General features: G+C 65.7%; 109 protein-coding genes (2 of these 109 only partly in view). 69 read left to right on the top strand and 40 right to left on the bottom strand.

Annotation, left to right across the window (positions count from 1 at the left end; all coding sequences use genetic code 11):
- The 5 genes from OSH10_RS07730 to OSH10_RS07710 form a co-directional block, all read right to left on the bottom strand.
- Positions 1–313, bottom strand: partial view of a glycoside hydrolase family 32 protein gene (locus OSH10_RS07730; RefSeq protein ID WP_266331075.1) — the start only. The gene continues 1367 nt to the left of window position 1, outside the view; 313 of the gene's 1680 nt are visible here — the first part of the coding sequence; its start codon is at positions 311–313; its stop codon lies beyond the left edge, outside the window.
- 40 nt (positions 314–353) lie between these two features.
- Entirely contained in the window at positions 354–1247 is an 894-nt protein-coding gene (locus tag OSH10_RS07725; RefSeq protein ID WP_266331074.1) for a carbohydrate ABC transporter permease, read from the bottom strand.
- Positions 1244–2140, bottom strand: a complete 897-nt coding sequence (locus tag OSH10_RS07720; protein ID WP_266331148.1) for a carbohydrate ABC transporter permease — start codon at positions 2138–2140, stop codon at positions 1244–1246. Before OSH10_RS07720 ends, OSH10_RS07725 begins: the two co-directional genes overlap by 4 nt.
- A gap of 170 nt (positions 2141–2310) precedes the next feature.
- The gene (locus OSH10_RS07715; RefSeq protein WP_266331072.1) at positions 2311–3624 is read right to left on the bottom strand and encodes an extracellular solute-binding protein; all 1314 of its coding nucleotides are present in this window, start codon (positions 3622–3624) and stop codon (positions 2311–2313) included.
- Positions 3625–3676: 52 nt separating this feature from the next.
- On the bottom strand, positions 3677–4687 hold the full coding sequence (locus OSH10_RS07710; RefSeq protein ID WP_266331071.1) for a LacI family DNA-binding transcriptional regulator: 1011 nt from the start codon (positions 4685–4687) through the stop codon (positions 3677–3679).
- A 214-nt stretch (positions 4688–4901) separates the two neighbouring features.
- Between OSH10_RS07710 and OSH10_RS07705 the strand changes: the two genes are divergently transcribed.
- Positions 4902–6044, top strand: coding sequence for an alpha-D-ribose 1-methylphosphonate 5-triphosphate diphosphatase (locus OSH10_RS07705; RefSeq protein WP_266331070.1), 1143 nt, complete (start codon positions 4902–4904; stop codon positions 6042–6044).
- Positions 6041–6706 carry a DapH/DapD/GlmU-related protein gene (locus OSH10_RS07700; protein WP_266331069.1) on the top strand — a complete coding sequence of 222 codons (666 nt, stop codon included), beginning with the start codon at positions 6041–6043 and terminating at the stop codon, positions 6704–6706. The genes OSH10_RS07705 and OSH10_RS07700 overlap by 4 nt, the downstream gene beginning before the upstream one ends.
- An 83-nt stretch (positions 6707–6789) precedes the next feature.
- Here the strand turns inward: OSH10_RS07700 and OSH10_RS07695 are convergent, their stop codons facing one another.
- From OSH10_RS07695 to OSH10_RS07670, 6 genes are all read right to left on the bottom strand, one after another.
- The gene (locus tag OSH10_RS07695; protein WP_266331068.1) at positions 6790–7776 is read right to left on the bottom strand and encodes an aldo/keto reductase; all 987 of its coding nucleotides are present in this window, start codon (positions 7774–7776) and stop codon (positions 6790–6792) included.
- 281 nt (positions 7777–8057) lie between these two features.
- Entirely contained in the window at positions 8058–8912 is an 855-nt protein-coding gene (locus OSH10_RS07690) for a substrate-binding periplasmic protein (protein WP_266331067.1), read from the bottom strand.
- 39 nt (positions 8913–8951) lie between these two features.
- Positions 8952–9740 (bottom strand): ectoine/hydroxyectoine ABC transporter ATP-binding protein EhuA, encoded by a 789-nt coding sequence (gene ehuA / locus OSH10_RS07685; protein WP_266331066.1) that lies wholly within the window; start codon positions 9738–9740, stop codon positions 8952–8954.
- The gene (locus OSH10_RS07680) at positions 9737–10465 is read right to left on the bottom strand and encodes an amino acid ABC transporter permease (RefSeq protein WP_266331065.1); all 729 of its coding nucleotides are present in this window, start codon (positions 10463–10465) and stop codon (positions 9737–9739) included. The genes ehuA and OSH10_RS07680 overlap by 4 nt, the downstream gene beginning before the upstream one ends.
- A gap of 298 nt (positions 10466–10763) precedes the next feature.
- The gene (locus OSH10_RS07675) at positions 10764–11651 is read right to left on the bottom strand and encodes an aldose 1-epimerase (RefSeq protein ID WP_266331064.1); all 888 of its coding nucleotides are present in this window, start codon (positions 11649–11651) and stop codon (positions 10764–10766) included.
- Entirely contained in the window at positions 11648–12472 is an 825-nt protein-coding gene (locus OSH10_RS07670) for an IclR family transcriptional regulator (RefSeq protein ID WP_266331063.1), read from the bottom strand. The genes OSH10_RS07675 and OSH10_RS07670 overlap by 4 nt, the downstream gene beginning before the upstream one ends.
- A gap of 328 nt (positions 12473–12800) precedes the next feature.
- Between OSH10_RS07670 and OSH10_RS07665 the strand changes: the two genes are divergently transcribed.
- From OSH10_RS07665 to OSH10_RS07610, 12 genes are all read left to right on the top strand, one after another.
- On the top strand, positions 12801–14531 hold the full coding sequence (locus OSH10_RS07665) for an IlvD/Edd family dehydratase (RefSeq protein ID WP_266331062.1): 1731 nt from the start codon (positions 12801–12803) through the stop codon (positions 14529–14531).
- A gap of 7 nt (positions 14532–14538) precedes the next feature.
- Entirely contained in the window at positions 14539–15315 is a 777-nt protein-coding gene (locus tag OSH10_RS07660) for an SDR family NAD(P)-dependent oxidoreductase (protein WP_266331061.1), read from the top strand.
- A complete protein-coding gene (gene araD1 / locus OSH10_RS07655) occupies positions 15315–16337 on the top strand; it encodes an AraD1 family protein (RefSeq protein ID WP_266331060.1) in 1023 nt (340 codons plus the stop codon). Before OSH10_RS07660 ends, araD1 begins: the two co-directional genes overlap by 1 nt.
- A gap of 104 nt (positions 16338–16441) precedes the next feature.
- A complete protein-coding gene (locus OSH10_RS07650; protein WP_266331059.1) occupies positions 16442–17461 on the top strand; it encodes an ABC transporter substrate-binding protein in 1020 nt (339 codons plus the stop codon).
- 103 nt (positions 17462–17564) lie between these two features.
- On the top strand, positions 17565–18665 hold the full coding sequence (locus tag OSH10_RS07645; protein ID WP_266331058.1) for an ABC transporter ATP-binding protein: 1101 nt from the start codon (positions 17565–17567) through the stop codon (positions 18663–18665).
- Positions 18662–19534, top strand: coding sequence for an ABC transporter permease (locus tag OSH10_RS07640; protein ID WP_266331057.1), 873 nt, complete (start codon positions 18662–18664; stop codon positions 19532–19534). Before OSH10_RS07645 ends, OSH10_RS07640 begins: the two co-directional genes overlap by 4 nt.
- Entirely contained in the window at positions 19534–20343 is an 810-nt protein-coding gene (locus OSH10_RS07635; RefSeq protein WP_266331147.1) for an ABC transporter permease, read from the top strand. Before OSH10_RS07640 ends, OSH10_RS07635 begins: the two co-directional genes overlap by 1 nt.
- 736 nt (positions 20344–21079) lie before the next feature.
- Positions 21080–22621 (top strand): ABC transporter substrate-binding protein, encoded by a 1542-nt coding sequence (locus tag OSH10_RS07630; RefSeq protein ID WP_266331056.1) that lies wholly within the window; start codon positions 21080–21082, stop codon positions 22619–22621.
- A gap of 86 nt (positions 22622–22707) precedes the next feature.
- Positions 22708–23655 carry an ABC transporter permease gene (locus OSH10_RS07625; protein WP_266331055.1) on the top strand — a complete coding sequence of 316 codons (948 nt, stop codon included), beginning with the start codon at positions 22708–22710 and terminating at the stop codon, positions 23653–23655.
- Positions 23656–23666: 11 nt separating this feature from the next.
- On the top strand, positions 23667–24575 hold the full coding sequence (locus OSH10_RS07620) for an ABC transporter permease (RefSeq protein ID WP_266331054.1): 909 nt from the start codon (positions 23667–23669) through the stop codon (positions 24573–24575).
- Positions 24572–25558: an ABC transporter ATP-binding protein gene (locus OSH10_RS07615; protein ID WP_266331052.1), complete on the top strand. Its 987-nt coding sequence runs from the start codon at positions 24572–24574 to the stop codon at positions 25556–25558. Before OSH10_RS07620 ends, OSH10_RS07615 begins: the two co-directional genes overlap by 4 nt.
- Positions 25555–26394, top strand: a complete 840-nt coding sequence (locus tag OSH10_RS07610) for an ABC transporter ATP-binding protein (protein WP_266331051.1) — start codon at positions 25555–25557, stop codon at positions 26392–26394. The genes OSH10_RS07615 and OSH10_RS07610 overlap by 4 nt, the downstream gene beginning before the upstream one ends.
- A 212-nt stretch (positions 26395–26606) precedes the next feature.
- On the opposite strand, the gene OSH10_RS07605 is transcribed toward OSH10_RS07610, so the two are convergent.
- Both OSH10_RS07605 and OSH10_RS07600 read right to left on the bottom strand, forming a co-directional pair.
- Positions 26607–27611, bottom strand: coding sequence for a GntR family transcriptional regulator (locus OSH10_RS07605; protein ID WP_266331049.1), 1005 nt, complete (start codon positions 27609–27611; stop codon positions 26607–26609).
- The gene (locus OSH10_RS07600; protein WP_266331048.1) at positions 27593–28354 is read right to left on the bottom strand and encodes an SDR family NAD(P)-dependent oxidoreductase; all 762 of its coding nucleotides are present in this window, start codon (positions 28352–28354) and stop codon (positions 27593–27595) included. The genes OSH10_RS07605 and OSH10_RS07600 overlap by 19 nt, the downstream gene beginning before the upstream one ends.
- 65 nt (positions 28355–28419) lie before the next feature.
- On the opposite strand from OSH10_RS07600, the gene OSH10_RS07595 reads away from it, so the two are divergent.
- Genes OSH10_RS07595 through OSH10_RS07585 form a run of 3 tightly spaced genes read left to right on the top strand, consistent with a single transcriptional unit; the run spans position 28420 to position 30541 of the window.
- Complete coding sequence (locus OSH10_RS07595; protein ID WP_266331046.1) at positions 28420–29595, top strand: N-acetylglucosamine-6-phosphate deacetylase; 1176 nt, start codon at positions 28420–28422, stop codon at positions 29593–29595.
- Positions 29596–29597: 2 nt separating this feature from the next.
- Positions 29598–30056 carry a hypothetical protein gene (locus OSH10_RS07590; protein WP_266331045.1) on the top strand — a complete coding sequence of 153 codons (459 nt, stop codon included), beginning with the start codon at positions 29598–29600 and terminating at the stop codon, positions 30054–30056.
- Entirely contained in the window at positions 30053–30541 is a 489-nt protein-coding gene (locus OSH10_RS07585; RefSeq protein WP_266331044.1) for a hypothetical protein, read from the top strand. The genes OSH10_RS07590 and OSH10_RS07585 overlap by 4 nt, the downstream gene beginning before the upstream one ends.
- A gap of 175 nt (positions 30542–30716) precedes the next feature.
- On the opposite strand, the gene OSH10_RS07580 is transcribed toward OSH10_RS07585, so the two are convergent.
- From OSH10_RS07580 to OSH10_RS07550, 7 genes are all read right to left on the bottom strand, one after another.
- Entirely contained in the window at positions 30717–31664 is a 948-nt protein-coding gene (locus OSH10_RS07580; protein WP_266331042.1) for an ABC transporter permease, read from the bottom strand.
- Positions 31661–32542: an ABC transporter permease gene (locus tag OSH10_RS07575; protein WP_266331041.1), complete on the bottom strand. Its 882-nt coding sequence runs from the start codon at positions 32540–32542 to the stop codon at positions 31661–31663. Before OSH10_RS07575 ends, OSH10_RS07580 begins: the two co-directional genes overlap by 4 nt.
- Positions 32539–34596, bottom strand: coding sequence for an ABC transporter ATP-binding protein (locus tag OSH10_RS07570; protein WP_266331040.1), 2058 nt, complete (start codon positions 34594–34596; stop codon positions 32539–32541). The genes OSH10_RS07575 and OSH10_RS07570 overlap by 4 nt, the downstream gene beginning before the upstream one ends.
- A gap of 39 nt (positions 34597–34635) precedes the next feature.
- On the bottom strand, positions 34636–36201 hold the full coding sequence (locus OSH10_RS07565; RefSeq protein WP_266331038.1) for an ABC transporter substrate-binding protein: 1566 nt from the start codon (positions 36199–36201) through the stop codon (positions 34636–34638).
- A gap of 56 nt (positions 36202–36257) precedes the next feature.
- A complete protein-coding gene (locus OSH10_RS07560; protein WP_266331037.1) occupies positions 36258–37772 on the bottom strand; it encodes a M81 family metallopeptidase in 1515 nt (504 codons plus the stop codon).
- A 257-nt stretch (positions 37773–38029) separates the two neighbouring features.
- On the bottom strand, positions 38030–39334 hold the full coding sequence (locus OSH10_RS07555) for a type III PLP-dependent enzyme domain-containing protein (RefSeq protein WP_266331036.1): 1305 nt from the start codon (positions 39332–39334) through the stop codon (positions 38030–38032).
- Positions 39325–40788, bottom strand: a complete 1464-nt coding sequence (locus tag OSH10_RS07550; RefSeq protein ID WP_266331034.1) for a M81 family metallopeptidase — start codon at positions 40786–40788, stop codon at positions 39325–39327. Before OSH10_RS07550 ends, OSH10_RS07555 begins: the two co-directional genes overlap by 10 nt.
- Positions 40789–41051: 263 nt before the next feature.
- Here OSH10_RS07550 and OSH10_RS07545 point away from each other — a divergent pair, with 263 nt between their 5' ends.
- Genes OSH10_RS07545 through OSH10_RS07535 form a run of 3 tightly spaced genes read left to right on the top strand, consistent with a single transcriptional unit; the run spans position 41052 to position 43739 of the window.
- The gene (locus OSH10_RS07545; RefSeq protein WP_266331033.1) at positions 41052–41846 is read left to right on the top strand and encodes an IclR family transcriptional regulator; all 795 of its coding nucleotides are present in this window, start codon (positions 41052–41054) and stop codon (positions 41844–41846) included.
- A gap of 7 nt (positions 41847–41853) precedes the next feature.
- Positions 41854–43341 carry a M81 family metallopeptidase gene (locus tag OSH10_RS07540; RefSeq protein WP_266331032.1) on the top strand — a complete coding sequence of 496 codons (1488 nt, stop codon included), beginning with the start codon at positions 41854–41856 and terminating at the stop codon, positions 43339–43341.
- A 14-nt stretch (positions 43342–43355) separates the two neighbouring features.
- Positions 43356–43739, top strand: a complete 384-nt coding sequence (locus OSH10_RS07535; RefSeq protein ID WP_266331031.1) for a RidA family protein — start codon at positions 43356–43358, stop codon at positions 43737–43739.
- A 287-nt stretch (positions 43740–44026) separates the two neighbouring features.
- On the opposite strand, the gene OSH10_RS07530 is transcribed toward OSH10_RS07535, so the two are convergent.
- From OSH10_RS07530 to OSH10_RS07490, 9 genes are all read right to left on the bottom strand, one after another.
- Positions 44027–45040, bottom strand: a complete 1014-nt coding sequence (locus OSH10_RS07530) for an aldose epimerase family protein (RefSeq protein WP_266331029.1) — start codon at positions 45038–45040, stop codon at positions 44027–44029.
- Between the two features lie 157 nt (positions 45041–45197).
- The gene (locus tag OSH10_RS07525; RefSeq protein WP_266331028.1) at positions 45198–45980 is read right to left on the bottom strand and encodes an SDR family NAD(P)-dependent oxidoreductase; all 783 of its coding nucleotides are present in this window, start codon (positions 45978–45980) and stop codon (positions 45198–45200) included.
- Positions 45981–46061: 81 nt separating this feature from the next.
- Positions 46062–46892 carry a carbohydrate ABC transporter permease gene (locus OSH10_RS07520; RefSeq protein WP_266331027.1) on the bottom strand — a complete coding sequence of 277 codons (831 nt, stop codon included), beginning with the start codon at positions 46890–46892 and terminating at the stop codon, positions 46062–46064.
- A complete protein-coding gene (locus OSH10_RS07515) occupies positions 46892–47767 on the bottom strand; it encodes a carbohydrate ABC transporter permease (RefSeq protein WP_266331145.1) in 876 nt (291 codons plus the stop codon). Before OSH10_RS07515 ends, OSH10_RS07520 begins: the two co-directional genes overlap by 1 nt.
- Positions 47768–47837: 70 nt before the next feature.
- Positions 47838–49076 carry an ABC transporter substrate-binding protein gene (locus tag OSH10_RS07510; RefSeq protein WP_266331026.1) on the bottom strand — a complete coding sequence of 413 codons (1239 nt, stop codon included), beginning with the start codon at positions 49074–49076 and terminating at the stop codon, positions 47838–47840.
- A 526-nt stretch (positions 49077–49602) separates the two neighbouring features.
- Positions 49603–50739: an amidohydrolase/deacetylase family metallohydrolase gene (locus OSH10_RS07505; RefSeq protein WP_266331025.1), complete on the bottom strand. Its 1137-nt coding sequence runs from the start codon at positions 50737–50739 to the stop codon at positions 49603–49605.
- Positions 50740–50991: 252 nt separating this feature from the next.
- Entirely contained in the window at positions 50992–51975 is a 984-nt protein-coding gene (locus tag OSH10_RS07500) for a MurR/RpiR family transcriptional regulator (protein ID WP_266331024.1), read from the bottom strand.
- A 104-nt stretch (positions 51976–52079) separates the two neighbouring features.
- Positions 52080–53108, bottom strand: a complete 1029-nt coding sequence (locus OSH10_RS07495; protein ID WP_266331023.1) for a GntR family transcriptional regulator — start codon at positions 53106–53108, stop codon at positions 52080–52082.
- Positions 53084–54622 carry a UxaA family hydrolase gene (locus tag OSH10_RS07490; RefSeq protein WP_407660686.1) on the bottom strand — a complete coding sequence of 513 codons (1539 nt, stop codon included), beginning with the start codon at positions 54620–54622 and terminating at the stop codon, positions 53084–53086. Before OSH10_RS07490 ends, OSH10_RS07495 begins: the two co-directional genes overlap by 25 nt.
- Before the next feature lie 238 nt (positions 54623–54860).
- Between OSH10_RS07490 and OSH10_RS07485 the strand changes: the two genes are divergently transcribed.
- The 5 genes from OSH10_RS07485 to OSH10_RS07465 all read left to right on the top strand — a co-directional run bounded on the left by OSH10_RS07485 (position 54861) and on the right by OSH10_RS07465 (position 58989).
- Positions 54861–55544, top strand: coding sequence for an amino acid ABC transporter permease (locus OSH10_RS07485; protein ID WP_266331022.1), 684 nt, complete (start codon positions 54861–54863; stop codon positions 55542–55544).
- Positions 55545–55597: 53 nt separating this feature from the next.
- Positions 55598–56242 (top strand): amino acid ABC transporter permease, encoded by a 645-nt coding sequence (locus tag OSH10_RS07480; RefSeq protein ID WP_266331020.1) that lies wholly within the window; start codon positions 55598–55600, stop codon positions 56240–56242.
- A 55-nt stretch (positions 56243–56297) separates the two neighbouring features.
- Positions 56298–57038 (top strand): amino acid ABC transporter ATP-binding protein, encoded by a 741-nt coding sequence (locus OSH10_RS07475; protein ID WP_266331142.1) that lies wholly within the window; start codon positions 56298–56300, stop codon positions 57036–57038.
- A 46-nt stretch (positions 57039–57084) separates the two neighbouring features.
- Positions 57085–57885, top strand: a complete 801-nt coding sequence (locus tag OSH10_RS07470; RefSeq protein WP_266331019.1) for a transporter substrate-binding domain-containing protein — start codon at positions 57085–57087, stop codon at positions 57883–57885.
- 303 nt (positions 57886–58188) lie between these two features.
- The gene (locus OSH10_RS07465) at positions 58189–58989 is read left to right on the top strand and encodes a shikimate dehydrogenase family protein (protein ID WP_266331018.1); all 801 of its coding nucleotides are present in this window, start codon (positions 58189–58191) and stop codon (positions 58987–58989) included.
- 140 nt (positions 58990–59129) lie between these two features.
- Here OSH10_RS07465 and OSH10_RS07460 read toward each other — a convergent pair whose 3' ends face one another.
- Positions 59130–59876 (bottom strand): GntR family transcriptional regulator, encoded by a 747-nt coding sequence (locus OSH10_RS07460; protein ID WP_266331017.1) that lies wholly within the window; start codon positions 59874–59876, stop codon positions 59130–59132.
- Between the two features lie 633 nt (positions 59877–60509).
- Here OSH10_RS07460 and OSH10_RS07455 point away from each other — a divergent pair.
- The 4 genes from OSH10_RS07455 to OSH10_RS07440 are packed head-to-tail and all read left to right on the top strand — an operon-like array spanning position 60510 to position 63441.
- Positions 60510–61187: an amino acid ABC transporter permease gene (locus OSH10_RS07455; RefSeq protein ID WP_266331141.1), complete on the top strand. Its 678-nt coding sequence runs from the start codon at positions 60510–60512 to the stop codon at positions 61185–61187.
- A 14-nt stretch (positions 61188–61201) separates the two neighbouring features.
- Positions 61202–61849: an amino acid ABC transporter permease gene (locus OSH10_RS07450; protein ID WP_266331015.1), complete on the top strand. Its 648-nt coding sequence runs from the start codon at positions 61202–61204 to the stop codon at positions 61847–61849.
- Positions 61836–62624, top strand: a complete 789-nt coding sequence (locus OSH10_RS07445; protein ID WP_323181563.1) for an amino acid ABC transporter ATP-binding protein — start codon at positions 61836–61838, stop codon at positions 62622–62624. The genes OSH10_RS07450 and OSH10_RS07445 overlap by 14 nt, the downstream gene beginning before the upstream one ends.
- 22 nt (positions 62625–62646) lie before the next feature.
- Entirely contained in the window at positions 62647–63441 is a 795-nt protein-coding gene (locus tag OSH10_RS07440) for a transporter substrate-binding domain-containing protein (protein WP_266331014.1), read from the top strand.
- 102 nt (positions 63442–63543) lie between these two features.
- Here the strand turns inward: OSH10_RS07440 and OSH10_RS07435 are convergent, their stop codons facing one another.
- Positions 63544–63807 (bottom strand): helix-turn-helix transcriptional regulator, encoded by a 264-nt coding sequence (locus OSH10_RS07435; protein ID WP_266331013.1) that lies wholly within the window; start codon positions 63805–63807, stop codon positions 63544–63546.
- A 90-nt stretch (positions 63808–63897) separates the two neighbouring features.
- Here OSH10_RS07435 and OSH10_RS07430 point away from each other — a divergent pair, with 90 nt between their 5' ends.
- From OSH10_RS07430 to OSH10_RS07400, 7 genes are all read left to right on the top strand, one after another.
- A complete protein-coding gene (locus OSH10_RS07430; protein WP_266331012.1) occupies positions 63898–66816 on the top strand; it encodes a monovalent cation/H+ antiporter subunit A in 2919 nt (972 codons plus the stop codon).
- Positions 66816–67157, top strand: coding sequence for a Na+/H+ antiporter subunit C (locus OSH10_RS07425; protein WP_266331010.1), 342 nt, complete (start codon positions 66816–66818; stop codon positions 67155–67157). Before OSH10_RS07430 ends, OSH10_RS07425 begins: the two co-directional genes overlap by 1 nt.
- On the top strand, positions 67157–68797 hold the full coding sequence (locus tag OSH10_RS07420) for a monovalent cation/H+ antiporter subunit D (RefSeq protein WP_266331009.1): 1641 nt from the start codon (positions 67157–67159) through the stop codon (positions 68795–68797). Before OSH10_RS07425 ends, OSH10_RS07420 begins: the two co-directional genes overlap by 1 nt.
- On the top strand, positions 68794–69279 hold the full coding sequence (locus OSH10_RS07415; RefSeq protein ID WP_266331008.1) for a Na+/H+ antiporter subunit E: 486 nt from the start codon (positions 68794–68796) through the stop codon (positions 69277–69279). Before OSH10_RS07420 ends, OSH10_RS07415 begins: the two co-directional genes overlap by 4 nt.
- Positions 69276–69557, top strand: coding sequence for a K+/H+ antiporter subunit F (locus OSH10_RS07410; protein WP_266331007.1), 282 nt, complete (start codon positions 69276–69278; stop codon positions 69555–69557). Before OSH10_RS07415 ends, OSH10_RS07410 begins: the two co-directional genes overlap by 4 nt.
- A complete protein-coding gene (mnhG, locus tag OSH10_RS07405) occupies positions 69554–69955 on the top strand; it encodes a monovalent cation/H(+) antiporter subunit G (protein ID WP_266331006.1) in 402 nt (133 codons plus the stop codon). The genes OSH10_RS07410 and mnhG overlap by 4 nt, the downstream gene beginning before the upstream one ends.
- 121 nt (positions 69956–70076) lie before the next feature.
- A complete protein-coding gene (locus OSH10_RS07400; protein WP_266331004.1) occupies positions 70077–71150 on the top strand; it encodes an NAD(P)-dependent alcohol dehydrogenase in 1074 nt (357 codons plus the stop codon).
- 50 nt (positions 71151–71200) lie between these two features.
- Here the strand turns inward: OSH10_RS07400 and OSH10_RS07395 are convergent, their stop codons facing one another.
- The 3 genes from OSH10_RS07395 to OSH10_RS07385 form a co-directional block, all read right to left on the bottom strand.
- The gene (locus OSH10_RS07395) at positions 71201–72631 is read right to left on the bottom strand and encodes an arabinose isomerase (protein ID WP_266331003.1); all 1431 of its coding nucleotides are present in this window, start codon (positions 72629–72631) and stop codon (positions 71201–71203) included.
- 12 nt (positions 72632–72643) lie between these two features.
- Positions 72644–73288, bottom strand: a complete 645-nt coding sequence (locus OSH10_RS07390) for an SGNH/GDSL hydrolase family protein (protein ID WP_266331002.1) — start codon at positions 73286–73288, stop codon at positions 72644–72646.
- Between the two features lie 475 nt (positions 73289–73763).
- Positions 73764–74885: a mandelate racemase/muconate lactonizing enzyme family protein gene (locus tag OSH10_RS07385; RefSeq protein ID WP_266331001.1), complete on the bottom strand. Its 1122-nt coding sequence runs from the start codon at positions 74883–74885 to the stop codon at positions 73764–73766.
- Between the two features lie 200 nt (positions 74886–75085).
- Between OSH10_RS07385 and OSH10_RS07380 the strand changes: the two genes are divergently transcribed.
- From OSH10_RS07380 to OSH10_RS07320, 13 genes are all read left to right on the top strand, one after another.
- Entirely contained in the window at positions 75086–76285 is a 1200-nt protein-coding gene (locus OSH10_RS07380; RefSeq protein ID WP_266331000.1) for a sugar ABC transporter substrate-binding protein, read from the top strand.
- Positions 76286–76346: 61 nt separating this feature from the next.
- A complete protein-coding gene (locus OSH10_RS07375; RefSeq protein ID WP_266330999.1) occupies positions 76347–77873 on the top strand; it encodes a sugar ABC transporter ATP-binding protein in 1527 nt (508 codons plus the stop codon).
- A gap of 11 nt (positions 77874–77884) precedes the next feature.
- Positions 77885–78880, top strand: a complete 996-nt coding sequence (locus OSH10_RS07370) for an ABC transporter permease (RefSeq protein ID WP_266330998.1) — start codon at positions 77885–77887, stop codon at positions 78878–78880.
- A 1-nt stretch (position 78881) separates the two neighbouring features.
- Complete coding sequence (locus OSH10_RS07365) at positions 78882–79604, top strand: FadR/GntR family transcriptional regulator (protein ID WP_266330997.1); 723 nt, start codon at positions 78882–78884, stop codon at positions 79602–79604.
- Between the two features lie 13 nt (positions 79605–79617).
- Positions 79618–80661 (top strand): Gfo/Idh/MocA family protein, encoded by a 1044-nt coding sequence (locus OSH10_RS07360; protein ID WP_266330996.1) that lies wholly within the window; start codon positions 79618–79620, stop codon positions 80659–80661.
- 5 nt (positions 80662–80666) lie between these two features.
- Positions 80667–81479, top strand: a complete 813-nt coding sequence (locus OSH10_RS07355) for a sugar phosphate isomerase/epimerase family protein (protein ID WP_266330995.1) — start codon at positions 80667–80669, stop codon at positions 81477–81479.
- A complete protein-coding gene (locus OSH10_RS07350; protein WP_266330994.1) occupies positions 81476–82279 on the top strand; it encodes an SDR family NAD(P)-dependent oxidoreductase in 804 nt (267 codons plus the stop codon). Before OSH10_RS07355 ends, OSH10_RS07350 begins: the two co-directional genes overlap by 4 nt.
- On the top strand, positions 82279–83058 hold the full coding sequence (locus tag OSH10_RS07345) for an acetoacetate decarboxylase family protein (RefSeq protein WP_266330993.1): 780 nt from the start codon (positions 82279–82281) through the stop codon (positions 83056–83058). Before OSH10_RS07350 ends, OSH10_RS07345 begins: the two co-directional genes overlap by 1 nt.
- Positions 83059–83069: 11 nt before the next feature.
- Complete coding sequence (locus OSH10_RS07340; RefSeq protein ID WP_266330992.1) at positions 83070–83384, top strand: L-rhamnose mutarotase; 315 nt, start codon at positions 83070–83072, stop codon at positions 83382–83384.
- Between the two features lie 5 nt (positions 83385–83389).
- Positions 83390–84154, top strand: coding sequence for an SDR family NAD(P)-dependent oxidoreductase (locus OSH10_RS07335; RefSeq protein ID WP_266330991.1), 765 nt, complete (start codon positions 83390–83392; stop codon positions 84152–84154).
- 122 nt (positions 84155–84276) lie between these two features.
- Positions 84277–84549, top strand: coding sequence for a helix-turn-helix domain-containing protein (locus OSH10_RS07330; protein ID WP_266330990.1), 273 nt, complete (start codon positions 84277–84279; stop codon positions 84547–84549).
- Positions 84550–84645: 96 nt separating this feature from the next.
- Positions 84646–84849, top strand: a complete 204-nt coding sequence (locus tag OSH10_RS07325) for a hypothetical protein (protein WP_266330989.1) — start codon at positions 84646–84648, stop codon at positions 84847–84849.
- A 496-nt stretch (positions 84850–85345) separates the two neighbouring features.
- A complete protein-coding gene (locus OSH10_RS07320) occupies positions 85346–85729 on the top strand; it encodes a DUF983 domain-containing protein (RefSeq protein ID WP_266330988.1) in 384 nt (127 codons plus the stop codon).
- Positions 85730–85812: 83 nt separating this feature from the next.
- On the opposite strand, the gene OSH10_RS07315 is transcribed toward OSH10_RS07320, so the two are convergent.
- Positions 85813–87204, bottom strand: a complete 1392-nt coding sequence (locus tag OSH10_RS07315) for an aspartate aminotransferase family protein (RefSeq protein ID WP_266330986.1) — start codon at positions 87202–87204, stop codon at positions 85813–85815.
- A 195-nt stretch (positions 87205–87399) separates the two neighbouring features.
- On the opposite strand from OSH10_RS07315, the gene OSH10_RS07310 reads away from it, so the two are divergent.
- From OSH10_RS07310 to OSH10_RS07260, 11 genes are all read left to right on the top strand, one after another.
- Positions 87400–88281, top strand: a complete 882-nt coding sequence (locus OSH10_RS07310; RefSeq protein ID WP_266330985.1) for a MurR/RpiR family transcriptional regulator — start codon at positions 87400–87402, stop codon at positions 88279–88281.
- Between the two features lie 149 nt (positions 88282–88430).
- A complete protein-coding gene (locus OSH10_RS07305; protein ID WP_266330984.1) occupies positions 88431–89750 on the top strand; it encodes a glutamine synthetase family protein in 1320 nt (439 codons plus the stop codon).
- Between the two features lie 13 nt (positions 89751–89763).
- Positions 89764–90552, top strand: a complete 789-nt coding sequence (locus OSH10_RS07300) for an N-formylglutamate amidohydrolase (RefSeq protein WP_266330983.1) — start codon at positions 89764–89766, stop codon at positions 90550–90552.
- Complete coding sequence (locus OSH10_RS07295) at positions 90549–91172, top strand: cysteine hydrolase family protein (protein ID WP_266330981.1); 624 nt, start codon at positions 90549–90551, stop codon at positions 91170–91172. The genes OSH10_RS07300 and OSH10_RS07295 overlap by 4 nt, the downstream gene beginning before the upstream one ends.
- A 219-nt stretch (positions 91173–91391) precedes the next feature.
- Positions 91392–92177 (top strand): ABC transporter ATP-binding protein, encoded by a 786-nt coding sequence (locus OSH10_RS07290; RefSeq protein ID WP_266330980.1) that lies wholly within the window; start codon positions 91392–91394, stop codon positions 92175–92177.
- A complete protein-coding gene (locus OSH10_RS07285) occupies positions 92164–92892 on the top strand; it encodes an ABC transporter ATP-binding protein (RefSeq protein WP_266330979.1) in 729 nt (242 codons plus the stop codon). The genes OSH10_RS07290 and OSH10_RS07285 overlap by 14 nt, the downstream gene beginning before the upstream one ends.
- Positions 92889–93791, top strand: a complete 903-nt coding sequence (locus OSH10_RS07280) for a branched-chain amino acid ABC transporter permease (protein WP_266330977.1) — start codon at positions 92889–92891, stop codon at positions 93789–93791. Before OSH10_RS07285 ends, OSH10_RS07280 begins: the two co-directional genes overlap by 4 nt.
- Complete coding sequence (locus OSH10_RS07275; RefSeq protein WP_266330976.1) at positions 93788–94837, top strand: branched-chain amino acid ABC transporter permease; 1050 nt, start codon at positions 93788–93790, stop codon at positions 94835–94837. The genes OSH10_RS07280 and OSH10_RS07275 overlap by 4 nt, the downstream gene beginning before the upstream one ends.
- Positions 94834–96009, top strand: coding sequence for an ABC transporter substrate-binding protein (locus OSH10_RS07270; RefSeq protein ID WP_266330975.1), 1176 nt, complete (start codon positions 94834–94836; stop codon positions 96007–96009). Before OSH10_RS07275 ends, OSH10_RS07270 begins: the two co-directional genes overlap by 4 nt.
- 5 nt (positions 96010–96014) lie before the next feature.
- Positions 96015–96761, top strand: a complete 747-nt coding sequence (locus OSH10_RS07265; protein ID WP_266330974.1) for a cyclase family protein — start codon at positions 96015–96017, stop codon at positions 96759–96761.
- Positions 96762–96793: 32 nt separating this feature from the next.
- Positions 96794–98059, top strand: a complete 1266-nt coding sequence (locus OSH10_RS07260) for a cysteine desulfurase-like protein (RefSeq protein WP_266330973.1) — start codon at positions 96794–96796, stop codon at positions 98057–98059.
- A gap of 30 nt (positions 98060–98089) precedes the next feature.
- Here OSH10_RS07260 and OSH10_RS07255 read toward each other — a convergent pair whose 3' ends face one another.
- Both OSH10_RS07255 and OSH10_RS07250 read right to left on the bottom strand, forming a co-directional pair.
- Positions 98090–101557, bottom strand: coding sequence for an ATP-binding protein (locus tag OSH10_RS07255; RefSeq protein WP_266330972.1), 3468 nt, complete (start codon positions 101555–101557; stop codon positions 98090–98092).
- The gene (locus OSH10_RS07250) at positions 101554–102816 is read right to left on the bottom strand and encodes a metallophosphoesterase family protein (protein ID WP_266330971.1); all 1263 of its coding nucleotides are present in this window, start codon (positions 102814–102816) and stop codon (positions 101554–101556) included. Before OSH10_RS07250 ends, OSH10_RS07255 begins: the two co-directional genes overlap by 4 nt.
- 269 nt (positions 102817–103085) lie before the next feature.
- Here OSH10_RS07250 and OSH10_RS07245 point away from each other — a divergent pair, with 269 nt between their 5' ends.
- The 3 genes from OSH10_RS07245 to OSH10_RS07235 all read left to right on the top strand — a co-directional run bounded on the left by OSH10_RS07245 (position 103086) and on the right by OSH10_RS07235 (position 105305).
- Complete coding sequence (locus OSH10_RS07245; protein ID WP_266330970.1) at positions 103086–104006, top strand: sugar kinase; 921 nt, start codon at positions 103086–103088, stop codon at positions 104004–104006.
- Positions 104003–104632, top strand: coding sequence for a bifunctional 4-hydroxy-2-oxoglutarate aldolase/2-dehydro-3-deoxy-phosphogluconate aldolase (gene eda / locus OSH10_RS07240; protein ID WP_266330969.1), 630 nt, complete (start codon positions 104003–104005; stop codon positions 104630–104632). The genes OSH10_RS07245 and eda overlap by 4 nt, the downstream gene beginning before the upstream one ends.
- A gap of 100 nt (positions 104633–104732) precedes the next feature.
- Positions 104733–105305 carry an NADPH-dependent FMN reductase gene (locus OSH10_RS07235; protein ID WP_266330968.1) on the top strand — a complete coding sequence of 191 codons (573 nt, stop codon included), beginning with the start codon at positions 104733–104735 and terminating at the stop codon, positions 105303–105305.
- 5 nt (positions 105306–105310) lie between these two features.
- Here the strand turns inward: OSH10_RS07235 and OSH10_RS07230 are convergent, their stop codons facing one another.
- Complete coding sequence (locus OSH10_RS07230; RefSeq protein WP_266330967.1) at positions 105311–106570, bottom strand: M24 family metallopeptidase; 1260 nt, start codon at positions 106568–106570, stop codon at positions 105311–105313.
- Between the two features lie 209 nt (positions 106571–106779).
- Here OSH10_RS07230 and OSH10_RS07225 point away from each other — a divergent pair, with 209 nt between their 5' ends.
- Positions 106780–107595 (top strand): IclR family transcriptional regulator, encoded by an 816-nt coding sequence (locus tag OSH10_RS07225; protein WP_266330966.1) that lies wholly within the window; start codon positions 106780–106782, stop codon positions 107593–107595.
- A 13-nt stretch (positions 107596–107608) separates the two neighbouring features.
- Here OSH10_RS07225 and OSH10_RS07220 read toward each other — a convergent pair whose 3' ends face one another.
- Positions 107609–108112, bottom strand: a complete 504-nt coding sequence (locus OSH10_RS07220; RefSeq protein ID WP_266330965.1) for a RidA family protein — start codon at positions 108110–108112, stop codon at positions 107609–107611.
- A gap of 202 nt (positions 108113–108314) precedes the next feature.
- On the opposite strand from OSH10_RS07220, the gene OSH10_RS07215 reads away from it, so the two are divergent.
- Positions 108315–109091, top strand: coding sequence for an SDR family NAD(P)-dependent oxidoreductase (locus OSH10_RS07215; protein ID WP_266330964.1), 777 nt, complete (start codon positions 108315–108317; stop codon positions 109089–109091).
- Between the two features lie 32 nt (positions 109092–109123).
- On the opposite strand, the gene OSH10_RS07210 is transcribed toward OSH10_RS07215, so the two are convergent.
- Positions 109124–109864, bottom strand: coding sequence for an MBL fold metallo-hydrolase (locus tag OSH10_RS07210; protein ID WP_266330963.1), 741 nt, complete (start codon positions 109862–109864; stop codon positions 109124–109126).
- Positions 109865–110008: 144 nt separating this feature from the next.
- On the opposite strand from OSH10_RS07210, the gene OSH10_RS07205 reads away from it, so the two are divergent.
- The 4 genes from OSH10_RS07205 to OSH10_RS07190 all read left to right on the top strand — a co-directional run.
- Positions 110009–111013, top strand: coding sequence for a succinylglutamate desuccinylase/aspartoacylase family protein (locus OSH10_RS07205; RefSeq protein WP_266330962.1), 1005 nt, complete (start codon positions 110009–110011; stop codon positions 111011–111013).
- 278 nt (positions 111014–111291) lie between these two features.
- The gene (locus OSH10_RS07200; RefSeq protein ID WP_266330961.1) at positions 111292–112626 is read left to right on the top strand and encodes an extracellular solute-binding protein; all 1335 of its coding nucleotides are present in this window, start codon (positions 111292–111294) and stop codon (positions 112624–112626) included.
- Positions 112627–112693: 67 nt separating this feature from the next.
- The gene (locus OSH10_RS07195) at positions 112694–113566 is read left to right on the top strand and encodes a carbohydrate ABC transporter permease (RefSeq protein ID WP_266330959.1); all 873 of its coding nucleotides are present in this window, start codon (positions 112694–112696) and stop codon (positions 113564–113566) included.
- A gap of 1 nt (position 113567) precedes the next feature.
- A protein-coding gene (locus OSH10_RS07190; RefSeq protein WP_266330958.1) for a carbohydrate ABC transporter permease crosses the window boundary here: on the top strand, positions 113568–113672 show its 5' portion. 741 nt of this gene lie beyond the right edge of the window; only the first 105 of its 846 coding nucleotides appear in the window; its start codon is at positions 113568–113570; the stop codon falls past the right edge of the window.

Here is a 113672-nt window from a genome sequence, read left to right as displayed (position 1 = left end):
AGCGAGCCCCGCTGGCGCGGTTTTTCTCGGTGGTGTGGAGCAGGCGCACGCCCTCCCCGGCCACGCGCGCCGGGGTAAAGCCATAGGCCAGCGACACGGCCGTTCCCGGCTCCTGCCAGCCGAAGCGGTAGGTTCCCGCCACGGGCGCCTCGAAAACGGAGCGCGTGAAATCGTCGGAATGCGCGCCCGCCCGGCGCACCGGCTGGCTTCCGCCCCCGGTGACGACGACTTCCGAAAGCGCCGTCCGCGACGGCGCCTTCTGCCAGAGATGGACGATATCGCCGGCGTCCAGGTCGGCTTCGAACTCGGTCATTGCAAGGTCTTCCATTGTCGCAAGGGTATCCATAGTGGTGTCAGCACTTGACGGCGGAGCTGATGAAGGAACTGACGAACCATTTCTGGAAGGCGAGATAGAAGATCAGCACCGGCACCATCATCATCACCGAGGCGGCCATGGCGCTGTTCCAGTAGACGCTGTCATGGCCGAAGAAACTGGCGATGCCGACAGAGATCGGGCGCGCATAATCGGTCTGGGTGACCATCAGCGGCCAGAGATACTGGTTCCAGGTCTCGATGCCGAGCAGGATGGCGACAGTGGCCAGGACCGGCAGGCTCAGGGGCAGGAACACCGACCAGTAGATCCGGAACGGCGAGGCGCCGTCGACGGTGGCAGCGTCATAGATGTCACGAGGCACCTGGATGAAGAACTGGTAGATCAGGAAGATATAGAGGGGGCTCGCCATCCAGGGCAGGATCTGCGCCGCGAAGCTGTCGCCGAGGCCGGCCTTGTTGACCAGGCTGAGCAGCGGCAGGACGATCGATTCCTGCGGCACGATATAGAGCCCGATCAGCGCGGTGAGCACCAAGGCCCGGCCGGGCAACCGGCCCCAGGCCAGCACGAAGGCGGCCATCGAGTTCAGGAACACGCCACCCAGCACCGTGCAGAACAGGATGATCAGCGAGTTGACCAGATAGCGTCCGAAGGGCAGCGCGCCGCCGAAGGTCGCGATATCGGTGAAGTTCTGCAGCGACGGTTCGGACACCCAGAAGGCGCGGAAGCTGCCCATATCGGCGAGGATCTGGAAGCGGTCCGGCTTCAGGCTGGCGACGAACAGCAGGAACAGGGGCGAGATCACCACCAGCGCGATGATCAGCACGGCGACGAACTTGACGATCGCGCCGATGTCGGGCTTGGCCGAGACCTTGGCGACCGGCGACGGGGTGGAGGTGGATACCACCGTGCTCATCGACGATCCCTCACGACGAAGCGCTGAACGAGCGAGACCACCAGCACGATCAGGAACAGGAGAATGGCGACAGCCGAGGCGAGGCCCAGCCGCTGGTCGACAAAGCCGGCCGTGAACATGTAGTGGACCAGCGTGTCGGTGGTGCCGCGCGGACCGCCCTGGGTCAGGATGTTCACCTGGGTGAACAGCTTGAAAGCCTGGATGGTGGTGATGATCAGCACGAAGATATGCGTCTGGCGCAGGCTCGGCATGGTGACGTTCCAGAAGCGCTGCCATGCGTTGGCGCCGTCCAGTTCGGCCGCCTCGTAGAGCGTCTCGGGAATGTTCTGCAGCCCGGCAAGATAGACGATCATCTGGAAGCCATAGGCCTGCCAGGCCGAGAGCAGCACGATCGACGGCATCGCCCAGTTCGGGTCGCCGAGCCAGTCAATCGGGCCGACCAGACCGAAGGAGAGGAATCCGACGATCTGGTTGAACGGTCCCGTCGGATACTGGAACAGCGTCGACCAGATCACGCAGACGACCACCATCGAGGTGATCGCCGGCAGGAAGAACAGGCCGCGGAAGAAATTGCGGAAGGGCAGCTTCTGGTTCAGCAGCAGCGCGATCGCCAGCGCGAAGCCGCACTGGATCGGCAGCACCATCACCGTGAAGCGCGTGACGTTCCACAGCGCCGTCCAGAAGGCGGAATCGGTCAGGATCTGCTGGAAATTGCCGAGTCCGACGAAGCGCACCGGCACGGGGCGCGGGATCAGGCGCTGATTGGTCAGCGCGATCTCGAAGGACGAGAGGAACGGCAGCAACAGGAATAGTGCGATCAGGATGCAGGCGGGCAGCAGCATGCCCAGTTCCTGCAGACGGCCGCCCCAGATCGGCGGCTTGCGACGCGGCATGGCGGCGCGGATGGGCCCCGGCGATGCCGAACCCGGCATGGGGGACGCTTGGCTCGACATAATGATGCCTCCCGGAACTTGTTTCCCGGTCGCGCGTCGGGGCGCGACCGGGTCCTTCTTGAAGAGAGTCCCGAGCCGCGCAGTGGCGCGGCGGGAACAGAAGCGTGGGCCTACTCGGCCTGGCCGAACGGCTGGTAGCCGTCATTGTCCAGGATATCGTCGTCGATCTTCTTGGCGGCCTTGCTGAGTTCGGCCTGCGGATCGGCGCCGTCGAAGATGTTGGTCATCGCGTTCTGGAAGGCGAGCGTGATGGTCGGGTAGGCCGGATGCGGCGGGCGCGCGACGGCGCTCTTGCCGGCCTGCTCGAAGGCGATGGCCATCGCACCCTTGTCGGCGTAGAGCGGCGAGGCGGCGGCAAAGGACTTCAGGCCGGGGAAGCCGGCATGCGCCTTATAGGCATCGCGGTAGGCCGGATCCTGCAGCATGAAGCTCAGGAACTTGCCGGCCGCGGCCGGATCGGAAGCGGTCTTGGCGACCGACCAGATCCAGGTGCCGTTGGGGCTCACGCCCTTCTCGCCGAACTTCGGCAGCGGCATGACCACGACGTCGTCACCCATCTTGGCGTTGGCCTCGGCGTAGAACCAGTGACCGCCCCAGGCGAGCGCTGCCGGCCGGCCCTCGGCGTAGAACTGGTTCTGTCCTGCCGATTGCGGCACGACCCAGCCCTGCTTGACCCAGTTCTGCATCTCGGTCGCGGCGTCGACGCAGGCCTTGCCGTCGAGCGTTCCGGTTGCCTTCCAGCTGGTGCGGTCGATCACGTCGCACCCCATCGAGACCAGGATCGGCTCATAGGCATAGGTGATCCACTCCGTCTTGCTGCCATAGGAACGGAACAGGTCGAGCGGCCACTTGACGCCCGGCGCGGTGGACAGTGTCTTCAACGCCGCCTCGAACTCATCGCGCGTCCAGGCATCCTCGACCGAGGTCGGGATGCGGATCTTCAGTTCCTCAAGCTGCTTGCGGCTGCCATAGAGCGCGACCGTGCTGTCGGTCAGGCCGACGGCATAGAGCGCCTTGTCGATCGGATAGGTGCCCTGGGCGACGTTCGAGGCCGTCATGTCGTCGACCAGCGCCTTGTCGAGCAGGTTGCCGACCGGCTGCAGGAAGCCCGACCAGACGTAGTTCGCCAGGAACGGTGCATCGAGCTGCAGGATGTCGGGCAGCGAGCCCGCCGAGACAGCCGCGCCGATCTTCTCGTTATAGGCGTCGTGCGGCGTATTGATCAGCTGCACCGTGGTGCCGGGATTGGCCGCTTCGAAGCGCTTGGCGACATCGGTGATGATGGTGACCTCATAGGGGTCGCCCTGGAACATCACCTTGAGTTCGGCCGCCTGGGCGCCCGAAAGCCCCGCCCCGACCGCGATGCTCAGCGCCGACGCGGCGCCGAGGCCCTTCAGTAAACGATTACCCAAAGTAGCAGACATTGCAAACTCCTCCCAATCTAGCTGTTTTGCTCAATTCAACCGTTTCGTCACCTCAGACCGAGGCACGCTCCACGAGGCGAAACGGAATCTCGTCAACCTTCTGCACCGGCTTTCTGTAGCCGGACAGGATTTCGCCCGCGCGGCGACCGATGGCGCGGTGCGGCAGTTCCATGGTCGTCAGCGGCGGGTCGAGCCTGGCCGCGATCTCGACCTGGTTGTCGAAGCTGGCGATCGACACGTCCTCGGGAATTTCGAGGCCCTGCCGCCGCAGCGCGCCATAGACTTCCATGGCGACACGGTCATTGCCGCACAGGATCGCATCGGGCCGCGCGGGCCCGGAAAACAGCGCCGCGATGTGCTCGTGCACCAGGCTGCGCGCGCGATCCGCATAGAGCGGGCCGCGCGTCGCCGGCAGGATCCAGGCCTCGTTGATCTCGATGCCACGGGCGGCATGAGCGGCGCGAAAGCCGTCCTCGCGCATCCGCGCCGCGATCAGGCCGGGCAGGTTCAGGAAGGCAATCTTGTGCCGTTCATGCGCGAAAAGATGTTCGACGATCGTCTCGGCCGCATCCTGCTCGGCCGGCACCAGCGACGGAATAAGGCCCGCCTCGTCGCGGCAGTTGATCATCAGCGAGATCACGCCCCGCAGCGATTCCGGAATGGCGACGACCTGATGATACATGCTCGCATAGGCGATGGTGCGCGGCATCAGCCGCTGCAGTTCCGCGACGCTCGCCTCGACCGTGCGGCCGCCGATATTGGTGACCACGACCGAGAGGCCGTCGGCACGCGCGGCATTGTCGAAGGAGCGCATGATCTCGGTGGCGAAGGGCTGGGTGATCAGGCCGTCGGCGACGATGCCGAGGATGGGCAAGAAGCCCTGACGCATGCCGCGCGCCACCAGATTGGGGACATAGCCCAGTTCATCCGCCAGCGCCTTGATCTTCTGGCGCGTCTCGTCCGACATGCGGATGGAGCCGCCGTGCAGCGCGCCCGAAACGGTTTTCACCGAGACGCCCAGCCGGCCGGCAATATCCTGCATTGAGACTTTGGCGTCGGCCATTGGCGTTTGGCTCTGAGTTATCGTTTACCCAAATTGCATGGAGGAACGGTTTCTGTCAATCGGCCCCGGCGCCCTGCCCTCTGCTTCGCGGCCGTCTGGGTGTTCCACCCTTCCGGCCAGCCCACCCGTCACGAAACCGCAACAAAGCAGGCTTAGGTGCAGCCCATCGGGCGCGACAAGCAGCCCGCTCACCTGACATGTCTCCCGGATCGCCATGCACACCGTCCTGAACAATTTCCAGATCGTCCTCCCGAACGAGGTCGTCCGGGGCAGCGTCACGATCGGGGATGGCCGGATCCAGGCGATCGACACAGATCTCAGCGCCGACGCGGACGCGATCGACGGGGACGGCGATTTCCTGCTTCCCGGGCTGATCGACGTCCACACCGACAATCTCGAGCGCCATTTCGCGCCGCGTCCGGCCGTCGCCTGGCCCTCGGCCATCGGCGCGGTGCTGGCGCATGACCGCGACATGTTCGGCGCCGGCGTCACCACCGTCTACGACGCCATTTCGATGGGCGATTACGACAGCGGCGGGGAACGCCGCGCCATGATCCGCAAGAGCATCGAGAACCTCGATGCGGCGCGCGCCCATGGCCTGCTCAAGGCCGACCACTTCCTGCATTTCCGCTGCGAGGTTTCCGACGCGGGCGCGCTCGACATCTTTGGCCGCTATGCCGACCATCCGCGCCTCGGCCTGATCAGCCTGATGGATCACACGCCCGGTCAAGGCCAGTGGAGCGACCTCGCCATCTATCGCGCCTTCCGCCGCAAGAAGAACGGCCGCGTCTGGACCGATGCGGAGTTCGACGCCTACATCGCGCAGCGGCGCGCCGACCGCGAAACCTATTCGGCGCCGCAGCGCGCCGAGATCCGCCGACAGGCGGCGGCGCGCGGCATTCCCCTCGCCAGCCATGACGACACGACGCCGGAGGAGGTGGATCGCGCCCGGCACGAGGGTGTGGCGATCTCCGAATTCCCGACGACGCTGAAGGCGGCCGAGCAGGCGCGCGCACGCGGCATGAAGATCGTCATGGGCGGGCCGAACGTCGTGCTCGGGCGCTCGCATTCCGGCAATGTCAGTGCCGCCGAACTGGCCGCCAACGGCCTGCTCGACGCCCTCTCGTCCGACTATGTGCCGACCAGCCTGCTCGAGGCCGCCTTCGTGCTGGCGGCCAACGGCATGTCCCTGCCCCAGGCCGTCGCGACGGTCAGCGCGACGCCGGCCGATATGCTCGGTCTCGCGGATCGCGGCCGCATCGAGCCGGGGCGGCGGGCCGACCTGCTGCGCATCCGCCTGGTCGACGGCCACCCCGTCATCCGCTCGATCTGGCGCGCCGACGAGGCCCGGTCGTGACCGGAACGACGGACACTGCGAAAACGGCAAGCCCCGAAGACGGCAACGTTCTCGGCTTCGACACCCATATCCACCCGACCGCCGTGGTGACCCGTTCGAAGCTTGGCAGCTATGTCGACATTGGCGAGCGCGTGCTGCTCGACGAGGTCGAGATGGGCGATTTCAGCTATTTCGACCGCGACGCAATGGTCAATTATGCGACGATCGGCAAGTTCTGCTCGATCGCGGCATCGACACGGATCAATCCCGGCAACCATCCGATGTGGCGGGCGACGCAGCATCATTTCACCTATCGCGCCCGCCGCTATGGCATGGCCGAGGATGACGACAGCGGATTCTTCCAGTGGCGCCGTGATCATCACGTCACCATCGGACATGACGTCTGGATCGGCCATGGCGCAGTGGTGCTCGCCGGCGTCAGCGTCGGCACCGGCGCCATCATCGCCGCTGGTGCCGTGGTATCGAAGCCGGTCGAGCCCTACACGATCGTCGCCGGCGTGCCCGCCACGCCGATCAAGCGGCGCTTCCCCGAAGCGATCGCGGACAGGCTGATGGCGCTCGCCTGGTGGGACTGGCCGCATGCCCGGCTGCGCGAGACGCTGCTCGATTTCAGAAGCCTCGATATCGAGGCCTTCCTCGACAAGCACGAGCCTACTGCCTGACGGACCAGAAAAAAGCCCGGCCCGTCGCGAGACAGGCCGGGCTTCGATTTCATGGCGATGGCCGGACCATGCCGGCCCAACGCCTACCAGCGATGGTGGACGTGCGGCTTGACCAGCCGGTCATAGATTTCGACGATCCGGGCGCGGTTCTCCGGCGAGATACCGGGCGCGTCGCTCGCCGCCGCATTGGACCGGGCCTGCGCTTCGTTTCGGGCGCCGGGGATTACCACCGACACGGCCTGCTGCAGCAGGATCCAGCGCAGCGCGAAGGTCGCCATCGCGACATCGGCCGGCAGCAGCGGGCGCAATTCCTCGACGGCCTGGAGCGCGACCTCGAACGGCACGCCGGCAAAGGTCTCGCCCACGTCGAACGCCTCGCCATTCCGGTTGAAGTTGCGGTGGTCGTCGGCCCGGAAGGCGGTGTCGCGGGTGATCTTGCCCGAGAGCAGGCCGGATGCCAGCGGAACCCGGACGATGACGCCGATGTTCTTCTCGCTCGCCTCGGCGAAGAAGAGATCCTGCGGGCGCTGGCGGAAGATGTTGTAGATGATCTGGACGGTGGCGACGTTGGGATATTCGATCGCCTTCAGCGCCTCCTCGACCCGCTCGACCGAGACGCCGTAATTGCGGATCTTGCCCTTGGCCACGAGGTCGTCGAGTTCGCCGAAAAAGTCGGGCCGATAATAGACGTCGGTCGGCGGGCAATGCAGTTGCACGAGATCCAGCGTCTCGACCTGCAGATTACTCAGGCTGCGATCGATGAAGGCCTCGATATTGGCGCCGGTATAGCCCTCGGCGACATGGGGATTGAGGCGGCGGCCCGCCTTGGTGGCGACGAAGGGACGGTCGCCGCCGCGCGCCTTCAGCACTTCGGCGATGATCTTCTCGGAGCGGCCGTCGCCATAGACGTCGGCGGTGTCGATGAAGGTGACGCCGGCGTCGAGGGCCGCGTTCAGTGCCTTCTTGCCGTCCTCCTCGCTGACATCGCCCCAGGATCCACCGATCTGCCAGGCGCCGAAGCCGATTTCCGAGATCTGAGCGCCGGTGCGCCCAAGCTGCCGCTTCTTCATGTCCTGTTCTTTCGTTTCCACCGGCCGGACGGCCGTGTCGCGCTTGATGCGCGTGCTCCCAATGGGTTCGTCGGAGACCCGGCCGGGGATCGGCCGCGTTGCCGGCAACGCGGGTCGCTCGGCTGCGGCGCGACGGCGGGTCGACGCACCCTACCCTTGCGCGACTTGGCGCGGGAAGCAAATGCAATGCGGGCTATCCCAACGAAAACAGGCCGGCGTGAGCCGGCCTGCCAGAGAGTCGATCAGAACCTCGCCCGATCCGGGGACCGGCGAGGAAGGGATTACTTGTCGACCGGGAAGAACCAGAGATTGCGGTCGGTGTAGCCGAATTCCTTGATGATGGCGGACATGGTGCCATCGGCGCGGATTTCGGCCAGCGCGCGCGAGATGGCGCTGTTCAGGTCGACGTCCTCCTTGCGCAGCGCGTAGCGGGCATAGCCATATTCCTCGGGAAGCGGCTTGTAGTCGGAAACCAGCTCCATGGCGGCATCCGGGTGCTTCTTCAGGAACTGGCCGACCTTGATGTCGTCTTCCATGCCGACGTCGAGACGACCGGCGATGATGTCGGAGAACTCGGCCTCGTTGCTCGTGTAGAGCTTAAGCTCCTTCAGGTCGGTGCGCTTCTCGAGCAGGCCGTGATTGACCGAGCCGCGCAGCGTCCCCACGGTCTTGCCGGCGAAGTCGTCCCAGCTATGGATGTTGAGCGGGTTGCCCTTGGCGACCGTGACGCCCGAACCATACCAGTAGGACGGGCCGGTGAAGGCCAGCACCTTCAGGCGCTTCTCGTTTTCATGCAGATTGTCGACGATCACATCGCCACGCTTGGAAAGCAGCGTCGGCACCATCGCGTCGAAGGGGATGAGCTGCCAGGTCACCTTCTCGATGCCGAGACGCTTGGTGATCTCGCGGAAGATGCGGACGTCGGTGCCGTCATATTCCTTGGTCTTCTCGTCCTGGAAGGTGTTCGGCGGATCGGCAGCGATCAGCAGCGTGATGCCTTCGTCGCGGGCGCGCTTGTAGGAGCCGTCGCCGCCGTCATAGGTGGCGTTGCCGACGCCGATGTCGCCGGCCCAGGCGACCGATGCCGACATCACGCCGGCCACGACCGAAGCAAGAACAAAACTGGTCAGTTTCACTGGATAGTCCCCTCGTTGTTTTTGTTGAAGGCAAACGCTTTATTGACTGGCCGCGGCGCCCATTTCCCGGTTGCGCTCAAGGACAGATCGCAGGAAGTCCCGCGTCCGCTCCTGCTGCGGCGCGGAGAAAAGCTCGTGCGGCTTGCCGCTCTCTACGATCTTGCCGTCGGCCATGAACACGACGCGGTCGGACACGTCGCGGGCAAAGCCCATCTCATGCGTGACGACGACCATGGTCATGCCCTCGTCGGCGAGCGCCCGCATGACGCGCAGCACCTCGCCGACCAGTTCGGGATCGAGCGCGGAGGTAACCTCGTCGAACAGGATCGCCTTCGGCCGCATGGCCAGGGCGCGTGCAATCGCCACGCGCTGCTGCTGGCCGCCGGAAAGCTCGTGCGGGTAGGCCTGCGCCTTCATGGCGAGGCCGACCTTCTCCAGGAGGCCGAGCGCGATATCCGTCGCCTCGCCGCGCGACCGGCCGAGAACATGGATCGGCGCGACGGTGATGTTCTCCGTCACGGTCAGGTGCGGGAACAGGTTGAAGGACTGGAACACCATGCCGACCTTGGCGCGGATCGCCTCGACCTGCTTCTCGCTGTCGATGACGAGCTTGCCGTCCTTCTCGTAGCGATAGACGGGCTGGCCATCGATGGTGATCGTGCCGCTGCCGATCTCTTCCATGTTGTTGATGCAGCGAAGCATCGTCGACTTACCCGAGCCGGACGGGCCGATGACGCAGACGACTTCCGCCTTGTCGACGGTGAGCGAGACGTCCTTCAGCACGTGATGGGCGCCGAAATGCTTGTTGATGCGTTCGAGGCGGATCATGGCTTGGTGGTCCCTTCGACGGCGTCGGCAGCGATCGGCACGACCGGGCGGCGTGCGCCGATCGCCATGCGCTTCTCCAGGTAGCGGACGAACAGCGCCGCCGGATAGGAGAAGAACAGGTAGATGGCGCCGATGATCGTGAAGACGGTGAAGTACTGGAAATTCGTCGACGAGATGATCTGGCCGGTGAAGATCAGTTCCCGCACCGTTACGATGGAGACCAGCGACGTATCCTTGAACAGCGAGATGCAATAGTTGCCGAGCGGCGGAACGACGACGCGGATCGCCTGCGGCAGGATGATCAGGCGCAGCATCTTGCGGCGCGACATGCCGAGCGCCTTGGCGGCTTCGACCTGGCCGTGCGGGATGGCGACGATGCCGGCGCGATACACCTCGGCGAGATAGGCCGAGTAGTTGATCGACAGGCCGATGACACCGGCCATGAAAGGATCAAAGCGAATGCCGAAGGCCGGCAGTACGAAGTAGATATAGAAAAGCTGCAGCAGGCAGGGCGTGCCGCGCACGACCTCGATGTAGAACGAAGCCATGATGCGCAGAATTCGCGAACGCCCGATCTTCGCCAGCGCCAGCAACAGCCCCAGAGGCAGGGCGATAAGCATGACGCAGAAGGTAAGCTGCAGGCTGATGGCGGCGCCGCGCATCAGATCCGGGAAATAATCCCCGATCCCTTCGAAATTGAACAGGTTGATGAATGTCGTCAGCACAGGACGCCTTCCGTATCAGTCATAGATGCACGGTCGTTTTTTCAGGCGAACCAGCTTCGACAAGGCCCCCGGGAACCCGTGTCGAGCTTATCCGCTTTGTTCGGTTATGCAGAACAGCGTTCTGTAATCAAATGCTATGTTTGCTCAAGCCGAATGTCAACGCACGTTTTCCCGTGCGGAAGGCCTTTGGACATTCGTTTTCGACTCGATCTATTCTCGGCCTACTGCCCGCAAATCAGTCAAAACGCTTTGAAATGAAGCATTCGCGCGAAATTGGTCGCCCAAGTTCCGTTCTGGATCAGGACAGCGCGAAGGGCCTCAGCGTTATCGACGCGATCAGCGCCGTGCCTGGCGGCAGCACCGTCATTCCCGTGTCGTTTCGCTCGGCGACGAGGTTGAACGCATCGGTGCAGTGGCTGACCGGCTCGGCGCAGAAATGGCCGGCGCCGGGCGGGGTGTAGACCACGAGATGGCGCAGCGGCGCGTCGGCTGACATGCTCAATCCCGCGCCATGCTCCGGCCAGCGGATCGTCGCTTCGCCGTCCCAGCCGGCAAAGGCGGTGTCGAGCGCGGTGCTCGCGACCGCCAGTCGCGGCTTGCTTCCCCAGAGTTTGATGGCAGGGCCGAGACGCGTCGGCATCACCTCGTCGTCGACATGCCAGACCGATTCGACCCGCGCCTCGAGCGTCGTCTCCGGCGTCGCCGGGAAGAAGGGATGCAGGCCGAAGCCATAGGGCATCGGCTCCTCGCCGCGATTGAGCGCGGCAAGCTCGATGCGCAGCCGGTCGGGCAGCAGTTCGATGGTCTGCGTCACGCCGTAGGGAAACGGCCATTCGTCGCCGGCATGCTCATAGCCGAGCACGATGCGACCCGGCCCGCGCGCCGCGATCGCCCAAGGCCGTTGCCAGCCATGGCCATGCTCGACATGCGGGCCCGGCGTGTTGCGCGGCATGGCAATTTCGCGACCGCCAAAGGTGAAGCGCCCATGGCGCAGGCGATTGGAAAAGGGCGTGAGCGGAAAGCAGCCGGCTTCCTCGTCGCCGTCATAGGGCGACGACATCGGCCGGATCAGGTCGAGCCAGCGCCCGTCCGGGTGGCGCCACTGGCACGCGGCGATGCGTCCGCCCAGTTCCGGCAACAGCGAAAGACGAAACCGCTCCGTCTCCAGCCCGACCGGCGCCGTCACAGCCGCGCATCCGTCATCGGCCGTAGGGCCCAGGCCTCCTGGGCCGAGGGACCGCCCAGCGCGCGCGAGATGAGGTCGGCATGCCGGACCAGCGGCTCGGCAATCGAGGGGACCGATTCCAGCGGCAGCAACTGCTTCAGCGTGGTGACGCTGATGGCGCCGAGCGTCTGGCCGCCGCGGCCGAATACCGCCGCCGCGACGCAGATGATGCCCTCATGGTCTTCCTCGTCGTCGATCGCATAGTGGCGGCTGGCGATCCGGTCGAGATCGTCGCTGAGCGCCGCGATCGAGGTGAGCGATTTCGGCGTCCGGGCCGGATAGCCGACCCGCTCGAGCAGCTGCAGCGCATTGGCGCGCGGCATGGCGGCGAGCAGCACCTTGCCGACGCCGGAGCAATGCGGCTGCTCGCGCCGGCCCAGCGCCGCGTCGAAGCGGATCGCGCCCGGCGCATCGACGCGGCCGATCACCACCGCGAAGCCATCATCCATCATGGCAACGCGCGAGGTCATGCCGATTTCGTGGGTAAGATCGCGCAGCACGGGCAGCGCGATGTCGGCGAGGCCGGTATTGGCGACTGCGAGATCGCCCAGGCGCAGCAGCGACAGGCCGAGCCGGTAGCGCCGCGTCATGCCCTCGCCGATATCGGTAACGACGCCGCGCGCCCGCAGCGTCGCGAGGATGGCGTAGGCCGCCGGTTTCGACAGGCCGATGTCACGGGCCAGGTCCGTCAGCCGCGCGCCCGCTTGGCCGCTATCGGCGATCCGCTCCAGCAGGTCGAGCGCACGCCCGAGGCTCTGCACCCTGTATCGCTCATCGGTCATGGTCGGCTCGCCCCTGGTTGGATCGACGCGCAGCTAAGCAGCAACGCCGGCGACAATCGAGTCGCAATAAGAAACATTCTTCTTCAATACAAAACTTTGTGTCGTGACAAAAATCGTTTTGCCCTCTCCCGTCGGATCCGCCGTAAACCCGCAGCGCGCCGGGACTTCGCATCCGCCGGCGCTCGCCAGGAGCGGGCCCGCGGGCGATTTGTCGCCCGGCTCTGCCCCCAGGCCGTCGCGCCATCCTTGTTGACTCGGATCAGGAAAGGAATAGCATCCTGTAATACAAAATAGTGTTCTTCAATAAAAAACAATTCCCGAGGCACTCATGGCCGATGAGCCGCGCAAATATCGCTCCACCTCCTGGTTCGGCGGAGCGGGCAAGAACGCCTTCATGCATCGCAGCTGGATGAAGAATGAGGGGCATCCGCCGGATGTGTTCGACGGCCGGCCCGTGATCGGCATCTGCAATACCTGGTCGGAACTCACGCCCTGCAACGCCCACCTGCGGACGATCGCCGAGCATGTGAAGCGCGGTGTCTACGAGGCCGGCGGCTTCCCGCTCGAATTCCCGGTCATGTCGCTCGGCGAGAGCAACATGCGCCCGACCGCCATGCTGTTCCGCAACCTGGCCTCGATGGATGTCGAGGAATCGATCCGCTCCAATCCGATCGATGGCGTGATCCTGCTGGTCGGTTGCGACAAGACCACGCCGGCGCTGCTCATGGGCGCGGCCAGCTGCGACCTGCCGACCATCGCCGTCTCCGGCGGCCCGATGCTGAACGGCAATTTCCGCGGCAAGGCGATCGGTTCCGGCACCCATGTCTGGAAGTTCTATGAGGACGTGAAGGCCGGCCGCATGTCGGTCGACGACTTCCTCGCCGCCGAGCAGGGCCAGAGCCGTTCGGCCGGCAGCTGCATGACCATGGGCACCGCCTCGACGATGGCCTCGATGGTCGAGGCGCTCGGCATCGGCATGCCTGACAACGCGGCGATTCCCGCCGTCGATTCCCGCCGCGCCATCCTGGCGCAGGAATCCGGCCGCCGCATCGTGCAGCTGGTGCGCGACGACGTGAAGATGTCGAAGATCCTCGTGCGCGAGGCGTTCGAAAACGCCATCCGCGTCAATGGCGCCATCGGCGGCTCGACCAACGCGGTCATCCACCTGATCGCGGTCGCGCGCCGCCTCGGGCTGGATCTATCGCTCGACGACTGGGACAAGTTGGGCCGCGACGTGCCGACCATCGTCGATCTGATGCCGTCCGGCCGCTACCTGATGGAAGACTTCTATTATGCCGGCGGCCTGCGCGCCGTGATGCGCGTGCTCGACGAGCACGGCCTGCTGCATGGCAACGCGCCGAGCGTCGCCGGCCCGACCATCGGCGAGATCGTCGCCGATGCGCCCAATTATAATGGCGAGGTAATCCGCTCCTTCGAGGAGCCGCTGACGCCGCAGGGCGGCATCGCCGTCCTGCGCGGCAATCTCGCGCCCGGCGGCGCCGTCATCAAACCGTCGGCGGCGACCGAGGCGCTGATGCAGCATCGCGGCCGGGCCGTCGTGTTCGAGACCATCGAGCACTACTACAAGCGCATCGACGATCCCGATCTCGACATCGATGCCAGCTGCATCATGGTGCTGAAGAACTGCGGCCCCAAGGGCTATCCCGGCATGGCCGAGGTCGGCAACATGCCGCTCCCCGCCAAGCTGCTGCAGCAGGGCGTCACCGACATGGTGCGCATCTCCGACGCGCGCATGAGCGGCACCGCCTACGGCACCGTCGTGCTGCACACGGCGCCGGAAGCCGCCGCTGGCGGTCCGCTGGCGCTGGTTCGCGATGGCGACATGATCGAGCTCGATGTTGCCGGCCGGCGCCTGCATCTCGACGTCTCCGACGCCGAGCTGGAAGCCCGCCGCGCCGATTGGGTGCCGCCGACGCATGACGGCATCAACGGCTACCAGAAGCTCTTCGTCGATCACGTGCTGCAGGCCGACGAAGGCTGCGATTTCGACTTCCTGCTTGGCAAACGCGAAGCGGGCATCCCCCGCCATTCTCACTGAGGCGCTGATGGAACACGATTTTCCCTTCGCGGTATATCCGAGCCTGGACGGCCGCGTCGTCTTCATTACCGGCGGCGGCAGCGGCATCGGCGAAAGCCTGGTCCGGCATTTCTGCGCGCAGGGCGCGAACGTCACCTTCGTCGATCTGGCGGAGGAACCGTCGCGCGCTCTGGTCGAACGGATCAAAGCCGAGGGCCACCGCGCGCCGGACTTCATCCCCTGCGACCTGCGCGACATCGAAAAGCTGCAGGCCGCGATCCGGGCCACACAGGAAAAGCATGGCGCCATCCGCGTCCTGCTCAACAATGCCGGCAACGATGATCGCCATCGCACCGAGGACGTCACGGTCGCCTATTGGGACGACCGCATGGCGGTCAACCAGCGCCACCAGTTCTTCGCGGCGCAGGCCGTTCGGCCGATGATGCGGGACGCCGGCGGCGGCTCGATCATCAATTTCGGCTCGATCACCTGGATGGTCGGCGACGGCGACTGCCCGGCCTATGTGACGGCCAAGGCCGCCATCACCGGCCTGACCCGCGCGCTGGCGCGCGAATTCGGCCCCGAGCGCATCCGCGTCAACTGCATGATCCCGGGCTGGGTCATGACGGAACGCCAGGTGCGCCTCTGGCTCACGCCCGAGGGCGAGCGCCAGATCGCAGACCGCCAATGCCTGCAGGACCGGGTCCAGCCGTCCGACATCGCACGCATGGCGCTTTTTCTCGCTGCCGACGACAGCCGCATGTGCACGTCGCAGAATTTCATCGTGGACGGGGGTTGGGTTTGATGCACGGCGTAGAGACAGGCCGCACGCGGCTGGTTCAGTTCAAGACCGAGACGGGCGAGCGCAAGGTCGCCGTCGTCGGCGCCGATGGCGAGACGCTGCTGCCGATCCAGGGCTTTTCGACCGTGCACGAACTGGCCCTGCGCAGCATGGAGACCGGGACCGCGCTCGAAGCGCTGGTGGCCAGCCTGCCGCGCGATGCGGCGATCGACTATGACACGGTGCTGATCGCCGGCCGCGTGCTGCCGCCGCTCGACCATCCCGAGCCGGCCCGCTTCCTGATCACCGGCACCGGCCTCACGCATACGGGCAGCGCCACCGCGCGCAACCGCATGCACACGGACACGCATGGCCCGGATGCGATCGAGTCCGACTCGATGAAGATCTACCGGATGGGGCTCGACGGCGGCAAGCCGGCCGAGGGCGCGATCGGCATCCAGCCGGAATGGTTCTTCAAGGGCGTCGGCACCTGCGTCGTACCGACCGGCGCGCCGCTCGACCTGCCGGGCTTCGCGCTCGCCGGCGCCGAGGAAGCCGAGATCGCCGGCCTCTATATCGTCGACGAGGCGGGCCAGCCCCGTCGCATCGGCTTCACCCTCGGCAACGACTTCTCCGACCACATCACCGAGGGCAAGAACTACCTCTACCTCGCGCATTCGAAGCTGCGCGAATGCTCGCTCGGCCCGGAACTGCTGCTCGGCGAGCTGCCGCGGGAAGTCTCCGGCAACGTCCGCATCATCCGCGACGGCGACGTGGTGTGGGACGAGCCGTTCCTGTCCGGCGAAAGCCACATGTCGCATTCGATCGGCAATCTCGAGCACTACCACTTCCGCTATCCGATGTTCCGCCGGCCGGGCGACCTGCACGCCTACTTCTTCGGCGCGGATGCGATGAGCTACGCCTCGAACGTCAAGACCGAGGTGAATGACGAGTTCGAAATCGTGTCGCCGACCTTCGGCAAGCCGCTGCGCAACCGCATGGTGGCCGGCCCCGAGGAAACGCTGTTCACCGTCACCCCGCTCTGAGCGGAACGGACCTGAAAACAACAAAGCCTGAGAGAGCGCCAGCCGAGCCACGGTGAAGGCGCTCCTCCAACACCACCAGAACACTCATCCAGAGGAGAAGTGTCATGAAGAGTTTGAAAGCTGCGCTGGGAGCCGCCGCGCTTGCGGCCGGCCTTTGGGTTTCCGCCGCCTCGGCCGAGACGCTGCGAGTCCTTGCCTGGGAAGGCTATGCCGACCCGGACTGGGTCAAGGACTTCACCAAGGAGACCGGCATCGACGTCGATGTCGTCTTCGTCGGCAGCGATGACGAGATCTGGGCCAAGATCAAGGGCAGCGAAGGCAAGGACTTCGACGTCATGGCCGTCAACACGGCCCAGTTGCAGCGCTATATCGACGCCGACCTAGTCAAGCCCTGGGACCTGTCCAAGATCCCGAACCAGAAGCAGGTGCTGCCGCGCTTCCAGGATCTCTCCAAGATCACCGGCGTGACGCGCGACGGCAAGGCCTATGGCATCCCGTTCTGCTTCGATTCGATCGGCCTGATCTACGACACCGACAAGGTGAAGCCGGCGCCGACCTCGATGTCGGTGCTGTGGGACCCGCAATATGCCGGCAAGGTGCTGGCCTATGACAATGGCGAGCATAATTTCTCGTTCACCGCGCTCACCCTCGGCATCGCCAACCCGTTCCAGCTGTCGGCGGACCAGTTCACGGCGGTCAAGGCCAAGCTGCTCGAGCTGAAGCCGAACGTCCTGAGCTTCTACACAACGGCCGACGAAGCGCTGCAGATCTACCAGAACAATGACGTGGCGCTGATCTGGGCCAATTACGGCCAGCAGCAGCTGAAGGCGATGCAGAAGGCCGGCGCCCATGTCGCCTATATCGCGCCGACCGAGGGCTCGCTCTCCTGGCTCGACAACTGGGCGCTCACCAGCGGCGCCAAGGATCCCGACGCTGCCGCCAAGTGGGTCAACTTCCTGCTCGACAAGAAGATCGGCGCCCAGCTTTCCGAGCGCACCGGCTTCGGCAATACCGCCGCCGCCAGCTCGAACGCCAATGACAGCGACAAGCTGGTCTGGCTCGAAAGCGTCGAAGACCCGCTGAAGCGTTCGGATCTCTGGAACGAGATCAAGGCGTCGCAGTAAGCCCCGTCGTTCGACGGTCGGATGGAGCCACGGCTCCATCCCTCTCCTGTCTCAGCCCCTCCGCCTCGCGGACGGGCCCCTTTATCGATGGTTCGGGGTGGCAATGGCCGAAGCCGGTATCCTTCTGAAACTGCGGTCGGTTTCGAAAAGCTATGGCGCGACCGCCATCCTGCACTCGATCGACCTCGACGTGCGTGACGGCGAGTTCATCACCATCCTGGGGCCTTCCGGCTCCGGCAAGACGACGATCCTGCGCCTGATCGGCGGCTTCACGCAGCCCTCCGGCGGCCAGATCCTGCTCGACGGCAGCGACATCGCCGCGATGCCGATCAACCGCCGACCCTTCAACACCGTATTCCAGGACTATGCGCTGTTCCCGCACCTGACGGTGGAGGCGAATGTCGGCTATGGCCTGGCCGTGCGCGGCACGCCGCGCGCCGAGATAACCAAGCGCGTCGCCGACGCGCTCGAGCTGGTGCAGCTCGGCCCTCTCGGCAAGCGCTTCCCGGGCCAGCTTTCCGGCGGCCAGCGCCAGCGCGTGGCGCTCGCCCGCGCCATCATCTGCCGGCCGCGATTGATCCTGCTCGACGAGCCCCTGGCGGCGCTCGACGTCGAGCTGCGCCGTCACATGCAGACCTTCCTGAAGTCGATCCAGACCGAGATCCGCACCACCTTCCTGTTCGTCACGCACGACCAGGAAGAGGCGATCGCCATGGCCGACCGGATCTGCGTGATGAGCGCCGGCCGGATCGAGCAGATCGGCTCGCCGCACGAGGTCTATTACCGGCCGGGTACCGAGTTCGTCGCCAAGTTCTTCGGCGAGAACAATCTCGTCCCCGGCACGCTCGGCCCGGTCGAAGGCACGACGCGCGCCATCGACACGGCCGTCGGCCGCCTTGTCTGTTCGATCGACGGCCAGCCGAAAATCGCGGCCCTGCCGGCCGGCAGCCCCGCCTTGGCCGTGTTCCGGCCCGAAGCGGTCGGCATCGGCGACGCGGCAGAGGGCGAGAACCGGATCGCCGCCCGCATCGACCAGGTCGCCTTCGGCGGCGCCTCGACCATGGTCAACACGGCTGCCGTCCATCAGTCGCAGCAGATCCTGAAAGCCCGGCTGCAAAGCCGCCCGGATGGCACGTCCCTGTCCCAGGGCGAGACCATACCGCTGGTGGTCCCGGCCAGTGCCTGCCGCCTGGTGGCGGCATGAGCGACAGCGCTGCCCATGCCGGGCCGCACCGGCTGACGCCATGGCTCGCGACGCTCGCGGCCTACATCGTGCCGCTCGGCTTCGTGCTGGCGCCGATGGCGCTGTTCCTCGTCTATTCGTTCTTCAGCGTCGACCATGGCAGCATCGTCTTCTCGCCAACGATCTCCAATTACGTCCGCTTCTTCACCGATCCGGTGTTCCTGCCGATCTTCTGGCGTACCTGCCTTCTCTGCCTCGCGGTGGCGCTGCTCTGCGTGCTGTTCGCCTTTCCCGTCGCCTATTTCCTGACGACCCTGCGCGGACGCAGCCGCTACATGCTGCTGGTGCTGCTGCTCGTGCCGCTGCTGATGAGCTACGTCATCAAGATCTACGCCGTGCGCAGCATTCTCGGCGGTAATGGCATGCTGAACCGGGCGTTGCTCGCGACCGGCCTCATCGACAAGCCCTCCATGCTGTTCGTGTTCAACCTGAACGCCGTGCTGCTGACCTTGACCGTGCTGCTGATCCCCTTCGCCGTGCTGCCGATCTTCCTGTCGCTGGAGCGCATCCCGAAGGCGCTTCGCCATGCCTCGGCCGATCTCGGCGCCACCAACGCGCAGACCTTCTGGCGCGTCACCGTGCCGTTGAGCCTGCCCGGCACGCTTTCGGCGATGAGCTTCGTCTTCGTGCTGGCGATCGGCGACTTCCTGACGCCGCAAATGGTCGGCGGCCAGTCCGGCTTCACCTTCGGCCGCATCATCTACAGCCAGTTCGGCACCGCCTTTAACTGGCCCTTCGGCGCGGCGCTCTCCGTCATCCTCGCCGCCGTCGTGATCCTCGCCATCCGCCTGGGCGGGCGGCTCGAAAGCAAGCATGGAGGGGCCAAGTGATGCGGTTCGCCGACAGGGCAGCCCCGGCGCTGCTGATCACCCTCACCCTTTTCGTCTTCGTGCTGCTCTACGGCCCGCTGATGGTGCCGATCGTCTCGTCCTTCTTTACCGTCAGCCATGGCACCGTCGACTGGTCGCAGCCGACCACCTCGGCCTATGTCGCCCTGACCCAGAACGACAGCGTGCTGTCGGCGCTCTGGACGACGCTGATCGTCGGCGCCGGCGCGGTCGTGCTGTCGGTGGCGCTCGGCACGGGGCTGGCGCTCTACTACGCCTCGCCCAATGCGAAGGGCCGCAACTTCCTGCAGTTCATCATCTTCCTGCCCTTCCTGATGCCGCCGATCATCACCGGCCTGGCGTTGCTGATCTTCTTCCGCCAGGTTGAGTTCGAACGATCGCTGCTGACCATCATCATCGGTCATACCGTCTTCGTGCTGGCGCTGGTCTACCGCACCATCCTGACCCGGTTGCAATCGCTGAGCGGCAGTCTGGTCGAGGCGTCCTACGATCTTGGCGCCAGCAGCTGGCAGACGTTCCGGCTGGTGCTTCTGCCCAATCTCTCCAGCGCCATGGCCGGCGCGGCGATCCTCGCCTTCGCGCTCTCCTTCGACGAGACGATGATCACGCTGCTGGTGACCGGCACGCAGAGCACCCTGCCTGTCCGGCTCTGGGCGATGATGCGGCTCGGCTTCACGCCGGACATCAACGCTTTGGTGGCGCTCGTGCTGCTATTCACCACCGCGCTCTGCCTGATCGCCGTGCGCTACCTGATGCCGGCCTCCGCCGTGGCCGGCTCCGACGACAACTGAGGGCCTGCCGCCCGCCGCCTGTTATACGCGCGGGCGGGCACCGGCTCGCCTGCGCCGGCCAGGCCATTCCCGGCGCCCACTTCCCTCTGGCGGCGCCTGCCCCTATCCCCGGATTTTCCCCTTCATTCTTTCCGTGCCGGTTCGGTCATGCGGATGCCGGCGCTTGGTCGTCTCGACATTCCTCGCCCGTCGCGGGAAAACTATCGATATTCGCAGGCTTGCCGCCTCTGCCGTGCGCTGGAACGCGACAGCGGCATCGCTTCGCGCTGCCTGGCTACCCGCGTAAGCCGACCTCTTATTCCACATAATAGAACGATCTGGCCGAGGACTTTCTGCGCCCTCATTTGGCGCATCCAATCGTTCTGGATGATACTTGCATTCCCGCCGCGTCCTCGACAAACTGTTCCCCAGCCGAGATATTTACTGTTCTACATCATGGGACGACCATCGAGAGTTTGAAGACAACAATGCAGGGGGAGCGGCGCGGCGCGAAAGACACGCGCGAGCAACTCCTCCCCAGTCGCCGCGAGGCCGATTTCACCGGCGCGCCGCAAGGAGAGACACGGCCGAAGCGCGGCATCCGCCACCTCCGGCCGGCCAGGGACGTCGGGCGCCGCGTCGCGAGATGCGAAGGCCAGGCAAGCCGGGACAAGAGCAGACCGTGGCAAGTGACACATCAGATCACACCACGACGAGGCGTTTCAGCGTCCAACACTTCCAGAAGGGAACCGAGACCATGCGGGAAAAAATGCATCTGATCACCCAGCGCCTGGGCCTGCTGACGGCGGCAGCGGCCCTGTTTGCCGGCGCGCTTGGCGGCGCGGCGACGCTCGCCGAGGCAGCCTCGTCGCGCGCGGCGGAAAACAAGATGGTCCTCGTCGCCCGGCAGGACCCCGGCACGCTCGATTTCGTCAAGAGCAACCTGACGGCGATGCGGCTCTGGATTCCGGCCAATGTCGTGGAGCCGCTGGTCTATTTCAACAAGGACGGCAGCGTGTCGCCCGGCGTCGCCGAAAGCTGGACGATCAGCGACGACAAGAAGACCTACACCTTCAAGATCCGCGAGGCGAAGTTCTCGAACGGCGCGCCGGTGACGGCCGAGGACGTCATCTATTCGCTCAACACCATGAAGGCGAGCCCGGTGGTCGACTACGCCGCCGCCTATGAAGCCGTGACGGCGATCGACAAGGTCGACGACCGCACCGTCAAGGTGACTCTGTCGCGTCCGAGCCAGAACTTCTGGCAGGGCATGGGCGCCATTTCCGGCCTGATCCAGCCGGAAGCCTCGGCCGGCACCATCGCCACCAACCCGATCGGCACCGGCCCCTACAAGCTGGCGAGCTACACCACCAACAGCACCTTCGAATTCGAAGCCAACCCGACCTATTGGGGCGAGGCGCCGCCGGTCAAGAACGTCACCGTCCGCATCATCACCGACGGCACGGCCGGCCTCAACGCGCTCGAAGCCGGCGAAGTCGACGCGCTGCCGGTGATCACGATCGACCTGTGGGAGCAACTCTCCAAGCGCGAGCTCGACAAGAAATATTCGCTCGTCACCTACCCGCAGGTCGGCGAGCCGACCTATGCCGTGCTGAACCAGAAGCTCGACAAGGACCTGCGCGAGACCATCGCCAAGACGCTCGACCGCCAGTCCTACAACGACGCCTTCGGCGCCGCCTGGGGCGCGGAAAACACCTGCACCTTCGCGCTGCCGAACCAGGTCTGGTATTCGCCGGAAAGCCCCGAGACCTGCCCCTTCCCCTATGACATGGAAGGCGCGATGGCTACCATCGCCGAGAAGGGCTATGCGAGCACGCCGCTCGAATACGCTTCGCTCAGCGACGTGCCGGATCTGTCGCTGCCGGCCGACATCATGGTTCCGGCCATGCAGGCGGCCGGCTTCAACGTCACCCGCAACGCCATCGACCTGGCGCGCTATTCGCAGCTGATCTTCCAGGGCCGTCCGCCGCAGTTCGACGTGACGATCATGTCGGGCGACGCCAACCCGGTCCAGTTCGCCTGCCCGGATCCGTCCAAGGCCGGCTGGAGCACCTATTGCTCGCCCGAATACACCAAGGCGCTCGCCGATGCGGACGTCGCCCTGACGCAGGAAGACTATGTCGCGAAGATGAAGCAGGCGGCCGACATCCTGCGCAAGGATGCCGTCATCGTGCCGCTGATCGCCAAGAAGGGCGTAGGCCTGTTCAATCCCGACCTGAAGGGTTTTGAAGAGCCGCGTGTCAACGTCGCGATCGAGCTCAACAAGCTGCACTGGTAGTCGCTTCCCGCGATCGGACCGCCGCCAGCTCCTCGGGGCCGGCGGCGGTCGCACCCGCCTGCAAGGCCTCTTCCTGGGAAAGTTGAATGGCGATCTACATTCTGCGCAAACTGGCGTTCTTCCTGGGCGCGCTCTTCATCGCGTCGGTTGCGATCTTCCTGCTGATCCGGGGCGCCGGCGGCAACGTCGCCGCCGTGGTGCTCGGCAAGGGCGCCACGCCGGAAGCGATCAATGCGCTGGCGCATACCTATGGCCTCGACCGGCCGATGGCCGTCCAGTATTTCGACTGGATCGGCAACATGCTCTCCGGCGATCTCGGCCGCTCCTTCCGCACCAATGAAAGCGTCGCCGATCTCGTCACGGCACGGCTTTCCGTCTCGATCCCCCTCGCCTTTTCCGGCCTCGTCCTCGGTCTGCTGATCGCCATTCCTGTCGGCACCTATGCCGCCCGCAATGTCGGCACGCCATCCGGCGCCCTGCTCGCGCTGGTCAGCCAGATCGGCGTCGCCGTGCCGGTGTTCTGGGCCGGCATCCTGCTGTCGCTGCTGTTCGGCGTGCGTCTCGGCTGGCTGCCGACCGGCGGCTGGACGGATTGGTCGGTGAGCCCCTGGGGCGCGATCCGCTCGCTCGTGCTGCCCGTGCTGTCGCTCGGCCTGATCATGGCCGCCGTGCTGATCCGCTATGTCCGCTCCGCCGTGCTCGACGTGATGAACCAGGACTATCTGCGCACAGCGCGCGCCGTCGGCATGACGCGCACCGAAGCGCTGCTGAAGGTGGGGCTGCGCAACGCCGCCCTGCCGCTCGTCACCATTGTCGGCCTGCAGATCGCCGAGCTGATCGGCGGCACGGTGATCATCGAGACCGTGTTTTCGCTGCCCGGCCTCAGCCGCATGATGCTCGCCAATGTCGCCGCGCGCGAAGTCATCGTCGTGCAGTCGACCGTGATGCTGATCGTCGTCTTCGTCATCTCGATCAATCTGATCGTCGACCTGCTGTACGGCCTGCTCGACCCGCGCGTCCGTGCGACCCGGTGAAGGAGAGCCCCATGATCCTGAGCAAATCCTCGCATCTGCCCAACCCCGCTCCCCTGGGCGTGCCCGCCTCGCCGCCGGCCCGCAGGCAGCGGCGCAAGCTGCCCCGCAACGCCTCGCTGCTCGTCGGCATCGTGCTGACCACGATCTTTCTCGCCGTGGCGCTGGTGTCGTTCTTCTACCTGCCGTCCAATCCCAACATCCCGGTGATCCGCAACCGGCTGCTGCCCGCCGGCACGGCCGGCCACTGGCTCGGCACCGACGTGCTCGGCCGCGATATCGTCGCGCAGCTGATGGTCGGCGCGCGCACTTCGATCCTGGTCGGCGCCGGTGGCGCGACACTGAGCCTGATCCTCGGCCTGATCGCGGGGCTCGCGGCCGCCTCCTCCGGCAAGATCGCCGACGAGGCGATCTCGCGCGGCGCCGACATCCTGCTGTCGATCCCCGGCATGGTGACGGCGCTGGTGCTCGCCGCCACCATGGGCTCCGGCGCGCTCACCACCATCCTGGCGCTGACCGCCTTCTTCACGCCGTCCTTCACCCGCGTCGTCCGTTCGGCGGCCATCGGCGTGCTCAACGAGGATTTCATCACCGCCGCCCGGCTTTATGGGCGCGGCAAGATCTTCGTGCTCATCCGGCATGTGCTGCCCAACATCGCCGGCGTGATGATCGTCCAGTTCACCCTCTATTTCGCCGCCGGCATCCTGACCGAGGCGGGCCTCTCCTATCTCGGCGTCGGCGTGCACCGTCCGTCGATCTCGTGGGGGCTGATGCTGAACGAAGCGCAACAGCAGGTCGGCATCTCGTCGCCGCTCGCCATCTGGCCGGGCCTCGCCATCGTGCTGATGGTGCTGGGTCTCAACCTGCTCGGCGACGGCCTGCGCGACGTCCTTGACCCGAAGCTGGCCCGGAGAGCGTCATGAGCCAGGAAAACGCCATCGAGGTCCGCAACCTCGTCGTCCACAACACGGCGCTGACCGCCGTGCGCGGCCTCGACTTCACGCTGCCTGCCGGCGCCCGCATGGGTCTGGTCGGTGAATCCGGCTCGGGCAAGACGTTGACCGCACTCGCCCTGATGGGCCTGCTGCCGATGGGCTGGCAGGCGAATGGCAGCGTCCGGCATGACGGCGTCGACCTGATCACGCAATCCGACCGGGCGCTTTCCAGCCGGCGCGGCCGCACGATCTCCATGGTGTTCCAGGACCCGCTCTCCTCGCTCGACCCGGTCCGGCACATCGGCCAGCAGGTCTCCTCGGTCATCCGTCGCCACACCCAGGCCAGCAAGAAGGAAGCCGAGCGGCGGACCGTCGACCTGTTCCGCCAGATGTCGCTGCCGCGGCCGGAGCAGCTGATGCGCGCCTATCCGCATGAGATTTCCGGCGGCCAGCGCCAGCGCATCATGATCGCCATGGCGCTCGCCTGCTATCCGCAGTTGATCATCGCCGACGAGCCGACCACGGCGCTCGACGTCACCGTACAGAAACAGGTGCTGCGCCGGCTCAACACCGCCGTGCAGGAGCGCGGCTCCGCGCTGATCATGATCACGCATGACCTGCCCATCATTGCCGCGATGTGCGACACCGTCGCCGTCATGTATGCCGGCAAGATCGTCGAGATGGGCCCGGTTGCGGAGGTGTTCCGCAACCCTCGCCACCACTACACCAAGGGCCTGCTCGACTCCCAGCCGACCATGGACAACATCGCGCTCGATGGCAGTTCGAGGCTCGCTTCGATCCCGGGCATGGTGCCGCCGCTGCACAGCCTGCCCGCCGGCTGCGCCTTCCATCCGCGCTGCGCCGCCGCGACTGAGCAGTGCATGAGTGAGGTACCGACACTCGATGACGGCCCGCGCCGGGCCGCCTGCTGGCATCCGATCGGCGCCACGGTTCCGATGGAGGTCGCATGACCATGGCCGCAAACGATACGTCGCTCGTGCCGCCGCTGCTCGAGATGCGGCAGGTCACGCAGACCTATGCGCTGAACCGCCAGTCGCTGCTGGGCGCAAGGCCGCAGCTGACCGTGCTCGACAACATCCATTTCGATGTCCGCCCCGGCGAGGCCGTCGGCCTGGTCGGCGAATCCGGCTCCGGCAAGACGACGCTGACCCGCATCCTGACCGGCATGGAGAAGCCGCGCGAGGGGCATGTTTTCTATGACGGCCGGGACGTCTGGACAGGCGGCGCTGAGCACTGGCGCGAGTTTCGCCGCTCGGTGCAGGTGGTGATGCAGAACCCGCGCTCGTCGCTCGATCCCCGGATGCGCATCGGCTCGTCCCTGCTCGAACCGCTGCGCAGCCTGAAGATCGACGGCGACCATGCCGCGCGCGTTTTCGAGGTGCTGGACCAGGTCGGCCTGACCCGCCAGGCGCTCGAACGCTATCCGCACGAGTTCTCCGGCGGCCAGTTGCAGCGCATCGCCATCGCCCGCGCCCTGATGCCGGGCCCGAAGGTGCTGATCGCCGACGAGCCGGTTTCCGCGCTCGACGTGTCGATCCAGGCGCAGGTGCTGAACCTGCTCAAGGACCTGGTCAACAATCTGGGCCTGAGCCTGGTCTTCATCGCGCACGACCTCTCGGTCGTCGCCTACACGACAAGCCGTGTTTCGGTGATGTCGGCGGGAAGGATCGTCGAAGTCGGCAAGCCGATGGACCTCTTCGTCCGCCCGCAGGCCGAAGCGACGCAAAACCTGGTCGGCGCGATCCTGACGGTGGAGAGCGGCCTGGCGGGGAATGCGCTGGGGTAGTCCACTCCCGTCATATCCTCACCCTGGCCGTCATCCTCGCGAAAGCGAGGATCCATACAGCCACGACATTGGGCGTTTCGTACGTCAGCCAACCCGGCTGAATGGATCCCGGGTCTCCGCCCGGGATGACGCCGAGTGTGGGGCTGACGAAGAGCTGGAATGGCGGCCGCCGCCCTTCACCAACGACCCTCAGGGAGAGGTGAAGAAGCCCCCTACTCCAGAAACCGCGCCGGGAACGCATGCACGGCCGGCGGGCTTTGCCGGTCGACGAGGTTGGACTCGATCGTCGGCAGCACCTCGGCCATCCAGTCCGCCGTATCGACGACGAAACCCGGGCCCTTCTGGTCGAGCAGGAACGGATAGATCCGCGCCTCGCTCAGGCTGCGGATCAGCGGCCGCCAGCTTTGGTGGACATGGCCGCAGATCACATCCGGCTTTCCCCGCTCGATCGCCTCGACCAGAGCGGCGGTGTTGCCGATATCCGTCTCCTGGTTCACGGCGAGGATCTGCAGATCCTGCGGAACGGCCGCGCTGGCGCAGGCCTCTTGGAACGCGTTGAGCCTCGCTGCCTGCTCCTTCGAGCCGATCGTCGAGTCGAGATAGAGATAGCGTCGGCGCTCCGAACCCAGCGCCCCGAACATCCCCGCGAAAGCAGGGCCATAGTCGAGGCGGTAGGTGTGGAAGCGCGGATCGTCGAGGCTGGCGTCGATCAGGCTGACCTGGCTCGAGGTTGCGCTCAACGGCTCCAGCCGCGTCTGCCGGGTGAAGCCGGTCAGCACCACCGCGTCGAGCGTGTCCCACATGCCGGTCGGCATGCGTTCGTTGGTGAAGCTTCCCATGACGAACTCATGCCCGGCCGAGACGACGCCCTTCTCGAACGCCATCACCAGCCGCGTATAGAACTCATTGTCGAAGATGCCGCCGCCGACGATGTCGCGATTGTAGAAAAAGCCGATGCGACGGTGCGCCTCGGCCCAGGGCGTCGTCACGAGGAAGGAACCGCGCCCGACCTGGCGGCGGATGACCCCTTCGCTCTCCAGGTCCTTCAGCGTCTTCACGACCGTGATCAGCGAGAAATCACAGAGCCTGACGATCTCGTTCTGCGATTCGATGCGATCGCCCGCCTGCAACCCGCCCGTCTTCCAGCGCCGGAAAAGCCAGTCGCGGAGCTGGAGATGGCGCGGCGAGGCGTCGAGGTTCAAACCGGCGGTTCCCATGTCTTCTGGATGGCGAGGATGCCGCCATCGACGAACAGCATCTGGCCGGTGATATAGCCTGCGGCGGGCGAAGCAAGGAAGACCGCCGCGCCGCCGACATCTTCCGGTTGTCCCACGCGACCGGACGGGATCTGCTTGTTGAGCGAGGCCCGCACGCCCGGAACGTCCAGACCGCGCTGGGTCAGCGGCGTCTCGACGATGCCCGGGCCGAGGCCGTTGACGCGCACGCCGCGCCCGGCGAGCGAAACGGCGAGCGAGCGCACCAGCATCAACACCGCCCCCTTCGAGGCGTCATAGGCAACGCTGTGGCGCTCGGCGGTCACCGAATTGGTCGAGCCGACCAGAACGATGCTGGCGCCCTCCTGCCCCGGCGCCAGCAGCTGCACGAAGGCCTGCGAGGCGAAGACATAGGCCTTCACATTGAGATTGAAGGTGCGGTCGAACAGCGCCTCGGTCAGATCGTCGAAGGGCGTGTCGAGGAAGGTGCCGGCATTGTTGACCAGCGTGTCGAGGCAGCCAAGCTTGGCGTGCGCCTGTTCGACCAGCGACACCGCACCGGCGGCGGTCGAAAGATCCGACTGGATGAAATGGCACTCGGTCAGCGCCGAAAGCTTCGCCTGCGCGCCATTGTCCGGCAGGTGCGAATTGATCACCAGCCGGGCGCCCTGGCGGGCAAACGCCTCGGCGATGCCATAGCCAATGCCATGGGTCGAACCCGTCACCAGAACGCAGGGCTGCGTCATCTCTTTCTCCTTGCCGCACAGAGTTATTTTGTTAGCATGATAACATCATAACGATGGATTGCGAGATGCACGTCAAGCAGAGATGGACGAATGTCACGATCGTCACCCCCGAGGGGCAGCGGCCAAACGAGCTTCTCGTCCAGAACGACCGCATCGCCGGCATCGTCACCGCCGAGACGCCGGTCGGCGACGATTGGGAGCGGATCGACGGCAAGGGGGCGGTCCTGTTTCCCGGCATCATCGATCTGCTGCAGCATGGCTTCGGCGAACATCTCTATTGCGATGTCGATCCGGGCGCCGTCGCCGCCAATTCGCAGGTGATGCTGCGCCATGGCGTCACCGGCTTCCTGCCGACGATCCCATGCCTGCCGCCCGCGAGCATGGAAGGCGTTCTCTCCCGCCTTGCCGCCCAATGCGGCGAAGCGAAGGGCGCGCGGGCGCTCGGCGTGCATAGCGAAGGGCCCTGTTTCGGCTCGCCCGGGGCCCACAACCCGGAAAACATCGTCGCTCCCAGCGTCGAGCTGGCCGAGCGAATGCTGGCCGCGACCGGCGGCCTGCTGAAGGCCGTCACCGTGGCGCCGGAACGCGAGGGCGCGGAAGGCTTCATCGGCGTCATGAAGCGCGCCGGCGTTTCGGTCCATCTCGGCCACAGCCTGGCCCGTCCGGAGGACGTGCCGCGCTATGTCGCCTGGGGCGTCGACTCCGTCACCCACATGTACAATGTCATGCCGACCTATCCGCCGGGCAATATGGGCGTGCATGTCGTGTCGCTGACCGATGCGCTGCTGGCAGAGCCGACGCTGGCGCTCGGCCTGATCTGCGACGGCATCCATGTGGATCCGCAACTGGTCAGGCTGCTGGCGCAACTGCCCAGGGATCGCGTGTTCCTCGAAACCGACGCCATGAAATATGCCGGCACGCCGGGGCGGACCTTCGAATTCTATCCCGGCTACGTCGTCACCAGCGCGCCCGGCAAGGCGGTGCGCGACAGCCAGGGCGGGCTTTGCGGCTCGTCGCTGGCGCCGGACGAGGCAATGCGCAACTATCTCGCCTTCTCGGGCAAGGACCTGGTCCGCGCCGCGCATGCGACCAGCCTGGTGCCGGCGCGCCTGCTCGGGATGGAAAGCGAGATCGGCAGCCTCGCGCGCGGAAAGCGCGCCGATTTCTGCGTCCTCGACCCGGCGACGCTGGCCGTCAAGGCGACCTATGTCGGCGGCGAATGCCTCTATGGGAGCGTCTGAGCATGGCGACACACGAAAGTCCGATGCGCTATGAGGAGGACGGCAACGTCCATCTCGACTTCCACGGCGCGACCAACACGACGATCGACTTCATTGTCGAGCGCTTCGGCGTCGACGCCATGGATGCGATTTTCAGGAAGGTCGGCCGCGACGTCTACGCCAGCATCCGCAGCGACCTCATCGCCGGCGACACCCGCCAGCTGGTGCGCCAATGGCGCCATTTCTTCGATCGCGAGGGCGCCGAGTACGATATCGAGATCGGCGCGGACGAAATCGTTCTCACCGTTCGCCGCTGCACCGCCTGGCATCATGTGAAGGGGCTTGTCGGTCACGTCTCGCCGCATTTCTGCGACCAGACCAGCCGCACCAACGAGGCCATGGCCGAAGGCTCGCCCTTCGCCATCGATACCGAAATCACCGGCGAAGGCGCATGCCGGCAGGTGATTGCGAGGCGCGCATGATCCCGAGCGACCACTTCACGCGGTTCTACAACGAGATCTTCAAGTTCCTCGAAAGCCAGGGCGAGGAGGCGCTGGAAGCCTACTGGCTGGCGATCTCGAAGAACCAGGAGCGCCACATCCTCGATCTGATCCAGACGCAAGGGCTGGCCGGCATGTACGAGTACTGGTCGCACATCAAGATCGAGGAAAACTGCGACATGGACCTCGATTTCAACGAGGACCGCCTCGAGCTCCGGATGAATGTCTGCCCCAGCCTTTCCAAGGTGATGGACAATGACGCCGCCCCGATGGAGCGCTATTGCGATCACTGCGCCGGATGGATCGGACCGATCATGGACAAGACCGGATATCACATGGTCTACGACGTGATCGACCGCACCAAACCGCAATGCGTGACGCGGATTTTTAAAGATCCGGACAAGGCGCGCGAGGCGGAAAAATCGGCGCAATTGCTGATGGGCTGGCCGGGCCACAAGGTCGGTTAAGCCCCCGTCATCCTGGCTCACTGGAGCCTCCTTCGAGGCCCGGCTTCGCCGGGCACCTCAGGATGATGGCGGAGCTTCGCTTTCGAACGCTCAGCCATCGATGGGCTGCGCTCCGCCATCATCCTGAGGCGCTTCGCGCAGCGAAGCCTCGAAGGAGGATCGCGCGAAGCTCCCCTCACCGGTAGTCGATGCGCGGGTCAATATAGGCGTAGAGCACGTCGACGGCCAAGTTGATCGCGATGTAGAGCACCAGGATGATGACGATGCAGCCCTGGATCAGCGGGTAGTCGCGCGTCGAGATCGCCTGGATCAGCAGCCGGCCTATGCCGGGATAGGTGAAGACCGCCTCGGTCACCACCGCGCCGCCGATGAAATTCGCCATCATCAGGCCGACGATGGTGACGAAGGGCAGCAGCGCGTTGCGCAGGATGTGTACGCCGACGATCTGCCGCTCCGGCAGCCCCTTCGAGCGGGCCGTCCGCACATAGTCGGCGCGCAATTCGCTGACCAGCGACGCGCGTAAAAAGCGCGCCAGAATGCCGGAGACATAGATGCCCAGCGTCAGCGCCGGCAGCGCCAGATTGCGCAGCGCGCCGATCGGGTTCTCCCAGATCGGCACATAGGCTGAGGCCGAGGGCAGCCAGCGCAATTCCACCGCGAAGACCAGGATCAGCAGGATGCCGAGCCAGAAGGTCGGCACGCCGAGCGCCAGCGCGCTCCAGCCCGACAGCACGCGGTCGAGCCAGGAACCGGGCCGGAGCGCGGAGGCAATCGCGACCGGAATGCCGATGACGAGCGAGACGATCGTCGCGGCGACGGCAAGCTGCAGCGTCGCCGGCAGGCGTTCGCCGATCAGTTGCAGGACCGGCGCGCGGCCGCGGATCGAGATACCGAAATCGCCGCGGATCGCGTTCCAGAGCCAGTCCGCATATTGCACCAGCACCGGCCGGTCGAGGCCGAACTGCGCCGTCGCGGCGGCGATCTGTTCGGGGTTGGCATTGTCGCCGGCGATCGCGCCGATCGGCCCGCCGGGAACGGCGTAGATCATCGCCCAGATGGCGGTGGAAGCGAGCAGCAGGACGGGCGCCAGCTGCAGCAGGCGGCGCAGCACGAAACCGATCATGGCGTTGCCCCTTCGCCCTTGGGAGCGATGATGGGATCGCGGTGGCCCTCAAGCAGGCCGGAGAGCGCCCGGCCGAGCACATCGAAGGAAAGGATGGTGAGCGTCAGCACGATGCCCGGCAGAACGGCGTAATACGGCGCCTCATGCAGGTAGGATTTTCCGGTTCGCAGCATCTCGCCCCAGCTTGGGGTGGGCGGCGGCACGCCGACGCCGAGGAAGGACAGCGCTGCCTCCAGCAGGATCGCGACCGAGCAGAGCACGACGACCTGGACGAAGATCGGGCTCCAACTGTTGGGCAGAATGGTACGGAACATGTTGTAGGTGGCCGTGCCGCCGAAGGCCTCGACGGCGGTGACGAAATCGCGCTTCCTGAGCGTCAGCACCTGCGCCCGGGTGATGCGGGCGAAGCTTGGAATGCCGGTCAGGCCCACCGCGATCAGGGCCGCCGCCTGGCTGCGGCCGAGCACGGCGATCATCGCCATGGCGAACAGGATCGCCGGGAGCGCCAGCAGCACGTCGACGAAGCGCATCAGAGCCGCATCGCGCCAGCCGCCGAAAAAGCCGGCGACGAGACCGATCGGCACGCCGACCAGCGCCGCGATCATCACCGCGCCGCCCGCCGTCACCAGCGAAGTGCGCGCGCCGAAGATGACGCGGGAGAGGATGTCGCGCCCCAGTTCATCCGTGCCGAACCAGTTGGTGGCGGAAGGGCCCTTCAGGGCATTGGCAAGCTTCTGACCCACCGGATTGAGTGGCAGGAAGTCGGCGAAGATCGCCGCCAGCGTGATGCCGACGAGGAAGATCAGCGCCAGCGCCGAGCCCTTGCTGGCGAGCAGCCGGCCGAGGATGGAGAGCTTCCTGGAAGCGATCTTCTTCACGAGGCCGTCTCCATCGCGCCCGACGCGAACGCATTGCGCCGGCCATCCAGCGGGCCGGCATGGTGGCACGCCGCGCGGGTCGGGAGGTCGAGATAGCGCTCGAAGGCGGGCGCCTCGGCCGAACAGATCTCGGTGGCGCGAAAGCAGCGCGGATGGAAGGTGCAGCCCGAGGGCGGAGAGGCCGGGTTGGGGATCTCGCCTTCGAGCACGATCCGCCGCCGCGTGTCGCGCACGGCCGGATCCGGCACCGGTGCGGCCGAAAGCAGGCTTTGCGTATAGGGATGGACCGGCAGGTCGTAGAGCCCGTCGCGCGAGCTCTCCTCGACGATGCGGCCGAGATACATGACGGCGACCCGGTCCGAGACGTGGCGCACGACCGAGAGATTGTGCGCGATGAACAGATAGGCGAGACCAAGCTCCCGCTGCAGGTCCTGCAGGAGGTTGATCACCTGCGCCTGGATCGAAACGTCGAGGGCGGCGACCGGTTCGTCGAGGATCAGCAGTTTCGGCTGCAGGGCCAGCGCGCGGGCAATGCCGATGCGCTGCTTCTGGCCGCCGGAGAATTCGCTCGGGAACCGGCCGAGCATGGTGCGCGACAGCCCGACAAGATCGAACAATTCGGCGATGCGCCGCGCGCCGCCCATCTCGTCATAGAGGCCGTGGATGCGCAGTGGCTCCGCGACGATGTCCTCGACCGAGAGCACTGGATTGAGCGAGGCATAGGGGTCCTGGAAGACATATTGCATCTGCCGGCGCGCCTTGCGCATCGAACCGCGATCCAGGTCGCGGATCGATTGGCCGGCGAAGCGGATGCTGCCGCCCGTGGCGCGGATCAGGCCCATGATGGCGCGGCCGGTCGTCGTCTTGCCGCAGCCGGATTCGCCGACCAGGCTGACCGTCTCGCCCGGATTGACGGAGAGGCTGACGCCATCCACCGCCTTGACCCAGCCGGTGGTGCGCCGAAGCACGCCAGTCTTGACCGGAAAATGCACCTTCAGGCCGTCCACGACGAGCAGCGGTTCCGGCTTTTTAGGCGCCGCCACGGCATGGAGGCGCGGCTCGGCGGCAAGCGGCGCTACCGGCAGTTCCTCGGCAAAGTGGCAGGCGGACAGGCGGTTTTCGCCGACCGCTCGCAGCGCCGGATCCTCCGCCGCGCAGATCGGCCGGTCCTGGCCCACGGCGCAGCGAGGCTGGAAGGCGCAACCCTGCGGCAAGGCGCCCGGGATCGGCGGCTGGCCGGGGATCGGGTCGAGCCGTGAATCCGACGTGTCGATGCGGGGAATGCTGCGCAGCAGCGCTCGGGTATAGGGATGGCGCGGGCTCGCGAAGATCTCGGCGACCGGGGCCGTCTCGACGATGCGGCCGCCATACATGACGGCGACGCGGTCGGCGACTTCGGCGACGACGCCGAGATCGTGCGTGATCAGGATGACGGCCGAGCCCATCTCGGCCTGGCGGCGCGCCAGCACGGCCAGCACCTGCGCCTGCACGGTGACGTCGAGCGCGGTCGTCGGCTCGTCGGCGATGATCAGCTTCGGCTGGCCGGCCATCGCCATGGCGATGACGGCGCGCTGGCGCATGCCGCCGGAAAACTGGTGCGGATACTGCCCCGCCCGACCCTCGGGATCGGCGATGTCGACCTCGCGCAGCAGTTCCGCAGCGCGGGCATGCGCATCCGATTTCTTGAGCCTTCCATGTGCCACCTCGCCCTCGGTGATCTGGCGGCCGACGGTGAGCACCGGATTGAGCGTCGTGGTCGGGTCCTGGAAGATGAAGCCGACATCGCTGCCGCGCATCTTTCGGAGCGTCTCCGGCGCAGCGGTGGTGACGTCGATGCCGCAGAGGCGGATCGAGCCGGCAACCCGCGCGGTCTCGGACAGAAGTCCGGTGACCGCGAGGGAGGTGACGCTCTTGCCGGAGCCGGATTCGCCGACAATGCAGAGCACTTCATTGGGATAGACGTCGAAATCGACGCCGCGCACGACGGGCACCGAACGCCCCTCGCCGCCGAAATCCACCTTGAGCCCCCGGACGGAGAGAACCGGGTCAACCATGCGGGGATCTTCCGGCGAGAGACGCGGCGCCCGTCGCCATCACTGGAAGCCCACCGTGCGGGCGACGAACAGGTTGTCGATATCGAGCGCCAGCCCCCCGAGCTTCGGCGAGGCGACGATCAGGCCCGTGTCGTAGGAATTGGTCGGGATCGCGAAGGCATCCGTGACCAGGACACGATTGAGATTGTCGTAGGCCGCCTTCACATCGGCATCCGAACCCGAGGTCGTGTTTACCCGCTCGATGGCGGCGACATAATCGGGATGGGGATGCGGGTCCTTCAGCACCGGGTTCTTGACGACGCGGTAGATGCTGTTGGTGGCGACGCGGGAAGGGAATTTCTGCACGTTGCCGACCGCGCCGAAGGTGGCGTCGAAATTGCCGGCGAGCAGCGCCTCGGTATATTCCGCGCCCTGACGGACATCGAGCTCGATGTTGATGCCGGCTTCCGCCAGCGCGCTCTGCAGGATCTGGCTGATGACCACGGTCGGCTCGTCGCTGCCCCAGACCAGCATCTTCCAGTTACTCTGTTCTGCCGGCGTCAGACCGGACTCCGCGAGCAGTTTCTTGGCCTTGTCGAGATTATAGGCGAATTCGTCCGTGTAGGCCGCGTCGAAGGCCGGGCTCGCCGGCGCCCAGGGCAGCGCCACAACTTCGCCCAGGCCGGCATAGCCGACGCGCAGCATGCCCTCGCGGTCCATCAGATAGTTGAAGGCCTGACGGAATTTGGCGTTGGTGAAGGGCGGGCGGGTCGAGTTGATGCGGAATATCTGCACCAGCGGGCCGGGGCCGCGCAAAACCTGATAGCCGGCATCCTGCAGGCGCACGGCGCTGCGCGAGGTGCCGCCATAGACGATATCGACCGCGTCGGATTCCAGCGCCGCGCTGGCCGAGGCGTCCTCGCTGAAAATGGTGAACTCGATCTTCTCGGCGATCGGCTGGCCCTTGCGCCAGTAGTTGGGATTGGCCTTCAGCGTCAGGCCCTGGCCGACGGCGCGGCTATCCAGCAGATAGGCGCCGGTACCGGCCGGCACGGTCTCGACCGTGGCGATGCCGGCCGCCTCGATCGGGATCAGGAACTGCAGGAGATCAGTGATCTGGCGCTGCGGAGCCGGGCTCTTGAAATTGATCGTGACGGTCTTCTCGTCCGGCGTCGTCCAATCCTTGACGATCGACATGGTGGCGTAGACGTTCTTGCCGCGCTCGGGATCGGCCGCCTTGGCCAGCGTCGCCGCGACGTCGGCGGAGGTGAGCTTGGCGCCGCTATGGAAGGTGACGTCGTCGCGCAGCGTCACCGTGACGGACTGGTTGTCCGGCGCGATCGCCCAGGCGGTCGCCAGGCTCGGCACCGCCTCGCCCTCGTCCGTGTATTCGATCAGGCTGTCATAGAGGTTCTTGATCAGGTGAAAGTTCACCGTCGAGAACTGCTGCGGATCGAAATTGGTCATGTCGCCGAGCAGGGCGACGCGAAGCGTGCCGCCCTTCAGCGCCTGTTCCTCGGCGTGGAGCGGCGCAATCCAGCCGGCGCTGCCGACGACGACAGGCGCGGTCGCGGCGAGAAACAGGAAGCCCAGCCGCCTGAGTGTCCGAAGGAATTGGGTCTTCATGATGTGGGCCCCCGTTCGAGTGCATGGGGTCGGCCATGGCCGACAGGATGGGACGGTCAGGCGTCGACGCGCTGGCCGGGCTGAGACGAATGCGCCCGCCAGTCGTCAAACGTCTCGATCGGATAGATCGGGCGCGGAATCCGTTTCCACGGCAGCGTGAACACGTCCGACTGGCCGGGACCGCGCGTATCGGCGCGGATGACGGTGGATGCGATCGGCGCGAAATACTGGAAGTTCGACGCCGTCTTCAGGACCGCGATGCCGTATTCGGTCGGCTCGACCCCCATGGCCCGGTAGACGCCCGGCACGTTGCCGGCAACGGCGCGCAGCGTGGTGATCATGAGCGTAACCGGACCGACATCGAAGATGACGGACGGTCCGAGATCGACCTCGCTCTGATGGTTGTAGCCCTCGATCTTCAACAAGCCGCCGCCGACCGTGCGAACCGTGCCCGTCACTTCGAGCGGGGTGAAGAATTCCGTCGCCGCGTCGCCGCCGAGCGGCAGCGTCACCGTCGCCCCCTCGCCCGCCGCGACCAGTCTGGCCGCCGCCTCGGGCGAGATCAGCGGCACCAGCGCGCGCTTGCGGATCCCCAGGCGCAGCATGGCTTCGAGCAGCAGGTTGCTGTCGCCGGCCGCGCCGCCGAACACCGTATCGCCGGTATCGCTGAGGATCGCCAGACCGGGTGTGGCGTCCGCCTGAAGAACCGCATCGTCGACCGAGACCGACTCGCGGACCTGAAACTCGTCGCGCAGCGACCAACAGAGATCGGCCAGTTCGTCGGCGAGATTTTCCGCCAAGGCCTGGTCGTTGTCCGTGACGACGATCGTCGCCCAGCCGCCCTCGGCGACGTCGAGCCAGGGCTGCATCGGATAGTTCGATGCCTGCAGCACCCGCGGATCGGCCTCCACGGCGCGGGCCGCGTCGAACCAGACCTTCATCGGCCCCTGCGAGGTCAGGAACTGCTCCTGATGCGAGACGAGCGGGATCTTGCGCCAGGCGATCGTCGGCTTCAGCCCCTCGATCAGGATGCGCAGCAGCAGCTTGGCGCCGAGGAGGCCGGTGTCATAGACATCGTGTGGCTGGGTGCGGTGGCCGACGATGGCGGTCGCGTTGTCGATGATCTTCTGCGTGACATTGGCGTGATGATCGAGCCCGAGCACGATCGGCACGTCGGGGCCGAGAATCTCGCGGCACAGCGCGATCTGCTCGCCCTCGACATCGTCGATTCCATCCGCCGAGCAGGCGCCGTGCAGCTGCAGTTCGAGGCCGTCGATCTTGCCCGCCGCCAGCAGGCCGGCGCGGATCTTGTCCTGGAAGAACTGGAAGGTTTCCGCCGACAGGCGTCCGCCGGCCGAGGCATAGCCGCGAATGATCGGGATCAGCTCGATCTCGAGACCGGATTCCTCCATCACCTGCAGATGGCCGCCGACCTGGCCGAAGCCGCGCAGCTTCTCGAAGATTTCCTGACCTTCATAGATGCCGAAGCCCGCATAATCCTCGAGCGTCGTCGGCACCGGATTGAAGTCGTTGGTTTCCTGCGAGATGTGGATGACGGCGATACGCAACATCAATCTCCATGAGAATTACTTCTGGCCTCGCACGAATAAATCCACCGCGCAGATGACGGGTCGCCGAAACGACCAAGACATGCGTGGTATTGGGCCGGAGCGAGCAGCAGATCCGCCCGATCTATATCGAAGCCTTATTGATATTCAGGCTAGGTAGCGGTCCGTTTCGTGTCAATCCCGCGACGTTTCACTGGGCGAAACAACGCGGCACTGCAACAAATTCGTGCATTGGCACCGTGCCCCGTCCCGCGCCCCGTTCAGAAGAACGTCTTCAGCGCGCCGGTGACGCGGTAATCCTCGTCGACGCGGTAGAGCAGCGACCACTTGTCGAAGGTGGTGCAGGGATGGCTGATGCCGAAGCCGACCATGTCGCCCGTCCGGAGCGGGCTGTCCTCGGGCGTGACGAGGTGGCAATGCTGGTCGTTGAGCGCCACGACTTCATGGCCGGCCGGCATCGCGGCGGGGGCCGTCATGCTGCCATCCGGCCGATACCAGCGCAGCGGCACCGGCAGGCCGGCATCGTGGCTGACGTCGCGCTTGCCCATGGTGAGCATGGTGCGGCCCGTCTCGGGACGAGACTGCACCATCGCCCAGACCTCCAGCGCCGGCTCCAGTCCGCCTTCGGGAAGCTTCAGCGAGGTCTCGCTGACGATGCGCCGGAACGCCGCCGCATAGGCGATGGAATCATGCGTCAGGTAGCAACCGGACCGCAGCACGCGCAGCACCGGATGCGGAAACGAGACCCGGTTGAAACGCTCGACGACGCGGTCGAAGAAGGCCGAGCCGCCTGCGCTGATGACGATCGGCGCCGCGGTGGTGAACAGCCCCTCCTCCATCGCCAGCAACGCCATCGACGCGACATCGTCGATCAGGCCGTCCGCCGTTTCCGGCGTCGGCAGCATGCCCTCGAAGCATTCGAAGCCGGCAAGTTCCAGCCCAGGCGCCGCCGCGATCGCACGCGCCAGCTCGATCGCGCCCTCGCGGGTGCGGACACCCGTGCGCCCGCCGGGAAAGCCCATCTCGACCAGAATGCGCAGCGGATTGCCTTCCGGCGGCGGATTGCGGCGCGCGCCCTCGATCAGCATGGCCACGCCGTCGGGATTGTCGGCGAGGCAATAGAGCTCGAAGCCGCCCTTGGCGTGCAGCGCGCGGAAGCAGGCATCGATCGCCTGGGTGCCGACCGGCTGGTTGGCGAGCAGCACACGCCTGACGCCGAAGCGCAGGCAGACGCCGACCTGCTGCAGCGTCGCGGCGGTGATCGCCCAGGCGCCGTCCGCGATCTGCAGGTCGAACAGATGCGGCGACATCGTCGTCTTGCCATGCGGTGCGATGACGAGATCGTTCTCCGCCGTGAAGGCGCTCATCCAGGCGCTGTTGGCGGCCAGAACTTCCTGCCGGATGACGGCGACCGGCAGCGGCAGGTCGCCGGCGAGCAGGCTCCAGCCCTGCGCGGCGACATCGCCGACGGTGAGGCTTGGCGCATCATAGGGCAGCCCCTTGGTCGAGGGATCGAGTTCGAGCGCATCGAGCGAAGCGATGTCGAGGCGGGGGATCAGAGCCATGGATTGGGGTCCAGCGGTGAAAGCGGGCGACGCGCCCGGGTATAGGGAATCTTCGCCGTGTCGCTCGGATAGGGACCGCCCGTATCGAGGTAGTGCACCTTGTGGGCAATCGGCGCGAAGGCGGCGTGGAAATGGTTGGACGACTTCACCACGATGATCTTCTTGGCGGCGAGATCGACGCCGAGATCGGTGAAAACGGGCGGGCTGAAGGTCTGGGCACGGGTCGAGGCCAGCACGACATCGAGATTGCCGATCGTCACGGCCGCCGCCGGGCCGAGGCAAACCCAGCTCTGCTCGAACGGCACCAGCAGATCGTCCGTGACGCCGCGCACGACCACGCGCGCATCGATCGGCTTGCCCGAGGTCGAGGCCGCCTTGCCGCCAAAGCGCAGATCGATCTCGGCGCCGATTCCGGCCGCCCGGCAGAAACTGACGGCGACCGGATCCCAGAGCGCGCCGATGGCGGCCGGGATCTCGGGATGGCGCAGCAGCGCCTCGACCATGACGGTGGAATCGCCGGCAACGCCGCCGCCGGGATTATCCCAGCGATCGGCGAGAACGACCGGCTGGCCCAGTTCGGCCAGCGCCTGGACGATCGCCTCTTCCGGCTTGAAGTGATAAGGCCCGCCGCCGCCCGCGCCCCAGCTCAGGATCTCGCGGCCGAGGCGCTCGGCCAGCGCCGCCGCCTTGCCATGGTTGGCGGCGCCATCGGCGATCACCAGCACCTTGGTGCCGACGTCGTGGACATCCGCGGCCTGGAAGCCATGCGCGACCGAGATCGACAGGATGCCCTCCTGCCCCTCCAGCGCCAGCATGCGATCGACAAAGCCGCGGCCGGGCTCGCGGCTGGTCATGAAGCCGGTGATGGCGCGGCAATCGAAGACCGCGCTGACCGGCGCGATCTCGCGCTTCGCCGCGCGCAGGCAGAGATCGACCAGATCCTCGGCCCGTTCGAGGAAATCGGTGTGCGGGAATTCCTTGAAGGCGGCGATGACATCCGCCGCCTCGACCATCTGGTCGGTCAGGTGGCAATGCATGTCGAGTTCGGCGCCGACGATCGCCTCCGGCCCGGCGATGGCGCGGGCATGCGCCAGCAGGTCGCCCTCGCAGTCATCATAGCCGCGCGCCACCATCGCCCCATGCAGGCCGAACAGCACGACATCGACCGGCATCGCCGCGCGCAACTGGTCGAGGATCTCGTCGCGCAGGCTTTCATAGGCGGCGCGCGAGACGAGCCCGGCCGGCTCGGCCCAGGTCGCCGTGCCCTCGACAAGCGTGAAGCCATCCGTGCGGGCGCGGCGGCGCGCCGCCACCATGGGCCCGGAACAGAGCGTCGGCGTCTCGGGATGGGTGCCGGGCGGACAATAAAAGGCGCCCTCGAACGCGCTTCGATCGACGAAGAGCGGCGAGAAAGTATTCGTCTCGGTTGCCAAAGACGCCACGAAGACCCGCATTGCCGACCCCTGCTCGCCATGCCGGAAGGGCACGACATCAACTATTCTACATCATGGAACAACACTTTGGCTGCTGGGTGAAATTTAAGCGGCAGGACGGGGCACCTGTCAACAAGCCTGTCGTCGTTCCTCCATCGAAACCAGAGCTTCGGCTTGCGCACGCCCCGGAGTTGATGTCTTAATATCCGAGCGAACATCGCCATTTCGTTCTATGATATGGAATTGATGTCCGGATAGTCGCGCTAGCAACGGTCGGAACCCGCATGTCGAAGCCAGAAAACGAGCCTAGCGGCGCCGCCGTGGCCGCGCGCATCCAGTCGGTGGCCCGCGCCAAGGCGCTGCTCGACGCCATGACGAGCGGCGATTTCGTCACGCTGCGCGAGCTCGCCGCCCGCACGGGCCTTGCCAAGACCACGGCGTTCAACCTCGTCACCGCGCTGGTCGATGTCGGCCTTGCCGAGCGCGACATCAAGGGCGGCGCCTACCGGCTAAGCCTGCAGCATCTGGTCTATGGCAAGGCGGTCGAGCGCCGGCTCGACATCGCGGCGCTGGCGCAACCCTATCTGGTCCGGCTCTGCGCCGAAACGCGCGAGACCGTCAACCTGGCCCTGCCCGGCCCGACCGACGCGGTGATCGTCGAAAGCCTCGAAGGCAGCCAGACGCTGCGCGTCTCGTCCTATTCCGGCACCCGCGCCGCCTATCATTCGACAGCCTGCGGCCGCGCGCTGCTCGCCTATCAGCCCCTGTCGTTCCGACGCATCATCTACAATCTCGGCTCGCTGCCGGCCGCAACCGACCGCACCATCACCGACCCCGAAGCGCTGGAAGCCGTGCTGGAGCGCTGCCGCACCGTCGGCTGGACCACTGAATTCGAGGAAAACGAGATCGGCGGGGCTTGCGTCGCCGCGCCGATCTTCGCGCCCGGCGGCGAAGCCATCGCCGCCGTCTCCATCGCCGGCCCGTCGGCCCGCTTCGAGCCCGACGCCATCGAGAAGCTCGGCCGGCTTCTCGTCGCCACCCTCGCCGAAGTCACGGCGAACATGTCCCGCAACAGGTAGCCTTTCCATGAAACCACGCGCTCGCATCCTGCTGGCCGGGCTCTATCACGAGACCCACACCTTCGTGGACGAGATCACCCGGCTTGCCGATTACGAGATCCTGCGCGGCGCCGAGCTGCCGGCGCGCCGGGGCGACGGCTCAACCGTCGACGGCTTCCTCGAAGTGGCCGAGTCGGAAGGCTGGGAGGTGGTCCCTGTGGTCGAATATTCGGCCCTCCCCTCCGGCACGACCGACCACGCCGTGTTCGAGCAATTCTGGAGCGAACTCGAGACCGGCCTCCGCGATGCGCTGGACGATGGCGGGCTCGACGGCATCTGGCTGGCCCTGCATGGCGCCATGGTGACGACGGCAAGCGTCGACCCGGAGGGCGAGCTGCTCGCCCGCATCCGCGCCATTCCCGGGGCCGAGGCGCTGCCGCTCTATGGCGTGTTCGACCTGCACGCGACCTTCACCGCCGCCATGGCGAGGCATGCCAACGGCCTGGTCGCCTACCGCGAAAACCCGCATACCGACGCGCGCGAGTCGGCTGTCCGCTCGGCGCAACTGCTGGCGCGCGCCCTTCGAGAGAGGGCCTCGCCGGTCATGCAGGCCCGCAACGCCGCGATCCTGTGGGCGCCGCCCGGCACCGGCACGGCCGACCGGCCGATGCGCGATCTCGAGGCGCTCGCCCGACAGATCGAGGCCGAGGATGCCGAGATCTGGGCCGTCAACGTCATCGCCGGCTACTCCTTCTCCGACGTGCCGGACGCCGGCGTCGCCTTCTCGCTGGTCACTACCGGCAGCGCCGAGCGGGCGAAAGCCGCGCTCGACCGGCTGGAAACGCTTGCGCTCGAATTGCGCGAGTTGGGCCAACCGAAGGAATGGGACCTCGACGCCGCGCTCGCCGAGATCAAGACGCTTCCGGGCGGCCCCTATATCGTGGTCGAGCCGGCCGACAATATCGGCGGCGGCGCGCCGGGCAACGACACGGCGATCCTGCGCGGCTTCCTGCGCCATGGCATCCGCAACGCCGCGGTCGCCATTGCCGACGCCGAGACCGTGCAGGCGCTCGCCGACGCCGCGCCGGGCGATGTCCGAACCGTGCGCCTCGGCGGCAAGGGCAGCCAGCTCGGCGCCGGCCCGCTCGAGATCGCCGTGACCTTCGTCAGCCGCAGCGATGGCGAATTCACGCTGGAGGATCGCAACAGCCATCTCGCCGCGATGCAGGGCGTCGATATCAGCATGGGCGCCTCGGTCGTGCTGGAAGCGGACGGCGTGAAGATCCTGGTCAACAGCCGCAAGACGCCGCCCTTTGATCTCGGCCAGTTCCGCTCGCAGGGCATCGTGCCGGAAACGCTGACGGCGATCGGCGTCAAGGCGGCCGTCGCGCACCGCCGTGCCTATGACCCGATCACGGTCAGGAGCTACACGGTGGCGACGCCGGGCCCCTGCACCAGCGTGCTGACCTCGCTTCCCTATCGCCGGCTGCGCCAGCCGGTGTTCCCGATCCGCTGAAACCTGGAGACACCATGATCGAATATCCGAGCGAGCCGGACACCCCGCGGTCGCACCTGCCCTTCAGCCCGTCGACCAAGTTTGGCGATCTGATCTTCGTCTCCGGCCAGGCTTCGGTCGATGCAACCGGCAAGATCATCTCCGAGGATTTCGAAGGCGAAATGCGCCGCTCGATGGAGAACATGCGCAAGGTGCTCGAAACCGCCGGCAGCGATTTCCAGCATGTACTGCAGACCCGCAACTACGTGCAGGATCCAGCCGACATCCCGCTGTTCAACAAGCTCTACCGCGAATATTTCAGCGAGCCCTTTCCGGCCCGCACGACGATCACCAATTGCCTCGGCGCGGCGCTCCGCTACGAGGTCGAGTGCATCGCCATCGCCAAGCCGAAGATCTGACCCGTCTCGGAGCCTGAGGACATAAGGGCGGCGTGCCTCGTTCTTCACCTCTCCCTGAGGGAGAGGTGAGGAGACTGCATTCCCATGGCACGGGCCTCGGCAGGGGTGACGAGACCCCCTCCCCAAAACCGGGAAGCCGGTTTTGACCCTCCCTCAAGGGGAGGGTTCAACGAAGGACTTGTTCTCGCATCGATACCGGGCCGGACAACTCCCGCTCGATCCCACCTTTGAGGGAGGGTCGAAAGCGCCAGGCGCCTTTGGGGAGGGGGACCCAGCCCCCTGCCCTCTCACCCGAAGCGATATTCGGTCTCCTGCCGGTAGATCTCGCCGGGACGGAGGATGGCCGAGGGGAAGGTCGGCTGGTTGGGGCTGTCGGGGAAGCGCATCGGCTCCAGGCAGAGTCCGGCATGGGCCTGATAGGGCACGCCGTCGAGGCCGGTGAAATCGGGCGCCAGACCCGCCCCGTCATAGAAGACCAGGCATGGCTCGGTGGTGTGCACGTCCATGGCCAGCGAGCCATCCGGCGCCTCCAGCCGCGCTGCGCGCAGCAGGCCTTCACCACTGCGGTCGAGCACCAGGCAGCAATCATAGTCGAAGTCCGGGTCGCCGGCCGGATCGGAAACAGGTCGCGGGGTCCGGAAATCGTAGGGCGTGCCGGTGACGCTGGCGATCTCGCCGCTCGGAACCAGCTCCGGGCTGAACGGCGTATAACCGGAAGCGGCGAACTGCAGCCGGTGCTCGCGGCTGGTGGCCCCGGGCAGCAGCGAGAAATAGGAATGATGCGCCAGGCTGACGACGGTCGGGGCATCGGTCGTCGCCGTCATCGTGATGTGAATGGTTCCGGGCTCGAGCAGCCGATAGGTGCAGCGAACGTCGAGCGTGCCGGGATAGCCGTCGTCCCCATCGGGCGAGATCAGGCCGAGCGTCACCGACTGCTCATCCGATTCGAGGATCTGCCACGGCTTGCGCGAGAAGCCGGTGACACCGCCATGCAGATGCACGCCGCCTTCGTTCAGCGAGAGCTGGTATTCCCTGCCGTCAATGGCGAGATGGCCTTCGCCGATCCGGCTGGCATGCCGGCCGGCGGTGACGCCCAGAAAGCGGTTGTTCTCCAGATAGCCATCCAGTTCCCGGAAGCCGAGCACCACGCGGCGCGGCTCTCCATTCGGCACCGGAACGACGAGATCGCGCAGCGCCGCGCCAAAGGTCAGGATCGAGGCCGAGGCGCCTCTGGCATTGGCAAGCCGGATCTCGGAAATGGCCGTGCCGTCCGGCAAGCGACCGAAGAAATGGATCGACACGATGTCTCCTGCGGGTTTCCTGCAACCTACTTTACCGCGAGTAGGAGCGCCCTGTCTCGATTCTCGCCAAAGCCCTGCAGACAGGTCTGCAGGGCTCCATGTCCAACATCCTGCGGCTGGAGTTCAGCCACCGTCGGCTCCCGCAAGGGAGAAACGCCTACCAGAGCGTATAGCCACCATCGATGACATAGGCGGCGCCCGTCACATAGGAGGCTGCGGGGCTGGCGAGATAGACGGCGAGCGGCGCGATCTCCGGCGGATTGCCGGGACGCCCCATCGGAATATGCGCGACGATGGCGTCGATCACGTCCGGCCGGCGCTCGTTCCAGCTGCGGTTGGTGTCCGTCATGAACAGGCCGGGGCAGATCGCGTTCACGGTGACGCCATGCGGCGCCCAGTCGGCGGCGGCGCAGCGGGTGAAATGGATCACCGCCGCCTTGCCGGTTTCGTAGTCGCGCCCGCCAATGCCGCGATTGGCGATCAGGCCGCTCATCGAGGCGATGTTGATGATCCGGCCGCCCTGCCCGCGCTCCAGCATCGCGGCGCCGAAGATCTTGGTGCCGAGAAAACAGCTGGTCAGGTTCATGTCGAGCGACTGCTGCCAGGTCTCCAGCGTCTCCTCGACGATCGGCATGCTGGCGATGCGGTTGCCGACATTGTTGATCAGGATGTCGACCGGTCCATATTCCTTGAGGATCGTCTTGCAGGCCGCCTCGCACGGAATCGCTTGGGCCATGTCGGCCATCACGCCCCAGGCCTGCCGCCCGAGCGCGCGGATCTCGGCCACGGTGGCGTCGAGCGTTTCCTGCGTGCGGCCGGTGATGATGATGTCGGCGCCCGCTTCCGCCAGCGCCAGGGCCATTTCGCGCCCCAGGCCGCGACTTGCGCCGGTGACGAGCGCGCGCTTGCCCTCCAGCCCGAACCAATCCTTCAGTCCCATCTCGGTCTCCGATTTTCTTCTGGCGTCGCGGGGGAAACGGCGGGCCAACGCCCGCCGCCGTTCACAACCGGTCTGGAAATGTCACTTCACCGCGCCGACCGTGAGGCCGCTGACGAGCGAACGCTGCAGCAAGGCGAAGATCGCCGCGACCGGCACGCTGGCGACCAGCGTCGCCGCCATCACATGGTCCCACTCGACCTGGTAGCGGCCGCCGACCAGCGAGAAGGTCTGCAGCGTCAGCGTGCTTTTCTCCGGCGAGCGCAGCAGCGTCATCGCCAGCACGAACTCGTTCCAGCAATAGATGAAGATGAAGACGGCGGTGATGCCGATGGCCGGCGCCGCAAGCGGCAGGAAGATCAGCCGCATCCTCTGCATTGTCGACGCGCCGTCCAGCGTCGCCGCCTCTTCCAGCTCCTTCGGGATGGTCTGGAAATAGGCCTGCAGCATCCAGACCGAGAAGGCGAGGTTGAAGGCGACATAGGCGAGCACCAGCGCCGGCAGTTGGTCGACGAAACCCATCTTCGCCATCAGGCGGAAGATGCCGAGCACCAGCACGATCGGCGACAGCATCTGGGTGACCAGCAGGAACTGGCGGAACAGCTTGCGGCCGGTGAACTCCATCCGCGCCGCCGCATAGGCGGCGGGGATGGCGACCAGCAGGCAGAGCGCCGTGGCGGCGATGCTGACGACCAGGCTGTTCATCACCGCCGGGCCAAGCCGCGTCGCATGCCACATGTCGACGAAGTTCTGCAGCCGGATTTCCGACGGGAACCAGCTTGGCGGATACATCAGCACCTCGACCCTCGGCTTCACCGCCGTCGAAACCATGACGGCGAAGGGAAAGAGGATCAGGATCACCAGCGGCGACAGCAGCAGCCACATCAGCAGGGATTTGCGAACCGGATGTTCCATCAGGCGGTGCTCCGCTCGTTGCGCATGGCAAGCGCCGCATAGGTGATCGTCAGCGCCAGCAGGATGACGAACATCACGATCGACAGGGCCGAGGCGATGCCCAGTTCGCCATAGCGGAAGGCGAGCTTGTAGAGCCAGGTCACCAGGATGTCGGTGCTGTTGGCCGGATCGCCCTGCGTCATCACCCAGATCAGCGGGAAGGAGTTGAAGACGTAGATGAAGTTGAGCACCAGCACGATGTTGAGGAAGGGCCGGATCAGCGGCAGCGTCAGATAGCGGAAGCGCTGCCAGGCTGTGGCGCCGTCGATCCGCGCCGCCTCGAAGACGTCCGCCTGCAGCGAGGAGAGGCCGCCGAGGATGACCGTCACGGTGAACGGGATCGAGACGAGGATGCCGATCGCGATCAGGATCGGGAACGCCGTCGTCGAGGTGGCGAGCCATTCGATCGGCGTATCCTGCAATCCGAATTCGCGCAGCGTCGCGTTGACCATGCCGAACTGACCGTTCAGAGACCAGCGCCAGACGATGCCGGTCATGGTCAGCGACACCGCCCAGGGCAGCATGATGATGATGCGCGCCAGCGTCCGGCCGAAGAACTTCTCGTTGAGGATCAGCGCGATCGGCACCGAGAGCAGCACCGTGCCGCCGACGACGAAGACCGTCCAGACCAGCGTTCGGATCAGGCAGCCGATAAACAGCTGGTGCGAGAACAGCCGCTGGTAGTTGGCGAAATCGTTGAAGGCCGCCGTCTTGCCGAACCGATTCACCGCATGAACCGACATGTTGGCCATGTCGTAGATCGGATAGCCGATGATCCAGAAGGCGAACAGGATGGAGGGGAGGATGAGAAGATAGGGCGCGCTGGCGCGCCCTATCTTGCCGTTGGCCGGCGTCCTGGCGCGATTCATCGCGCGTCCGACGCCAGCTTCCGGTGCCGAACCGGCCTTACTGCTGGATAAGGCCATCGATCGTCGCCGCGGCTTCCTTCAGGGCGGCTTCAGGCTGAGCCTGTCCGATATAGACCTTCTGAACAGCGGCGATCACGGCATCGACCATCTGCTCCCAGTTCGCGACCGGCGGCGCGAAGCGGGCATAGGGCAGCATGTCGGTGAAGGCCTTGAGCTGCGGGTCGTCGGCGAAGACGGGCGCGGCGGCCTCTTCCTTCATGACCGGTAGGAAGCCTTCCTTGGTCGAGAACTCGATGCGCCATTTCGGGCTGAACGCGGTCTCGGTCAGGAACTTCATGGCGAGCTCCTTGTTCTTGCTCGACTTGAAGACCATCAGCGTGTCGGTGACGCCATAGGTTGCCTTGGTGGTACCCTCGGGGATCGGGGACAGGCCATAGTTGAGCGTCGGGGCATCGGTCTTGATCTGGCCGCGCAGCCACGGGCCGGTCAGGATCATGCCGATCCGACCCTGTTTGAACAGGCGCTCGATGTCCTGGCGGTTGAGGCCGCTCGGATCCGGCTCGGTCAGGCCCTGGTCGATCATCGACTTGTAGAGCGTCAGCGCCTCGATCGCCTCGGGGCTGGCGACGCCGGACTTGCCGTCCTTGATCAGGTCGCCGCCATGGGTCCAGAGCGAATAGTACCAGTAGGCGTCGGTTTCGATTTCCTTGCCCTGCAGCGCGAAGCCATAGGCGTCGGTGCCGAGCGCCTTGATCTTCTTGGCGGTGTCGACGACGCCGTCCCAGTTGGTCGGCGGCTCGGTGACGCCGGCCTTGGCCAGCAGGTCCTTGTTGTAATACATGGCGCGCGCCGACGCCGCGACCGGCAGGCCGTACATCGTGCCGTCGAAAGTCGATGGCGAAAGGAACGACTCGATGAAGGCGCCCTTGAATTCCGGCGTCATGTAGCCGTCGAGCGGCTCGGCGATGTCGTTCTTGACGTAATCGACCAGCCAGCGCGTGCCGATCATGGCGATGTCCGGCTCGGTACCGCCGGCGATGTCGGTGGTCAGGCGCTGCTGGAGGTTATCCCACTGGATGACTTCGATCTTCACCTCGTCGCCGGGGTGCTTCTCCATGAAATCCTTGGCCATGCCCTCGAACAGTTCCTGCGTCGCGGCGCTGTAATAGCCGAGCACGACGCGAACCGTTTCGGCCTGCGCCATCGACGAGGTTGCAAGTATGGCGGCAGCGCCAGCCAGCAAACCGAGAACCCTGCTTTTCTTGTTTTGGTACATTGAGCTGATCCTGTCGTATTCACGATGTGAATGTTGATCGATCTAGATAGTGGCCGATGTATCCTTGAATTCCGCTTCTGATGGCCGGCGCTATTGTTTTGGTTCCCCGCGCGGCCAACCGGGCAGAACTGAGTGTCATCCTCGCAGGATGACTTCGTCGTGAAAAGTCCTGATCACGAACGATCGACAGCCGGAAACCCGGCTTGTCTTGCAAACTCCGTCTCCTCTTCTTCGCTCGACAGAACCGAGCGGTACGCCTCCCCGTCATGGGGCCAGACTTACTATCGCGCCTCTGCGGGATCCGGCTCTGGAGACCGCTCCCTGGACTTGTTGCCCGATCATGTGTCGCCGGCACGGCCTCTGCCAAGCGATTTTTTTATTCTTGTGTCATTTGTCGACAAATGAGCGGCCAGAGCATTCCGATTGAGCAATATTTGTTCGACAAAGCCAAATATTGGCAGCCGCTGCCGCTTATCTGACCGGATGCGACGGAAGCCCTGCGGAGCGTCCGCCGTCTGCCGTTCCGCTAATTCGAGTGCCACCACTTGCCGGCGACCACGACGCCATCCGCGAAGATGCGCTCATCCGCGGTCACGATGCCGTTGCGCGAATCCTCCAGCGGGAATTGACCGTTGCGGATCGACAGGATGCTGGCGTCGCCGGGGCTGCCGGGCTTCAGCGTGCCAAGTTCCGGCCGGCCGAGCGCCCTGGCGGCGTTGAGCGTCGAGGCGGCGACCACCTCGTTCAGCGGCATGCCGAGATGGAGGAACTTCGACATCGTCGTGACCTGGTCGAAGGCGGGGCCCTCGATGCAGAGCGCATGCACGTCGGAGGAAATCGTATCCGGCGCAAAGCCCTGCTCCAGCATGGCGCGCGCGGTCTTCCAGGAGAACGAACCCATGCCGTGGCCGATATCGAAGATCACGCCGCGCTCGCGCGCCGCGATCACCTCGGGCTTGATCTTGCCCTTGCCGGTGATCGGCGCGTTGGGGAACGGGCGGAAGCAATGGGTCAGCACATCGCCCGGCCGCAGGCGATCAACGACGGCCTCATAGGAAGGCGGCGGCTCATCGATATGCACCATCATCGGCATGCCGAGCTCGTCGGAAACCTGCAGCGCGATATCGAGCGGCGCGATGCCGCTGTCACCGCTGGCGTGACGGCCGATGCGCACCTTGATGCCGACGACGACGTCGCGATTGGCGTCGGCCACCTCGACCGCGTCCTGCGCCGCCATCAGGCGCATGTCGTGGCTCTCGCCGACCATGATGCGGTTGGAGAAGGCATAAATGCCGGCAAAGGAGACATGCAGATAGGCGAGGATGCGCACCGCGCTCGGCTCGATTACATGCTTGCGGAAGCCGGGAAAATTGCCGGGGCCGGCGCTGCCGGTGTCGACCGAGGTCGTGACCGCGCTCTGCCTGGCATAGGCCTCGGCATCGACGCCGAGCGACGTGCCGCCCCAATAGACATGGGTGTGCAGGTCAATCAGGCCCGGCGTGACGATCCGGCCCGAGACGTCGCGGATATCCGCGCCGGCGGCGTCGAGGCCATCGCCGATCGCCGCCACCTTGCCATCGGCAAAGGCGACGTCGGTGATCCGGTCGATACCCTGGGACGGATCAATGACCCGACCTTTCTGGAGAACGAGGTCAAATGACATGGTGGGCAGGTGCTCTGCGTTGTGACGATGAAGGCGACAGGCATGTCTCGCGGCATCCGGCCGACCGGACCGGAAAACCGCATCGTGACGGCACCCGATGATGAGCATCGATCGGGGCGGTCGCCAAGCTGATTTTTCATTTTTCCGTCATTTTACGCATACGCTCGGGGGCGCCTTCGCAGTGCGGCGAGAAAATGATCTGAAAAATCAATTCCTGGGCAGATTCAGCCCATTCGCGGTGCAGCGCCGCGGTCAATCCGCCAGCGGCTTGCTGGTGTCCGAGTCGCGATGCATGGTGAACTGCTGCTTGATCCGCCGCAGCTTCTCCAACGCCGCCGGGCGGCTGCGCACCGCCGCGCCATAGGCGAGCATGTCGATGACGGCGAGAAAGGCATAGCGCACCGAGGTCGGCCCCAGCACGTCACCATCGTCGGCGACGTTCACGGCCAGCGAGATATCGACCATGTCAGCCAGCGGCGTGCCGGCCACCGTGAGCCCTATGGTCTGCGCGCCATAATCGGCGCCGATGCGCAGCGCGCGCATCAATTCGGGATTGGTGCCGCTCAGCGACGAACAGAAGATGACGTCGCCGCGCCCGACCGTCGCCGCCAGCATCATCTGCATCTGGTGGTCGGCGCTGGTGCTGACATGCAGGCCGAGCCGGAACAGCCGGTTGTGCACTTCCTCGATCAGCCAGCTCGAAACGCCGCCGGAACCGAAGGCATAGATCATGCGGCTGCGGCTGATGATCTCGATCGCCTGCTCCAGCGCGCCGAGATCCAGGGTCTTCTGCGCGTTGACGATCGCGCGCTGCGCCCGCATGGCGACGCGCTCGCCCACCTCGATCAGGGTCGCGGGCGGGGTCTGCGGCTCCAGATATTGCAGGCCGACCCGCATGCTGCCCATGATCTTCAGCTTGAGATCCCGCAGGCCATCACAGCCGACCTCGCGGCTGAAGCGGGTGATGGTCGGCGCCGAGACGCCGATCCAGGGCACCAGTTCCTCGATCGGCTTTTCGACGAAGACACGCGGATAGCCGAGAATCGCCTGGGCGATCTTGCGGTGGGATTTGGAGAGGCCCGGCTCGCGATCGAGAATGGCGGCGAGGATGTCGTTGGCGGCCGACTGCGCATCCTCGACGGAGATCGACAGATCGGTGCCGCGGTCGCGCACCGCTCCGCCACCGCCAAGCTCCGGGCTATCCGTGGTCCGTGCCCGTCGCCGGCGGCCATCCATCCGCTGTCTCTCCCGCGCTTTCATTTTCGCATCAGATTTGTCGCGACGATTGCACAGGACCCCGGCTTGGGGAAGACGGCTTCGTATCGAACGGCGGCGACGGCTCAGACGAAATAGGAGGTCGGCGACACCTGGTGGGTGGCGCGGAAGGCCGCGAGGCGCTCGGCCGCCTTTTCGCTGGAGGCTTCGAGATGAGCGCGCAACAGGTGCTTGGCGCCGTTCACGTCCTGCCGGCCGATCGCCTGCAGGATCTCCAGGTGCTCTTCCATGAAGGAATCGAAGAAGGGCTGGCGCTGCAGCGCCACCTGGAAGTGCTTGCCGGAAACCAGGATGCAGCGGGTGCGCTTCAGCGCCTCGACGATCTCAGGATTGCGACCATAGGAGAGGCAGCCGATATGCAGTTCCTCCTCCAGCACGTCGAGTTCGGCGATGCCGGCGTCGCCTGCGCGGTTGATGCCGTCTTCCAGCCGCCCGGCCATCGCCGACAGCACGGTGGTCGGGATGGCGCCAACCGCCGTTTCCAGCGCCGCCGGCTCCAGCAGCATGCGCAGATCGTAGAGGTCCTGGAAGCGCGCCTCGTCGAGCGGCACGATCCACCAATGCGATTTCTCGCCCTTGGCGACGATGCCGACCTGCTGCGCGTAAATCAGCAGGTCGCGCGCCACGGTGCGGCCGACATTGAAGTGCCGGGCCAACGCCAGCTCGTTGACGCGAAACCGGCCGAATACCGAGCGCAGGATGACCTCCCGCTCGAAATCGTAATAGAGCGATTGCCAGGCGAAATGCTTGGTAGCCGGCATCGCGGCCGCATCCATGTCGAACATCTCGGCCGTGATCTTCAGCCGAATAGGCTCGCCGGCGGTGCCGACGAGAAGACCGCGGCCGTCGAAGCGGCTGAGCAGTCCCTCCTCCTCCAGCCGCGCCAAAGCCTGCTTCACCGGCGAGCGGCTCGATCCGAAGATCGAGGCGAGCGGCCCCTCCAGCAGCACCGCGCCCTCGGGCAGGCTGCCGCTCTCGATGCCGCGGCGCAGACGCTCGGTGATCGAGGCATAGGCCGGCGTGCGATCCACGCCGCCGCCTTCCGCACGTTTTCCGTTTCGCGCGACCGTCAGGTCACCGCGCCGATCTGCCATGGCACGAACTCATTATCGCCGAATCCGAAGTCTTCACTCAGGGTATACTGACCCGACGCGGTGGCGATAACAGCCTCGAAAATGCGCTGACCGGCCGCCTCGATCGTATCCTCGCCCGTGACGATGCCGCCGCAGTTGACGTCCATGTCATCCTGCATGTGCTCGTACATCTCGCTGTTGGTAGCGACCTTGATGCACGGCGCAGGCTTGAAGCCGGAAACGGAACCGCGCCCCGTGGTGAAGACGATGACGTTGCAGCCGCCCGCGACCTGCCCCGTTACCGCTACGGGATCGTAGCCGGGTGTATCCATAAAGACAAACCCGGTCTGGTTGATCGGCTCGGCATATTCATAGACCGCTTCGAGGGGCATCGTGCCACCCTTGGCCACCGCGCCGAGCGACTTTTCCAGGATGGTGGTGAGCCCGCCGGCCTTGTTGCCATGCGAGGGATTGTTGTTCAGTTCCGCGCCGTTGCGCACGGTGTAGTCTCGCCACCATTCGATCCGGTCGACCAGCTTCTGCGCCACGGCCGGCGTCACGGCGCGGCGGGTCAGGAGGTGCTCGGCGCCATAGATTTCCGGCGTCTCGCTGAGCACGGCGGTGCCGCCATTCCGCACGATCAGATCGGCCGCATAGCCGAGCGCCGGATTGGCCGAAATGCCGGAATAGCCATCGGAACCGCCGCATTGCAGCGCCAGCTTCAGGCCGGAAAGCGGCACGGTCGTGCGCTGGGCCTGGTTGGCGATCGGCAGCATCTCGCGGATGATCTCGGAGGCGATCTCGACCGTCTTGCGCGCGCCGCCGAGGCGCTGGATCGTCATGGTGCGCAGCATCGGCCCGACCTCGAGACCGAACTTCTCGACGATCGGCTCGATCTGGTTGGTCTCGCAGCCAAGGCCGATCATCAGAATGCCGGCGAAGTTCGGATGCTTAGCATAGCCGCTCAGCGTGCGGGTCAGGTAGGTATAGCCCTCGGCCTTGGTCGAGATGGCGCAACCGGTGCCATGCGTCAGCGCCACGACGCCGTCGACATTCTCGAATGCGTCCAGCGCGCCGCCTCGGTTGAAAGCATCGGCGATGGCGCGCGACACGGTGGCCGAGCAGTTCACCGAGGTGATGATGCCGATGTAGTTGCGGGTGCCAACCTCGCCATTGGCGCGGACATAGCCCTCGAAGGTGCGGCGCTCGGCCTCCGGCAGCAGCGGCGTCGGCCGCGCATCGGCGGCGAAGTTGTGGGTAACGTCGCTCTCCTGCATCGCCAGATTATGCAAATGCACGTGCTCGCCGGGCTGGATCGCGGCGCTCGCCGTGCCGATCACCTGGCCATATTTCAGCACGGGCTCGCCGGCCTCGATCGGCTGGATCGAGATCTTGTGGCCCGAGGGAATCTCGTCCCGCGCCACGACATTGCTGCCGGGCAGCACGGTGCCAGCGGGAATGACCGCCCGCGCCACGCTCACATTGTCTTGCGGGTTGAGCTGGATGACAGGGGATGACGGCGTCGGCAGCGACATGATCATTTCCGTTAAAATGGTTATTGCGTGCATCAATCAATCATGTTAGATCTACTCTAGTCAACAGAAAAACAATAATAATCATCAGGATATGGGGGCAACTCTGCCATGGTTTACCAAGGCAGAAATCGAGCCTATGCGTAAATCTCGATAGCGAACGCGCCACTTCCAAACTCAAGATTCAGAAATACGGCTCCGTTTCGATTCATCATCGTTACGGAATGTGCGGGGTTGCGCCTTGTCATATGAATTCGATTTCTCGTTCCTGAACGATTATCTTCCGGAACTTTGGCACGGAATCTGGTTGACGCTGGGAATGACCGTCGTCTCGATCGTTCCAGGCTTCGCGCTCGGCACCGGCTGCGCCGTCGGCCGTCTCTATGGCCCGCCCTGGGTGCAGCGCCTCGTCACCATCTATGTCGAGGGCATCCGCAACACGCCCCTGATCATCCAGGTGTTCTGGCTGTTCTTCGGCTTGGCCGTCCTTCAGGTCCGCGTCGGCCCCTTCCCCGCCGCCGTGATCGCGCTGGTCATCAATGTCGGCGCCTATACGGCCGAGATCATGCGCGCCGGCCTGCAGAGCATTCCCAAGGGCCAGCTGGAAGCCGCCGCCTGCCTGGCGCTGAAGCCGAGCCAGAGCCTCTGGTCGGTGCAGATCCCGCAGGCGGTCGAGCGGGTCTATCCGGCCCTTGTCAGCCAGTTCGTGCTGATGATGCTCGCGACCTCGATCATGTCGCAGATCTCCGCCGAGGAACTGACCGGCGTCGCCTACATGATCCAGTCCTTCACCTTCCGCGGCTTCGAGGTCTACCTCGTCATCGCCGGCATCTACCTCGTCATGTCCTGCCTTCTGCGCCTGACCCTGCTCGGCGTGGCGCAGGTGTCCTTCCCGCGGCGGCGGCGCCTCGGCACGCCACTCTAGCGTTCCGCCCGCCGGCTCCCGCCCGCCCTTTCCACGATGCACGGATCCCGCCCATGTTCGGACTGACCATCGAGCAGATCGCCTTCATCTTCCGCGGCGCCGGCTGGACCATCGTCCTGTCGCTGCTCGGCTTCGTCGGCGGCACGATACTGGGCCTGCCGGTGGCGCTGGCGCGCGCCTCGCGCCGCCGCAGCCTCAGGACCGGTTCCGGCCTGTTCGTGCAGCTGGTTCAGGGCATCCCGCTGCCGGTCATCATGTTCGTCGTCTATTTCGGCATCTCGATCGGTGGCTATGACGTGCCGGCGCTGGTCGCCGCCGGCATCGCCATGACGCTCTATTCCAGCGCCTATCTCGGCGAGATCTGGCGCGGCTGCATCCAGGCCGTGCCGAAGACGCAGTGGGAAGCGGGCGAATGTCTGGCGCTGACCAACACGCAGCGCTTCGTCTTCGTCATCCTGCCGCAGGCGCTGCGCATCGCCGTGCCGCCGACGGTCGGCTTCCTGGTCCAGATCGTCAAGAACACCTCCTATGCGGTGGTGATCGGCTTCTTCGACCTCACCTACTCGGCCAAGGTGATCAACAACTCGACCTTCATGCCCTTCACCGTCTTCACCCTCGCGGCGCTGATCTACTTCGCCATCTGCTTCCCGATGTCGGTCCTGGCGCGCCGGTTCGAGCGCCGGCTGAGCCGGAGCTGAGGAGATCCAGATGAACATCGCCGCCAGCCCGCAACGCGCGACCGAGATTCAGAACATGACCCGATCCGATACCCCGCTCGTGCGCTTCCAGGGCGTCCGCAAGAGCTTTGGCGAGCTGGAGGTGCTGAAAGGCATCGATCTCGAGGTCAAGTCGGGCGAGGTCGTGGCGCTGATCGGCCGCTCCGGCTCCGGCAAGAGCACGGCGCTTCGCTGCGTCAACGGGCTGGAGCGGATCAACGCCGGCGAACTCACCGTCTGCGGCCGCACGCTGCATGACGGCAAGGTCGACCTGCGCGACCTGCGCCAGGACGTCGGCATCGTGTTCCAGAGCTACAACCTGTTCCCGCATCTCACCGTCGAGCAGAACGTCACCCTCGCTCCGCGCAAGGTCCACAGGATCGGCGCGAAAGAGGCGCGCGAGCTGTCCGACCAGGTGCTGGCGCAGGTCGGCCTTTCCGACAAGGCGAAGAACTATCCCGAGCAGCTTTCCGGCGGCCAGCAGCAGCGCGTCGCGATCGCCCGCTCGCTGGCGATGCGGCCCAAGCTGATCCTGTTCGACGAAGTCACGTCCGCCCTCGACCCGGAACTGACCGGCGAAGTGCTGCGCGTCATCGCGAAGCTCGCCGCCGAAGGCATGACCATGATGCTCGTGACCCACGAGATGGCCTTTGCCCGCTCGGTCGCGGACCAGATCGTCTTCATGCACCAGGGCCGCATCTGGGAGAGCGGCAAGGGCGACATGCTCGAAGATCCCCAGACGCCGGAACTGCGCCAGTTCGTCGGCAACGGTCTCTAGGCGACGCCCCAGGCGTCAAACCGAACTACCCAGTGGAGGAAACACCATGAACTTCAGGCATCTCGTCGGCGGGCTCACCCTGTCGCTGGCGCTCTGCGCCGGCGCGGCGACGGCCCAGGCCGACACGCCCGCGCAGATCAAGGAGCGCGGCACGCTGCGCGTCGCGGTCGATATCGGCCATCCGCCCTACGGCATGCTCGACGCGCAGGCGCAGGCAACCGGCTCCGACATCGAGACCGCCAAGCTTCTGGCAGACGACCTCGGCGTGAAGCTCGAAGTCGTGCCGGTCTCGGGCGCCAACCGCGTGCCGTTCCTGCTCGCCAACAAGGCCGACGTCGTCATAGCCTCGTTCTCGATCACGGCCGAGCGCAAGAAGGTCGTCAACTACTCGAAGCCCTACGGCGTCATTCCCGTCGTCGTCTCGGCCCCCAAGGCGGTCGCGATCGCCTCGGCCGCGGATCTCGCCGGCAAGAACATCGCGGTCGCCCGCGGCACGACCGCCGACATCGAGCTGACACGCGCCCTCAAGGAAGCCGGCGCCGCCGCCAGCATCGTGCGCTACGAGGACGAGGCAACCACCAATACCGCCGTCGCCACCGGCCAGCAGGACGTGTTCGCGGCCGCGCTGTCGACCGCCAATTCGGTTGCCGAGCAGAACGCGGACAAGGGCCTCGAGGTCAAGCTGACGCTGGCCGCCTACCCGATGGCGATCGGCCTGCGCAAGAACGACGCCGAACTCAAGACCTGGGTCGACGAGTGGGTCGCGACCAACCTGAAGAACGGCAAGCTGAACGAGATCTACGTCAAGTATTTCAACCAGAACCTGCCGGAAACCATCCCGGAATAAGAAGCGCGGCGGGCCCCTCGGGGCCCGCCTTTTCAGGCAAGGAATGTCCAGGCCTTTCAGGCAGATCTACCGCCTCCGCCATCATCCTGAGGCGCTTCGCGCGAGCGAAGCCTCGAAGGAGGTTCCAGCGGAGCTCGTTCGTTGCAGACGACGCCGTATCCCGCCTCCCTAGAAGCGTTCCCTGGACCCTCCTTCGAGGCCCGGCTTTGCCGGGCACCTCAGGATGATGGTCGAGTTCTGGGAGTCGCAGAGATCGGCGCGGCGCTCTGTTTTCCAGACCACGTCCCACAAAGGCGCACCGACATGACCGAGACCCGCGAGATCACCGGCAAGACCCGCGTGCTCGGCATCCTGGCCGACCCGATCGCGCATGTGAAAGCGCCGCCGGGCATCAACCGCATCGCCCGCCGGCGCGGCCGTGACGCCGTCATGGTGCCGTTCCAGATCTCCCCAGAGACGCTGCCGCACTTCGCCGACGCGTTGCGGAACCTGAGAAGCTTCGACGGCGCCATCATCACCGTGCCGCACAAGGGCGCGATGGCCGCGCTGTGCGACGAGGTCAGCGCCAGCGCCCGCGCCATCGGCGCCGTCAATGTGATCCGCCGCGAGCCGGATGGCCGGCTGGTCGGCGACATGCTGGACGGCCTCGGCTTCGTCGCGGGCCTGACGGTCGCCGGCATCCCGATCGCCGGGCGCAGCGCCTATCTTGCCGGCGCCGGCGGCGCGGCCAACGCCATCGCCTTTGCGCTGGTCGAGGGCGGCGTGTCCAAGCTCACGATCGCCAACCGAACCCGCGCCAAGGCCGAGGCGCTGCGGGAGCGCATCCTGGGCCTTCATCCGGATGCCAATGTCGCTATCGGCGACAGCGACCCGAGCGGCCATGACCTTGTCGTCAACGGCACCTCGCTCGGCATGCGCGCCGAAGACGCGGCGCCGCTCGATTTCGCCCGCCTTGAGCCCGAGATGATCGTCGCCGAGGTGATCATGCAGCCAACCATGACGCCCCTGCTGGTCGCCGCCGAGGCCGCCGGCTGCCGCATCCACCTGGGCAAGCCGATGCTCGACCAGCAACTGGAGCTGATGGCCGACTATTTCGGGCTGTAGCTCTGGAAGACCGCTATCCCATCCCTCTCCCGCAACGGCAGAGGGAGCCCATCGCACCCCGTCTGCCCGTCGACACTGCCTCGGTGGAGAAAGCCCTCGCCCGCTCGCGGGACAGGATGGGGTGAGGAGCTTGCTTGCCCCTACCGGGTCGACGCGCGGCGGGCGAACTGCGGTTTTTCCTCGAAGAAGTCGGGATAGCGCTCGCGCAGGCCCTCCAGCCGGGGCAGCAGGTCCCGGACATGCACGCGCATCGCCTCGCGCGCATCTTCGGGACGATGCTCGCAGATCGCCTCGACCACCGTCGTGTGCTGGGCGACGACCCGGCGCGACGTGTCGAGTTCGGGCAGGGTAAGGTAGCGGACGCGATCGAGATGGCCGCGCGCCTGCTCCACGGGACGGCCAAGACCGCGCAGGCCGGCGACCTCGCAGATCAGCCGGTGCGTCTCCTCGTCGAGCAGGTGGAACTCGGGCCACCGCTCGGCCTCGAGCGCCGCCGAATGGCGGGCGAGCACGGCGCGCAGGCGGAGGATGCCGTCCTCGTCGATGATGCGCGCGGCCCGTTCCGCCGTGGCGCATTCGATCGCCTCGCGCAGGAACTGCGCCTCCAGCAGCGCCTCCATGCGGATCGGCGCGATCACCGTCGCCAGTTGCGGATAGCTGGTCAGGAGCCCCTCTTCCGACAGGCGGATGAAGGCCTCGCGCACGGGCGTGCGGCTGACGGACAGGCGGTTGGCGACGTCCTGCTCGGAGATCGGACGATTGGGCTCGAGTTGCAGCGACAGGATCGCCCGCCGCAGCAGGTCATACACCTGCTGCGAGGCGCGCCGGTCTCGCGTGAGATTGGCGTCGTCCAGAATCGCCCCGAGCGAGTGACTTCCCGACTCCATGATTCCGCCCCCTGTTTTTTTATTCGGCTTTTTTGCGTCCCACCTTCGGTGGATACGATGAATCTTAGAATGAAACCAAACGTTTCCGCCGTCCATTCCGGCCAAACAAGCCGATTGTTGGGCCATATTGTCAAGAACCGTAGACTAGAATACTAGTGCCGGGACGCACAAAGAGGCAAGGCAAGCCTGACTGGCAAACGGATCGGAGCGGTCCGGCGCCGGGAAGTGACCCGACTGCGCGAGCCCATCGCGACACCGGGTCCTGGCAGCTCGCCAAGGCCCGCGCGGTTCCCGCCCTCACCGGCGCAGTTCCACTACGCATGCCTCCGGGAGGAGGTTCGACCAAGGCGACGCAATGAACACCACGAACCCGATGGCCTTCACGCCGAACCGCCCGGTCCCGCACCGGGCATCGAACGGGAGCCTTACGATTCCGCCTAGGTCGGATTGCCACAGCCATGCGGTGTTGCGATCGCCGTCCGCGGGGAATATGCCGCCGTCGATGGAACGGGCCGCTGCAACCTCATGACGGGTCACGCCGCCACGAAGATCCGCGCCGTGTAGCGAAAAAACGCCCCCACCCGCGATTTCGCACAAGCCCTACCGAGCCCCCCAACAGCAGGCGACGGGATGATCTCATACTCGTTTGACTTCTCTTTTCTCTTGACGACCTGGCCTGCCTTCATGCGCGGCGCCTGGCAGACCATCCTGCTCGCGGGAACGTCGATCGCCCTCGGCTTCGTCGTCGCGCTGGTCTGCGCGATCATCCGTTCCGGCAAGAGCAAGCTCGCCTCCGGCCTGGTCGGCGCCTATGTCGAGGTGATCCGCAACACGCCGCTTCTGGTGCAGATCTTCATCGTCTATTTCGGTCTGCCCAGCCTCGGCCTGCGGCTCTCGGCCGAGACGGCCGCCGTCATCGCGCTGGTGATCAACACCGGCGCCTATGGCAGCGAGATCATCCGCGCCGGCATCGAGTCGATCGCCAAGGGGCAGATCGAGGCCGCCGAATGCCTCGGCCTCAACAAGCTGCAGATCTACTGGCACATCGTGCTGATCCCGGCCGTCGAGCGCGTCTATCCGGCGCTGTCGAGCCAGTTCGTGCTGCTGATGCTGTCCTCCTCGATCACCTCGCAGATCTCGGCGCAGGAACTGACCGCCGAGGCAAACCTGATCCAGTCCGAAACGTTCCGCTCGTTCGAGGTCTACCTGATCGTCGCGGCCGTCTATCTCGCCCTCTCCGTCCTCTTCCGCGTCGTCCTGTGGGCCATCGGCGAAGTCGCCTTTGTCCGCCGCCGCAAGCTGCGCACGTGAGGTGAGGTGAAGCCATGATCACGTTCTCCTCCACCCATCTGATCTACCTCATCGAGGCGGCACGCTGGACGCTGCTGCTGTCCGTGCTGGCCTTCATCGGCGGCGGCATTGTCGGCCTCGCCCTGGCGCTCGGCCGCGTCTCGCAGATCCGCTGGCTGCGCTGGGTGTCGTCCGCCTACATCCAGATCATCCAAGGCACGCCGCTGCTGGTGGTGCTGTTCCTGGCCTATTTCGGCCTGTCGATCCTCGGCCTCGACATCCCGCCGATCGTCGCCGCCGGCCTGTCGCTCACGCTCTACACCTCGGCCTTCCTCGGCGAGATCTGGCGCGGCTGCATCCTCTCGGTGCCGAAGACGCAGTGGGAAGCCTCCAACTGCATCGGCCTGAACCGGCTGCAGCAGTATCGCTACGTCATCCTGCCGCAGGCGGCCCGTATCGCGATCCCGCCGACCGTGGGCTTCATGGTCCAGATCATCAAGAACACTTCGATCACCTCGATCATCGGCTTCGTCGAGCTCGCGAGAGCGGGGCAGATCGTCAACAACTCGACCTTCGAGCCGTTCATCACCTTCGTCTTCGTGGCGATGATCTATTTCGCCATGTGCTACCCCCTCTCTCTCGCCAGCAGACATTTCGAAAGGAAGCTCAATGTCGGTAAATGAAGCCACCGGCACGAGACCTCGGAACGAAGCCGTGCCGGGCGCCGAACCCATCATCGTCGTCGACAATGTTTCGAAGAGTTTCGGCCCCCTCCAGGTGCTGCACGGTGTGTCGCTGACCATCGAGCGCGGCACCATGGTCGCCATCGTCGGACGCTCCGGCTCCGGCAAGAGCACGCTCCTGCGCTGCATGAACGCGCTCGAGGAGATCAATGGCGGAACCATCGAGGTCTGCGGCAACAAGGTGTCGATGGGCGACCGCCCGTCGGTCAAGCGCCTGCGCACCGATGTCGGCATGGTGTTCCAGAGCTACAACCTGTTCCCGCACCTGACCGTGCTGCGCAACATCACGCTGGCGCTGACGGTGGTGCAGAAGAAGAGCCGCGCCGAGGCCGAGGCGATCGCCCAGAAGGTGCTCGCCATGGTCGGCCTCGCCGACAAGGCCGAAGCCTATCCCGAACAGCTTTCGGGCGGCCAGGCGCAGCGCGTCGCCATCGCCCGCTCGCTCGCGCTTTCACCAAAAGTGCTGCTGTTCGACGAAGTGACCTCGGCGCTCGACCCGGAACTGACCGGCGAAGTGCTGAAGGTGATGGAAGACCTCGCCCGCGAGGGCATGACGATGGTTCTGGTGACGCATGAAATGGCGTTCGCCCGCCGGCTCGCCGACGTCGTCGTGTTCATGCATCAGGGCAAGGTCTGGGAGGCAGGTCCGCCGGCCGAGATTTTCGCAGATCCGAAGACACCGGAACTGCGCCAGTTTCTCAGCAGCGGCCTTTGACGTTTCAACTGGAGGTAATGACATGAAGTTTCTGACGCGCGTCGCGCTCGCCGCGACCCTGGCCATCGGCGTCGCCGGTGTCGCCAAGGCCGATCTTCTGGCCGACATCAAGGCCAAGGGCGAGATCGCGATCGCCATCGACCTCGGCGCGCCGCCATGGGGAATGACCGATGCCGATCTGAAGCCCGCGGGTGCCGACGTCGAAGTCGCCAACAAGCTGGCGCAGGATCTCGGCGTCAAGATGAAGCTGGTCGAAGTGACCGGCCCGAACCGCGTGCCCTTCCTGCTCACCGGCAAGACCGACATCGTCGTCTCGTCCTTCGCGATCACCCCCGAACGCGCCAAGGTCGTCGACTTCGTTCCCTACTCGGTCAACCGCCTGATCGTGTTCGGACCCAAGGGCGTCGAGATCAAGTCGCTCGAGGACCTCTCCGGCAAGCGCGTCGGCGTCGTGCGCGGCAATCTGCAGGACACCGAGCTGACCAAGAAGGCTCCGGCCGACACCAAGCTCGTCCGCTTCGACGATGACGCGACCACCATCACCGCGCTGATGTCCGGCCAGGTCGACGCCATGTGCGCGCCCTACGGCATGTATCTGACGCTGGCCGAACGCTACCCGGCCAAGGAACTCGAGCCCAAGGCCGAAGTCGTCCAGCAGCCGCTGGGCATCGGCCTGCGCCAGAACGAGCCGGAGCTCAAGGCCTGGCTGCAGGGCTGGGTCAAGAAGGGCGCCGATGACGGCTCGCTCTCGACGATCTTCGAGAAGTACATGGGCGCCAAGCTCGACCTGGCCCCGTACCTGACCGAAGCCAAGTAAGGTCAACACCCCCGGTGTGACGAAGAAGGGCTGCCCGCAACCGCGCGGCAGCCCTTTTTCATGGGCGGCTTGAAACAGCCGGGCCGCAGCGGTGCTCTCGCGTCAGTTGATCGTCTCCGACTGGGCATCGCCATGGACGCAGGCCAGGCGGACACCCGGTCCCTCGCCCTGGGCTGGAATCAGCCGGACGCCCCCTTCCTCGAACGCCCGAACCAGGAGAGCCTCGGTAGCCCGGTGAATCGCATGGCGATTGCACTCGAAGTCCTTGATCGTACTGCGCGAGACGCCCGCGACGTTGGCGAGATGCTCCTGTGTCCAGTTAAGCAGTCCCCGCGCCGCACGACATTGCTCCGGAAGCAGATTCATCGTTTCAAAGCCTTGCCTAACGTCCCTCAAGTCAACCATAATGGGTGAGATCAGGCAATGGGGCCTGTGATCGAACGGGCCACGGCATCTATGACGGACGACGCATCGCTAATTCTGATGGTCGGCCTTCCATTTGCCGGAAGCATTCTCGCCGCGGCACTCCCCACCAATGCCCGCACCGCCGCCGCGGCCCTGGCTGGCGGCGTCACGACGATCTGTCTCGCCCTCGCGCTGATGCTCTACGCCCCGGTCGCGTCATCGGGCGTCGTGCGCAACCAGATCGACTGGATCCCGGCGCTCGGCCTCAATTTCTCGCTGCGGATGGACGGCTTCGCCTGGATGTTCGCGCTGCTGGTCGCCGCCATCGGGCTGCTCGTGGTGCTCTATGCGCGCTACTACATGTCGCGCGAAGACCCCGTCCCGCGCTTCTTCTCGTTCTTCCTCGCCTTCATGGGCTCGATGCTCGGCATCGTTCTGTCCGGCAATCTGATCCTGCTCGTCGTGTTCTGGGAAATGACGAGCATCTTCTCCTTCCTGCTGATCGGCTACTGGCACCACAATGCCAGCGCGCGCGATGGCGCGCGCATGGCGCTGACGATCACCGGCATTGGCGGCCTGGGGCTGCTGACCGGCGTGCTGCTGCTCGGCCATATCGTCGGCAGCTACCAGCTGGACGTCGTGCTCGCCTCGGGCAACCTGATCCGCTCGAATCCGCTCTATGTGCCGACTCTCTGCTTCATCGCGCTCGGCGCGCTGACCAAGAGCGCCCAGTTCCCGTTCCATTTCTGGCTGCCCAACGCGATGGCGGCGCCCACCCCGGTTTCGGCCTTCCTGCATTCCGCGACCATGGTCAAGGCGGGCGTCTTCCTGCTGGCGCGGTTCTGGCCGGTGCTGGCGGGGACCAATGAGTGGTTCTGGATCATCGGCCTCGCCGGCATGATGTCCTTCCTGCTCGGCTCCTATTTCGCGATCTTCGAGCAGGACATCAAAGGCCTGCTCGCCTATTCGACCATCAGCCATCTCGGCCTGATCACCATGCTGCTCAGCCTCGGCAGCCCGCTCGGCGCCGTCGCCGCGATTTTCCACATGATGAACCACGCGACCTTCAAGGCATCGCTGTTCATGGCGGCCGGCATCATCGATCACGAGACGGGAACCCGCGACATGCGGCGGCTGAGCGGCCTGTTCCGGTTCATGCCGTTCACCGCGACGCTGGCCATGGTGGCGAGCGCCGCGATGGCGGGCGTGCCGCTGCTCAACGGCTTCCTGTCCAAGGAAATGTTCTTCGCCGAGACGATCGAGACGCATGTCAATTCGATCCTCGACACGGTCGCTCCCTATGCGGCCTTCGTCGGCAGCGCCTTTGCCGTGGCCTATTCGGTCCGCTTCATCCACGGCGTGTTTTTCGGGCCGCCGCCGACCGACCTGCCCAGCCAGCCGCACGAGCCGGCATTCTGGATGCGCTTCCCGATCCTGCTCCTGGTCATCACCTGCCTGGTCGTCGGCATCGTGCCCGGCATCACGATCGGCCCCTACCTGCACACGGCCGTCACCTCCGTGCTGGGCGATCGGACGCCGAACTACAGCCTTTCCGTCTGGCATGGCTTCAACCTGCCGCTGATGATGAGCATGGGCGCGCTGGTCCTGGGCATCATCATGTTTGCCTGCCTGAAGCGCTATCTTGCGACCAGCGAGGAAGGCCCGCCCTACTTCCGCCGCCTGAAGGGCCAGCGCATCTTCGAGCGCGCCATGGTCACCATGTCGTGGCGTTGGGCGCGTTTCCTGGAAGCCCGCCTCGGCACCCGCCGCCTGCAGCCGCAGCTTCGGCTCCTGGTCCTGGTCGCCATCATCGCCGCCCTCTGGCCGCTGACCATTCTCGGCTTCGATCGCGACAAGCTGACGCTCGCGGGCGCCGATCCCGCCTTTGTCGGCATCTGGGCGATCGGTATTGTCTGTGCCATCGGCGCGGCCTGGCAGGCCAAGTTCCACCGCCTCGTCGCGCTGACGCTGATGGGCGGCGCTGGACTTGTCACCTGCATCACGTTCCTCTGGTTCTCCGCGCCCGATCTCGCGGTCACGCAGCTCCTGGTCGAGATCGTCACCACCGTGCTCATCCTGCTCGGCCTGCGCTGGCTGCCGAAGCGCTCGCCCGAAATCGCGGCCGGCGACACCGGCATCGGCGCCAAGCTGCGACGCTATCGCGACCTGATCGTCGCCACCGTCGCCGGCACCGGCATGATGCTGATCTCCTATGCGATCATGACGCGATCGGTGCCGGACACGATTTCCGACTACTTCCTCGAAAAGGCCTATTCGGAGGGCGGCGGCCGCAATGTGGTCAACGTCATCCTGGTCGACTTCCGCGGTTTCGACACCATGGGTGAAATGACGGTGCTCGGCGTCGTGGCGCTGACGGTCTACGCGCTGCTGCGCCGCTTCCGCCCGGCCGCCGACAGTGTCGAATCGCCCGAGCAGCAGCGGATCCAGAACGCCGATGACGATGCGCGGCCGGACCGCAAGCTCGGCGATACGGTGAGCGACTACCTGCTGGTGCCCGCCGTCATCATGCAGTGGCTGTTCCCGGTGATCATCGTCTTCGCCGCCTATCTGTTCATGCGCGGACACGACCTGCCGGGCGGCGGCTTCGCGGCCGGCATCGCACTGGCGGCAGCGTTCATTCTGCAATACATGGCGGCGGGAACCGTGTGGGTCGAAGACAGGCTCCGCGTGCTGCCGGTCCGCTGGATCGGCATCGGCCTGCTGCTCGCCGTGGCCGTCGGCTCGGGATCCTGGATCTTCGGCTACCCGTTCCTGACGACCCACTCGCAATATGTCGACCTGCCCTGGATCGGCGCCGTTCCGGCGGCGACCGCGCTGCTGTTCGATTTCGGCGTGTTCTCGCTTGTGCTGGGCGCGACCACGCTGATGCTGATCGCGCTGGCCCACCAGTCGATCCGCCGCCTCCGCGCGCCCAGCACGCCTGCCGGCCCCAGCGAGGAGGCTTCCTGATGGAATTCGTTCTCGCCATCGGCATCGGCGTCCTGATCGGCTCGGGTGTGTTCCTGCTGTTCCGGCCGCGCACCTACCAGCTCATCATCGGGCTGTCCCTGATCGCCTATGGCGTCAATCTCTTCATCTTCTCGATGGGCCGGCTGAAAATCGCGGCCCCGCCCGTGCTGGCCTCGGGAGGGCCCGTGAATCCCGCCGACTACGCCGACCCCATTCCCCAGGCCCTCGTCCTGACCGCCATCGTCATCGGCTTTGCCACCGCGGCGCTTTTCCTCGTCGTGCTGCTAGTCTCGCGCGGCCTGACGGGTAGCGATCACGTCGATGGCCGGGAGCCCAACTGATGGGGTGGATGGATCATCTGGTGATCGTTCCGGTACTGCTGCCGCTTGTCACCGGCGCCATGCTGCTGATGTTCGACGAGCGAAGGCACAGGCTGAAGGCAACGATCAACGTCGTCTCGACCATCCTGCTGGCACTGGTCGCGGTATCGCTGCTCGATATCGCCGACACGCCGACCGCCGCGAACAAGGCGGCCGCCATCGTCTATCTGCTCGGCAACTGGCCGGCGCCCTTCGGCATCGTGCTGGTGCTGGACCGGCTGTCGGCGATGATGCTGGTGCTGACCGCGATGCTGGCGCTGCCGGCGCTGATCTATTCGCTGGCGCGCTGGCACAAGAGCGGCCCGCATTTCCACACCCTGTTCCAGTTGCTGCTGATGGGGCTGAACGGCGCCTTCCTGACGGGCGACCTGTTCAACCTGTTCGTTTTCTTCGAGGTGCTGCTCGCCTCGTCCTACGGCCTGATGCTGCACGGTTCCGGCCCGCTGCGCGTCAAGGCGGGCCTGCACTATATCGTCATCAACCTGGCCGCCTCGTCGCTGTTCCTGATCGGCGTCGCCATGATCTATGGCGTCGCCGGCACGCTGAACATGGCCGATCTGTCCGTGCGCATCGCGCTGGTGCCGGCATCGGACCGCATGCTGCTCGATGCCGGCGCCGGCATTCTCGGCATCGCCTTCCTGGTCAAGGCAGGCATGTGGCCGCTCGGCTTCTGGCTACCCACCGCCTATAACGCCGCGGCAGCGCCGGTCGCCGCGATTTTCGCGATCCTCTCCAAGGTGGGCGTCTATGCACTGATGCGGCTTTCGCCGCTGCTGTTCGGCGCCGGAGCGGGCGATTCGACCGGCTTCGGCGACAGCTGGCTTCTGGTCGGAGGGATGGCGACCATGGCCTTCGGCATCATCGGCGTGCTGGCCTCGCAGGCGAAGGGCCGGCTCGCGGGCTTCTATATCCTGATCTCGTCCGGGACGCTGCTGGCGGCGATCGGCATGGCCAATGCCCCGACCACCGCCGGTGCGCTCTACTACCTGGTCTCCTCGACCATGGCGGTGAGCGCCTTCTTCCTGCTGATCGAACTGGTCGACCGCGTGCAGGATCCGGCCGCCAACGTGCTGGCCGTCACCATGGACGCCTATGGCGACGACATGGAAGAAGAAGAGGCGGAAGAGGAGGTCGGCGTCGCCATTCCCGCGACGCTGGTGATTCTCGGCATCTGCTTTGCGAGCAGCGGCCTACTGCTGGCCGGCCTGCCGCCGCTCTCCGGCTTCATCGGCAAGTTCGCCATCCTGACGGCGGTGTTCAATCCGAACGGACTGACCCAGGGCAGCACGCTGTCGCTTTCGACCTGGGTTTTCGCCGGGCTTCTGGTGGTCTCGGGTCTCGCGGCGATGATCGCCATCACCCGATCCGGCATCCAGACCTTCTGGGCGCCGATCGAGGGCCGCGTGCCGCGCGTGCTGCTGATGGAGATCGCGCCGGTCGCCTTCCTGCTGACGCTCTGCGTCGGGCTCACCGTCTTCGGCGGCCCGGTGATGCGCTATATGGAACAGACCGCGCAATCGCTGCATTCACCCGGCACCTATATCGAGGGCGTGATGAACGCGCCGCGTGTGCCACCGCCGGCAAGGGAGGCTGCGCCATGAGACGGGTGCTGCCCTATCCGCTGCTGACCGCGTCGCTGATCCTGATGTGGCTGCTGCTCAACAGCTTCTCGCTTGGCCATCTGCTCCTCGGCGCGATCTTCGCTTATGGTGCGTCCTGGGCGATGACGGCGCTGCAGCCGGCCAAGCCGCGCATCCGGCGCTGGGACATGATCCCACGGCTGTTCTTCGTCGTTCTCGGCGATATTTTCCGTTCCAACATCGCGGTCGCCGGCATCATCCTCCAGGGAAAGCGCCGGGCGCGCACGCCGGGCTTTGTCATCATCCCGCTGCAACTGCGCGACCGCACCGGGCTGGCGGTGCTGGCCTGCATCCTGACCGCCACGCCCGGCACCGCGTGGATCGAATATCACGCGGACAATGGCCGGCTGCTGATCCATGTGCTCGACCTGGTCGACGAGCAGGCCTGGATCGAACTGATCCGCGACCGCTATGCGCGCATGCTGTCGGAGATTTTCGAATGAGCGCGACGATCCTCCTCTGGTCCCTCACCCTGTCGCAATGGATGCTGGTCGCGGCCATGGGCTGCGCGGCCTTCCGCGTCATTGGTGGCCCCCGCGCGCAGGACCGCGTGCTCGGCCTCGACGCACTTTATGTCGCCGCCATGCTGCTGATCCTCACCTTCGGCATCCGCTCGGGCAGCACGATCTATTTCGAGGCGGCGCTGGTCATCGCGCTGCTCGCCTTCGTCTCGACGGCGGCGCTTGCCAAGTTCCTGATGCGCGGCGAGGTGATCGAATGACCGGCCTCGACGATTTCCCGCTCTGGGCGGCGATTCTCGTCTCGCTGCTGCTGCTGGCCGGCTCCGCGCTGACCCTGCTCGGTACCATCGGCCTGGTGCGGTTCAAGAGCTTCTACGAGCGCGTCCACGCGCCGACGCTGGGCACCACCTGCGGCGCCGGTGGTATCCTGATCGCCTCGATGCTGTTTTTTTCGGTGCTGCAATCGCGCCTCGCCCTGCACGAACTGCTGATCACGCTGTTCGTCACTGTCACCACGCCGGTGACGCTGATGCTGCTGGCGCGAGCCGCGATCTATCGCGACCGCACCGAGGGCAAGGCCAAGATACCGGGCTTCCAGAACGACGTCCCTCCATCGTCGGCAATGGCCTCCGACGCTCGTCCCGACGACCCGGGCTGAACGACCGGCACAACCCATCCGGGTGATCGCATCAAATTTTCGTTACCTTGACGTGCATCAATTCGGCTGTCGCATGGCCCGGCTATCCTTTCCGCTCCCATTGGGTGCAGGAGGTCCAGAAATGCCACGCATGAAAGCCGCCATCTTCGTCGAGCCGGGTCGCATCGTGCTTGACGAGAAACCGATCCCCGATGTCGGCCCGCGCGACGCCCTGATGCGCATCACCACGACGACGATCTGCGGTACCGACATTCATATCCTCAAGGGCGAGTATCCGGTCGCCAAGGGGCTGACCATCGGCCATGAGCCGGTCGGCGTGATCGAGAAGCTCGGCTCCGCCGTCGAGGGCTACACGGAAGGCCAGCGCGTCATCGCCGGCGCGATCACCCCGAGCGGCCACAGCTATGCCTGTCTCTGCGGTTGCGGCTCGCAGGATGGCCCCGGCACCAAGCACGGCTTCAAGGCCACGGGCGGCTGGAAATTCGGCAATTCGATCGATGGCTGCCAGGCCGAATACGTCCTCGTCCCGGACGCCGCGGCCAATCTGAGCCCGGTCGCCGAGGGACTGTCGGACGAAGAAATCCTGATGTGTCCCGACATCATGTCGACGGGCTTCGCCGGCGCCGAGAGCGGCGGCGTCAAGATCGGCGACACGGTCGTCGTCTTCGCGCTCGGTCCGATCGGGCTTTGCGCCGTCGCCGGCGCCAAGCTGATGGGCGCCACCACGATCATCGGCGTCGACACGGTGCCCGCCCGCCTCGAGGTCGCCAAGAAGCTCGGCGCCGACATCGTCGTCGACTTCAAGAAGGGCGATCCGGTCGAGCAGATCATGAAGCTCACCGATGGGCGCGGCGTCGACGTCGCGATCGAGGCGCTCGGCACCCAGGGCACGTTCGAATCGGCGCTGCGCGTGCTGCGTCCAGGCGGCACGCTCTCCAGCCTCGGCGTCTATTCGAAAGACCTGACGATCCCGCTCAGCGCCTTCTCGTCCGGCCTCGGCGACAACAAGATCATCACGTCGCTCTGCCCCGGCGGCAAGGAGCGCATGCGCCGGCTCATGAACGTCGTCGCCTCCGGCCGCGTCGATCTGAAGTCGCTGGTCACCCACCGCTTCAAGCTCGACGATATCGAGGCGGCCTATGACCTGTTCGGGCACCAGCGCGACGGTGTGCTGAAGGTCGCGATCACCCCCTGAGGTCTCGAGACGGGTGTCCCGATTCCCGCATCGGGACGCCCGTTTTTTTTTCAGCAGACCTTCACGGTGCGAATGCCGAGCAGCAGGCCCAGCTTCTCGATCCTGTCCGCGATATGGCCCGTGCCGATCGCGCAGTGATGCGCCGGACACTCGGCGTTCCACGTCTCGACGAATTTTCTGGCGCCGACGGAGAAGCGATAGCGGCTGTTGGTGTTGCCGATCTCGAGGATCGGGCCCGGCACGGATTCCGCTTCCGCCACGACCAGCTTCAGCTTGCCGGCGCCGTCCTCGGCGACCGAGAGCAGCGTCACCGGCCCGTGCCGGACCGACATCTCGACGCTGACGCCCGAGCCGACCTTGCCGTGATAGACTTTCAGCGGCCGCACCTTGGTCCTGCCTTCCGCGATCTTCGTATGGCCGGGGCCGTCATGGCCCATCAGCACGATGTCGTCGTTGAAATCGATGCCGTAGTACTCGGTGAACGAGCCGCCGACGCCGAAGGTGTCGAGGATCTTCATCGCCTGGGCGTTCTTCACCTCATATTCGCCCGCCACCGGCACGCCGCGCGCGGTCAGGTAGGAACAGCCGAGGATGACCGAGGAAATCACGTCCTCATGGTCATGGCCCGGCGTCGATTCGTAATAATAAGCGAGCGAGCCCAGCCTGTGCTTCGCCACCAGCCGATCCAGCGCCACCGACGTCCGCGCCGCACGCAGCAGTTCGGCCGGGTCGCAATCGGGCTGGATCTCGAATTCATCGCGAAAGGCGTCGACGCGGGCCGCCGCCTCGATCTCGGTTACCTGTTTGCGCAACGCCGCCAGTTCGTCGATCTCGACGATTTCGAGATGGCCGCCGAAGGTCGCGACCTGCGCCGTCGTGTCGGAATAGATGTCGAGCATGCCGTTGTAATAGCGCCCCATCAGGCCCAGGCGATTGTGCGACATCACATAGGCGACGCGCGCCGCCTCGATCCAGGCCTCGATCTCGCGGTCGACGTGCGTGTCGCCATCGAGCACGCCGGTCACCTGATGGAAATCGATCCCCGAGCGGCGAAAGACATTGGCGATCTCCGGCACCGGACAGGCGGCGCAGAAGGCGAGCCATTCGCCGGTCATCTGGGTGCGATCCTCGAGCGCGTTGAAGCTGGCGTAATCGATCGCCGCTTCGGGCTGCAGGTTGAGGATCACGACTGGCACCTTGGCCCGCTGCACGACCGGCAGCACGGTCGATGAAACCGCGTAGGTCGTCACATGCAGGAAGATCAGGTCGACATCGGCGGCGCGGAACTGGTGCCCGGCGTCCATCGCCTTTTCCGGATCGTCGATCAGGCCGAGATTGACGATCTCGACGCCCGGACGCGCCAGCTTTTCGGCCACCCGCTCGATATAGCCGCGCAGGCGCGGTTCGAGACCGGCGAATTGCGGCCAGTAGGCGTTGAGACCGATGCCGAACAGACCGACCTTGAGCGTGTCATGCGCCATCTCTTTTACCCCTCAATCCGCCAGGATATCTGCGACGCGAACGGCCAGCGCCTCGCCCAGAATGCGATGTGCGTCGGCATCCAGGTGGATGCCGTCGACCTCGCTCGAGGTGATCACCGAGCCTGCATCAAACACCGAGAGGTTCCGCCCCCTGGTCGCGCGCGCAAATTCGGCGGCGAGTTTTCGCGATTTCTCCGTGCCGCCCTCGAACATCTCGGCCAGCCAGCCGAGTTTCGACAAGGGCGCCGGGACGACGAGCAGCACCCTGGGTGCCCTGCCCTGCGGCCCGGTCGCGGAGCCGAGCACGATGTCGGCAAGGCGGACCGCGCCATCGGCGATGTCGCCCGCCTGCATCGAAAGCCGCGCCTTCAGATCATTGGTGCCGAGCTTGATGATGACGAGGTCGAGCGGCATGTGCGTCTCGATCGCCACCTGCAGGAAGCGCGAGCCGTTCTTGTGATGGCCCTCGACGGGATCATCGACGCAGGTGGTGCGGCCGTTCAGCCCCTCGGCGACCACCTGCACGTCATTACCGAGAACTTTCTGCATGACGCCGGGCCAGCGCACATCCCACGCGAACCGGCCGCCGACGCCGCGCTCACGCTGCGGTTCCGCGCCCCAGCTATTGGAATCGCCATAGACCATCACGGTTTTCATCGGGCTTTCCTCGGCACGAGCCATCTGAATTCTAACCTTCACTTTGACTGTGGGGACTTCGCCCAGCTGCGAATGACGGGGCCGAGACAACCAGTTCCATCACACCCCAGCTTGGCACAAGTCTCGAAACAGAGCCTAGGTCGCTGCCTCAGCCCTGCCGCCACCCCTTCCCCACCCTCGCCGTCATCCCTGCGAAAGCAGGGATCCATCCAGCCGAGGCATCAAGAACTCGTTCGGCGAGGCTCCTGCTGCAAGGATCCCTGCTTTCGCAGGGATGACGCAGTTTTGGCGACCCCGTCTCCGCCCTTCCCGTGGCAGGGCAAGTCCAAGCAAGCCCCTCACCCCACCCTCTCCCGCAAGCGGGCGAGGGCTTTTTGGCCGGCGGGGCGGAGGCATCGAGACCGGGCTCCGACCACCCCCTCTCCCGCCACGCGGGAGAGGGTTGGGGTGAGGGTCTACCTGCCATCCATGCCCCCTAGTTCACGCGATAGCGCGCCAGCACATCGGCGCGCGGCTCGGCGCCATGGCCGGGGCGGCTTGGCGCCGAGATCAGCCCGTTTTCATGCCAGAACGGCTCGTCTATGAGGTCGAACTGCATCGGCCCGACCAGCGGCTTCAGTTCGAAAAGCTCGGCCGCCTTCGAGGCGAGCGACAGATGCAGGCTGGCCCCGGTCAGCACCGCGGTGCTCCAGGCATGCGCGTTGACAGTCCTGCCGGCCGCCTCGATCACCGCGGCCGCCTTACGGAACCCGGTGACGCCCTCGATGCGGGCAGGGTCGAGGCCGAGCACGTCGGCGGCGCCCGTATCGAGCCAGCGCTGATAGCCGGCGACGGTGAATTCGCGCTCGCCGACCGCGACCGGCGTCGAAATGGCTGCCTTCAGGGCGACGTGATCAGCGACCCGGCTCGGCAGGAAGGGTTCCTCGATCCAGGCAATATCAGATTCTTCCATCCGCTTGACCGTGCGGATGGCGGTGTCGAGGTCCCATTTCGTGCCGTTGCCGGCGTCGACCATGATGCCGGCTTGCCCGCCGATCGCTTCGCGGAGCGCCGCCACCAGCGCCACGTCGTAATCGGGGTCGCGGCCGGCCTTCGAAAGCCCGCGTTTTCCAAGCCCCAGCTTGGTCGAGCGAAAGCCGGCGGCGATATGGCCTGCGATCTCGCGGACACTCGCCTCGATCGTCGCCTGGTTCACATGCAGGCTGGCGCAGACCGGCAGGGAATTGTGATGCGCGCCAAACAGCTCGACCAACGGCGTGCCGGCGTCCTTCGCTTTGATGTCCCACAGCGCCATGTCGAGCGCCGAGATCGCCATCGAGGCGATGCCGCCCTCGCCATACCACCAGCAGTGATTTTTCATCGCCTGCCAGCAGGCTTCGACATCGGAAAGGTCGCGCTCGGCAAGGACGGGAAGCAGGCCATCGCGGATGATGGTTTCGGTGGCCCGCAGCGCCTCCGGCCACATGGCGATCGCCTCACCCCAGCCGGAAATGCCCTCGGCCGTATCGACCCGGACCAGCAGCGTCATCCGCTCGTGGTTGAAATCATTCGGCTCTGGCCAACGCAGCACAAAGCACTCAGCTCCGCCGAGACGCATGCAGTTTCCTCCCCAAACCTGCGCTTGCCGCGCGGTCGTTTGCAGCAAGGCTAGATTCAAAACCCTGAGGTCGTCAATCGAATTGGTCAGGCCAATTATTGCAACGTGACCCTTGCGTCATCCGAAATGTCGTGCCAGTTTTGCCGCCAAGAAATTGGCCTTACCAATTCAGAATGCTCTTTGAGGGAGGAGACTTTTCCATGCACGCTCGGATTCCGTTCCACGCCATGCGCCGTGTCGCCAGCGCCGCGGTCCTGTCGCTTCTGCTCGGCAGCGCGGCCTATGCCGAGGACTTCCACGGCTTCGACCCGACGAAGTTCGACGGCGCCATGCTCAGCGCCGACCAGCTCAAGGCGATGGTCGCCGACGCCACCGCCGCCCATAAGCCCAACAACGGCAAGAACCTCGTTCTCGGCTTCGCCAATCTGCAGCGCGACGTGTCGTTCTGCCTGAAGGTCGAGAACGGCATGGTCGAGAACGCCAAGGCCGCCGGCGTCGACCTGCAGATCACCGACAACCGCCTCGACGGCGCAACCGCCCTCGCCAATGCGCAGAGCTTCCTGCAGCGCCAGGTCGATCACGTCACCGAATTCCAGACCGACGCCAATTTCGGCGCCACCATCATGCAGCAGATGAACGACGCCAACACCAAGGTCGTGGCGATCGATATCCCGATGCCGGGTGCGACCTTCTTCGGCGCCAACAACCCCCGCTCGGGCTTCATGGGCGGCGCCTATCTCGGCCAGGCGGCGATCGCCAAGTTTGGCGCCGACAAGGTCAAGGAAGGTTTCTTCGTCGTCGGCGAACTGCCGCAATCGGGCGCCATTCCCGCCATGCGCACCGGCGGCCAGGTCGCCGGCTTCAAGGCGGCCGTCGAGGGCTTCTCGGACGATCACATCATTAAGATCGACACCAAGAACACGCTCGAAGAGAGCTTCACCCAGATGAACAACGTCATCGGGCGCATCCCCGAAGGCGCGCCCATCATGGTGACGGCGATCAACGACCAGGCGGCGACCGGCATGCTGCGCGCCGTCAAGCAGGCTGGCCGCGAGGCGGACCTGATCGTCGTCGGCATGGGCGCCGACGAGATCCAGACCATGATCGACGAGCCCGCCTTCGTGTCCTCGGTCGGCTACTTCCCCGAGCGCTACGGCAACTACCTGATCCCGCTGGCCCTGATGCAGCTGGCCGGCAAGGACGTGCCGGACACGGTACTGGTCAACCATGTCATGGTCACCAAGGACAATGTCTGCACCTATTACGACAAGTTCGCCTGCGCCAAGGGCAAGGACCCGATCCAGTTCACCTTCCCGCAGGAAGCTTTCGAGAAGCATCTGGCCGAGATCCGCACGCTGCCGGACCTCGCCGACTACCAGAACCTGATCCCGACCAACTGATCGGATCCTTCGGCGGACGCTGCGGCGTCCGCCGATGTCTCAACTTTCCAGGAAGGGCCGCATGGCGACCACCGTACCCCGCCTCGGCATGCACGGCATCGGCAAGTCCTTCGGACGCGTGCCGGTTCTGACGGATGTCGACCTGACCGTCGACCCCGGCGAAGTCGTCGCCCTGCTCGGCTCCAACGGCGCCGGCAAGTCGACGCTGATGAAGATCCTGACCGGCCTCTACACGCGCGATGGCGGCTCGATCCGCATCGATGGCCACGAGGTCGATTTCAAGGATCCGGCCGCCGCCGTCGCCTCCGGCGTCAAGCTGCTGCCGCAGGAAATCTCGGTCATGCCGGACATGACGGTGGCCGAGAACATCTTCCTCGGCGACATGCCGATGAAGCGCAAATTCGGCGTGATGCAGGTCGACAAGGACGCGATGCGGGTGCGCTCGCGCGACCTCCTCGACCAGCTCGGCTTCGCGAACATCGTGCCCGACATGCTGGTGAAGCGGCTCTCCGTTGCCGAGCAGCGCATCGTCGAGATCGCCCGGGCCCTGGCCGGCAAGGCCAGCATCCTCGTCATGGACGAACCGACGGCAGCGCTGACCGAGCAGGAAGCGAAGATGATCTTCAGGATCATCCGCCGCCTGAAGGAGAACAAGGTCTCCGTCATCTACATCTCGCACTACCTCTCCGAAGTGTTCGAGATTTCCGACCGCATCGTCGTGCTGCGCGACGGCCGCAATGCCGGCACCTTCGTGACCGCCGAGACGAAGCGCGCGGAAGTGCTGGCCGCCATGCTCGGCAATACGGTCGATGATCTCTACGACGTCGGCGCGCCCGGCATCGCCGGCGCCGAGATCCTGAACGTCGAGAAGCTGACCATCCCGCGCAAGCTCGAAGACATCGCCTTCAGCCTGCACCAGAACGAGATCCTCGGCATTTTCGGCCTGGTCGGTTCCGGCGTCGAGGTGCTCGGCCGGGCGCTCTATGGCGCGCTGGGGCCGCTGAAGACCGCCGACGTCCGCCTCGGCGGCCAGAGCTACCGGCCGATGAGCGCCCGCGACGGCAAGCTCGCCGGCATCGGCTTCGTCGCCGCCGAGCGCAAGAAGGAAGGCATCATCGCCGACCTGAGCGTGCGCGAGAACATCGCCCTCCCCTTCGAGGAGCGCTTCGAGCGCGGCCTGTTCATGTCGCAGGCGGAAGAATCCCAGCACGCCATCCGCTGGATCGGCGAACTCGGCATCCGTACGCGCGGGCCCGAGCAGAAGATCCGCACCCTTTCCGGCGGCAACCAGCAGAAGGTCTGCATCGCCCGCTGGCTGGTGGAGGGCGTCAAGCTGCTGATCCTCGAGGAACCGACCCGCGGCGTCGATGTCGGCGCCAGGCGGGAGATCTACGGCAAGCTGCGCGAACTCGCGAACCGCGGCTATGCCGTGCTGATCCTCTCCTCCGACGTCGAGGAGGTCGCCGGCATCAGCGACCGCTCGCTGGTCCTCGATCGCGGCCGCATCGTCGGACACTTCCAACGCGGCGCCAAGCCCGCCGAACTCATGGCCGCCACCGGCAACGACCCTGCCTTCCAGGCCCCGTAAGGACCCATCCCATGGCCCAATCCATCGAAACCCACTCCACCGGCGGCGCCAGGGAACAGATGATCCAGCTGTTCGGCAAGCCGTGGTCGGGCGTCGCCATGCTCGGGATCTTCTACCTGATCCTGATCGCGGTCTTCTCCGTCCTGTCGCCCTATTTCCTGACGCTCCGCAACATGCTGCAGATCGGCGGCAACGTCGCCTATATCGGCCTGATGGCCGCCGCCGGCACGCCGCTGATCATCGCCGGCGGTCTCGACCTCTCGGTCGCCGCGATCGCCGGCCTGACCGGCGTCGTCATCTCCATGCTGCACGGCATGGGCTTCCCGATCTGGATCGGCGTGCTGCTCGCCATCGTCGTCGCCGCCGCCATCGGCGTGGTTAACGGACTGTTTACAACGCGCTTACGCCTGAACCCGCTGATCGTGACCCTCGGCATGATGAGCATCATCTCGGGCATCGCCCTGGTGCTGACCGGCGGCCTGACCCGGCCGCTGATGGTTCCGGGCTTCAACTGGGTTGGTTCGGGCCGTGTCATCGGCATCCCGATCCCCTTCATCATCATGATGGTGACCTTCGTCGGGCTCTGGGTCGTCATGACGAAAATGCGCTTCGGCCGCTACATCTACGCCGCCGGCGGCAATGCCGAGGCTTCGCGCCTGATCGGCATTCCGCTCGAAAAGACCGTCATCACCCTCTATGTGATCTCGGCCATTTCCGGCGCCATCGCCGGCACCATCCTGGGCGCCATGCTGGGCGCGGCAGGCCCGACCGCCGCCGGCTCGCAGCTCCTCACCGTCATCGCCGCGATCATCCTTGGCGGCACCAGCCTGAATGGCGGGCGCGGCAGCGTCTGGGGCACCCTGCTCGCGGTGCTGATCCTCGGCACGCTCAATAACGGCCTGACTTTGCTCAATGTTTCCAGCTTCTGGCAGGATGTCACGCGGGGCGTCGTCCTGATGTTGGCCGTCAGCCTCGACCAGATCCGAACCCGCGCGCTGGGCGAATAAGATGGCGGAGATGGGCGCAGGCGACTTCGAACCGATCGAGCGCAGCTCGGTGGCCGAGCAGGTCGCCAAGAAGCTGCTCGACCTGGTGCGGACGAAGAACCTCCGGCCGGGCGACCAGCTTCCGCCCGAACGCGAACTGGCGGCCGCCATGCAGGTCAGCCGGCCCAGCGTCCGCGAGGCCCTGCGCGGCCTGCAGATCCTCGGGGTGCTCAAGGTCCGGCAGGGCGGCGGCATCTATGTGTCGTCGCTCGAAGCCTCCGACCTGCTCGGGCCGCTGCAGCTGCTGATCACGCTGAACGAGCACAACGTCAATGCGCTCTACGAGTCGCGAAAGCTGATCGATGGCGGAATCGGGCGGATGGCGGCCGAGCGCATCACGCCGGAAGATTTGACGCGGATGAAGAACATGCTTCTCGTCCAGCGCGGATTGATCAACGATCCCATAGGCTTCCGCGTCTCCGACGTCGAGTTTCACCGGGTTCTGTCCGACGCGACAGGCAACCCGTTCCTCGTGCGCGTCTCGACCTCGCTCTACATCCTCGGCATGGAATATCGCCGCATCGCCGCCGAAAACCCCGGCGTCCTCGGCCAATCCTTCCAGGATCACGAACGGATCGTCGCCGCGCTCGACGCGCGCGACCCGGACGCCGCCGAAGCCGCAATGGTGCAGCACATGACCAACGTGCACCTCTCGACGGTCAACGCCATGGATATCACTCCCTAATGGAACGAAACTCATGAAGCGCGCCAGGATAGGCATCATCGGGGCTGGCTGGTGGGCGGTCGAGAACCACATCCCGATCCTGAAGGCGAACCCGGATTGCGAGCTGGTTGCGGTCAACCGGCTGGGCGAGACCGAACTGGCGCAGATCCAGGCCAAGTTCGATATCCCGCACGGGTTTGAGGACTATCGCGACATGCTGCGCGAGGTCGAGCTCGACGGCGTCATCATCGCCTCGCCGCATGTGCTGCACCATGAGCACGCAATCGCCGCGATCCGCGCCGGCTGCCATGTGCTGGTCGAGAAGCCGCTCGCGACCAACGCCGCCGATGCGCGCGATATCGTCACGGAAGCCGCAGCCTTCGGCCGCGAAGTCGTCGTGCCCTATGGCTGGAACTTCAAGCCGTTCAGCGAGCGCGCCGCCGAACTGGTCGCGTCGGGTGCGATCGGCAAGGTCGAGCATGTCGTGCTGCAGATGGCCTCGGCGCTTGGCGACCTGATGGCCGGCCAGCCGATGAAGGAAACCGAAGGCGCCATGTTCCGCCCGCCGGCTTCGACCTGGGCCGATCCGCAGCGCGCCGGCGGCTATGGCTGGGGCCAGCTGGTCCATGCGCTGGGCCTGCTGTTCAAGATCGCCGACATCGCGCCGGAAGAGGTCTTTGCCATGGTCGGCCGCTCGCCGGCCGGGGTCGATTATTACGACGCAGCCGTCGTCCGCTTCGCCAATGGCGCGACCGCCTCGCTTTCCGGCGCCTCGACGGTTCCAAAACATCGCGGTTTCCAGATCGACCTGCGCATCTTCGGCTCGGAAGGGATGCTGCTGCTCGATATCGAGCGGGAGCGGTTGGAAGTAAGCCGGCGCGACGGGACCGATGTATTCGTTGAAATCGAGCCGGGCGCTGGCGCCTATAGCTGCGTCGAGCCGGTCAATCTGCTGGTCGATATCTGCCGGGGCCTCAATCCGCCGAATGCTTCGCCCGGCACGGTCGGCATGCGCGCCGTCGAAGTGCTCGACGCGTTGTATCGCTCCGCCGAAAGCGGCCGGATGGAAAAGGTCTGAGCGCCATGAAGCTTTCGCTCACCACCTGGTCCCTGCGCAGCCTGACACTGCAAGAAGCGTCGGGGCTCTCCAATCTGCTCGGCATCGGCGCGCTCGACCTCGGCTATTTCTACAGGCCCGGCCTCGACCGCGAGGCTCTGATCGCCGACCCGGACGGCACGGCTGACCGCGTTCTCCAGCTCGGCGTCGCCCTGCCCAATCTCTACCACTTGTTCGGCGGCTCGCTATCGGACCGGAACCTCGCCGATCCCAGCCACCGCGAGCGCAACGAGGCGGATTTCCGGGCGGTGGTGCGCTTCGCCAAGCGCGCTGGCCTCGAAACCGTCTTCGTGCTGCCCGGCGTCGTCAATCCCGGCCAGGACCGCGCCATGGCGCTATTGGAATCGGCGGAAAGCCTGCGCCGGCTGGTGGCGATCGCGGCCCCGGAAGGCATCCAACTCACCGTCGAGCCGCATGTCCATTCCTATCTCGAAAGCCCGACCCTGGTGCTCGACCTGCTCGATCGCGTGCCGGGGCTGAAGCTGACGCTCGACTACGCGCATTTCGCCTGCCTCGGCTATCGGCAGGAGGAGATCGATGGGCTGGCGCCGCATGCGGCCCATGTGCATCTGCGCCAGGCGCGCGCCGGCGTGCTGCAATGCAAGCTGTCGCTCGGCACGCTCAATTTCGGCGCCATGCTCGGGACACTGAAGGCGGCCGGCTATGACGGCTATCTCTCCATCGAATATGTGCATCAGGACTACATGGACGGCCGGCATGACGACGTGCTGACCGAGACCGTCGACATGCGGGATTGCGTGAGGGAGTGGCTGGCGTGACGGCAAAAGGCATTGCGCTCGTGACCGGCGGCGCCGGCGGCATCGGCGCGGAGATCGTGCGACGGCTGGCAAGCGACGGCTATCACGTGGTCGCCGCCGATCACAACGAAGCGCTCGCGGCCGAGATCGCCAACGGCGTCGGCGGCAGCGCCATCGGCATCGATATCACGGACGCGAACTCCGTCGATCTGGCCTTCGAGACTGTGCTGGAGCAGCATGGCCGCCTCGACGTGCTGATCAATGCCGCCGGCATCCATCTGCAGAAGCTGGTGGTCGATACGACGCCGGAGGAATGGGACCGGATCCAGTCGGTCAACGCACGCGGGCCGTTCCTTACCTGCCGCGCCGCCGCACGCGCGATGATGCGCGCCGAGAGCGGCCGGATCATCAACATCATCACCCGGCTCAATTTCGGCAATCCTTACTCCAGCGCCTACATCTCGTCGAAGAACGCGCTCTGGGGCCTGACCCAGTGCCTCGCGGTCGAACTGGCCTCCTACGGCATCACGGTGAACGGCGTCGCGCCCGGCCATGTCGGCCCCGGCACCGGCATGGAGAAGCAGTTCCGCGAGAAGGCCGACAAGCTCGGCCTCTCCTGGGAGGCGTTCGAGGCGCAGGTGCTGAAGACGATCCCTGTCGGCCGCTGGTGCCGGCCGGCCGACGTCGCCGCCGCCGTCTCCTATGTCGCCTCGCCGGAAGCCTCCTTCGTCACCGGCGAACTGATCAATGTGACCGGCGGCTTCGTCGGATACGGCATCGCGCCGCCGAAGGAAGCGCGCTTCGCAAGGGATGCCGACTGATGAGCAAGGATCTGCGCAATGGCGGGCTCGACCGGCTGACGGTCGAGGACATCCTGAAGCCAGGCTTCTCGACGCCGTGGGACGCGCCGATGGTGCCGCCCTACCCCTTCACCTTCCGCAATGTCGACGTGCTGACGCTGGTCTGGCGCACCACCGAGGCGGCCGTCGCCCGGCTGCTGCCGCCGCCGCTGGAGCCTGCCAGCGACATCGTCATGGCGCATATCTACCGCATGAACGACACGGAATGGCTCGGCCCCTATGGCGAGAGCAATATCTCGCTCGGCTGCCGCCTGCCGGGCGTCGTGGAAGGCTCCTATTCGCCCTATCTGTTCCTTTCATCGGATGCCGGCGTCGCGCATGGCCGCGAACTGCATGGCCAGCCCAAGAAACTGGGGGAGCCGAAGCTGGAACTGCGCGGCGATCTCGTCGTCGGCACGGTGGCGCGCAACGGCATCGACGTCCTGACCGGCACGCTGCCCTACAAGCAGCGCACCGACACGCTCGCCAGTCTCAACAAGCATTTCGACTTCGCCGAGAACATCAATCTGAAGGTCATCGACCACATCGACCAGCGCCCGGCGATCCGGCAGCTGACGGCGAGACGGCTCCAGAATGTCGTGGTTCATGAATGCTGGGGCGGCCCTTGCACGGTCGAGTTGCGGCCCAACGCCCAGGCGCCAATCCACCGCCTGCCCGTGGTCGACATGCTGGACGGCCTGCACTGGAAGGCGGACTTCACGCTGGTGCCGGGGCGCATCGTTCACGACTATCTCGCCTGAAGGGGGAAATCATGGGTCACTACGCCTGGGTTCTGGAAGTCCGTCCGGGATGCGAAGAGGAATACAAGAAGGCGCATGACGAGATCTGGCCGGAAATGCTGGAAACGCTCAAGGCGGCCGGCATTCGCAACTATTCGATCTTCCGGCTCGGCCTGAAGCTGATCGGCTATTTCGAAACCGACGACCTCCAGAAGACCATCGCCCATCTGAAGGACGATCCGGTCAACAAGCGCTGGGGCGAGGCCATGGCGCCGATCATGAAGCTTGAGGGCGACCCGCGCACCGGTTTCGCCTATATGCTTCCCCTGCAATGGCACATGGATTGATGACCATGCTCGACGGAGAAATCGCCCTCGTCACCGGCGCCAAGGGCGGCATCGGCGCAGCGACCGCCAGGGCGCTTGCCGAGGCCGGCGCCCGGGTCATCGTCACCGCCCGCCGCCTTGCCGATGCGGAAGCGATCGCGCGCGAATGCGCCGAAGCCCGGGCCGTCGGCCTCGCCTGCGATGTGGCCGAGCCGGATTCCGTCCGTTCGGCGGTACGCGAGGCAACCGCAATCGTCGGCGCGCCGACGATTCTCGTCAACAATGCCGGCACGGTGCAGCCGATTGGCCTTCTGCACGAAACAGACTCCGACGCCTGGGCCGCCAACATCAACGCGACGCTGATCGGCGCGGCGGCGATGGCGCGGGCCGTGCTGCCGGCCATGCTCGACCAAGGGCGCGGCACCATCGTCAACCTGTCCTCGGGTGCCGCGCATCATGCCATGGAGGGCTGGAGCGCCTATTGCGCCGCCAAGGCCGGGCTTGCCATGGTGACCAGATCCCTGGCGCTCGAATATGGCGCGCGCGGCATCCGCGCCTTCGGCTTTGCGCCTGGAATCGTCGATACCGACATGCAGGTCGAAATCCGAGCCTCGGGTATCAATCCGGTCAGCCAGTTGCCGCGCGAGAAACTGGCGGGCGTGGCCGATCCGGCGCGCGCCATCGTCTATCTCTGCACGGATGCCGCCGCGGATCTGGCTGGTGGCGAGATCGATATTCGCAATGCGGAATTCCGCGAGCGGGCTGGTCTGCCCGCATTGCCCACGGCCTGATCGCCGTCCCCGCCCATCCGATCAATATCTTGCTATCGAGGGCACGGAAGTCTGGAACGGTTTCGGCTTTCGTGCGTTTCTTTCCAAGGCGGCAGGAGTGTGCCGCCATTTGGGAGGGAAAGATGGAGCTTCGTCATTTCCGCCAGCAGCCCAATATAGGACCGCGCGATACAGCCGGGCTGCCGGACCATGTTCTGGAAAAAATCGCTGCCGGCGAACAGCCGCTGAAAGCCATCCGTGAGTGGCGCTGCATCAGCCAGACCGACCTCGCGGACCGCACCGGCGTGGCCGTGACGCAAATCATGCGCTGCGAGACGGGTTGGCTGATTTCGAAGGAGGCCTTGCGGCTTCTGGCGCGCGGCCTGCGGGTGCGTGACGACCTGCTGACCGACTGACGGCGCGCTTTGGCAATAGCCCTGTGGCAGCGACGGTTCCCGGCGCTGAACAATGGGTGCTGTGCGAAAGTCTATTCATCGATCAAGGAGAACGACATGGATCCGAAGAAGCCTTTCCCCGATCCGATGACGCCGGGCCGCGACCCGCATGCCGTTCCCGAGATCGACGAGCGCGCCAATCAGGCCTTCGTCGATGCGCTGATCGATACCGATGGCCGTCCGATGCGCGATGCCGTCGACATGCCGGAAGAGGAGATGGACGAGGACGATCTCGAAGACGAGGACGAGATCCAGCCCTGAGCCAAGGGGCTTGGGGCTTGGGGCTTGGGGCTTGGGGCTTGGGGCTGCGCCGTGTTCGACGAATGCAAGCTCTTCCACGCGAAACTGCAAAGACGTGGCTCGGAATTCCGGGCCACGTATTCGTTTGTTTGCCCATTCGATCGAACGGCACGCATCCGCGAGTCTGGATGAAGGTCTGACGACGCCTGGCCCCAGGCCAAGGGAGGGCGCTCCAGATGCCAGCGCTCCCGCCGAGCCGGCTCGAAACCGGCACGATCCCTCCGCCGACGCGAGCATTTGCATCCTGAAACAGCCGCAGGCTGCGACAAATGTTGCCGGCTACATTTCGTCGCCTCGTTCGCCGCAAGAAAAGCGGCTAGATTTTGTTCACTGAGATCGAAAGACAGGCATTTCGCGCAGGCATTCTGCTTTCGCCTGTGCCGGCAAGTTCTTTCCGCAGGCAAGGCCTTGCCCCCTTACGGGCAGGGTGGCCGAATACGCACCGAAGGATCGCCCGATGAGCGAAACCGAATCTCCCTATCGCCTGGCCTTCAAGCTCGGCGTTTCCGGCCGCTGCCCGCGATGCCAGTCGGGTCACATTTTCAGCGGCTGGCTGAAGATGGCGCCGAAATGCGAGGTGTGCGGTCTCGACTTCTCCTTTGCCGACCCGGCCGACGGCCCCGCCTTCTTCGCGCAGCTGATCGGTGCGATTCCGGCCGTGGTGTTCGCGCTGTGGCTTCAGGTCAAGTTCGCGGCGCCGCTCTGGGTGCACGTGTTCACGACGCTGCCGCTGCTGCTGCTCCCGACCCTGCTGTTGCTGAGGCCGATCAAGGGGTGGCTGGTCTGCTCGCAATACCTGCACCGCGCCGAAGAGGGCAAGCTGCACAAGGCCGACCCGTAGCCGCGGCCTCCACCGATCCAAAAAGGCCGGACCATCTCGTATGGCCCGGCCTTTCTCTTTGGGCAGTTCTTTGCCGCGGCGGCCTACAGCGTGGCGGCGACCTCATCGATCGCCTGGACCGTCGCGGCGACGACGATGTCCGCCTCCTCGCGCGTCAGGCAGAGTGGCGGCGCGAAGCCGAGGATATCGCCCTGCGGCATGGCACGGCCGATGACGCCCTGCCCCAGCAGCGCGGTCGAGATGCGCGGGCCGACCTTTTCGGAGGCGTCGAAGAACACGCGGTCGTCGCGATCCCGAACGAATTCGACCGAGGCCAGCAGTCCCTCGCCGCGAACGTCGCCGACGTTTCTGTGGCCACCGACGGCGTCTGCCAGCGACTGGCGGAAATAGGCGCCGACCTCGCGGGCATTGTTGACGAGGTCGAGTTCATCGACCACTTCGAGATTGGCAACGCCCGCCGCCGTGCAGAGCGGATGCGACGAGTAGGTCCAGCCATGACCGATGGGACCGAACGTATCGGAGCCCTGCTCGAGGATGCGCCAGAGCTTTTCCGAGACGATGACGCCGGAAAGCGGCGCATAGGCCGAGGTGAGGCCCTTGGCTATGGTGATCAGGTCCGGCTTCATCCCGTAATGATCGGAGCCGAACATCGAGCCAAGGCGGCCGAATGCGGTCACCACTTCATCGGCGATCAGGATGATGTCGTACTTGTCGAGAATGGCCTGGATCCTGGCCCAATAGCCGGCTGGCGGGGGCACGATGCCGCCCGTGCCCAGCACCGGCTCGCCGATGAAGGCGGCGATCGTCTCGGGCCCTTCGGCCAGGATCATCTCTTCCAGCTTGTCGGCGCAGAACTGCGAGAACTGCTCCTCGGTCAGGCTGCGATCCTCGCGGCGGTAGAAATACGGCGCCTCGGTGTGCAGCACCGGCGCGCGCGGCAGGTCGAACAGATTGTGGAAGGCGGCGAGGCCGGTCAGGCTGCCGGTCATGACGCCAGAGCCATGATAGCCGCGCCAGCGCGAGATGATCTTCTTCTTCTCCGGGCGGCCGAGCACATTGTTGATGTACCAGACCAGCTTGATGTTGGTCTCGTTGGCATCCGAGCCGGACAGGCCGAAGAACACCCGGCTCATATGCGACGGCGCGCGGTCGATGACCATCTTGGCGAGCCGGATCGAGGGCTCCGAGGCGTGGCCGACATAGGCGTGGTAATAGGGAAGCTGCGATGCCTGGTGGGCGATCGCGTCGCTGATCTTGGTGCGGCCATAGCCGACATTGACGCAATAGAGGCCGGCAAAGGCATCAAGGCTGCGCTTGCCGTCGACATCGGTGATGTAGACACCCTCGCCGCCGGCGATAATGCGGTTGGGCGTATCGCCCCGCGCATGCTGCGCCATGTGGGTCGAAGGATGGAAGAAGTGATCCCGGTCCCAGGCGTGGAGTTCATTGTGCGAGAGCGTCGGCTGTTCTGACATATCGGTCCTTCAAAACCTGGCCGGATATCCCGGCGACGGATGCGTGGGCGCGCCGAAGAGCATCCACCGGGAGGTGGGGTCGGACTGCGTGGCGACGCCAATGTTTGCGCCGCGCCAGTGTAATAGGGATTACGGTTCTGGGAAGATGCTGCCAGAATGTTCTCGAATAATTCCATCATCATCCGGGGGAGTGACATGAACGACGAGGCAGAGCCGGCCGACGGGCCGTCGCAACGCACGAGCAAGCCGACCCTCGCCGATCGTGTCACCGCCAGCATGGCCTCGCTCAGCGAGGCGGAAAGGCGGGCCGCGCGGGCGCTCCTTGCCCGCTACCCGACGACAGGAATGGAAACTGTCGCACTGTTTGCCGAACGCGCCAAGGTCAGCGCGCCAACCATCCTGCGCTTCGTCGCCAAGCTCGGCTTCGCCGGCTATGCCGACTTCCGCCGGGCCCTACGCGAGGAGATGGAGGCGCAGGCCGAATACCCGCTGACACGCCCGCACGCCGACGGCACGTCGACGGCCTTCTCCGCCTTTACCCGCAGCCTCGTGACCACGGTCGAGAATTCGCTTGCCATGGTCAGCCAGGCCGACATGGAGAAGCTGACGGACCTTCTGATCGACGAGCGGCGGGAGATCTTTCTGCTCGGCGGCGATTTTACCGATCCTGCCGCCCGGCATCTCGAATTCCACCTGCGCAAGATGCGAAGCCGCGTGCGGCTTTTCTCGCAGGCACTTCCCCGCCGCGCCGATGAACTGGCCGATATCCGCAAGCGCGACGTCGTCATCCTGTTCGACATCCGCCGGTATCAGCTCGACACCATCCGAACCGCCGAGATCGCCAAGGAACGTGGCGCGGTGGTCGCGCTTTTCACCGACCGCTGGATGTCCGACGTCGCCCAGGTCGCCGACATCGTCATTCGCGCCCAGGTCGACCTGCCCTCGCCCTGGGACAGCCTGATCGGCCTGATCGCCCTGGTCGAAACCCTGGCGCTCTCGATCGATGCCCGCCAATGGCCGATTGGACGCTCCCGCTTCGAAGCGATCGAGCAGGTGAGAGGCAAGCTCATCCCCTGAGCGCAGTCGTGCGAAAAATTACAGCTTCACTGCCTATTTGCGCGTCTTGTAAAATTTTCGTCACACATGCTAGCGTCAGGGGCTGCCGAGAGAGATGCGGTCGACAACGCGCCACGGCAGCCTGCGATTGAGGGATATCCGGGGGAAGAATGGCGATCGAGCGTGAAACGATCGTCACAGTCTGCTGCAGCGATATCGCTGGGCAGGTTCGTGGCAAGGGCTTTCCGGCCCGCGAACTCGAGAATCGGCGCCGTTTCGGCGTCGGCTGGACGCCAACCAATATCATGATCAACTGTTTCGGCCGCATTCCGGCGACACCTTTCGGTGCCGAAGGCGACCTGATGCTTGTGCCGAGCCCCGAGGGCGACATCACGCTCGATTACGGCGACGGCACGCCCGTCGAGCGCATCGTGCTGGGCGACATCCTGACCTTGTCCGGCGAGCGCTGGGATTGCTGCCTGCGCGGCTTCCTGAAAAATGCGCTCGACCAGTTGGAGACCGAGACCGGGCTGCGCGTTCTCGCGAGCTTCGAACATGAATTCTGGCTCGACGGCGGCGAGGAGAGGCCGGGCGATTCCTATGCCGCGAGCACGCTGCGCGGCCTCGAGCCGTTCATCGGCGATTATGTCGGCGCCCTGCGCGCCAACGGCCTGCAACCCGATACCTTCCTGCCGGAGTATGGTCCGCGCCAATACGAGATCACGGTCGATCCGGCGCTGGCGCTGACGGCCGCCGACGAAGCGGTGAAGCTGCGCGAAATCGGCCGATCCGTCGCGAAGAAGCATGGCTACCACCTCTCCTTCTCGCCGGTGGTGACCCGCGGCATCGTCGGCAATGGCGTGCACATCCACTTTAGCCTCATCGACCAGAACGGCAAGCCGGTCGCCTATGATCCGGAGGCCCCCGGTAAGCTCAGCGCGCTCGGCGCCTCGTTCTGCGCCGGCATCCTGAAGCATGGCCGGGCGATCTGCGCCATCGCCGCGCCCAGCGTCGTCTCCTATGAGCGGCTGAAGCCGCATTCCTGGGCCGCCTATTACCTCAACCTTGCCGATCGGGACCGCGAGGCGCTGCTGCGCATCTGCCCCTATCCGGAGGTCGAGGGCGTCAACGTCGCCAAGCGCTACAACATCGAGTTCCGCGGCGCCGACGCAACGGCCAGTCCCTATCTGCAATTGGCCATGCTGGTGCATGCCGGCCTTGCCGGCATTCGCGAGAAACTGCCGGCGCCCTATCTTTCCAGCGGCGACCCCGGCACGCTTTCGCAGGCCGAGCGCGACGAGCGTGGCATTGGCGATCTGCCCCGCACCCTGCCGGAAGCGCTCGACGCGCTGGAGCAGGACGGCGCCGCCATGGGCTGGCTCGGGCCAGTGCTCTCCAAAGCGTATCTGATGCACAAGCGCGGCGAGATCGCGATGGCCGAGGGTATCGATATGGACGAGCTCTGCCGCATCTATGCGCGGGCCTATTAGGATGAGCGAAGCCTTGCAAACCCCACGCACGCTGCTTGGCCCGGAGGATCCCAAACCGGTCGGCCTGGTCGACCGAGGCGACGCCTCGCCCTTCGTGCTGATCTGCGACCATGCCGGCAACGCCGTGCCCAAGGCGCTGGCCGGGCTGGGGCTACCGCAGGCCGAACTCGATCGGCATATCGGCATCGATATCGGCATTCTCGGCGTGTCCGAGCGTCTGGCGGAACAGCTTGGCGCCTCGCTCATCTTCCAGCGCTATTCGCGCCTGGTCGTGGAATGCAACCGTCGCGTCACGTCGCCGGACAGCATCGCGCTGGTATCGGATGGCACGATCGTTCCGGCCAATGCCGATCTCTCGCCGGACCAGCGGGCACAACGCCTCGACGAAATCTCCGCACCCTATCATCGCCAGATCGTGGCGATCCTGGACCGCCGCGCCGAGGCTGGCCTGCCGACCATCCTGGTCTCGATGCACTCGTTCACGCCGTCGCTTCGGGCGAGGCCGTTCCAGCGGCCCTGGCAGATCGGCCTTTGCTACGGCAATGACAAGCGCTTTACCGTTCCGGTGCTGGCGGCGCTCGGCCAGGAAGCCGGCCTCGTCATCGGCAGCAACGAACCCTATTCGGTCGATCTGGTGAAGGACTATTCGATCCCCGTTCACGGCGAGGAGCGAGGTCTTCCCTATGTCGAGTTCGAGATCCGCCAGGATCTGATCGGCGAGACGGCAGGACAGGAAGAATGGGCCGCGCGTCTCGGCCGCGCGCTTTCCGTCGCGCACCGCGATTTCACGGTGGCATCATGACCCGTCCGCCGCCCCTCGCCCGACTGTCGCCCGTCGAGGCGAACCGGACGGCGATCCTCTTCATCGATACCCAGGACGGCATCTTCCATCCCGGGGCCGAAGCCTCCCGTCCCTATTTCTTCCAGAGTGCCCGCGATACCGCCGTGCCCAACATGGCCCGCCTGCTCGCCGCCGGCCGCGCGGCGGGCGCCGAGATCGTCTTCACGGTGATCGAGAGCCTGACGCGGGACGGCCGCGACCGCAGCCTCGACTACAAGCAGACCAACTTCCATTTCGCGCCGGGATCGCCGGAGACCCGCGTCATCGACGCGCTGAAGCCGGGCGACGACGAGATCATCCTGCCGAAGACGTCCTCCAGCCTCTTCAATTCGACGATCTTCGAATATCTGATGCGCAATATCGGCATCGATACCGTCATCGTCACCGGCTTCCTGACCGACCAGTGCGTCGACCACACGGTTCGCGACGGCGCCGACCGGGGATTCCGCATGATCTGCCCCGTCGATGCGTGCACCACCGACAGCCGCGAGCGCCATGACGCGGCGCTCGCCGCCTTCAAGGGCTATTGCCGGCTGACCGATACGACGACACTGATCGGGGAACTGAACGCCAAGACCTGAAACACGGAATTTGATCGTAATTTGAATCAATCGGATCGCGATCACTTGACAGGACGATGGACGGAACATTGAATACAAAATAGACGCAAGTCTTTGTTCCGCAACAACAAACATAGACCAGATTTTATCTGGCACCGGAAAGACGCCGCAGAAACATTTGACGATTTTCTGCAAGCATCGTGAACTGCGCGAGCATCTCTTGAGGGGTCGAGTTTGGCATTGCGTGACGGCAAAACGGATGAGCAGATCCTGCTCAGAACGACAGGTCTGACGAAGGCCTTTCGGGGGCTCGTCGCCTTGCGCGACCAGACCATCACGCTCCGGGCCCGCGAGATCGTCGGGGTCATCGGCCCCAATGGCTCGGGCAAGAGCACCTTCTTCAACCTGATCACCGGCTTCTCGCAACCGAACTCCGGGCAGATCGAGTTCAAGGGCCGCTCGATCGTCGGCATGCACACCTCGCGCATCGTGGCGCTCGGCATCGCCCGCACCTTCCAGGGGTCGCGCCTGTTCGGCACGCTGACGGTACGGGAGAACGTGCTGGCCGCGGCGCAGTTGCGCGAGCCGGTCGGACCGATCGCCTCGATCGTGCGCGGATCGCTGTACCAGCGCCGCGTCGCCGCCGCCGAGGTGGTGGCGACCGAACTGCTCGACCTGATGGGGCTGTCGGACCAGGCAGACCGGCTCGCCGCCGACCTGCCCTATGGCGACCAGCGCAGGCTCGAAATCGCCCGCGCGCTGGCAACCAAGCCGGAACTGCTGCTGCTCGACGAGCCGGCCGCCGGCCTCGACTCCAACGAAACCAAGGTGCTTGCCGGGCTCATCCGCACGATCCGCGACCGCTATGGCGTCGCGGTCGTCGTAGTCGAGCACGACATGGACCTGATCATGGGGCTCTGCGAACGCATTCAGGTGCTCGCCACCGGCGAAGTCATCTGCGTCGGTACGCCGGAAGAAGTCCGCAACCATCCTCGCGTGCGGGAGGCGTATCTTGGCCACAGCTGATCCGCTGCTGCGCGTCGACAATCTCGAAGTGAATTTCGGCGCCGTCCGCGCGCTGAAGGGCGTTTCGCTCGACGTCTATGAGGGTGAGGTGATCGCGCTGGTCGGAGCCAATGGCGCCGGCAAGAGCACGACGCTGCGCAGCATCTCCGGCCTCGCGCGGGCGAAATCCGGCACCGTCACCTTTGCCGGCACGGTGATCAACAAGCGTACCGCGCCGCAGATCGTCCGCCTCGGCATCGCCCATAGCCCGGAGGGCCGGCGCCTGTTCGGCGGCCTGTCGGTTGCGGAAAACCTGCGTCTCGGCGCCTGCACGCGCTCCGATCCCGAAGGCGTGGCCCGCGACACGGAAAAGATGTTCGTGCTGTTCCCGATCCTGCGCGAACGCTGGCGCCAGTTGGCCGGCACGCTTTCGGGCGGCGAACAGCAGCAATTGGCGCTCGCACGCGCCCTGATGGCGGCGCCGCGGCTGCTGCTTCTCGACGAGCCGTCGCTGGGCGTCGCGCCGCTGCTGGTGCGCCACATCTTCGACGCGCTGGCGGAACTGAAACGGCAGGGCATGACCATGCTGCTGGTCGAACAGAACATCGCGCTGGCGCTCGAACTCGCCGACCGCGCCTATGTCCTGCGCACCGGCAAGGTCGCGCTGTCTGGCATCGCCTCCGAACTGCGCGTCGATGACCGCGTGGCTCAGGCCTATCTGGGGGCGGCGGAATGAGCCAGCTTGAATACATCCTCCAGCAGGTGATCAACGCCGTCAGCCTGGGCAGCCTCTATGCCCTCGTGGCCGTCGGCCTCTCGATCGTCTTCGGCGTGCTGAAGCTGACCAACTTCGCCCATGGCGACGTCATGATGGTTGGCGCCTTCACGACCGTGCTGCTGATCGGCCTCGGCATGCCTTTTGTGCCGGCGATGATCTGCGGCATCGCCGCCTCCGCCATCGCCGGCTTCCTGATCGAACGGATTGCCTATCGGCCGATCCGAAACGCGCCGGACGTGACGCGGTTGCTGACCAGCCTCGCGGTGACCTACATCCTGGAAAACCTCGGCATCCTGCTGTTCACCTCGTCGCCGCGCAACTTCCCGCTGCCCGACATCCTGAACAGCTCGTGGCAGCTTTCCGGCGGCGCGATCACCTTCACCAATATCAACGTGCTGACGGTGCTGCTCACCTTCGTGTCGCTGATCGGGCTCGGCTGGTTCATCACCCGGACCACGATCGGCCTCGGCATGCGGGCGGCCGCGGAGGACATGCAGGCGGCGCAGCTGGTCGGCCTCAATGTCAACAAGGTGATCGTCGTGGCGTTCATCGTCGCTTCGGCCTATGCCGGCCTTGCCGGCGTTCTGTGGGCGGCCCAGGCGGGCGTCGTGCAGCCCCAGATGGGCTTCACACCGCTGCTCAAGGCCTTCGTCGCGGCGATCATCGGCGGCTTCGGCTCGATCTCGGGCGCGCTGCTCGGCGGCTACATGCTGGGAGCGCTGGAGATCTTCATCATCGCCTTCCTGCCCGATACCGTCGTGCCCTATCGCGACGCCATCGTCTTTGCGCTCCTGATCGCCTTCCTGCTGTTCCGGCCGGGCGGTCTTCTGCAGCCGAACCGGGAGATCAAGCTGTGAAGGCCGATCCGCGCATTCCAATCGCCGTCGGTGCGGCGCTCCTCCTCGCCGCCGGGGTCGCCTTCGGCGCCCCGCATATGGTCGGCGACTACTTCGTCCGCATCCTGCTGCTGATCGCGCTCAACAGCATCCTGGTGCTGTCGCTGTCGCTCTCGAACGGGTTCACCGGCGTGTTCTCGCTCGGCCATGTCGGCTTCATCGGCGCCGGCGCCTATGCCGCCGGCATCCTGTCGCTGACTGTCCAGCAGAAGAAGGCGCTGCTGCCGCACCTGCCCGACCTGCTGAACTGGTTCAGCCTGCCCTTCCTGCCGGCAACCCTGGTGGCCGGCCTGTTCGCCGCCCTTCTGGCCGTTATCGTCGGCTATCCGCTGATGCGGCTCTCCGGCTATTTCGTCTCGGTCGCGACGATGGGTTTTCTCATCATCGTCAACGTGGTGCTTATCAACGCCTCCGACTTCACCCGCGGCGCCCGCACCTTCACCGGCGTGCCGCTGGCGACCACCCTGCCCTGGGTGATCGGCTGGCTGGCGGTGACCCTGCTGGTGCTGGCACGGCTGGTCTATTCCCCATTCGGTCGACGCATGAAGGCGGTGCGCGACGATACGATCGCGGCGAGCGCGGTGGGCATCAGCGTGCTGCGCGCCCGCCTGGTCGCCTTCGTCATCGGCGCGTTCTTCGCCGGGGTCGGCGGCTCGCTCTACGCCCATTATCTCGGCTCTTTCTCGCCCAACACCTTCTATTTCGCGATGACGATGAACCTCATCGCAATGCTGGTCCTCGGCGGCATGGGCTCGCTTTCCGGCGCGATCATCGGCGTGATCTGCGTGTCGATCCTGTCGGAACTGCTGCGCTCGGTCGAACGCGGCTTCACGATCGGCGACATCACCGTGCCTGCTCTCTTCGGAGCCAGCCAGATCGTGCTCGGCTTCCTCTTCATCCTGATCATGATCTTCCGGCCGAAGGGGATCATGGGAGACCGCGAGCTGACGTTCGGTCTCTCCGGAAGATCGGCGAACCAAAATCATAAAGAGGGAAAAGACAGATGATGAAGCTCTCACGACGGGCGGCCATCGGCCTCGGGCTCGGCGCCGCCTTTGCCTTCTCCACCGCAGGGGCCTACGCGGCCGATCCGATCAAGATCGGCTTCCCCGCCAATGTGACCGGCATCCAGGCATCGCTGGACGGCCCGATGCTGAACGGCGCCAAGCTGGCGGTCGCCGAGATCAACGCCGCCGGCGGCGTGCTGGGCAGCCCGCTCGAACTGGTCACCTATGACTCCAAGAGCGACGCGACCGTCATCTCGACCGTCGCCTCGCAGCTGATCGACAGCGACAAGGTTGTCGGCATCATCGGTTTCGCCGATTCCGACAGCGTGCTGTCGATCGGCCCGCAGGTCGACAAGGCCAAGATCCCGTTCATCACGCCGGGCGCCACCTCGCCCAAGCTGCCGGCCCAGCTCGGTGACCAGGTCTTCCTCGCTGCCTTCGGCGACAACGTCCAGGCGGCCGTCGGCGCCGAATTCGCGCTCAACAAGCTGGGCGCCAAGACCGGCTACCTGCTGACCGACATCGGCTCAGAGTACACCACCCTGCTGGCCGACTATTTCGTCGCGGCCTATGAGCATGGCGGCGGCAAGCTGCTCGGCAAGGATACCTACAAGATCGGCGACAAGAACTTCACCGCGCAGATCGCCAAGATCAAGGCGCTGCCGGAACAGCCCGCCTTCATCTATGCCTCGTCCAATGCCGAGGAAATCGGCCTGATCCTGAAGCAGCTGCGCCAGGCGGGCATCAACCTGCCGGTCGTCGGCGGCGACGGCTACGACACGCCGCTGCTGATCGAAGTGGGCGGCGCGGCCGCGAACGACTCGTACTTCACCACCCATGCCTTCATGGGCGAAGGCGCCAGCCCGGTCGTCGCGGCCTTCAACGAGGCCTACCAGAAGGCAACCGGCCACGCTCCGGAGAACTCCTTCGCAGCGCTCGGCTATGACGCCACCAAGCTGATGGCCGATGCGATCAAGCGCGCCGGTTCGCCCGAGCCCGCCAAGATCCGCGACGCCATCGCCGCCACGCAGGGCCTCGCCGGCGTCACCGGCACGATCAGCTACCGCCCCGGCGTCGCCGTTCCGGACAAGTCCGTCTCCGTCATCGGCGTCAAGGACGGCAAGCTGACGCTCGCCAGCGAAGCCGCCCCGACCTTCGTTCCGGAGCCGTAGGAACCATGAGCGGCAGCAGCCTCTGGGATCTCCATCGCACCGGCCTTGCCGGCGCGACCTTCACGGACCTCACCCACGCCTTCCATCCGGGGCAGCCGCATTTCGCGTCTTTCCCGGATGAGGAGCGGGAACTCCTGTTCGATTTTGCCAAGGGCCATGGATTTCAGGTCCATCGCTACAGCATTCCCGGACAGTGGGGGACGCATGTCGATCCCCCGGTCCACTTCATCGAAGGCGGCCGGACGCTCGACCAGATCCCGGTCTCGGAGATGCTGCTGCCGCTCGTCATTCTCGACATCAGCGAACGCGTGGCGGCGGATGCCGACGCCACGCCGACCCTCGACGACGTCGCCCGATGGGAGGCGCGCAACGGCCGCATCCTGGAGAAGTGCTTCGTCGCGCTTCGCACCGACTGGTACAAGCGCTGGCCGGATACAGACCGGTTCTACAATCGCTCTGCCGATGGCGTCGTGCACACGCCCGGCTGGAGCCGCGAAGTACTCGAGCACCTGTTCACGGAACGCGGCATCACGGCTATCGGCCACGAACAGATCGATACCGATCCCGGCCTCGCCACCTCGGCCGGAAGCTATGCGCTCGAGCACTATGTCCTGTCACTCGACCGCTGGCAGATCGAGCTGATGAACAATCTCGACAAGGTGCCCGAGACGGGGGCGCTGATCATGGCGAGCTGGCCGAAGGCCAGGGGCGGATCGGGCTTTCCAGCGCGGGTTGTCGCCATCCATCGCTGAAATCAAACGAGATCAAGAGGGAGGGAGCGACCATGGCTGGTTCGCGCCTGGATATCGACGCCATTCGCCTGGAATTCCCGGCGCTCGCCACTCGCGGCGACGCGGCTCCCGTCTTCTTCGACAATCCGGCCGGCACCCAGGTGCCGCGCCGCGTCATCGACCGGATGATGCAGGCGCTGGTCGAGGACAACGCCAATCTCGGCGGCTATTTCGACACCTCGCAGCGCGCCATCGCCCAGGCGCAGGAAGCCCACAAGGCGATGGGCGACCTGTTCAACGCGAATGACTGGCACGAGGTGATCTTCGGCCAGAACATGACCACCCTCACCTTCTCGATGTCGCGGGCCATCGGCCGGACCTTGAAGGAAGGCGACGAGATCCTGCTGACCCGCATGGATCACGACGCCAATGTCGCGCCCTGGCTGATGCTCGCGGAGGACAAGGGTCTGGTCGTGCGCTGGATCGACTTCGATCCAGAGACCTTCGAATTCGACCTGACACAACTCGACAGCGTCATCACCGACAAGCTCAAGGTCGCGGCGATCGGCTATGCCTCCAACGTCACCGGCACCATCCACGACGTAAAGGCGATCACCAAGGCGGCGAAGGCGGCCGGCGCGCTCGTCTATGTCGACGCCGTGCAATTCGCACCGCATGGCGTCATCGACGTGCAGGATATCGGCTGCGATTTTCTCGTCTGCTCGGCCTACAAGTTCTACGGGCCGCATCACGGCGTCCTCTGGGGCCGCCGCGACGTTCTCGACCGCCTAGAAGCCTACAAGGTGCGCGCCGCGTCGACTATCCCTCCCGGCAAGTTCGAGACCGGCACGACCAACCGCGAGTCCCTTGCCGGCGTGCTGGGCGCGATCGAACATTTCGAATGGCTCGGCACGAGGTTTGGTGACGCCCCCGAAGGCGGGTCCCGGCGCGCGCGCTTCGTTGCCGGAATGCACGCCGTCGATGCGCATGAGCGTGTGCTGACGGCGCGCCTGATCGACGGACTGCAATCCTTTCCGAAGCTGAGGATTCAGGGGCTGACCGAAAAGCAGGCCTTGGCGCGCCGTGTGCCCACCGTCTCCTTCACCTATGAAGGCACCGATCCGGCCGATATCTGCAAGGCGATGGCGAAAAGAAACATCTCGCTCTGGCACGGGCACAATTACGGCATCGAGCCAACGACCCGGCTTGGCCTGATGGACAAGGGCGGCGTCGTCCGCGTCGGCCTGGCGCAATACAACACGGCCGCCGAGGTCGACCGCTTCATCCAGAACTTCGGCGAATGGGCGACCGAGAGGTAGGACTTTCCCGGCGCCGTTCCGGGTAGGCCCTCACAGCTCGATCCGCCCTGCGCGGCTTCCCAAGACCCGAGCGGCCTGTTCGGCGACATGGACGTGATGGGTGAAGACGATGACCTGCGTCACGGCACCCAGTTCCGCCAGCAACTCGAAACCGGATGCCGTCCGCGCTTCGTCGAAGGTTATGAAAAGATCGTCGGCGATGAAGGGGAGCGGCGTGGCGCGACGCGCATGCTCCTCGATCGCCGCGATCCGCAGCGCCAGGAAAAGCTGATCTCGCGTCCCTTCGGAAAGCGCGTCGGGGGCGAGAAGCGCGCCCTCGCGCAAGGCCGCCAGCCGGGGCGGCTCCTGATCATAGTCAATGCCGATGCCGCTCCATTGCCCGCCGGTCAACATGGCGAAGGCCCGCGAGGCTCGCTCGACGATCGGGTTCTGGTGCTCGGCCCGATAGCGCTCGATCGCCGCCTGAAGCAGACGGGCCGCGACGTGGTCGCGGCTGAAACGCTCCACGGCCTCGGCGATCTCGGCCACCGCGTCCTGCTCGTCCTGCGCTGCCGCCGCGGCGCCGTCGCGGCGGTCCAACGCGGCCAGCGCCGACCTCGCCTGCGTATCCGCCTCGATCGCGGCGTCGCGGGCGGCGCGCGCCTCCGAATGCGCCGCCTCGATTTCGGCCGCTGCCAGCGCCAGGGCCTCGTCGTCGCGCCCGTCGATCGCGACCCGGACCTCCTCCTCGCTGCGCGATCCCCGCAGCCCGTCTAGCCGCTCCCGCGCCTCGGCCAGCTTGCCGTCGCAAACCGAAGCCTGGTCCAGCCGTTCCAGCAGCGCCGGCAAGGCCTCCGCGCTGGGACAGTTGGCGACCGCCAGCAGTTCCGCCAGCGCCGTCTCCGCCTGCAGCAGGGCCTCGTCGGCGGCGGTCCGCGCCGTCCGCCGGGACGCAAGCGCCTCCCCGGCCGTGTCCGCCTTGGCGCGCGTCTGCCTTGCCTGCTCCAACCGACTCCGAAGCCGGCGCGCGGCGGCAAAGGCGTCCCCCGCCGACGCGCTGTCGCCGGCTCCCGCCAGGAGCTCACCGACGTGACCGACGAACACAGCCTTGTCGCGCTCAATGGCGGCAATGCGGGTTTCCAGCGAGCGAAGCGCGGTAAACTGGGGGAGCGCCTCGCGCCAGAGATCGATCGCCGCCCGCGCTTCGCCGGCCAGCGCACCGGGACGAACGACGAGGCGAGGGAAAATCTCCTGCGCTTCCACCGCCTGCGCCTCGGTCTCGAGCATCACGTCGCGCTGGCGGACGGCCAGATCGGCCGCGGCCTGCTCCAACTGGCGCAGATCGCGTTCAAGATCGCGCGCCTCCAGGAAACGCGCCTCGGTCGCGGCGATCGCCTCGCGCAAATCGGCCATGCGAAGCGGGGCGTCGCCAAGGGGGGGCAGGCCAAGCTCCTGACGAAGCCGATCCGTCTCGGCGCGCTCGATATTGACCGCCTCGCGCTGCGCAGCGGCCTGCGCCTCGTCCTGCCGGAGAAGATCGCGCGCCTGACGCACCAGTTCCGCATCGCGCAGGAAGGCGGTGGACCGCTCATCGGCCGGAAGCGACAACCCCGAGGCTGCCCACAGCGCTCCCCAATCGGCGGCCAAAGCGCCCTGACGCGCACGCGCCTCGGCAACGCGCCTGCCGGCCATGTCGATCCGAACGCCGAGTTCGGCAATGTCGCGTTCGGCCTGGGCCAGCGCCGCCAGCCTCTGCGTCTCGACCTGCCGTTCATCGGCGAGCCGATCGGCGTCGATCAGCGTGCGGTCGATGCGCTGGGCCAGCCCGGCATCGCCTTCCTCCCGGCCGCGCTCGCCGAGGGCCAGCGGGCGAAGCGACGTCCAGGCCGCGTCGCGCTCGGTACGGGCGGCGGCGATCACGTCCTCGGTGGGCGCTGGGCGGCCGGATCGAAGCGCCGCCAGCCGCGCCTCGGCCTGCGCACGCTGTTCCTCGAAGCCATCCAGCGTCTCGCGCTGGCGATCCAGCGCGTCGGACGCCAGCTTCTGCTCTCGGAGCGCCGCCTCGACAGCGGCCAGAATCGGCAGCGGCAGAGCGGCTAGCGCCGTCGCATCCGTCATGCCATGGCCAAGCCGGCCCACTCGCTCGTCCAGTTGCGCGCGTTGCACCACCAGCCGGTGATCGAGCGTGCGAAGCGCCCGTTCGCGCTCCTCGGCGCCATCGAGCCGCGCCAGCCGCCGCTGCAGCGGCACCGGGTCGACCACATAGCCGAGCGTCGCGCGGGCCGCTTGGATCGCACGCCGGTCGGCGACGATCCGCGCGCTGTCCCGCGACACGGTCTCCTCGCGAATGGCAGCCGCGCGCATCCTTTCGACCAGCGCCTCGGCACGCGCCAGCAAGGGCAGGTCCGGCAGCCGGTCGCGCAGAACCTCGATATCGGCCAGGCCGAGCGCCAACGCGATCCGGTGCAGCGCCGCCTGCGCCTCACCGGCCTCGACGCGTCGCTTGGGCAGGCTCTGCAATTCCTTCTCGACCGCCGCGCGCTCCTCGTCGCAGCTTTCGATCGTCCCCGCGAAGGCGAGGATGGCGTCGTCGACGGCGATGGAATCGAGCGCGGCCCTGGCGGCCGCCTCCTCCCTCGCCGCAAGGGCTGCGGCCTCGCGCGCCTTGTCGAGCGCCGCCAGCAATCCACGCGCTCTCGACACGAAGCCTGCAGGAACAACCGGCAAGTCGCCCAGTTCGGCGCGGGCGCGCCCCTGCGCGTCGAGGACACGCAGTTCCTTTGCGCCATGCACCAGCGCGCGCGCGCGCGCCAGCGCCAAATCGGCAGCACGTTCCGCCGTCTCGGCCAGCCTGCGCGCCTCGGCCGTGCGCTCGGCCTCCTTGCGCAGCTTCGTCACCTCGTCGACCCGAAGCTCCAGCTCGCGGATCGCCTTTTGCGCCTGGGCGCGTTTTTCCACCGCCACACGGAAGGCGTTGCTGGAGGTCTTGCGCGCCGGATTGAAGATCTTTGCTGCGCTTTCCTGGAAGCGATCCCGCAGCGCCGCCACCTGGCCCAGGCCGGGCGCTGCCGCCAGCAGCGTTTCGGCCAGATCGCCGCCGCCGGCCAGCAGCTTTTCGCCACCCTCGCGCAGACGGCGCTGGTTCAGGCCGAAAATGTCGAGGAACGCCTGCCGGTCATGCGCGCCCAGAAACGGCGCCAGCACGTCGTCGGCCAGCGGCGTCTCGCTCGCAGGATCGATCAAGGTCGCGTTCTGTCGCTTCAACCGGGCAAACGAGAGAGAGCGGCCATCCGACGCCTCGACAGTCGCAGCAAGCCGCATCGTCTTGTAATCATGCAGGAAATTATAGCGCGACCGCGTCTCGATACCGTAGAGCGCATCAGCGACGGCGGCGAGCGCCGTCGTCTTGCCGGCCTCGTTGGCGCCGACAATGACGGTGACCCGCGCTTCGGGATCGAATGCCAGCGTCCGGCCGGTGAAGCGGCCATAGCATTCCAGTCCGAGGGAACGAAGCTTCATCGCTTGCCCTCCCCCTCGCTGCCGACATGGCCGAGGCCGGCGAGGATCGCCTCGGTGGCGGTGCCGATCACCCCCCCCGCCAGCGCCTCGGGCTCGGTGCCTGCCGTGTCGATCAGCGCCAGCGCATCGCCCGGCGTGCGGGCACGGAGGTCGCCCAGGGTTTTGGCGATCTCGGCACGAAAGGCCGGATCGGCGGCAATGTCGGCGAGGATCGCATCGAAGCCGAGCAGCGTCGAAAGCCGCGCGCTGCCGGCCCGGGACGTCGTCTTGTCGCGGACCTTCTCGATCAGGACATCGGACCCCGCCTCCCAGGCAAGCGCCTGCATCTCCTCGCGCACCTGTTCCGCCTGCACGGAGAGATAGTCGTGCAGCGCGGTTTCGCCGGAGAGCGTCAGCCGCAGCGCCAGCGGCCGTCCCTCCGCGCCGTCGCGCGCGGCAGCGATAACGCGCCGCGCCTCCGCCAGAAGGGCCGCGGGTTCGCTCATCCCCGAGGCATCGATCTCGATCGCCTCGAACCGCGCCGCGTCGAGCGTCAGCGCCTCCAGGCTTTCGATCCGGCCATCGGTGACGGTGACCAGCGTCGCGCCCTTCGGGCCCGTCTCGCGCGCATGCCGCCCCTGCAAATTTCCGGGAAAGACGATGGTCGGGTCTTCCGAGACGACCTCGCGGCTGTGGATGTGGCCAAGCGCCCAATAATCATAGCCGGCGACGCGCAGATCCTCGACCGAGCACGGCGCATAGACATCATGCCCATCACGACCGGTCAGCGAGGTGTGCAGCACGCCGATGTTGAAATAGCTGGGCCGGGCCGCTGGATAGCTGAGCGCGACATTCTCCGGCACATGGCGATTGGCAAAACCGCGCCCATGCAAGGCGACGCGCAGGTCCTCGATCGTCTCGGTCTCCACCGTGCGGACGGAGAAGCTGTGGACATTGGGGGGCAGCGTCAGGCCGCGGCTGATGACGGAATCGGCGTCGTGGTTGCCCCGGATCAGGAAGACGCGGATGTTCGCGCGATGCAGCCTTCCCATCTCGCGGACGAAGAACTGGCCGGTGGCGTAGTCCTTCCAGTCTCCGTCATAGACATCGCCCGCGATGACGACGAACCGGACCTTCGCATCGATCGCCGCCTGGACCAGGTTCTCCAGCGCCTTGCGCGACGCTTCGAGAAAAGCGCCCGCCAATTCGCCACGCCGCGCAAGGCCGCGCAGCGGGCTGTCGAGATGGATATCGGCGGCATGAATGAAACGAAACGACATGGGTCCCCGTGGCCTTTTCCGCCATCCGGTCAGGGCGGCGGATCGTCATTCGGCCGTTCAGGCCGTGTGCGGGCATCGGCGCGACTCAGTCGCTGCGGGCTGCCCATAATTCCAGCATATGACCTGAGCCCCGCCCTGTCGCCTTCGCGCCCAGCGGGGGAAAGGCTCCAGAAAGCCGTGCGCTGTCGCAAGACGGACGGGCCGCCACCATGCCGGGCGCGCCCATTCTCTGCTAGCGTTCCGGCCCGATCCCGGTCGCGAGTTCATCGATGGCATCCGTTCCCCGCATTCTCTCCGTCGGCGCGCTGACGCAGGACACGATCTATCGGCTGGACGAGCTGCCGCGCGGGCCGGGCAAGTTCATCCCGATCGAGGCCGTGCAGAATGCCGCCGGCATGGCGTCCAGCGCCGCCACCGCCGCGAAACGCCAGGGTGCCGACGTCGCGCTCTGGGCCAGCGTGGGCGACGACTGGCTCGGCCAGGAACTGATCGCCGAACTATCGGCCGAGGGCATCGATTGTTCCGGCATCCGGCGGGTCGCCGGCGCGCGCTCGGCCATCGCCACCATCCTCGTCGACGCGCGCGGCGAACGCATGATTGTGCCGTTCTACGATCCGCGCGCCACCACCGCACCGGACGCGCTGCCCTTCGATATCAGCCAATTCGACGCCGTGCTGGCGGATGTCCGCTGGCCTGCGGCGGCTGCGATGGCGTTGCAGGCAGCCCAGGCGGCGGGCATTCCGGCCATTCTCGACGCCGATGTCGCGGCTCGTTCGGTGATCGAGGGCCTGCTGCCTTTCGCCAGCCACATCGTCGCCTCCCAGCCGGCCGCCGCGATCCTCTGCGGCGACGAGATTTCAGCGCCAGAGGCCGTGCAGGCGCTGCACACCCCCACGGGCGTCTTCGTCGCGGTGACGGCGGGTGGCGACGGCACGTTCTGGCTCGACTCCGAGAGCGGTCGCGTCTGCCATACCCCCGCGCCGAAGATCACCCCGGTCGATACGCTGGCCGCCGGCGATGTCTTCCATGGCAGCTTTGCCGTCGGCCTCGCCGAAGGCTGGGACATGGAGCGCATCATCCGCTTCGCCAGCGCTGCCGCAGCCTTGAAATGCCTGACGTTCGGCGGTCGCCTCGGCGCGCCCAACCGGGCCGAAACCCTCGCCATGCTGGAAGGACAGCTAGCCGGATGACACCCGACCTTCTCGAACCCCGCCTCCGCCAGGCGGCGATCCTGCCGATCGTGCAGCCGCGCTCCGTCGACTTCGTGCTGTCGCTGGTGGCGGAACTCGCCGCGGGCGGCGCGGAGGCGATCGAGATCGTCATGCGCAGCGAGGCGGCGCTGGCGTCGATCGCGGCCTGCCGCCGCGATTTCCCGGACCTGCTGATCGGCGCCGGCACGATCCTGACCGATGAGCACTATGACGCCGCCGTCGCGGCGGGCGCCCAGTTCGGCATCAGCCCCGGCTTCCTGCCTTCCGTCTGCGCCCACGCGAAGAAAGGGCCGATCACGCTGGTGCCCGGCGTTCAGACGGCGAGCGAGGTCATGGCTGCGCAGGCGGCCGGCTTTGATCTCCTGAAATTCTACCCGTCCGAGCCGGCCGGCGGCACGTTGGTCCTGGCCGATTTCGCCAATATCTTCACCACCGCCACCTTCATGCCGAGTGGCAAGATCCAGCTCTCTCACCTGGCCGGCTACGGCAAGCTGCGCAACATCACCTCGGTTGGCGGCTCGTGGATGTATGCCGAAGGCTCGACCGAAAGCGTCAGGGACCGGATGGCCGACTCGCTTTCCGCCATCCGCGCCGCCCGGGGCTGACCTGTCCCGTCTTGAAACGAGAGCCGCGCGCGCTCTTTAGCAACAGGGAGCCAGATGCTTTCTGGCTGAACCCTCGCGCCGCTCTCCATCGGGATGGATCATGAAAACCTACAAGGTCGGCTATTTCATCGGCAGCCTCGCCAAGGGCTCGATCAACCGCAAGCTCTCGACGGCGCTGATCAAGCTGTCGCCGCCGAACCTCCAGTTCAGCGAGATCCCGTTCAAGGACCTGCCACTCTACAGCTACGACTATGACGCCGACTATCCGCCGGTCGCCAAGGCATTCAAGGCCGCAATCGCCGAGGCCGATGCCCTGCTGTTCGTCACGCCGGAATATAACCGCTCGATCCCCGGCGGGCTGAAGAACGCCATCGACTGGGCGAGCCGCCCCTATGGCACCAACTCCTTCGCCCGCAAGCCATCCGCCGTGATCGGCACGTCGCCCGGCGCGATCGGCACGGCGGTCGCCCAGCAGAGCCTTCGCAGCGTGCTTTCCTTCTGCAACGCGCCGCAGATGAACGCACCGGAGGCCTATATCCAGTTCAAGCCGGGCCTGATCGACGATAGGGGCGAAGTCTCGGAACCATCGACCGAGACGTTCCTGCGCGACTACATGGAAGCCTTCCACATCTTCATCGCCCGCGTCACCTCGGTGCTGCCGCGCGACGCCTGACCCGTCTATCCGAGACGGACGAGTTCCCGCGGCAGGTTGTTCAGGACCTCGATACCGGTTTCGGTGACGATCAGGCTGTCCTCGATCGTCAGCGCGCCGATGCCCTTGCCGTAGAACGGCGTCTCAAAGGCGAGCGCCATTCCGGGCTCGAGGATGACGTCGCTGTCGGCGGCGAAGAAGGGCCATTCCTCCGAGCCGACGCTGGCGCCGATCGAATGGCCATAGTGACCGCGCCGGTAGCCAGAATAGCCAGCGGCGCGCATGGCGCCAACCGTGACTTCGAACACGTCCCGCATGGCGATACCCGGCCGGATCGCCGTCAATCCTGCCTCGAAGGCGCTTTCCAAAGCCGCATGAACATCCCGCGCAGTCCGGTCAGGCTCGCCGAAGACGTAGCTGCGCGCGGTATCGGAATTGTAGCCTTCGACGATGCAGCCGACATCGGCCTTGAGGATCGCGCCCGGAACCACCGAGCCGCCGCCGCTCCAGGGATCGGAACCGACCGACATATAGTCCCACATGCCGGTCAGACCCGTCTCGCCGCACGCAGCAGCGGCGGCCACGACGCCATCGCGCCAGAGACGCGTCATGTCCTTTGGTGTCTGGCCGGGCTCGATCCCCGCCGTCAACGCATGGAAGCCTGCATCGGCGAGGGAGCAGGCGCGGCGGATGCAGTCGATCTCGCGGGCCGACTTGATCGCCCGAAGCCGGCGCACGACCTCGGAAGCGTCGACCCATTCGATGTCGGGCAGGACCCGCTGCAGCGTGGCAAAATCGGCGGCGGGCATGAATTCCAGATCGATGCCGATCCTTGCTCGGGCCAGTCCGCGCTCGCGCAGCAGATCGCCCAGCACCGCAAACGCGCCGGCAGCAGAGAAGGTCGTCGGACGAGGCAAAAAGACATCCTGGCCGCCATTGTCGCGACGATAGGCTTCGGTCACGCGCGACGCCGTATCGGCCGGGGCATCGGGGCCGAGACCTTCGATATCGACGAGGTCGATCCACAGCGGATGGGTGCGGATGTCGATGTCCGGGGCGCGGCGCGCCAGCGCATCGGCATTCAGGTCGCCGACAACCGCGCCAAGCCGGGCGCCTGCATCCGAGGGCACCAGCGCCGTGGCACCACCGGCCCGGCGCCACATGGCCGGCACCCCGCCGGGCAAGCCGGTTACGTAGGTGAAGCTCTCCGGCTGGGTCAACACCAGCGCGTCCAGCCCGCGCTCCTGCAACAGACGCTGGGCGCGCGCGCGATCCAGATCGGACATGTCTCTATCTTTCCTTGGAACAGCCGAGGCTCGGCTACCGTCTTCGGTCCGGGCGACTCTGACAAGCCGCGAGGCCGAACTTGCGTCGCGGGAGGGTCGATCGCAAGGCCTTGCAGGCTTTACGCCGCCGGATCCGATTGACGGCGACGTTGAGCAACACTATTCCATATATATGTAATAGATCGCATGCAGAGAGAATGTCCTCCGCCATGAAGTCCGTGCAACGCCCTCTCGCCGAACCGGAAGCGAACGACGCCAAGGCGCCGCGCCGCTCGCGCGTCAGCGGCATGGACCGCGCGCTGCAGATCCTCGACCACCTCTACCAGACCGGCGAACCGGCCGGCAGCTATGCGATCGCCAAGGCGGTGGGGGCGCCGCTCTCGACCATCTATGTCATCATCGATGAACTGGTGGAACGCGAGCTGCTGTCCCGTCGGGGCGACGGCCTCGTCTGGCTCGGGCCGCGCCTCTACCATTATGGCCTCGTCTATGCCCGGTCGCTGGATTTCCTCGGCGAGGCCAGCCACGTCATGCATGAGCTTGGCCGCCAGATCGGCGAGACCGTGCAGATCTGCGGCCGCGACGGCGACCACATGGTGGTGCTCGCCATGGCCGATGGCCCCGGCCATTTTCGCGTCATGTCGGAAGTCGGCACCCGCGTGCCGCTGAACTGGACAGCGTCTGGAAGGCTGTTGATCGGCCATCTGCCGGATGCCGAGCGGGTCGCCATTTTCAGCCGCAGCGCCAAGGCGTCGCCGACCGAGAAGGCCAAGACCGACGCCGCCGCTCTCTCCGAGTTGGCCGGCGAGGCGTTTGAAAAGAGGCTGTCGATCCAGATCAGCGAGACGGATTTCCTCGTCTCCTGCGTCGCCTCGCCGATCTGCGACGAGTCCGGCGCATGCGTCGCGACAATTTCCATCGTGCTGCCGGAGCACAAGGTGGTGGCCAATCCCGAGCTTTACGGCAAGGCCGTCCGCGACGCCTCGGAATCGATCGAGCGCAAACTCGGATGGCGCGAGCGCTAGGCTCCCACGGCGCCTAATCCTCGACGGCGACGACCGCCTCGATTTCGACGGTGATCTGGTTTGGCAACGAGCCCATGCCGACGGCGGAGCGGGCATGCCGGCCCCTGGCCTCGCCGAACACATCGAGAAACAGGTCCGAACAGCCGTTGATCACCTGCGGATGCTGGGTGAAATGCGGCACCGCATTGACCATGCCGAGCAGCTTGACGACACGCCGGACCTTGTCCAGCGAACCCAGCGCTTCCTGCATCACGGCCAGCAGGTTGAGGCCGGTGATGCGGGCATGCGCATAGGCCTGCTCGACCGTCACGTCGTCGCCGACGCGGCCGTGATGCTCGAAGCCGTCGCCCTGCATCGGCCCCTGCCCCGAGAGGAACAGCAGGTTTCCCTCGCGGACATGAGTCACGAAATTCGCCACCGGCGGCGGCACGCGCGGCAATTCAATGCCGAGCGCGCGCAGGCGGTCATAGGGCGAGCCGCCCTCGGCTGCGGGGGCGGCAGTCAGATTGTGGCGCATTCGATGATCCGTTTTCCGCTCCGCGCATCGGAGCCCTTCCTGTCGAGGTGGCTGCGGGATCGACGTAAATCGTGACCCGCGCTCTAATTCCATAATTGTGTAATTGCGCTCATTAGAGCGGAACGTTAGCATCCTCTCCAATGAGGTCAAGCCCGGCGAGCCGGGACCGCCGACGGGACGGGGAAGCAACATGCAGGATCGAATGGCTCAGCGCGGACGCCTGGCCGGCAAGGCCGCCATCGTGACAGGCGCCGCCGGCGGCATCGGCCGCGCCACGGTGGAGGCCTTTCTTCGCGAGGGGGCCGAAGTCGTGGCTATGGACCTTGCCGCGCCGCTGGCCCGCATAGCGTTCGAAGGCAACGGCGTGATCCGGATCGCCTGCGATCTCGCGGACCGCGCCGCGATCCAGGACGCGACCGACGAGGCGGTGGCGAAGCTCGGCGGCCTCGATATCCTCGTCGCCTCGGGAGCGCTGAAGGGCGGCACCGGGAATTTCATCGATCTGACCGACGCGGACTGGGACCGCTATGTCGACGTCAACCTGACCGGCACCTTCCTCGCCTGCCGCGCCGCGGCGCGCGCCATGGTCGCGGGCGGCAAGGGCGGCCGGATCATCACCACCGGCTCCGTCAATTCCTTCCTGTCGGAGCCGGAGGCAGCGGCCTATGTCGCGGCCAAGGGCGGCGTCGCCATGCTGACCCGCGCCATGGCGGTGGACCTCGCCAAATACGGCATCCTCGCCAACATGATCGCGCCGGGCCCGGTCGACGTGACCGGCAACAATACCGGCTACAGCGAACCGAAACTGGCCGGTGAAGTGCGCGATGAGGTGGCGCTCGGCCGGCCCGGCCTGCCGCAGGAAGTCGCCACCGCGGCCGTCTTCCTCGCCGAGGCCGGATCGAGCTTCATCACGGGGTCGACGATCACCATCGATGGCGGCATGTCCGCCATGATCTTCGGCGGCATGCGGGGAAGCTGACCAGGCCACAGCGTATCTCGACAGGCGGGGCATCAGATGATGGAGGGCGGGATTTGCATACGGTCCACACATTGAAGGGCCAGGTCGGCGTGGCGGCGCGCATGCTTCAGCGTGAAGGCGTGATGTCCCGGCAGCAAGGTGTCGAACTCGATCGTCGCGAGCTTGCGGACGGTCTCGCAGATCGCGCCGACATCGCAGTCCCGGATGTCCTGGATCGCGACCTTGCCGCCATGAAACAGCGCGTCGCCCGCCACCAGCATTTTTCGTCGCGGCGTCGTGACGAGATAGCTCACATGGTCATGGCTATGGCCCGGCGTCAGGATCATCTGCACGGCGACGTCGCCGAAGCGCCGCACCTCGTCCGGCTGCCAGACGCTGTCGACCGGACAGGCGTGATAGACATAGTCGGGCGGGTAGACGCCGCCACGCTTCGCCTTGCCGAGGCTGATGCCCTCCTCATCGCCCTGGGAAACCATCGCCGCCGTCGCCGCGCCGGCATGAACGGTAAGTCCGAGCCTCTCCCGCAGCGCCGCCGCGCCGCCGGAGTGGTCGGCATGGCCATGCGTCAGCAGCAGATGGCGGACGCTCGACGGGTCGATGCCGTCTTCGGCCAGCACGTCGAACACGCCTTGCGGATCGCGTCCTGCCCCGGCGTCGAACATCAGCCAGCCGCCATCGGCCGCGACGAGGAATACGTTGCAGTCAAAAGCATCGGTCAGGTCGAACCCGCCGCCGCCGCTCATCACCAGATGAAGACCCTCTTCGATACGCACGTCCGTCTCGACTCCCGCTCGGTTTTGAGGATGCGGCGGCCGATGCCGTCGCAGGCTGAAGAATGCAATGAAAGCTTGGAAATCCCAGCGGAACGGGCGACGGCCCGGGCGCTGGAGAATCGTGAATCACGAAGGATCTAGAGAATGCATACGGGCGCCTTTTCCGACATATCCTGGGACCAGGAAGGCAAGCAGGTCGGCTTCTTCAGCTTCCCCTATTCGATCGACCGCTCGCCCTACTACCAGATCAAGATGCCGGTCTGCCGGATCAAGAACGGCGATGGGCCCAGCCTGGTGCTGATGGCCGGCAATCATGGCGACGAGTATGAGGGCGAACTGACGCTGCTGAAGGCGATCCGCCTGATCGAGGCCTCCGACATAAGCGGTTCGCTCACCATTCTTACCTCCGCCAACACGCCGGCGGTGATGGCGGCCAAGCGTTGCTCGCCCTTCGATGGCGGCAACATGAACCGCGCCTTCCCCGGCAATGCGTTCGGCGGCCCGACCCAGCGCATGGCGCATTTCATCGAGCACGAGATCTTCCCGCGCCACGAGGTGGTGCTGGACCTCCACTCCGGCGGCACCAGCATGGACCACCTGATCTGCAGTCTGATCGAACGGCTTGGCGATGGCGAACGCTACCAGCGCGGCCTGGAACTGATGCGCTCGATGCGCCTGCCCTATGGCATGATCGCCGACAACGGCCCGGACTCGCCGACCTCGATGGCGGCGGCCTTGCGCGCCGGCTGCATTGCGCTGTCCGGCGAATTCGGCGGCGGCGCCACCGCGACCAAGACCAGCATGGCCGTCACCCAGCGCGCTGTCGACAATCTGTTGCAGGCCGTCGGGCTTACCAGCCGGCCGATCCTCTATCTGAAGGAGGACCGCGGCCCCGAGACGGTGATCCTGTCGACCGGCGGCCAGTCGCTGTTCGTCTATGCCGAGCGCGAAGGCTGGTTCGAGCCGGCCGTCGATATCGGCGACACGGTGGCTGCCGGCGACATCTGCGGCTGGCTGCACGACCTGGAGCGGCCGCTGGAAGAGCCGCTGGTGCTGCGCTTCCAGGAAGGCGGCATCGTTCTGACCCGCCGCCTGCACACCCACAGCCAATCGGGCGATTGCCTGATGAACCTCGCCCGGTTCGAGTGAGGCAGCGCGTTGGGGGGCCGCCGCTGGGCCGGCCGTCGGGATGCTGCAACACCTCATCGCGGAGATTCCTGCGGTGACCGGTCGATCAAACGGGCCTTGACCCGGGAGGTCACCATGCTAGGCTTCTGTTGTAATGAATTCAATTCTATAAATATGGAATAAATCGAATCCGCGCCGGGCCGATGGCCCTGCCCGCAGACCGGCTCGCAGAAGCGCGGCAATCGGGAAATGGGTCGGCACCGGACAGCGAAGTCCAGAGAACAGCAACGGGGAACGACATGTTGAAAACCAGATTCCTGACCGCCGGTGCCGCCATCCTGGCGACCGCGCTCTCCGCCTCGACGGCGCTCGCCGACATCACCATCCTGGCCTGGCCGGGCGAACCGGCCGAGTCCGCCTTTCGTAAGGTGCTCGACCTCTACAACTCCACCGAGGGCGCCAAGAACAATTCGAAAGCGTCGGTGATCTATTTCAGCCAGCAGGGCTTCAAGGAGAAGATGCTGGCCGATGTCGCCGCGGGCTCGAAGGAATTCGACGTCATGCTGACGGCGACTTATGACGTCGGCCTCTACGCGCCGTTCATGACGCCGATCGACGACCTGGTCACCGAGGACGTCTACAAGGTGGTTTCGAAGAACTCGATCGAGACCCAGAAATATGAAGGCAAGACCTACGGCATCCCGACCGATCTCAGCCTGCATTTCCTGTATTACCGCAAGGACCTGATCGAGCAGCTCAACACCGATCCGGCCTGGAAGGCGAAATACGAGGAGATCTCGGAAAAGATCCTCGGCAAGAAGCTGTCGCCGAAGCCGGCAGACCAGTGGGACTGGGACGATTTCATCGCCTCGGCCCTGTTCTTCACCAAGTCGATCAATCCCGACAGCCCGACCCGCTACGGCACCGTGCTGCAGATGAAGAACCTGCTCTACAACATCATGCTGTGGCAGGGCACGGTCGCCTCGAATGGCGGCAACTGGCGCGACAAGGACGGCAATATCACCGTCGACTCGCCCGCCTTCAAGCGCGGCCTCGAGATCTACAAGATCATCACCGACAACGAAGCGACGCCCGGCGACAGCTCGACCTATGAATATGGCGAGGCCAACAGCGTATTCGGCGCCGGCCAGGTCGCGTTCATGCTGCAGTGGAACGCCGCCGTGCCGGAGTTCAACGACGCCACCAAATATCCGACGGTTGCCGGCAAGCTCGGCCTCAGCCACGAGCCCGCCGGCTCGGAAGGCCCGAAGACCCACTTCCACAGCCTCGGTCTCGGCATCAACAAGAACACCGCGAAGCTGGACGAAGCCAAGGCGTTCCTTTCGTGGCTCGCCACCGCCGAGCCGATGAAGCTCTACGCCAAGGAAGGCGGTTCGCCGCCGCTCGCCGAGGGCCTGATGGCGGAGATCGCCGGCGACCGGCCGGAAATGCTGCTGATGGGCGAGCACGCCGCCAAGTATGGCTTCGTCATGGACGGCGCCACCAGCGCCAAGGCGATGGGCATCTACACCAACATGGCCGAGAACTTCACCGGCTACTGGACCGGCGAGATCGAGCAGGACGAGGCGATTGCCAATGTCGTCGCCGACATGAAGAAGGCCTTCGCCCAATAGCTTCCGTCCGATGACCTCAGGCTGTCGCGGGAAACCCTCGCGACAGCCTCCGCGCCCAGGAGCCCGAATGTCCTACGCAAGCTTCGAGACCAAGGAGCAGGCCTCGGCCCGCGCCCTTCTCGTGCCCCTCTGCCTGTTCATGGGAGCGCTGCTCGGCTTTCCGACGCTGATCAACCTCTGGTACTCGTTCAGCGACGTCTCGTTCCAGAACATGATCGGCAGTTTCGTCGGCATCGATAACTACGTCGCCGCCGTGACCAATCCGAAGATGTGGCAGGCGCTGCGCTTCTCGCTGCAGTTCGCCGTCATCTGCACCACCATCGAGGTCGGCGCGGCCCTGATCCTCGTCTTCATTTTGCATCCGCTTCTGGTCAAGCGGCCGTGGATGACGGCGATCCTGATGCTGCCGATGATGGTGTCGCCGGCGCTGATGGGCGTGATGTACCGGCTGATCCTCAACGAATTCACCGGCGCGGTTCCGGTCTATCTCGAGATGATGGGCTATGCCGTCAACTTCCTCGGGCGCGGCAGCATCTACAAGACCGTGGTCGCCATCGAGGTGCTGCAGTGGACGCCCTTCGCGTTCCTGATCCTGCTGACGGCGCGCCAGACCGTCTCCTACGAACTCGAGGAGGCCGCCGCCGTCGACGGCGCGACGGGCTTCCGCTCGACCTTCCACATCCTGCTGCCGATGATGAAGCCGGCGCTGGTGATCGTGATCTTCGTGCGCTTCATCGACAGCTTTCGCGTGTTCGACCACATCTACGTGCTCACGGGCGGCGGGCCTGGCAACCTGACTACCTCGATCAGCATCTACATCTACAAGCTGTTCTTCGTGCAGAACACGCTGGGCGAGGCCGTCGCCGTCTCGATCCTGCTGCTCTTGATGTCGCTCACCCTGATCGTGGTGGCGATGCGTCTCGTGGTCCGGAGGAGCTGACATGATCGTCTCGCGTCACAGCCGTATCGACAGCGTCGCCCATTTCCTGCGCTGGGTGGTGTTCGTCGCCGTCGCGCTTCTGGTCAATTTCCCGATCCTCTCCACG

This window comes from Kaistia defluvii (genome assembly GCF_026343955.1).
GTDB classification, from domain to species: domain Bacteria; phylum Pseudomonadota; class Alphaproteobacteria; order Rhizobiales; family Kaistiaceae; genus Kaistia; species Kaistia defluvii.
This window is presented reverse-complemented; position numbering and strand designations above follow the sequence as displayed.

Coding starts and splice junctions, on each gene's coding strand:
- OSH10_RS07590 (WP_266331045.1), top strand. CDS start 29,598: ATGGCGACACACGAAAGTCCGATGCGCTATGAGGAGGACGGCAACGTC.
- OSH10_RS07595 (WP_266331046.1), top strand. CDS start 28,420: ATGCACGTCAAGCAGAGATGGACGAATGTCACGATCGTCACCCCCGAG.
- OSH10_RS07615 (WP_266331052.1), top strand. CDS start 24,572: ATGAGCCAGGAAAACGCCATCGAGGTCCGCAACCTCGTCGTCCACAAC.
- OSH10_RS07460 (WP_266331017.1), bottom strand. CDS start 59,876: ATGGAGTCGGGAAGTCACTCGCTCGGGGCGATTCTGGACGACGCCAAT.
- OSH10_RS07500 (WP_266331024.1), bottom strand. CDS start 51,975: ATGGATGGCCGCCGGCGACGGGCACGGACCACGGATAGCCCGGAGCTT.
- OSH10_RS07435 (WP_266331013.1), bottom strand. CDS start 63,807: ATGAATCTGCTTCCGGAGCAATGTCGTGCGGCGCGGGGACTGCTTAAC.
- OSH10_RS07370 (WP_266330998.1), top strand. CDS start 77,885: ATGGCCCAATCCATCGAAACCCACTCCACCGGCGGCGCCAGGGAACAG.
- OSH10_RS07525 (WP_266331028.1), bottom strand. CDS start 45,980: ATGGGACTGAAGGATTGGTTCGGGCTGGAGGGCAAGCGCGCGCTCGTC.
- OSH10_RS07605 (WP_266331049.1), bottom strand. CDS start 27,611: ATGGGAACCGCCGGTTTGAACCTCGACGCCTCGCCGCGCCATCTCCAG.
- OSH10_RS07410 (WP_266331007.1), top strand. CDS start 69,276: ATGAGCGCGACGATCCTCCTCTGGTCCCTCACCCTGTCGCAATGGATG.
- OSH10_RS07645 (WP_266331058.1), top strand. CDS start 17,565: ATGGCCGAAGCCGGTATCCTTCTGAAACTGCGGTCGGTTTCGAAAAGC.
- OSH10_RS07310 (WP_266330985.1), top strand. CDS start 87,400: ATGAACGACGAGGCAGAGCCGGCCGACGGGCCGTCGCAACGCACGAGC.
- OSH10_RS07340 (WP_266330992.1), top strand. CDS start 83,070: ATGGGTCACTACGCCTGGGTTCTGGAAGTCCGTCCGGGATGCGAAGAG.
- OSH10_RS07710 (WP_266331071.1), bottom strand. CDS start 4,687: ATGGCCGACGCCAAAGTCTCAATGCAGGATATTGCCGGCCGGCTGGGC.
- OSH10_RS07430 (WP_266331012.1), top strand. CDS start 63,898: ATGACGGACGACGCATCGCTAATTCTGATGGTCGGCCTTCCATTTGCC.
- OSH10_RS07495 (WP_266331023.1), bottom strand. CDS start 53,108: ATGGCAGATCGGCGCGGTGACCTGACGGTCGCGCGAAACGGAAAACGT.
- OSH10_RS07505 (WP_266331025.1), bottom strand. CDS start 50,739: ATGTCATTTGACCTCGTTCTCCAGAAAGGTCGGGTCATTGATCCGTCC.
- OSH10_RS07540 (WP_266331032.1), top strand. CDS start 41,854: ATGAAACCACGCGCTCGCATCCTGCTGGCCGGGCTCTATCACGAGACC.
- OSH10_RS07215 (WP_266330964.1), top strand. CDS start 108,315: ATGGCTCAGCGCGGACGCCTGGCCGGCAAGGCCGCCATCGTGACAGGC.
- OSH10_RS07345 (WP_266330993.1), top strand. CDS start 82,279: ATGAGCAAGGATCTGCGCAATGGCGGGCTCGACCGGCTGACGGTCGAG.
- OSH10_RS07325 (WP_266330989.1), top strand. CDS start 84,646: ATGGATCCGAAGAAGCCTTTCCCCGATCCGATGACGCCGGGCCGCGAC.
- OSH10_RS07355 (WP_266330995.1), top strand. CDS start 80,667: ATGAAGCTTTCGCTCACCACCTGGTCCCTGCGCAGCCTGACACTGCAA.
- OSH10_RS07625 (WP_266331055.1), top strand. CDS start 22,708: ATGGCGATCTACATTCTGCGCAAACTGGCGTTCTTCCTGGGCGCGCTC.
- OSH10_RS07360 (WP_266330996.1), top strand. CDS start 79,618: ATGAAGCGCGCCAGGATAGGCATCATCGGGGCTGGCTGGTGGGCGGTC.
- OSH10_RS07640 (WP_266331057.1), top strand. CDS start 18,662: ATGAGCGACAGCGCTGCCCATGCCGGGCCGCACCGGCTGACGCCATGG.
- OSH10_RS07585 (WP_266331044.1), top strand. CDS start 30,053: ATGATCCCGAGCGACCACTTCACGCGGTTCTACAACGAGATCTTCAAG.
- OSH10_RS07260 (WP_266330973.1), top strand. CDS start 96,794: ATGGCTGGTTCGCGCCTGGATATCGACGCCATTCGCCTGGAATTCCCG.
- OSH10_RS07315 (WP_266330986.1), bottom strand. CDS start 87,204: ATGTCAGAACAGCCGACGCTCTCGCACAATGAACTCCACGCCTGGGAC.
- OSH10_RS07280 (WP_266330977.1), top strand. CDS start 92,889: ATGAGCCAGCTTGAATACATCCTCCAGCAGGTGATCAACGCCGTCAGC.
- OSH10_RS07720 (WP_266331148.1), bottom strand. CDS start 2,140: ATGCCGCGTCGCAAGCCGCCGATCTGGGGCGGCCGTCTGCAGGAACTG.
- OSH10_RS07570 (WP_266331040.1), bottom strand. CDS start 34,596: ATGGTTGACCCGGTTCTCTCCGTCCGGGGGCTCAAGGTGGATTTCGGC.
- OSH10_RS07705 (WP_266331070.1), top strand. CDS start 4,902: ATGCACACCGTCCTGAACAATTTCCAGATCGTCCTCCCGAACGAGGTC.
- OSH10_RS07245 (WP_266330970.1), top strand. CDS start 103,086: ATGGCATCCGTTCCCCGCATTCTCTCCGTCGGCGCGCTGACGCAGGAC.
- OSH10_RS07665 (WP_266331062.1), top strand. CDS start 12,801: ATGGCCGATGAGCCGCGCAAATATCGCTCCACCTCCTGGTTCGGCGGA.
- OSH10_RS07390 (WP_266331002.1), bottom strand. CDS start 73,288: ATGAAAACCGTGATGGTCTATGGCGATTCCAATAGCTGGGGCGCGGAA.
- OSH10_RS07320 (WP_266330988.1), top strand. CDS start 85,346: ATGAGCGAAACCGAATCTCCCTATCGCCTGGCCTTCAAGCTCGGCGTT.
- OSH10_RS07465 (WP_266331018.1), top strand. CDS start 58,189: ATGACCGAGACCCGCGAGATCACCGGCAAGACCCGCGTGCTCGGCATC.
- OSH10_RS07635 (WP_266331147.1), top strand. CDS start 19,534: ATGCGGTTCGCCGACAGGGCAGCCCCGGCGCTGCTGATCACCCTCACC.
- OSH10_RS07305 (WP_266330984.1), top strand. CDS start 88,431: ATGGCGATCGAGCGTGAAACGATCGTCACAGTCTGCTGCAGCGATATC.
- OSH10_RS07470 (WP_266331019.1), top strand. CDS start 57,085: ATGAACTTCAGGCATCTCGTCGGCGGGCTCACCCTGTCGCTGGCGCTC.
- OSH10_RS07270 (WP_266330975.1), top strand. CDS start 94,834: ATGATGAAGCTCTCACGACGGGCGGCCATCGGCCTCGGGCTCGGCGCC.
- OSH10_RS07545 (WP_266331033.1), top strand. CDS start 41,052: ATGTCGAAGCCAGAAAACGAGCCTAGCGGCGCCGCCGTGGCCGCGCGC.
- OSH10_RS07385 (WP_266331001.1), bottom strand. CDS start 74,885: ATGCGTCTCGGCGGAGCTGAGTGCTTTGTGCTGCGTTGGCCAGAGCCG.
- OSH10_RS07220 (WP_266330965.1), bottom strand. CDS start 108,112: ATGCGCCACAATCTGACTGCCGCCCCCGCAGCCGAGGGCGGCTCGCCC.
- mnhG (WP_266331006.1), top strand. CDS start 69,554: ATGACCGGCCTCGACGATTTCCCGCTCTGGGCGGCGATTCTCGTCTCG.
- OSH10_RS07375 (WP_266330999.1), top strand. CDS start 76,347: ATGGCGACCACCGTACCCCGCCTCGGCATGCACGGCATCGGCAAGTCC.
- OSH10_RS07330 (WP_266330990.1), top strand. CDS start 84,277: ATGGAGCTTCGTCATTTCCGCCAGCAGCCCAATATAGGACCGCGCGAT.
- OSH10_RS07440 (WP_266331014.1), top strand. CDS start 62,647: ATGAAGTTTCTGACGCGCGTCGCGCTCGCCGCGACCCTGGCCATCGGC.
- OSH10_RS07480 (WP_266331020.1), top strand. CDS start 55,598: ATGTTCGGACTGACCATCGAGCAGATCGCCTTCATCTTCCGCGGCGCC.
- OSH10_RS07265 (WP_266330974.1), top strand. CDS start 96,015: ATGAGCGGCAGCAGCCTCTGGGATCTCCATCGCACCGGCCTTGCCGGC.
- OSH10_RS07725 (WP_266331074.1), bottom strand. CDS start 1,247: ATGAGCACGGTGGTATCCACCTCCACCCCGTCGCCGGTCGCCAAGGTC.
- OSH10_RS07520 (WP_266331027.1), bottom strand. CDS start 46,892: ATGGAACATCCGGTTCGCAAATCCCTGCTGATGTGGCTGCTGCTGTCG.
- OSH10_RS07600 (WP_266331048.1), bottom strand. CDS start 28,354: ATGACGCAGCCCTGCGTTCTGGTGACGGGTTCGACCCATGGCATTGGC.
- araD1 (WP_266331060.1), top strand. CDS start 15,315: ATGCACGGCGTAGAGACAGGCCGCACGCGGCTGGTTCAGTTCAAGACC.
- OSH10_RS07195 (WP_266330959.1), top strand. CDS start 112,694: ATGTCCTACGCAAGCTTCGAGACCAAGGAGCAGGCCTCGGCCCGCGCC.
- OSH10_RS07395 (WP_266331003.1), bottom strand. CDS start 72,631: ATGGCGCATGACACGCTCAAGGTCGGTCTGTTCGGCATCGGTCTCAAC.
- OSH10_RS07445 (WP_323181563.1), top strand. CDS start 61,836: ATGTCGGTAAATGAAGCCACCGGCACGAGACCTCGGAACGAAGCCGTG.
- OSH10_RS07510 (WP_266331026.1), bottom strand. CDS start 49,076: ATGTACCAAAACAAGAAAAGCAGGGTTCTCGGTTTGCTGGCTGGCGCT.
- OSH10_RS07620 (WP_266331054.1), top strand. CDS start 23,667: ATGATCCTGAGCAAATCCTCGCATCTGCCCAACCCCGCTCCCCTGGGC.
- OSH10_RS07555 (WP_266331036.1), bottom strand. CDS start 39,334: ATGGCTCTGATCCCCCGCCTCGACATCGCTTCGCTCGATGCGCTCGAA.
- OSH10_RS07450 (WP_266331015.1), top strand. CDS start 61,202: ATGATCACGTTCTCCTCCACCCATCTGATCTACCTCATCGAGGCGGCA.
- OSH10_RS07550 (WP_266331034.1), bottom strand. CDS start 40,788: ATGCGGGTCTTCGTGGCGTCTTTGGCAACCGAGACGAATACTTTCTCG.
- OSH10_RS07255 (WP_266330972.1), bottom strand. CDS start 101,557: ATGAAGCTTCGTTCCCTCGGACTGGAATGCTATGGCCGCTTCACCGGC.
- OSH10_RS07580 (WP_266331042.1), bottom strand. CDS start 31,664: ATGATCGGTTTCGTGCTGCGCCGCCTGCTGCAGCTGGCGCCCGTCCTG.
- OSH10_RS07235 (WP_266330968.1), top strand. CDS start 104,733: ATGAAAACCTACAAGGTCGGCTATTTCATCGGCAGCCTCGCCAAGGGC.
- OSH10_RS07660 (WP_266331061.1), top strand. CDS start 14,539: ATGGAACACGATTTTCCCTTCGCGGTATATCCGAGCCTGGACGGCCGC.
- OSH10_RS07420 (WP_266331009.1), top strand. CDS start 67,157: ATGGGGTGGATGGATCATCTGGTGATCGTTCCGGTACTGCTGCCGCTT.
- OSH10_RS07225 (WP_266330966.1), top strand. CDS start 106,780: ATGAAGTCCGTGCAACGCCCTCTCGCCGAACCGGAAGCGAACGACGCC.
- OSH10_RS07535 (WP_266331031.1), top strand. CDS start 43,356: ATGATCGAATATCCGAGCGAGCCGGACACCCCGCGGTCGCACCTGCCC.
- OSH10_RS07670 (WP_266331063.1), bottom strand. CDS start 12,472: ATGACCGATGAGCGATACAGGGTGCAGAGCCTCGGGCGTGCGCTCGAC.
- OSH10_RS07475 (WP_266331142.1), top strand. CDS start 56,298: ATGACCCGATCCGATACCCCGCTCGTGCGCTTCCAGGGCGTCCGCAAG.
- OSH10_RS07250 (WP_266330971.1), bottom strand. CDS start 102,816: ATGTCGTTTCGTTTCATTCATGCCGCCGATATCCATCTCGACAGCCCG.
- OSH10_RS07400 (WP_266331004.1), top strand. CDS start 70,077: ATGCCACGCATGAAAGCCGCCATCTTCGTCGAGCCGGGTCGCATCGTG.
- OSH10_RS07335 (WP_266330991.1), top strand. CDS start 83,390: ATGCTCGACGGAGAAATCGCCCTCGTCACCGGCGCCAAGGGCGGCATC.
- OSH10_RS07565 (WP_266331038.1), bottom strand. CDS start 36,201: ATGAAGACCCAATTCCTTCGGACACTCAGGCGGCTGGGCTTCCTGTTT.
- OSH10_RS07715 (WP_266331072.1), bottom strand. CDS start 3,624: ATGTCTGCTACTTTGGGTAATCGTTTACTGAAGGGCCTCGGCGCCGCG.
- OSH10_RS07295 (WP_266330981.1), top strand. CDS start 90,549: ATGACCCGTCCGCCGCCCCTCGCCCGACTGTCGCCCGTCGAGGCGAAC.
- OSH10_RS07415 (WP_266331008.1), top strand. CDS start 68,794: ATGAGACGGGTGCTGCCCTATCCGCTGCTGACCGCGTCGCTGATCCTG.
- OSH10_RS07695 (WP_266331068.1), bottom strand. CDS start 7,776: ATGAAGAAGCGGCAGCTTGGGCGCACCGGCGCTCAGATCTCGGAAATC.
- OSH10_RS07560 (WP_266331037.1), bottom strand. CDS start 37,772: ATGTTGCGTATCGCCGTCATCCACATCTCGCAGGAAACCAACGACTTC.
- OSH10_RS07610 (WP_266331051.1), top strand. CDS start 25,555: ATGACCATGGCCGCAAACGATACGTCGCTCGTGCCGCCGCTGCTCGAG.
- OSH10_RS07425 (WP_266331010.1), top strand. CDS start 66,816: ATGGAATTCGTTCTCGCCATCGGCATCGGCGTCCTGATCGGCTCGGGT.
- OSH10_RS07380 (WP_266331000.1), top strand. CDS start 75,086: ATGCACGCTCGGATTCCGTTCCACGCCATGCGCCGTGTCGCCAGCGCC.
- OSH10_RS07230 (WP_266330967.1), bottom strand. CDS start 106,570: ATGTCCGATCTGGATCGCGCGCGCGCCCAGCGTCTGTTGCAGGAGCGC.
- OSH10_RS07205 (WP_266330962.1), top strand. CDS start 110,009: ATGCATACGGGCGCCTTTTCCGACATATCCTGGGACCAGGAAGGCAAG.
- OSH10_RS07490 (WP_407660686.1), bottom strand. CDS start 54,622: ATGTCGCTGCCGACGCCGTCATCCCCTGTCATCCAGCTCAACCCGCAA.
- OSH10_RS07200 (WP_266330961.1), top strand. CDS start 111,292: ATGTTGAAAACCAGATTCCTGACCGCCGGTGCCGCCATCCTGGCGACC.
- OSH10_RS07630 (WP_266331056.1), top strand. CDS start 21,080: ATGCGGGAAAAAATGCATCTGATCACCCAGCGCCTGGGCCTGCTGACG.
- OSH10_RS07365 (WP_266330997.1), top strand. CDS start 78,882: ATGGCGGAGATGGGCGCAGGCGACTTCGAACCGATCGAGCGCAGCTCG.
- ehuA (WP_266331066.1), bottom strand. CDS start 9,740: ATGATCCGCCTCGAACGCATCAACAAGCATTTCGGCGCCCATCACGTG.
- OSH10_RS07650 (WP_266331059.1), top strand. CDS start 16,442: ATGAAGAGTTTGAAAGCTGCGCTGGGAGCCGCCGCGCTTGCGGCCGGC.
- eda (WP_266330969.1), top strand. CDS start 104,003: ATGACACCCGACCTTCTCGAACCCCGCCTCCGCCAGGCGGCGATCCTG.